The sequence below is a fragment of the Acidaminococcus sp. genome (genome assembly GCA_022482815.1).
Lineage (GTDB): Bacteria > Bacillota > Negativicutes > Acidaminococcales > Acidaminococcaceae > Acidaminococcus.
On record JAKVOM010000001.1, the window covers coordinates 1,614,802 to 1,730,144 of the forward strand.

Sequence of the window (115,343 nt, forward strand, 5' to 3'; positions counted from 1 at the left end):
TCCGTGACGATATTGATGCCCTCAATGACATCATTTATGCCGACGTCAATCTTGCAGTAAATCTGGCAGCTCTTGTTACAAGCCAGAAGGATTATGAATTCTATTACAATAAAGTCTTTGACCGTCTGGACTGGTTGGAAAAACGGCTCAGTACGCGGCGCTATCTGTTTGGAGATACCATTACCGATTCTGATATCCGTCTTTATGTTACACTTGCCCGTTTCGATCTTGTGTTCTATCAAAAATATTATGTGAACAAAAAACGGCTCGTGGATTACCCCAATCTTTGGAACTATGCAAAGGATCTTTATTCCATTCCGGCCTTTGGAAAGACTACGGATTTTGATTCCATGCGCAAGCGCTTTTATTATGTAGACCACACGCCTTTTGAAGATTTTCCGCGCATTGTTCCTAAGGGACCGGATATGTCAATTTGGGAAGAACCCAATGACCGGGCGGCCAAATTCGCCAAGTAAAAGCTGCAGGAGAGGAAACCATGGATGAAATTACGGAAACTATTGTCCGACTCATCAAGGAAACGGACCTGACCCATCGGGAAGATCTTTTGCTGGAAGCAAAAAGAGCTTTTTTGGACTACCTTGCTTCCCTTTATCGGGCGGCGGGGCGGCAAAAAGTAAAAGCTGCGGCGCACTGGGCCCAAGGGTTCCCCGGAAAAGGTCTTATGGTGGGGCAGAAGGGAACCAGTCACCCCATCTTTGCAGCATTCTATAACGGATTTGCTTCCCATTACCTTGATCTTGATGATGCCCAGTCAAACATTGCCGGCCATTTCAGTACCGTTCTTTTTTCCGTACTCCTTTCCGTCATAGCGCCGCAGCAGCCCGTCAAAGCGTTCTTAACCGCTTATGTTGTGGGTGCTGAATTGGAAGGTCTTTTGGGGAGTCTTGTCAATCCCGAACATAAATGGCAGGGCTGGCATTCCACAGGGACCTTGGGCCCTCTGGGCGGGGCCTGTGCCCTTGCCAAATGGGCTGATCTTGACCTTCATGAAACAGCGCAGCTCTTATCCCTCTGCGCCAGCCAGTCCGGAGGTCTGGGTCTTCAGGCAGGCAGTGACGGCAAACCGCTTCATTCAGGCTTTGCCGCAAGAAATGCGGTCTTTGCTTATGACCTTGTGACAACTGTCGGACTTTCTGCCAGGGAAACACCTTTCAATCCCCAAACGGGGTGGCTGAAGACATTTTCGGCACCGACGGCAAGTGCTGAATTTTTTGAGTCGGCCTGGCTCAAAAAAGGGCAGCTCCTCGATCCCGGATTATGGATGAAGACACATCCTTACTGCAGTGCCGCCATTTGCGGAGAAGCCGCCTGTAAGAAGCTATGGCAGCAAGGCATCCGGCTGGATGACTTGCAGGAAATCGTCTTTCACTTTCCGCCTGGCGCGGATAAAGCGCTTCGCTATGAAGCACCTGAGACGGGGACGGAAGGAAAGTTTTCCATGGAATACGTGGCTTATCAAGTTTTAACCCAAGGGTGCGTAGAAGACGGATTCTTTGATTTAGAAAAGGTACCGGAAGCCTTCACAAAAACCTTACCCCGAATGATACGGAGCCGTGACCTGCCGCGTGTCCCAAAGAGTGTGCGCAGGATTGTTGTAACGGCCCGGACAAAATCGGGAGAGGTTATCACTGCGGAAGAATCAGCGCCGCCAGGATCGCCCAACCGGCCCTTTACTGAGGAAGAATTATTTGAAAAATTGGCCCTATCAAAGGATGAAAAGTGGGCTAACGCCATTATGAACCAAACGAGGAATTGGCCTAATGGGACCATGGAGCCCCTCTGGCCGCTCCTGAGTGTGGAATAAGGAGAGGAAGTATCATGAATACAAATCGAGTAAAAAAGTGGATTGCTGCCTTGACCATCATCGCTGCTGCAGGCGCATTGGCTGGCTGCGGAAGTGATAAAAAGGAAGGGAGTGTCCCTCAAAAGGAGGCCCAAAAGATTGTGGTAGCTACCCGTGGAACGGCAAAGCCGTTCACCTATACGGATGATAAGGGAAACCTCACCGGTTATGATGTGGAAATCCTTAAGGAAGTGGAACGCCGCGATCCAAGCCTGCAATTTGAATTTAAGGCCATGGCTGTCGACGCCGCCATTGTTGCCATGAACTCCAAACAAGTCGATGTCATCGCTAATCAGATGCGGCGCAATCCGGCTCGGGAAGGAAAGTACCTTTATACGAATGTCCCCAATAACTATACGGCTCGGAAACTCGTTGTCAAGGAAGGCCGCACGGACATCAAGACCCTCGATGACCTTAAAGGAAAGAAAGTGGCCATCACGGCAAATTCTGAGTTCCGTGATCTCATTAACGACCTTAACAAGAAAAATGGCAATGCCATTGAAGCCATTTACAGCGATAAGGGATCAGCCGAAAACCTGAATCTCGTAGCGACGGGAAGGGCAGATGCTGCCGGAGAATATGAATATGTCGTGGATGCGGCCCGAAAGGACAAGAATCTCCCGGTTGTCTCTGTTGGCCCTGTCATCCAGTCCGTTCCGACCTACTTCATGTTTCGCAAGGATCCGAAGCTTGAAACGGCCATCCAAAAGATTGATAAGGTGCTAAAGGAAATGCAGGCAGATGGCACCTTGAAAAAGCTCTCGGAGCAGTACCTTGGCAAGGACTATACCGTTCAACCAAAATAAAGAAATAAGGAAAGGAGTGAAACAAAAATGGGAAGTTATTTCAGTTCAGCCTATATGCTTGCCTCGCTGCCCAAATTGGCAGGATACCTTTCCGTAACGCTCTTTGTGACGCTCCTATCCGTTGTTCCAGGACTCATTTTGGCAGCACTTCTGGCAGTATTGAAGGATCAGGGATCGCGAATCGTGAGCGGCTGCTATCGGGTCTTTATTTCCTTTATTCGCAGTACGCCCTTTATCGTCCAGCTTTTTGTAGTCTATTTTGGCGTTCCTCAGCTCCTTGCCGGTGTGGGAGTGGATGTGTCCAATCTGCCGCCCCTGCTTTTTGTTTTGGTAATTTTTGCCCTCCATGTTGCCGGCTATGGAGCGGAAATCCTGCGTGGGAGCCTGGCGGCCATCCAACCGGGGGAAAAAGAAGCGGCTGCCAGTTTGGGTATGACCAATGCCCAGATTTATCGGCGCATTGTTCTTCCCCAGGCTTTTGTGCTTTCCATTCCGCCCCTTGTGAATGAAGTTATCAGTACTCTTAAGGGTACTGCCTTGATTTTTAATGTAGGCATTGTAGATGTCATGCGTCAAGCTGAACTCATGGGCGGTAATTCCCAGCGGTATCTGGAACTTTACGTGGATGTAGCCATTCTCTATGGTGCGATGATCTTTGCCATTACCTTGATGGGACGGGCCCTTGAACGTCATTTTCGGATTTCGGAAGACGCCTTGGCAGTGATAGGAGACTAACTATCATATGTCAAGTGCAAAATCCTGTGAATCGGAGCCAGTATTTATCTGCCTTTGAAGCATTAATTGAGCAGGTGTTTTGTATGGGATTCCTCTCGTTTGAAGTGCATAGATTAGACGTACTAACTTTTTAACTACGTGAGAGATTGCTATATAGAAATGTTTTCCTTCGCTTAATTTCTTTGCCAAATATTCTTTGTAAGCTGGTTCATTTTGGCAGACGAATCTTGCCGCATTGAAGAGAGCATGACGTAGATATCGTGATCCTCTTTTCTCCATATGGGCACTCGGTCCTATTCCACTCCGCCGGCCTGACTGGTTCTTAGAGGGCGCAAATCCGGCATAGGCCAGTATCTTGTCGGGGGAGGAAAATCTGGAGAAATCCCCAATTTCTCCTAAAATTGCGGACCCTGTAGCAATACTAATCCCAGGGATTGTAAGTAACGGTTCTTTACGTTCCTCTAACAGTTTTTTAATTCTGGACTCAACTTTTTGAATTTGTTCGTTTTTTACCTCAATATCGTGTATTGTTTCCACTACATTAATTTCAGTAGATATATCGCTTTTGCCCAGACCTACGGAATGCCTTGCAGCGTTACGAATCTGCTCAGCCAGATCCATACTTAACCTGCCTTTGGATGTTTTGTAGATAATTTCTTTCATGTGTTTCAAATTTGCGTTCGCCATTTTCTCGGGAGTGGGATACTCCTTAAGGAGAGCGTGAGCGGTAGCAGAATCCAGGTTTATGTACTGTGGAAGTTCAGAAAAGCTAGTATCAATTATACGGGTAAGGGTTTGCTTTTTTAGAGACCGTTCATGAACCCATCCAAAGCGAGTCCTGGTTAGTGACTTCAAGACTTTATTGTGGTATTCTTGGGGTACGTAGGGCTTGAGGTCTAAATCGGACATAAGTATGCAAGCAATGAAGTGTGCGTCAATGCGATCGGTTTTAGTTTTGCGAAGGCTATGACTCTTTCTGTATTGATCCGTCAGCAGAGGATTGAGAACGCAGGTTGCTAGGCCATTGTTCAACAGGAATCTGGTGATGTTCACACTATACTCTCCGGTGGCCTCCAGCCCTGCTTTTATATTTTTTACCGATTGATTGTAGGAAAAAATTCGCTTTAGCAGGTGGTCATAACCATTCCGGGTATTGGGGATCGTGAATTCCTCGTAGTCGTCCTTATGCTCAGAATCAAGGATGCAGCAGTCGTGTTTGCTCTTAGATACATCAATTCCAACGTAGATCATAAAAAGACCTCCTCAAAGATAAAGATATGATGCTGAGTCCACAAACTCTTTGCCATGTATCCTTGTTCTATATAAACCGTCTGGCGGTATCTAACTTATTAACATCGCTGCAAAGAGCTGTGGTCGGAATCTCCATAAAACCGTTTATCGGTAGGAGGACATTAACCAATCCACAGCATCTTTTACAGTGTAGCACTTTATCCCCAAAAGGAGGTAAAGTCCTTATTCATATGATACAAGGAGAACATGAATAGTACAGCCTTTTTTGATCCATCCTATATTGTCTCAGGCCTTATCTATATTTTTCCTTATCTCAAAGTGACCTTGGGCCTGACCGTCAGCAGTGTTTGCCTAGGGGCCCTATTAGCCCTGTTGTGTGCTTTTTTTGAAATCCGCCGGGTCCCTTTCCTTAAGGAACTATCCGCTCTTTATGTCCTGATCTGCCGCAGCTTGCCGAATATGGTCCTGCTCTATCTTGTCTATTATGGACTGCCCATTTTTGTCATGGCCATGGACCAGGAAGGGGTATTCCATTTTCCTGTGGAAAAAGTGACGGCTCTCCAAGTAGCTGTTTTGGGGCTCACACTCCATACCGGAGCGTATCTGACGGAAATTTTCCGGGCAGCCTATGAGTCGGTCCCGGAAGGACAGAAAGAGGCAGCTAAATCCATTGGGATGACAGGGTTTCAGGCCTTTTTCCGGGTCATCTTTCCTCAAGCTGTGACGGTGGCACTGCCCATGTTTGCCAACCAGTTTCTTTCGACAATGAAAAGTACAAGTATCGTCTTTGTCATCACCGTGGTTGAGCTCTTTGGAGCGGCCAAACTGTTCAGCGAAGACAGTATGCGCTATTTTGAAGCCTATGTAGCAGTGGCCATCCTTTATTGGATTATGGGCATCGGATTTGAATGTCTTTTTGGGAAGATGGAAGTCAGAAGCAATCGGTTTAGAAAGGGGAATCCAGCATGATCCGCGTTGAACACGTTGAAAAAAGCTACGGAAACCGGCCGGGCCTAAAAGATGTCAGCCTTGAGGTTCCAACAGGCAGTGTGACAGTCATCATAGGTCCTTCGGGGAGCGGGAAAACGACCTTCTTGAGAACTATCAACTTTTTGGGTCCAGCCGATAAAGGAACCCTTCAGCTCGATGAGGAACCTATCATTGATATGAAGCGGGCCAGCAAAAAAGAAATCCTTCATGTCCGCCGCAATACGGCCATGGTCTTTCAGCTCTACAATCTTTTTTCCAACATGACTGTTCTCCAAAACGTCATGGAAGGGCTTGTGACAGTCCAGAAAATAGCTAAAAAAGAAGCTCGCGAAAAAGCTATCGCCTGCTTAAAACAAGTTGACATGGAAGAATACCTGAACGCCTATCCCATCCAGCTTTCCGGCGGCCAGCAGCAGCGCGTCGGCATTGCCCGCGCCCTTGCCATGAATCCCAAGGTCATCTTGTTTGATGAACCGACGAGCGCCCTGGATCCTGAAATCGTGGGAGAAGTACTTTCCGTGATTCGAAAGATTGCCTCAAAACTTAAGATTACCATGATCATTGTGACACACGAGATTGCCTTTGCGCGGGAAGTGGCCGATCAAGTCGTCTTTATGGAAAATGGCTATATCGTGGAACGGGGAAGTGCCCAGGAAGTTCTTGCCCATCCAAAGGAAAAAAGAACCCGTCAGTTTCTTAGCCGGTTCCTGGCGCCTCAGTGCCTTTCCTGTGGGGAAATGGAAGCCAAAAAGGAGGCATCCCTATGGACGAATACCGCCTCTTAAATAAAGAAGATGGGGACGCTTATTTTGATGTACTCCATCGAAGCTATGAAACCGACAGACCTTATCAGCTTTCCTTTGACGCTATGGATGAAACGCGGGAAGAGGCGGCACAATGGCTTCAGGAAGAGCCGACCTTCGGCCTTTTTGTGGACCATAAGCTTGTGAGTGCCATTTCCCTGCGTATGCCTTGGGGGCATCATCCAGGCCCCTTTGGTGTGCCCCATATTGGACACTTCATTACAGACCCTGAAAAGGCGCATCAAGGAAACGCCACAAAACTCCTTCATTATGTAGAAACGGAAATTTTAAAAAAACTGCTTCGTGTGCCTGCTGTGACCCTTGGCACGGCCAAGAGCCATCCTTGGCTCGCAGCGATGTACCGCCATCTCGGTTTTACGGAAATAGGCGAAAAACAGCTCCCTGGGAAAAAGCATGTGACCGTCTATTTCAAAAAAGAACTGTAAGGACCCAGTCCTTGCAGTCTTTTTTTATGCCCTCATTCAAATTGTCATTTGCCATTCTCTTAAAGAAGGTAGCTGCTTGCACGATTGTACTGTCCACTTCCTATTGAGTTTGGTATAATAAAATAATGTGCGAAATTTATATCCTCATGTAGAAAGGAATTTTAATATGCTTCATATCGGATGTCATTTATCTTCTTCCAAAGGCTTTGCGGCAATGGGCAAGACCGCACAGTCCATCGGTGCAGATACTTTTGCCTTTTTTACCCGCAATCCCCGCGGCAGTAAGGCTAAACCCATTGATCCCAAAGACGTGGAGGCGTTTAAGACGCTTTGGACAAGTCCTGTGCCCCTCGTGGCCCATGCGCCTTATACGCTGAATGCTTGCTCTACTAAGGAAGAGGTGCGCACTTTTGCCAGAGAGACCATCGCGGATGATTTGCATAAAATGGAAGCGGTACCCGGAAATTATTACAACATGCATCCGGGCAATCATCTGCAGCAGGGAGCGGAGACGGGTATCGCGTTCATCGCAGACTGTCTGAATCAGGTGATGTGGGAAGAACAGTCCACGATTCTGCTGCTTGAAACGATGGCCGGCAAGGGAACGGAAGTAGGGCGTACTTTTGAAGAAATCGCTGAACTGCTGTCCCGCCTTAAGGTACAGGAGAAGGTCGGCGTCTGCCTTGATACGTGCCATATCTGGGACGGCGGTTACGATATTGTGCATGACCTTGACGGAGTGCTTACCAAGTTTGACCAGGTAATTGGCCTGAAGCGCCTCAAAGCGGTGCATTTGAATGACAGTAAAAATGTGCTGGGTGCCCATAAGGACAGACACGAAAAAATCGGGGAAGGGCAGATTGGATTCGCGGCACTGAGCCGTGTCACAAATCACCCGGCCCTGAGAAATCTGCCGTTTATCCTGGAAACACCGAATGAACTGTCCGGGTATGCCGCAGAAATCAAACGGCTGCGGGATGCTTTTGAGGAGTAATTATAATGGAAAAAATTTTTGCGGGACTGGCGGCACTGTCAGCCCATCCGACGGCACTCATTTCTATTCTGGCAGTTCTCTTTTTGCTTCTCGCCCTCCTGAAAATGAGAAAAATCCGCCTCACGCCTTATCAAATGGCTTGTGCCGGTATCATGCTGGCTCTCTCGGTGCTTTTGACGGCTTTCCCTTTTTACCAGATGCCGAACGGAGGCAGCGTGACCCTTGGCGGGATGCTGCCGCTGATGCTCATCGGTTTCGCCTACGGGCCGGAGGTGGGGATGTTTACAGGTTTTACCTACAGCATGATCAACCTCATGATGCATCCCTTTATTCTGCATCCGATTCAGGTGCTGCTCGATTACCCGCTGCCCTTCATGGCACTTGGACTAACAGGATATTTCAGGCAGCGTAAACTGACTGGTATGGTTTTTGCCGTGGCCGTGCGTCTTTTGTGTCACTTTCTTTCGGGTGTCATTTTCTTTGGCTCGTACGCACCGGCCGGAACGAGTGTCTATGTCTATTCTCTCGTGACCAATCTGACCTATCTGGCACCGAACCTTGTCATCTGTCTGGTGCTCTATAAACTGCTTCCCATGGACCGGTTTGTCGGCATTATGAGAAGGCAGTAAAGAAGGGGAATGAAGAAAGATAAAAAGGCGCTTTTTTCATTTGGCATTTCGCATTTAGCCGTGCCTTTGGCAGAACGGTTAGTGGGATAGTGTGCAGTGGTTAGTACAATGGGCGACCCGCGGACGGCGGGAAGAAGTCGATTTTTCTTGAGAACTTCTTCCATTTATGCTATAATACTATCCGTTCAGTAATACGCCTGTAGCCCAGTGGATAGGGCAACGGCCTCCGGAGCCGTGTGCGGCGGTTCGATTCCGCCCAGGCGTACCATATTGGAATTGACCCCATGAATCGCTGCTGCGTTTTATGGGGATTATTATTGTACAGATAAAGATAAAAGTTGCTTTTGCAGTCTTTTTCATGAATGACTTTTTTCTTTTTAGAAACGTGCTATAATGAGAAGGCTGCAAACTATACGTAAGGAGTATTTCAGATGGTCACATTGACGGAGCGGGTACGCTTCTATGAAACGGATCTGATGGGTGTGGTTTATCATGCCAATTATTTCCATTGGTTCGAAATGGGCAGAATCGCTTATCTGCGTCATGGAGGAATCGATCTTAATAAAATGATGGAAGATGGGTTCGTCTTTCCGGTAGTGGACGTATCCTGTCATTATCGCCAGTCGGCCCGCTTTGATGATGAAATCATCATTGAAACCACGCTTCTGTCGTGCAGCAAAGTGAAGGTCGTTTTTTCGTATGTGCTGCGCCGCAAGGCAGACAACGCGGTACTCGCCGAAGGCAGGAGTACCAACGCCTTTACTACGCCGGAAGGCAAGGTAGAGCGGCTCAGTGAAAAGTATTATCAGAAGTTACAAAATTTGATGGAAGAGGAGAGGAACAAAGAGGCATGCTGAATTTTATTTACCTGATTCTGGGGCTGTGTGTGCTGGGAGCTATCGTTACAATCGTATATGCTTTCCTGGTGCCGACCGACAATACGCACGTTTGTGTGGAGGAAAAGACACCGCTGCAGCTGGAATCGATGGACAGTGAAAAAGCAATATTTTCTTTCACGGTTCCTGTACGCAATACGAGCAATCAGATTGCTGCCGTGACCGATGCGTTCGTGAGACCCTACCTGCCGCAGGAACAATTTCCTAACGCATATTGCACGGGCAATCTGGAAAGATCCAATGCCCGTCGTGATGACCACTATTTCGAAGCTTACATTATGAATCCGAATACGGTGGCGACCCTTGTCGTTACGCTGACGTTTATGGCACGCAACGGCAAGAGAATCCAGGACGTACTCCGCCATATGGTGGATATGGACGCCTGCATTTATATTACCGGTGTCGGCCGCAAGGCTCATTATGTAAGAAAAGCTTTTGTCACGATTTATGGCGATGAGGTCGCAAAACTTGTAGGAGGTGCTTACAATGGCTGAGAAGTATGAAATTCTTCCGATTCCTACAAGAATTCTGACCGTGCATGATAATATTGTCGATGCTATCAAGGAATTTGGCGGCGACAAGATTGGCCCGCGCGATGTGGTATGCGTCGCAGAAAGTGTGGTAGCTATCACGCAGAATCGTGCTATCCGTCCTGAAACGCTGAAAATCGGCTTTGTCGCCAAGGTACTTTCTCAGCTCTTCCCTGGCTGGGGCAGTATTTCCAACTGGAGCGCGATGCAGTCCCTGATCAACGAAGAAGGTACTCCCCGCATTCTCTTTGCTTTCGTCGTGGGTGCCGTTATGAAAATCTTCCACAAGCCGGGCTGGTTCTACCGTCTGGGCGGCGAACAGGCACGTCTGGTAGATGATATTACGGGTACGATGCCTCCGTATGATAAACATATCGTGCTGGGACCGAAAAATCCAAACCGTGTGGCTCAGGCCATCAAAGAAGGTACCGGCTGCTTCGGAGCTACCGTTGCCGACGTCAATGACCTGAAACGGTCCTGCGTCATCGGCTGCACGAAAGGCGTTGACCCTCGCCTCGTAGAAAAGATCCTGATTGACAATCCGTTCGGGAATGCCAGCCAGAAGACGCCGATCTGCGTTATCAAAGATTATATCCGCTAAGTGAAGAGCTAAGAGCTGCTGCAATTTTTGCGGCAGCTTTTTTTGTTTATGCCGTCGTCTACTTGACAGGAGCAAACCGAGGACGATTTGGAGTAAGCAGAAAACTGGCTGTTGTTTGTATCCTATCTCAAGAATCCGCCAATGCAGATGCCCGCACGACGGTACTAACCACTTTTTCACTACCCACTGTCCACTTTTCTTTCTATACAGCAGAGCTAAATGCTAAAGGCCGAATGCTAAAAGCGCATTTTTATCCTGTCCTGCCATCAGCCTTCAACGATTTATGACTGGATTTATTCCCTATAAATGGGGTACAATATAGATTATGAAAGTTGGTGAATAGAAACATGCAGGAAGTGGAAGTCGTTATTGCTACCCACAATCAGGGAAAAATGGAAGAATTCAAGACCCTGATGCAATCCCTGGGTTTGTCATTTACATGTTTGAACGATTATCCTCATATCGAGGAACCGGAAGAAACAGGCCGTACGTTTGCGGCCAATGCCCGTCTGAAGGCTGTCTATTATGCCAAGGCACTGAACAAGATTTGCCTCGCTGATGATTCCGGTCTGGAAGTCCTGAGCCTTAAAGGCGCCCCCGGGGTTCGCTCCGCCCGTTATGCCGGCGAAGAAGCAACCGCGGAAGAAAATAATGAAAAACTGCTCAATGCTATGAAAATGCAGGTAAGAAGAAACTGCCGTTTCTTCTGTGCCCTTGCCGTGGCCACGCCGGAAGGAAAGATTATGGCGGAATCGGCCGGTATTTGTGAAGGTATTCTGCTTCACGAGCCTCACGGCACGAACGGCTTTGGTTATGATCCGCTGTTTTGGTCAACGGAACTGCACAAACCGCTCGGCGAAGCGACCATGGAAGAAAAGAATGGAATCAGCCACCGCGCGAAAGCTATCCGGAAGCTGGTCAATCAGTGGAGAAAGAAAAGATGAGAATCGGTGTCATCAGTGATACGCATGGCAGTATGAAAGCCATTGACCGGGTGGTAGAGGCGGCCGGTAAAGTAGACCTTTGGTTTCATGCCGGGGACTACAGCCAGGATGCCCCATATCTCGAGGAAAAGGCCGGGGTGCCTGTGTATACGGTCTGCGGAAACTGCGATATCTATGAAGGCCGCGGTCCGGTAGAACTAGTCACGAAATTGGAAGACTTTACAATTGCCATGGTTCATGGCAACCGCTACGCCTATGGGTCTCATTTTGACCGGCTGATTTACTGGGCCGAGGAGAAAAAGGCCGATGTGGTCATTTTTGGCCATATTCACGTGCCAGTTAATATGGAAACGGACGGCATCCTGGTAGTTAATCCGGGCAGCGCTGCCCGTCCCCGCAATAAGATCCCGACTTATGGGATCCTGACGCTGCTTAAAGGCAGGAAACCTGCTTTTGAGGTTTGTACAATCGAAAAATAAAAGTCTTTGACTGCGGATGGAGGAGGAAATACAATGGCAGATACTCAAAAATTAAATGAAGAGGCCTTAAAGATGCATGCCGCCAATCACGGCAAGCTGGAAACTCACTGCAAAGTACCTCTGGAAGATGGTCATGATCTGGCTATCGCTTATACGCCCGGCGTCGCCGCACCGTGCCTGAAAATTAAAGATGATCCGAAACTGTCCTTCGAATACACCTGGCGGGGCAATGTAGTCGCCGTCATCACCGACGGTACCCGTGTCCTCGGTATGGGAGATATCGGACCGGAAGCGGCAATGCCTGTCATGGAAGGCAAGTCCGTCCTGTATAAGAAATTTGGTGACATTGACTCTATTCCTATCTGCATTGATACCAAAGATCCCGACGAATTCGTAAATATCGTTGAAAAACTGCAGCCTTCCTTCGGCGGCGTCAACCTGGAAGATATTTCTTCCCCGAAATGCTATCAGATTGAAGCTGAACTGATTAAGCGCTGCCATATTCCTATTTTCCACGATGACCAGCATGGTACGGCTATTATTGCCTGCGCCGCCGTGATGGGAGCCCTGCGCTATGTCAAGAAGGACATTACTTCTGTGAAGTGTGTCGTAAACGGCTGCGGTGCTGCCGGCTCTGCCATTGGCAAACTGTTGTATCATCTCGGTGTCAAAGATTTGATTATGATCGACAGTAAAGGCGCAATCTACGAAGGACGTCCTGGCAGTATGGATATGGCCAAGACCTATCTTGCCGGCGTGACCAATAAGGGAATGTACAAAGGCGACCTGGCCGGTGCTGTAAAGGGTGCTGACGTACTCATCGGCGTTTCCAAGCCCGGTGCCATTACGCAGGATATGATCCGTTCCATGGCAGATAAAGCCATTGTCTTTGCCATTGCTAACCCGGTCCCTGAAATTTCCTATGAGGATGCCAAAGCTGCCGGTGCTGCTGTCGTAGGTACGGGCCGCAGTGATGCACCGAACCAGGTCAATAACGTCTGCGTCTTCCCGGGTATGTTCCGCGGCGCACTAGACGTTCGTTCTTCCGCAATCACGGAAGAAATGAAAGTGGCTGCTGTTCATGCCATTGCCGGTTTGATTGAGGACAAAGACCTGCGTGAGGATTATGTGGTTCCTGATGCCTTTGACCGCCGTATTGTACCGGAAGTAGCTGCTGCGGTAGCTAAAGTTGCTATGGATCAGGGCATTGCCCGTGTAAAACGCGATCCGGAAGATATTAAGAGGGAAGCGGCTGCGAGGATTGATAGGAACTGGAATGCATGAGTTTTGAAGAATTGAATATGTAACTTTTACGCCGTCGAAACTTGAACCTATGAGAGGTGGTTTCGACGGCGTTTTTTTCGTACGACAGACTGCTTCACGGTTAGTTTGGGTTGACGCCTCAGCCCCTATGTTCGTCGGCTGGCCTCCTCAGCGCCGGGGCTGAGCTCACATTAAGGAACTCGATTCCGTGTCTTGCAGAATCCAAGCCCAATCACTGTGTCAGAAAGGTTTGCAAGCTGGTCGACGTACCCAAAACCGTACGCCTCCCAGCTGCAGGCCTTTCTTCCTTGTGCTTGGACTCGTCTTGCAGCAATCCACAAAATCGAGAATGAAAGCTGTTCTTAAAACGTAGAAACTACTACTCATAAGAAGATAGATTCAGAAAATGTAGCTATTACGCTTAAGCATAAAGGCTGGCATACCACCATGCATTCTCCCTGCGTCACGAATACTTTGGGGTGACGCCTCAGCCCCTATGTTCGTCGGCTGGCCTCCTCATCGCCGGGGCTGAGCTCACATTAAGGAACTCGATTCCGTGTCTTGCAGAATCCAAGCCCAATCACTGTGTCAGAAAGGTCTGCAAGCTGGTCGACGTACCCAAAACCGTACGCCTCCCAGCTGCAGGCCTTTCTTCCTTGTGCTTGGACTCGTCTTGCAGCAATCCACAAAATCGAGAATGAAAACTGCTTTTGAAATATAGAAAGTACTGCTCACGAGAACGAGAGCATAATTTCAGAAATTAGTTATTACGTTTCGGCAGAGCTAAGTAATATACAGAGGCACGAAGTTTGGTCGGGGTATCAAGTGTGGTTTCCTCTGTAGTGTCAATGCGTCACGATTACCTCAGGTTGACGCCTCAGCCCCTATGTTCGTCGGCTGGCCTCACGAACGCCGGGGCTGAGCTCACATTAAGGAACTCGATTCCGTGTCTTGCAGAATCCAAGCCCAATCACTGTGTCAGAAAGGTCTGTGAGCTGGTCGACGTACCCAAAACCTTAAAAACCGCTGGTCGCCGGTCGCTTGTCGCAAGTCGCTCGTGGAAGTCAAATTGACATGACAATTTGGCCTGAATAAAAAACATCTGCAGTCCAGATTGGTGAACTGCAGATTTTTGTATGTGCACTTCTGGCTGTACTATGCAGACGCGGATCGCTGGTCAAACGATAGGAGGCAAACCATAAATATTTTGCATTGAATGAAAATCTAACTATTATCTGTAATCTATATTCAAGAATCCGCCAAGGCTGATGCTCGCAAGATTGTACTAGCCACTGCCCACTAATCACCAGCCACTTCTAGTTTTCAACCATACTCCCCTCCAGGTAATCTTTCAAAATTTGCAGTCCTTTCTTTAGTCGGTGCACATTTCCGGCAGAGCAGAGGGCGACACGGAGATATTTTTCACCGTTTTCGCGTGTCACGGCAAAGCGTTCGGAATGATAGATCCTGACACCTCGGTCAAGCAGCTCCTTTTCTGTTTTGAGGAAGGGACGGTTCGTACCGATGGGAAGCCAGCGATAGTAGCAGGGCGCTGTTTCGAACCCCGGGAAAAACTCGGTGAAAAGGCGGCTGGCTTCGACGGCCCACGCGGCCTTTTTGCGGGCAATTTCATAGGCACTGCCGTTTAAGATGAGCTCGCTGATGATTTCCGCATCAAGGGAGGAGGTTTTGATGTTGATATTGGAGATACCGTGGCTGATGGCTCCTTTGAGTGCCGGCGGAAAGGACATGAAGGCAATCCGCAGCCCCGGACACAAACTTTTTGTCATACCGCAGATATAGACAGAATCGCCTTTTAGAAGGTCATGAAATGAGGGCAGAACGGGCAGGCCGGACGCCGCAAAGAGCCAGGTGGAAATATCGTCCTCGATGAGTATCAGCTTCTGCCGTTTGATGACGGCGGCCAGCTCTTTTCGCCGCGCTTCAGAGATGGTTATCGTCGTCGGATTTGCACAGGTCGGGATGAGATAGATCCCCTTGAGCGCGTGCAGGCGGCAGCTTCTTTCCAGGGCATCGGGCCGCATCCCTTCCTTGTCGCCGGGAATGGGGACGAGGACGAGATGGAACATGTGGGCGAGCTCGATAAAATTAGAATACGTATAGGGATCGACGGCGATTTCATCACCCGGTGAAAAAAGCGAAAGCAAAGCGACGGTGAGCGCATTCTGGGCGCCTGCACAGATGGCCATGTGCGTTGGGTCGCTGTATACTTTGAGCTGCTCTATCCAGCGGGCACCGGCAGCAAGCTGGTGAGGATGCCCGAGCGGGTAGGAATACTCGTAGAGGCTTCTCAGATAGCCGCGTTCGATGACGGTACGTGTCGCTTCTTCCACAGGAAGACTGTACTCGCTGAAGCCGTTGACGGAACCCATTTCAATGGTGTCCTGCCGGCTTTCGGGAACGGCTATTGTCACATCTTCTGCCGGATGCGCGGCGACGAACGTTCCCTTGCCGGTCACGCCGTAGATGAGGCCCTTCTTGCGGCAAAGATCGTAAACCCGTGTTATTGTCGTATAGTTGAGATCCAGATAGTCGGCGATTTCGCGCTGGGGCGGCAGTTTTGTTCCGGCTTTGAGCTCGCCGCTGTGGATTTTCTCCTCGAGGTCAAGGGAAAGCGATTTATAATAAGGAACCGTGAGTTTTGTCTTGTCCGGTTTCCAACTGAGAGGGTAGTGGTCAAAAGAATTGACAGGCATGGAAAAGTCCTTTCTATACTCATGAGTGACCCGATATACACTCGTCATGAAATTGTTGTACATACAATTTTAATATTGTATGTATTATGGCATACGGGTACAATAGAGTCAAGTGAAGGACAGGAGGTTTTACCCATGAAAAAAATCATCAAACAATATAACGTCGATGCTTTTTCGGATACCGTGTTTGCCGGCAATCAGGCTGCCGTCTGCATTCTTGATGAATGGCTCCCGGAAGATATCATGAAGAAAATGACTGCTGAAAATAATTTCTCCGAAACTGCTTTCGCCGTATGTGAGGGCGGAGACCGCTACCATCTGCGCTGGTTTACGCCGGCTGCGGAGATTGAGCTTTGCGGCCATGCCACACTGGCCACGGCTTTCGTGATTATGACAATCCTGAAACCGGAATGCAGTAAAGTCGAATTTGACACTTTGAGCGGTCTTTTGACGGTAACCAAAGACGGAGACCTCTTTACGCTGGACTTCCCGTCCAATACGCTGAAGCCCGTGGAAATCACGGAAGATTTCGTAAAGGCTATCGGCGTAAAGCCGAAGGAAGTGTACCTTGGTGATGATATGCTCTGCGTTCTCGATAATGAAGACGAGGTGCGCAGCGTAGTACCGAACCAGGAAGTGATTGCCAAACTGGACGGCGTCTGTTTCCATATCACCGCTCCAGGTAAGGACTATGACTGCGTGACGAGAACCTTTGCTCCAAAGTGCGGCGTTTACGAAGATCCGGTCTGCGGCCGGGCGCACTGTCACGTCATTCCTTACTGGGCAAAGAAGATGGGCAAAAATGATATTAAAGCCTTCCAGGCTTCCAAGCGCGGCGGTGAACTGTACTGCCGTTATGCCGGTGACCGTACCTACATCAGCGGCAAAGCGACCCTCTTTGCAGAAGTGACCGTTCATTTGGAAACGGTATTATAAAATCACTGAGCCATTTATGAGCATACTTTGAAATAGAGCTGATAAGCTGTCGAAACTTTAACCTTTAACAGGCTGGTTTCGGCAGCTTTTTTTCCTACCCGGAGGTTCGCTATCTGCTGCTAACGGCTATCTGCTGCCTGCAAACTGCCTCAGGTTTTACCTGATAATCTGGCCGCACGATTGTACTAACTACTTCTCACTAACCACTTTTGCTTCTATTTTTATTTTCTTGTAAAATTTACCATCTCTTAAGTGAATAATAGCCTTTGGTATGGTACAATAATTACATATTTGAGAAATCATAAAGGAAGAGCATCATGCGTGAATATACAAGAGCAACTATCACGAAAAAAGGCGAAAAAATGGCCCGCGGCGGTCATCCATGGGTATTTGCCGACGAAGTGGAACAGCTCGACGGTCCCTATGCAAACGGGGATCTGGTCGATGTGGTCAGTGAAAAGGGCAAATACATCGGCACCGGTTTTATCAACGATCATTCCAAGATTCGCATCCGCATTATTTCGATGAACGCTAACGATAAGTTTGACGCGGCGTTTTTTGAAAGACGGCTGCGCTACGCCGTCGATTACCGGAAAACGGTAATGCCCGGACCGGATTTTCGCTGCTGCCGCCTGATCTTTGGCGAAGCGGACGGATTCCCGGGTCTTACGGTGGACCGCTTTGAAGATGTGCTGGTGGCCCAGGTCCTGAGCCTTGGTATCGAGCAGCGCAAAGAAGAGATTTTTACGCTGCTTCTCAAGATTCTGCGCGAAATGGGCGAGAACATCAAAGGCATCTACGAACGCAACGATGTTAAAATCCGTGAGCTCGAGGGCATGACGGAAAATAAGGGTATTGCCGCGGTGGAAGGCAGCTCGCTGACGGAAAAAGACCTTCACCCGACGATTGTGGAAAATGGCCTGAAGTATCACGTCAATGTCGTGGATGGACAGAAAACGGGGTATTTCCTCGACCAGAAATATAATCGCCTGGCTGTGGCACGCATTGCAGCGGGCAAAAAGGTGCTCGACTGCTTCACCCATACGGGTGCCTTTGCCCTCAACGCGGCAAAGGGTGGGGCAGCTTCCGTGACGGCTGTCGATATTTCCGAGGAGGCCCTGCGCCAGGCAAAGGAAAATATTGCTCTGAACGGTTTTGAAAAGGTGATTACAACGGTCAAGGCAAATGTGTTTGATTACCTGACTGATCTCGAAAGCAAAAAGCAGCATCCTTTTGATTTTATCATTCTGGATCCGCCTGCTTTTACCAAATCCGGTCAGACCGTGAAAAACGCATTCCGCGGTTATAAGGACATCAACTTCCGGGCCATGAAACTGCTGCCGCGCGGCGGCTATCTGGCTACTTGTTCCTGCTCGCACTTTATGCGCGAAGACCTTTTTGTCAAGATGCTCAAAGAAGCAGCACACGATGCTTCCGTATCGCTGCGTCAAATTGAAGGAAGGCAGCAGGCACCGGATCATCCGATCCTTTATTCCGTGCCCGAAACGGATTACTTGAAATTTTATCTGTTCCAGATTGTTTAATAAAAGTGAGGGAATAAAAAATGACAATGAAAAAATTGTTTACTATGCTGGCAGCAGCCCTTGTGGCAGGCCAGACTCTGAGCTTTACCCTGGGATCTCATCCGGCTGACGCTATGTCGACGGAACAGCGGTATCATGAATCCCGCATCGTCATGTCTACGGTTCACGATAACACGCCTTTTTATGCTGAACCGAACAAAGGTGCACTGACGCTGGGATTCTATCCGAAAGGAACCCTGTTTGTGCCTATCAACCAGTCCCGCAATTTGGAGGAAGCCAAGACCTACAACCTCGTCATTCGTTTTGACGGTGCTGTCGGCTGGGTCTCCTCGGATGATGTCGTGCTCAGCAAGCGCTGATTGTCCCGGAAAATATAGCTGTTATCGTCGTTCCGTCCGGAGGAGCGGCCGGGACGAGGTGAGTATCACTTATTTTCCCTATACGAAAGATTTCCGTCCGGGAAAATAAAATATCAAGGGAAGCGCAGTAAAGAAAGCTGCCGGAGGCAGGTGTGTTTCCTGGAAGAAAGGGGAGGGCTTCGCATGGAAGAAGAAAAAGAAATCAAGGCCCAGGATGAAGAAAAGCAGGAACAGCTCGAAGAACAAGTCGAAAATGAACTGACATCTGCTCTGGGACGGCGTGACGAGAAAGCTGTTTCAGAACTCTTGGAGGAAGCCCACCCGATAGATATTGCTATTGCCCTGGAAGAAGTGACAGACAGCGATATCCTCTTCCTCAACCAGCTTATTTCTGCCGAGCAGATGGCTGACATCATCGAACAGGCCGATGAAGACCTTCAGGTCCGCATCATGAATCTCCTCGATATCGACCGTATCCTCGGTGTGTTCCAGCACATGTCCAAGGACGATATCGTCGATATCCTCGGCAATATGCCGGCTAACCGCCGCAAAGACCTGGTCCGTCTGATGAAGACGAGTGACCAGACAGTCATCCGGAACCTCTTAGGCTATCCGGAGACGAGCGCCGGCGGTATCATGACCACCGAATATATTTCGATGCGCAGCACCCTGACGGTCAGCCAGGCTCTGGAAAAAGTAAAGGAAATTGCACCGCGCACGGAAGAAATCAACATCCTTTATATTACGAACGAAAAGAAGCAGCTCATCGGAACGGTGTCCCTGCGGGAACTGCTTGTTGCCAAGAACTATGACAAGCTCCAGGATATCATGGAAGATAACGTCATTTCCGTGGAACCGGAGACGGACCAGGAAGACGTTGCCCGTATCGTATCTAAATACGACCTGCACGCCATTCCTGTTGTCAACAAGAGAAAAGGTATCATTGGTATTATTACGGTCGACGATATCATCGATGTCATCGAAGAAGAAAATACCGAAGATATCTTAAAATTAGGCGGTGTCAATAAGGAAGAAGACGTCGACAGCACCATTGTCGAGTCCGTTAAGATGCGTCTTCCGTGGCTCCTGATCAATCTGGTCACTGCTTTCCTTGCTTCCGCTACGGTTTCCATGTTTGAAGATACGATTTCCCAGGTTGTAGCCTTGGCAGCAGCCATGCCGATTGTAGCCGGCATGGGCGGCAACGCGGCGACCCAGACGTTATCCGTCGTCATCCGCGGTATTGCCATGGGGGATATTACTCTGAAGGATAATAAAAAGCGGATTATCAAAAACGTTTGTGTCGGCTGTATCAACGGCATCATCAACGGCTGTATCGCCGGGGCCGTGGTGACAGTCATGTATCACAATGTGTATCTTGGTATCATCATCTTTATCGCAATGATCTGCAACTTGATGATCGCTGCCTTCGTCGGTTACGTAGTGCCGGTAGTCCTCAAGGCCCTCCATGCGGATCCGGCCGTGGCTTCCAGCATTTTCATCACGACCTTTACGGATGTCTGTGGTTTCTTCATCTTCCTGGGGCTTGCTAAACTCTGCCTGCCTCTCCTGCTTACGCAAGGATAATTTTTATGAAAGAGATTTCCAAAGAGCCCTCCACGACCGAATTTGATCTGGCAGCGGGCTCTTTTTGTTCGAAAATTGGTATTAAAACGTAACTCTTTTGGCAAATTCACTTCGTAAATTCTACAAAAATGTTACAAAATAAGATTAACTTTCTTTGAAGTGTGAAATAATCCATGTTATAATATTCCCATATGTGAAGAAGGGAGAGACTTATTGTTGAAAAAAGAGATTTTGGGACTGACCACAAAAGAAGCGGAAGCTTCCGGTAAGCGGTTTGGCTATAATGAACTTTCTAAGCCGGCGCAGGAGACGCTGTGGGATAAGTTCAAGGACAATTTGAAAGATCCTATGATCCGCATCTTGATTGTAGCGCTGCTCATCAATGTGGTGTTTGCTGCTACGGGCAATGCGGATTGGCTTGAAACCATCGGCATTTTTCTTGCTATTATGGTCGCAACATTGGTCAGTACGTACTCGGAGTATTCCAATGAGTCTGCTTTCCAGAAATTACAGGAAGAGGCATCGCGCATCGTCTGCAAGGTCATCCGTGACGGTAAGCCACAGGAAATCGGAATCCAGGAAATCGTGCGCGGCGATGCCGTGATTCTGCAGGCTGGGGACCGTATTCCTGCCGATGGTTTTCTGCTCGATGGCTATATTAAAGTGGACCAGTCCGTGCTGAACGGTGAAAGTGAAGAAGCCACTAAACGGCCGCCGGAAGAAGGCCAGATCCTTGATATGGCCAAGGTGGATTTCCTCAATCCTCATTTTGTGTACCGCGGTTCCGTGGTGCTCGAAGGGGAAGGTGTCATGCACGTAGAAGCGGTCGGCGACCATTCTGTGTATGGCAAGCTGACGCAGGAACTCAAGAGCAACGAGCGGCCGAGCCCGCTGAAGCATAAACTTTCTGTTCTTGCTGCGATCATCAGCCGTCTTGGTTATACCGGCGGTGTTCTGATTGCCCTGGCGCTCATGCTGCACAAGATCCTTATGGCACCGAGCTTTGAGTTTTACATGTCAAACGGTACGCTGGTGCTGCACGACTTGATGGAAAGTATCATTCTCGGCGTCATCATTATTGTCATGGCAGTGCCGGAAGGACTTCCGCTCATGGTGGCACTTGTTTCTTCTCTCAATATGAAGAAAATGCTGCACGATAACGTCCTCGTCCGGAAGCTTGTCGGTATCGAAACAGCCGGCAGTTTGAACATCCTCTTTACGGATAAGACAGGAACCATTACCAAGGGCAAGCTGGAAGTCACGACGTTCGTGACCGGTGACGGCAAGGTGTATACGAATTTTACCGATTTGCCGGAACCGATTCGGAACGTGACCTACGCCAACTGCCTGATGAATACGTCTGCCACGGTGAGTGACGGTCGGATTATCGGCGGCAATATGACGGAAACTGCTCTCAGCCGTTATCTGGGTGATTTTACGATGGACCTGCCGCTGACGCGGGAGTATTTCGTGCCGTTTAATAGTACCAACAAGTACTCCTGGGCTCATGTGGTCGGGGATGACGTAGATTTATGTCTTATCAAGGGGGCTCCGGAAAAACTGCTTCCGGCAACAGAAACTTATTATGACAATGCAGGTAAAAAGCAGCCTTTTACGGCAGATATGAAGCGTTCCCTTGATGCTACGATGCTGGGCTTTGCCGAAAAGTCCATCCGCATGCTCGGGTTATTTTCCCGTGCCGGCATGATTGCCGGGGATAAGGTTCCGGGCAACGGTCTCACGCTGATCGGTATCCTGGGCATCCGCGACGATGTCCGTCCGGAGTCGGTGAAAGCGATTGCAGAGGTGCACCGCGCCGGTATCCAGGTTGTTATGATTACGGGCGACCGGAGAGAAACGGCCATGGCAATTGCCAAGGACGCAGGAATCCTGAGGGAACCCGATGATATCGTATGGACGAGCGATGAACTTTCCCAGATGAGTGACGGTGACATCAAAAAGCAGATCAGTCACCTTCGTGTGGTTGCCAGAGCCCTTCCGACGGATAAATCGCGCCTCGTGCGCATTGCCCAGGAGATGGGCCTTGTCGTCGGCATGACCGGCGACGGTGTCAATGATTCGCCGGCCCTCAAGAAAGCCGATGTCGGCTTTGCTATGGGCAGCGGTACGGAAGTCGCGAAAGAAGCCGGGGACATTGTCATCCTGGATGATAACTTCCTCAGCATCAAACAGGCCATTCTGTACGGCCGTACGATTTACAATTCCATCTGCAAGTTCATCGTCTTCCAGCTGAGCATCAACTTCTCGGCGGTTGCGGTTAACCTCATTGCACCTTTCATTGGTATTGAGCATCCGCTGACAGTGATCCAGATCCTGTGGATCAACCTCATCATGGATACGCTGGCAGCCCTGGCGTTCGGCGGCGAACCGGCCCTTCCCGAATACTTGAACGAAGCGCCGAAGAGCCGCAGTGCTCCGATTGTCAGCCGTCCTATGTTCATCAAGATTCTGATAGGCGGCGGTTATATGACGTTCCTCAGCCTGCTATTCTTCCTGTGGGAACCGTTGTGGCACTTGTTTCGTCCGGGACCCCATCATATTTACCTCTACACAGGTTATTTCTGCACTTACGTATTTATGGCTGTCTTCAATGCCTTTAACGTTCGTGTGGATTCCATCAATATCTTTGAACATCTAGGTGCCAACAAAGGCTTCCTGCAGATCAATATCATGATCATCGTCATTCAGGTTATCATGACACTGATTGGCGGCAGAATCCTGCGGGTACGTCCGCTGCTTCCCAGGGAGTGGATGGCAGTACTGCTCATTTCCCTGTCCATCATCGTGGTGGGGACTATTTTCAAGGCAATTCTGCGCGGAGAAAGAAAATAATTGGAAAAATGGCTGCTGCACCACGCAGCGGCCTTTTTCACGATTATACGGTTTCGCACTGCACAGGAGCCTGCGGCGGGCTTCTATTTTTGCAGCAATCTGAAGGGAAACCGTTTTTTTAAGGAGTAATGAAAGTATATGAATGATTTTCACATATCGTCGGGCCTTTTGACCGTGATTCTCGTTGTCTTTGTCTCGTTGTCTGCCTTTTTCTCCGCTTCGGAGACGGCACTTACGGGCAGCAACAAGCTGCGCCTCAAGAATCTTGCCAAGAACGGCGAGAAGCGGGCTAATACCGTGCTGCGGCTTCTGAGTCGTTTTGATAAGGCGCTGACGACGATTCTTGTGGGCAACAACATTGTCAATATCGCTACGGCATCGCTTGCCACAGCCGTGTGTACCGTGTATATGGGCACGTCCGGGCTTGCGGTGGCGACGGCCGTAACGACGGTCATTATCCTGATTTTCGGCGAAATCCTGCCGAAGAGCCTGGCTAAGGATCAGCCGGAAAAATTTGCTATGGCTTGTTCCTCTTTCCTGTCTGCTCTTGTTTTCCTGCTGACGCCGCTTACCGTCTTCTTCCAACTCATTCGCAAGGTCATGGACCATTTGGGCAAAAAGAAGCTGGCTCGTACGGCCAATGAGGAAGAGCTGCTGCTCATGGTGGACGAAGTCGAAAAAGGCGGCGATATCAAAAAGCGCGACAGCCAGCGCATCAAATCGGCTATTGAATTCAGCGATATCCGCGTCCGCGAAATCATGACGCCCCGCGTGGCTATTCGCGGCATTGACATTGCCGAAGGCAATAAGGCTGCGCTTGCTGTTTTTTCGACGCAGGGATTTTCGCGTCTGCCTGTCTTTAAGGATGATTACAACGAGGTCATCGGAGCGCTGCATGCAAAGGATTTTTATGCGGCCTATCTGAAAGATCCGGATTTTGATTTGCAGACGGTGCTTAAAAAAGTCGTGTTCGTGCATACTTCCACAAAGATTGCCAAAGTGCTGGAATCTCTGCAGGAATCCAAGGTGGAAATGGCTATCGTGGTGGACAGCTACGGTACCATTGACGGTCTTGTCACGACGGAAGATATCGTGGAAGAGCTGGTCGGTGAAATCTGGGATGAACACGATAAATTTACGTCGTCTTTCCAGAAAATTGCTCAGAATACGTATGTCGTCAACTGCAGTTCCAATTCGCAGAATGCCAATCTGTTTGATCTGTTTAAATTCCTCGACCTCGATATTACCGACTATCACCTGGAAAATGATTCCATCAGCGGCTGGGTGCTCGATTCCCTGGGAGACATTCCGCAGAAGGGGGCCACCTTTGACTGCGGCAACCTCCACGTGACGGTTACGAAGGCCAATGCGCACAGAGTCGAAGAAATTGTCATTGAAGTCAAACCTCGCGGTGATGAAAATAAGGCCGAAGATAAAGAGCAGATTAACGAATAGGGACAGTCATCGCTCGCTTGTGTCGTTCTCACTTTTTTCACATTCTCACAATCAATATGATATAATAATACCGTTATGTTAAAAATTGACCAGCTGATCCGGACAAGGCGCCGGACACTTTCACTAGAAATCAATAAAGATGCCGAACTGATTGTCAGAGCTCCGCTCTACATGCCGCAAATCCAGATTGACCATTTTGTAGCGGAAAAAGCGCAGTGGATCCTGACTCATCAGGAACGGGTGCGCCGGGAGAAAAAACGCTTATCTCCCATTACTTTGACAGAAGGGTTCACGTTCCCGCTCCTGGGGCGTCCCTGCTCGCTGCATTTTGCCAATGTCGGTTCGATTCAGCTTGTAGGGGACAGTCTCTGTATTCCCCGAGGGGCGACATTGAACTCCCTTGCTCAGTGGCTGGGGAGGTATCTTCTTGTGCTGCTTGAGGACCGGGTCAAATTTTACGCGGCCCGTCTGCAGCTGCCGGTACCGCCGATTAAACTGGCTAACGGCAAGTCGCGCTGGGGGTACTGCAACTATAAAAACGAGCTCGGTTTTAACTGGCGTCTTGTTTTTTGCAGCGTGGAGGCCGTGGATTACGTAGTGGTCCATGAGCTGTGCCATATTCAAAATAAATCCCATAATCGCCTTTTCTGGAAGGCTGTGGAATCCATATTGCCGGACCGCAAAGAGCGGGAACGGTGGCTTAGAATCAATCGGAGGGTTATGGATATTTTATGAGCATCAACAAACGAATTCTCCTGTTCCTGACAATTCTGCTTCTGGTAGGGGGCGTCTCTTTCCACTTGCTTCATACAAGTCCGAAGTACATTGCCCAGCAGAAACAAATAGAGGAATCAAAGATTGTGCACGATAAGGACACGAAGCTGCCTTATGCCTTCTTGAATAACGTGATTGCCCAGTCAGGGGCTTCCTGTTCTGTGTACTACAAGTCCCTGGATACAGGTGAGGTCTTCTATAACTTTTCCGGTAAGATGCCGGCCGGGGGTCTCATCCGTCCGTACGTTGCCGCTGCCGTATTGCAGCAGGTCAAGGATGGAGAGCTGAAACTGACGGATACGGAGACGGTAAAGGAAAGTGAAAAACTGCCCGCCAGCCCTGTCATGTCAAAAATGGCCGAAGGCAGCAAGGTGACCATCCAGCGTCTTCTGGAAGCCATGATGCTGCAGAATGACCAGACGGCCATGAGCAAACTGGTGGCCCTTGCCGGGCGCGACGTGATCAACAAGTACCTTTTGGATAAGGGATTTGCTGATACGTACCTTAGCAGCAAGGATTTTGAAAATACGGATGAAGTACTGCCCAGAGGGATTCCCGAAAATCCTGAAGGTGACAAAGAGAAAAAGCCGGAAGCTAAAAAGGATAAAGAGCCGGAAAAGGAACCTGAAATCAGTTATACTTCCGTCAACGATACAGTAGCTCTTTTAAGTAAACTTTATGCAGGTCAGCTGATAGATCAGAAGCAGGATCTTTATCTGCTTTCTCTTTTTGAACAGCAGGATGACCGTCATCTCATGGGGGCGCTGCTGCCAAGGAACCTGAAGCTGGCCCAGCTTTCTGTCGATCACGGCCGTGTTCTTAATGCGGCGGGGATTGTGTATGGCAATGAAAAATATATCCTTGTGATGATGACGGATAAGGCACTGCGTCCGGAAGAGACGCGCAAGACCATGAATCAGATTTCCTCGATTATTTTCAATACGGTGAACGACAAAGAGGTGTTCAAGAAGTGAGCAAAAATGTAGATGTAGCAATTATCGGCGGAGGTCCGGCCGCAATTTACGCGGCTTACGAATTCGCTTTGAAATATCCCGATGTAAAAGTCATGATCATTGAAGAAGGACATTCCATTGAGTTCCGGAACTGCCCGATTATTGCCGGTAAAGTCAAACAATGTGTGAGCTGTGTACCCTGCAGCATTATGCGCGGGTTTGGCGGTGCCGGTGCCTTCTCTGACGGTAAATACAACTTTACGACAGAGTTTGGCGGCTGGCTGAGCGACTATCTGCCGCGGCAGACGGTCATGGATTTGATCGATTATGTGGACCAGATCAACTGCCGTCACGGGGCGCCGGGGGAAGTATTTTCTACAAAGAACTGCCGCATCGGAAAAATTGCCCTGGGGCATGACCTGCACCTCTTGAACGCCAAGGTTCGTCATCTGGGGACGGACAACAACCGGAAACTGATGGCAAGCATTTACCACTTCCTCCTGGAACACGGCATTGAAATTGCCTGCGATACCCAGGTGGAATCGATTGAGAAAAACGGCGATGAATATGACCTCACTATCAAGGGACAGGATGAAAAAATCCATTGTACTTATTTGATTGCCGCTCCGGGCCGTGCCGGTGCCGAATGGTTCTCGGATCAATGCAAGCAGCTGGGGCTGTCTCTTAAGAACAACCAGGTCGATATCGGTGTCCGCGTCGAAGTACCGGCCCAGGTCTTCGAACACATTACCGACGAAGTGTATGAAGCAAAGCTGGTCTATACGACAAAACAGTATGGGGATCGCGTCCGCACCTTCTGCATGAACCCGAATGGCTATGTCGTCGCCGAAAATACGGACGGCATCATTACGGTAAACGGCCACAGCTTCAGTGACCCGGCTAAGAACAGCGGCAATACGAACTTTGCTCTGCTTGTCAGCAACCGCTTTACCGAACCGTTCAAGGAACCGCATAAATACGGCAAACACATTGCGTCCTTGTCCAATATGCTGGGCGGCGGCGTACTCGTACAGCGCTTCGGGGACCTTATCAAGGGCCGCCGCACGAATGCGCATCGTCTGAGCAAGAGTTTCCTGCGTCCTACGCTGAACGCTGTACCGGGTGACTTGAGCCTGGTGCTGCCGAAACGTCATCTTGACAACATCATTGAAATGATTTACGCCCTGGATAAGGTGGCTCCGGGAACGGCAAACGACGACACGCTGCTTTACGGTGTGGAAGTCAAATTTTACAGTTCCCGTCTGGAACTGGACGGCAATCTCGAAACGCAGCTGCCGAACTTCTTTGCCATCGGCGACGGCGCCGGCATTACGCGCGGTTTGTCCCAGGCCAGTGCGTCCGGGGTCTATGCGGCCCGCGTAATCGGCGAGAGAATCAAGAACGCGCAGAACTGACGGGGACAAAACAATGGATTTTGTAAATTCTAATTTATTTATTTACTACTTACTTGCAGTCAACGTCGTGGCTTTCTTTTTGTACGGTATCGATAAGTACAAGGCTGCCCATCATCTGTGGCGGATTCCGGAAAGCATGCTGCTTCTCACTGTAGTCATCGGCGGCGGTCTTGGCGCCATGACAGGAATGAAATATTTTCGTCATAAGACGCAGCATCTGAAATTCCGGGTAGGCGTCCCGCTGATTGTGCTGTGTCAGGTAGGATTAATTCTATACTTAAGGTAAAAAAACAGGCTGTGAAATAATGCGTGTGCATTATTTCACAGCCTGTTTTTGGCAGATAGCAGTTGGCAGGCAGCCGATAGCTGCAGTTGGCCAAAGTAATAAAAGTGGACAGTGGTTAGTGGCTGGTGGTTAGTACAATCGTGCGGGCAGCCACCTTGTACGGATTCTTGAGATAGATCATAGAAAACAGTGAGTCAGCTTGCTGCAGATCTATAAAAAATGGCCAAATAGACGTCCGAGACAAGTCGAGGGCTCTATTTGGCCAGGTGCTTTTTTTATTTTTCCACTACCGAAGTATGCATTAATTCTCCCGTCTTCGTATATCCATTGATCGTTAATTTATCCGGTGTTGCTTCGAGGACCAGGTAATTGCGGTCTTCCGGCTGCGGGGCTTCGTATTCGTCCAGAGCATGAGTTTTCCAAAGGCCTTTGTACTGCACGTCGCCGGCAATGCCGGTCAGAATGTAGTAGGGACCTTCGCTGCTGCGGGCAAAATTCCTTAAGTGGCCGCGGTCGCGATAGGTATGGAGATGGGCGGAAAGTACAAGGTCAACGTGATACTCGTCAAAAAGCGGCATCCACGTGCGGCCTTCATCGGAAAATCCTTCGGGACGAGGCTGCGGACGTTTGGCAAAGGAGTACTGCAGCGGATCTTTGTGCATGAGCACAACTTTCCATTTCTTTTGAGAGGCTTCCATATCCTTGCGGAACCAGGCAATCTGATCTTCTGTGAGATTCGGCTCCCAATCATTCAGCTCGTTTTGCTGTGTATTCAATACGACAAAATGTACGTCGCCGACATCAAAGGAATAGAACTCATTCTTGTAGTGTTCCGCGTCGCCGGAAGGCAGTTCAAAAAGATGCAGGAACGCTTCCGGACGACGGACTTTCCAATCCATGTTGTACGTTTCGTGATTGCCCATAATGGGAGCGACCGGAATTTCTTCAATCATGGGAGAAACTGCATTAAACCAGGCATCCCATTGGGAATGCTGCTCGCCGTTATCGACGAGATCTCCCATATTTACAAAGAAGGAAGCTTCCGGATGATCCTTGTAGGCCTTTTTGGCCAGATGATCCCAGCCGGTATAGTCGGCAGACTGGCTGTCCGGGAAAATGAGGGCCGTAAAGGTGCTGCTGTTCAACGTCCGGAGCGGATACCAGTTACTGCGCTTGTCACCATAACCGACACGGTATTCATAGTCCGTACCCGGTTCCAGACCGGTGAGCTGTGCCACATGCAGATAACGGGTTACTTTATCATCCGTAAAAGTTGTATTTTCTGCATCTACGGAGCTTCCCTCAGAGGCACCTTTTTTACGAAACTCCACGAGGGAACCGTTTTCCTCATATTCGGACTGCCACATAATGGTGCGGGACGTGGATGGGTCCTTGGTCATAATCTGGCGGACGTAGGCCACATCTGCTTCATTTGTAAGGTTATAGTGAGCGCCCAGAGATTTTGCCTTGTGGACGATTTCGTTTCTCTGTGAGGACAGGCCCGGCACAAAGGCGAAGGCGAGAGCACAGACTGCCACAAGCAGGGCAGCAATTCCCAATAATTTTTTACGCATCTTTTTCTCCTTGTTTTTCTCTGTTTTGTTAGTGCTATCATAATACAGATGGCCTGTAATGTGAAATAGTTAGTTTGGATACCGTATTATGCATTTCAGGCATTGTTCAAAAAGTAATAAAAAGGGACTTTGAAAAGGATTTCATTTTTCAAAGTCCCTTTTTTGCAGGTCAGTGGACGGCGGTTTTTATTACTTTTTACTCTTCAGCCATTCGTTGTACTCATGGACGAGCGGCGCGCCGGCGATATAGCCGAGTTCCGGAATATCCGGGCGCTTTTCCTGCAGCACTTTATAAGCGTCTTTGGAAACGATGCCGCCTCCGCAGTGGATCAGAACCGGACGGTTTTTCGGTATTTCTTCATAGCGCTGTGCCATTTCCGTGTGAGGAATCCACAGCGCTCCCGTAAAGCCTTCCTTCAGTTTCCATTCCGACGTATTGACTTCGACAATGACGAGGTTTGGCGTCTTTTTCATATAGGCCAGGGCATCTTCGGGGGAAATACCGCCCAGGAGATGGGTCTTTGTGCTGCTGGAACCAGGTTTTGCCGTCTCCTCCTTGACTTCCTGTTTAGGGGAGGCAGCAGGTGTACTTTTTTGAGAAGATAATCCGGCGCAGGCCGTAAAAGGCAGTGTCATCAGACAAAGCACTGCAATGAGCACTCTCTTTTTCATGATGGTTTTACATGCTTTCATAAGGAAAGCACCCTGGACAGGCTCCTTTCTTGTTAAGCTTTTTCCTGCATTTATTATAGAAAAAGAAGCTGTTTTTCATAACGCCGAAACGTAAGAAAATGAGTGGTAAATCTTAAGATGCTGCTTTGGCGGCATGACGTCACTGAATCTGTCCGTTTCCTGAAATCTGTCGTCAGGAATCTGCAGCCCGATGAACTGTCCGTGATTCCTATCGATGTTCCGTTCCGGAAAGTACTGGGCGTCGATACCGATACGCTGCAGCGGATCCGGATTGAACCCGAGTCCGTGCTTAAGAAGGCATGATGAAATACATGATGCTGTGAAGAAATGAGTGGTCTTTTTTTCACAGCTTTTTTCTTTTCGGACATAAAAGAGGGGAAATTTAGACTCCTGGTTAGTTTGATGAAAAGAAAATTTGATAACTTGTTTACATATTCTTTACATGTTATTGAGAGATAATATCCATTAAATGAAGCTTAGCGAAATCTTTGGCGGGTATTTATCCCTTTTGGTAAAATTTATATGAAATATTTTTGTCAGGAGGGAATGTAATGATGAAAAAATGGAGTCGCGTACTTGTTGCTGCTGTGTTGTCAGTAGGACTGTCCATTGGTTATGGCCAACAGGTCAATGCCATGGTCGGCGGAAAGCCAGTCATTGGGATTTCCTGGAAGGGACCCAATCAGGCAAAGACTTATGAAGCCTTCAGAAAGATTATCACCATGGCAGGCGGCGTCCCGGTTGAACTGGACCAGATTCGCAGCGAGGACGTAAAGTATGATGCTTCAGGCGTTGTCGATAAGGCTGATTTGGAGCCTTCCGGTATGCTCAAACAGTCCTATGCCGACAAAATCAAGAAAGCTGATTTTGCCCGCACCAATGTCGAAACGGTCATGCAGGGCGTCGACGGTGTCTTTGGTACCGGCGGCGCGGATATCAGTCCTTCCTTATACAAGAATCCCGAGAAAGAAAAGAATCACGGCGAAGCTATCGATGCAGCGCGTGACGTTTCCGATTATACGCTCCAGGCTTATTGCCGGGCACATAATATCCCCATTCTCAACGTCTGCCGCAGTGAGCAGATGATGGGTGTCGTCTATGGGGCAAGCCTCATCCAGGACATCCCCGATTATTACAAGGCTAATGGAGTCACTTCCTATAAGGAAATCCACCGTATGCCTGTGGGAACGCCGAATCGGGACTATGCTCATCACGATGTTCATATCTTCAAGATGCCTTCTCATTTGCGCGAGATTGTCGGCGCTGATACGATCAAGAACGTTTCTTCGTGGCATCATCAGAACATCCTGTCTGTGAAGGGAACGGATTTGGGCCAGACGGCAGAATGTGAAGATCAAGGTCTCAGCCTCATTGAAGGCGTTGAGGATCCGAGCCGTACCTTTGCCGTAGGACTTCAGTTCCATCCGGAAAACGACATCAAGAACGTTGTTCTGCTGAAGAAGGATCCGAAGGGATTTGCTGATCCCGATACGTGCCTGAAATTCTTCAAGGCGCTCGTAGCAGCTGCTAAGAAATCCTGATAAAGAAAAATAACAGGGGCCGTGAAACAGCAAGAAATTGTTGCTTCACGGATCCTGTTTTTTAGTTCAGCGCAAAATTGCTTTGACAATTTAAATTCCATGGGTGAAATACGAAAAAAAGACTGTGAAACAATGCACAATCATTGTCTCACAGTCTCTTTGTTATTACTTATTAAGCAGATACGTATTCAGCGCATAGCAGAGCTCCATACCTAACGTGTGCGGGGAAAGGGGAGTCCAGGCAATGTCGGTGACACTGTGCTCAGAGAGCAGCGTGTGGCCCTTACCTCCGTATTCGGCGCGGTACAGATCGGCGAAGGTCTTCAGGCGTACATCGTAGCGGGAATAGAGATAAATGTCATTACCGCCGCGGCGGTGCCACTTGTTCCAGACGGTGATGATACCGGTCTTCTGGTCATATTCCAGAGAGCGGGAATCAAAGGAAACTTCGTAACGGGAGTTGGAGGCCGCCAGTTCCCAGGTAGCTTCCGCATCGGTCGGCACGGTGGGAAGCGATTCGTTCTGCAGGGAAGTATCTACTTTTTTAGCAGTCGGTTCTGCCTCGGTACCCTTTGCGTTGGCGCGGGCGCGGAATTTTTCGAGAGCAGAAGACTGTTTCGGTTCTTCCGTCGTTTCTGTCGGCGTTTCCACCTTCTCCGCAGGAGCCGGGGTTACATCCGTCTCAGTCTGTGCTTCTTCAGCAGCTCTTTGACGGGCGCGGGCACGGAATTTTTCGAGGGCGGAAGACTGCTTCGGTTCTTCCGTTTCAACCGGTGCCGCGATTTCCTGGGCAGCAGGCGCCGTCACTGTTTCCGGCGGAATATGATCTTTCCGGATGGGAGGCGGAATTATATCCGTTTCTTCCTGAGGTTCCGTCTGAGTTTCTTCAGCAGTTCTTGCGTTGGCGCGGGCGCGGAACTTTTCAAGGGCTGACGGTTCAGCCTTAGTTTCCTCGGCTGCCTGTGTTTCTTTGACCAGTTCTTCTTTTACAGCAGGCTTCGTTTCAGCCTCGGGTGCAGCAGACGTGGTACTATCCACTTTTTCCTGCGTTTCTGTATCTTGCTGAGCCTTGCGATTTTTGGTGATGTAGCGTCTCCACATGGGCTGAGCGGCTGCTTCGGCTTCTGCTTTTTTGCGTGCTTCTTCGGCTGCCTTCAGGGCTTCCTGACGCTCAAGTTCTTTTTGCGCCTGTTCCTGATGGTATCTGGTTGTATGTGTTCTCCAGGACGGGGTTTCAGCAGCTTCCCCGGTAAAAGGAGCGGGGAAAGCAATCATGGAACCGACGACCAGGGATAACAGCAGACGTTTTTTCATGCTGGAATCATCCTTTCTTGTGGGGAAATCATGATATGCCTCGAAGGAGGCCGCAGTTTCCTCACTCTGGTTCTCTTATTGTATCATAACTGAATAAAATTGGGCAGATTTTTCGACAGAAAGGAGGAAAGAAGAGCGACTTATGCTATAATATAGATATAGAATTTTCAGAAATTTGCCAGATGTTTGGATGCCCGAAGATTTAGCAGTTGTCCTATAATTTGCACAGTAAAAATCATCCAAACCGCAAGGAGGGCGAGACGCATGAAAATAAGATTCCTGGGTGCCGATAAGATTGTGACTGGTTCTTGCCACATGTTGGAAGTCAACGGCAAGAAAATTCTTCTGGACTGTGGTATGTTCCAGGGGTCCAAGCTGATTCGCGACCTGAACCGCCGGGAATTTGATTTTAATCCCGGTGAAATCGATGCCGTAGTGCTGAGCCACGCTCACGTCGATCACAGCGGCCTTTTGCCGAAGCTTGTAAAAGAAGGCTACAAGGGACCGATTTACTGCACCCATGTGACCAAGGAATTGTGCGAAATCCTGCTTCCTGACTGTGGCCATATTCAGGAACAAGATGCCGAAATCGCTACCCGTAAAGGACTGCGTGCCGGCCGTACCGAAGTAAAACCACTGTACACGGTGGATGATGCCTACCTGGCACTCAAACAGTTTGTGACTTACGATTATGATGAGAATGTGGAAATCCTGCCGGGTGTGACCATCCGGTTCCGCGTGGCCGGTCATATTCTGGGCAGCGCCCTCGTCAATGTGATGATCAATGAAAACGGAAAGGAAACCAAGATCATCTTTACCGGCGATATCGGACAGCCGAATGTCCCGATTCTTGATGATCCTTATCAGATTTCCGGCGCTGACTTCATCATTACGGAATCGACTTATGGCAACAGGCTCCACGAAATCGGTGACCGCGAAAAAGAGCTTCTCGATATCATGAAGGAAGCGCTGGCCCGCGGCGGCAACGTCATTATTCCTGCTTTCGCCGTCGGCCGTACCCAGGTCATGCTCTACTATTTCCAGAAACTGATGTCGTCCGGACAGCTTCCGACCGTTCCCATCATGGTCGATAGCCCGATGGCTATCAAAGCAACGCAGGTCATGCTGGTGAACCCGGACGAATATGATGAAGAAGCAAAGACCATTTTCCAGCGTCAGGGCGGCAAGCTCATCAATATGAAGAATGTGCACTATACCGAGACAGCTCAGGAATCCCGTGCCATCAACGAGATGCCCAGCCCGATGATTATCATCTCCGCATCCGGTATGGCCGATGCCGGCCGTGTCCTGCACCATCTGAAACATAACCTGTGGCGAAAGGACAGCTCGGTCATCTTCGCCGGCTATCAGGCGGAAGGCAGCTTGGGACGCCGGCTGATTGACGGCGCCCGCAAAGTAAAGATTATGGGTGAAGACATCGTCGTCGGTGCCAAGATTTATAACATGACCGGTTTCTCTGCGCACGCCGACAGAGATCAGATGCTGAAGCTCTACAAAGGCATGAAGAAAAAACCGAAAGCGTTCTTCGTTGTCCACGGTGAATATGACGCAACCCGTTCGTTTGCCGATACGCTGCGGACCGAGCTGGGAACAGCAGCTTATGTGCCGAATTACGGAGATACCGCTATTATCGAAGGCACGGAATGGCATGTCGAACCGGCAAAAGTGGTCCTCAAGGAACCGGCGCTGCAGGAACTCAACGAAGCACTCCGTGGTCTGGAAAAATTCTACTTCAACTACAAAGCACGCGTCCTTCGCCGCGTAATGCGCGACGTTACCAAAGTGCCTGAAATGAAGGCAAAGATTGAAAAGATCAAGAAGTACGTCGAAGATCTCATGAAGAATGTGTGATAATCGCAGGTCGCTGGCCGCGTGTCGCCGGTCGCGCTGTAAGCAGCCAAGATGCCGTAGGCACTTGGCGGAAATGAATTCCGCGGGCCGCTGGCCGCCATGGGAAGAGGTAAACCGCGCGGTGGTTTGCGGTAAAAAACAAATGGAACATCGGACTCCTGTGGGGGTCCGATGTTTTCGTATACAGTGCAAAACTGGAAAACCCAGAATTTTAGACAACCAATATACTAAATTAACTTTTTCTGGATTTTCAATGCTTAATTTGGTAGTCTTGTCATGAAAGGGGAGCATGGCAATGAAACGCAAGTACTTTACGGAAGAAGAAATAGAACTGCTGAAGAAAAATCCGTATACCTTCCATGTTAACAGAGGACAGATTTTTTTCACAGTCGAATTCAAAAAAGCTTTCTTGAAATTGTACGACTCCGGGGTACCAGCCGCCGTGGCCGTCCGTAAGCTCGGGTATGATCCTGATATCCTTGGAAAGGGCCGCATCAACAGCATTAAAAGAAATGTAAACGACCAGTTGACTCATGCCGGAGAGCTTCACGAAGGACCTCATAAAAAGATTTCCCTTCAGCAGTTGTCCGCTCAATCCTCATCGGCCGAAATTGCCCGCCTGAAGCAGGAAGTAGCTTATCTCCGGGAAGAAGTAGAGTTTATGAAAAAAAGCCTTGCCCTTGCCAGAAAAGGTGCCAAAAAAAGAAAGCGATAAGATCTCTTGAAAAATTTCCCTTGCTTCAATATAAACCCATTGAAGTTGTGCTGTGGAGGATAACCAACAAGTCAGCAAACAGATTGGTGGTTTGAAGGGTATAATCAAAAATCTGGTTATTAGCTCCAATCTATATTAAGAATCCGCCAAGGCAACTGCCTGCACGGGTGTGCTAACCACTCTTTCCACTAACCACTACCCACTTTTTGCTACAAGCCCTGTTGCCTGCCTTGTGCCCCAACCATCTGTCCGTACTAACGATTAATTATTGTTCCTATTTGACAGTATACTACGAATAGAATATAATAATGTGGTCGAAATTTCAGGTTACTTTGAGGATGCTTTTGACAAGCATCCTCTTGATTTATCTCAAGAGGGGATAGGCTTTTATGATTAGAAACGATTTGCGTAACATTGCTATCATTGCCCACGTTGACCATGGTAAGACTACACTGGTTGACGCTATGCTGAAGCAGAGCCATGTCTTCCGTGCCAATGAAAAGGTACAGGAAAGAGTCATGGACTCCAATGATCAGGAAAGAGAACGCGGTATTACCATCCTGGCAAAAAACACGTCCGTCATGCATAATGGCACCAAAATCAACATCCTGGATACTCCGGGCCATGCTGACTTTGGCGGCGAAGTAGAACGTGTGCTGAACATGGTTGATGGTGTTCTGCTCCTGGTTGATGCTTACGAAGGGCCTATGCCTCAGACCAAATATGTACTGCGTAAAGCTTTGGAACATCATCTGAAGCCGATTGTAGTTATCAATAAAATTGACCGTCCTGATCAGAGAGTCGAAGAAGTCGTGGATGAAGTCCTTGACCTCTTTATCGAGCTGAACGCCAGTGATGATCAGCTGGACTTCCCGGTTGTTTACTGCTCTGCAAAGACCGGTGTAGCTAAGCTTTCCATGGATGACGATAGTGATAACCTGGAACCGCTGTTCCAGACCATTCTGGATACGATTCCGGCACCTGATGTCGACGTCGATGCTCCGCTGCAGCTCCTTGTCAATACGCTGGACTATGACGATTATGTCGGCCGCATTGTTATCGGCCGTATCGTCCGCGGTACCATTCATAACGGCGAACAGATCTGCCTGATGCATGATGACAAGCGCACCAACGAAAAGATTGGGCGCCTGTACACCTATGAAGGCCTCAAGAGAGTCGAGACTCAGGAAGCTCAGGCCGGTGAAATCATCGCCTTGATCGGTCTGCAGGATGCAGAAATCGGTGATACCATTGCCGATGTGGAAAATCCTGAACAGCTCGCCGGCATCAAAGTCGATGAACCGACCCTGTCCATGACGTTCTCTGTCAACGACGGTCCTTTTGCCGGTCAGGAAGGCCACTTCATTACGAGCCGCCACATTCGTGAACGTCTGTACAAGGAAGTAGAAACCAACGTATCCATGAAAGTAGAAGATACGGATTCTCCTGATACCTTCAAGGTTTCCGGCCGTGGTGAACTGCACCTGTCCGTACTGATCGAAGCGATGAGAAGAGAAGGTTTCGAACTGCAGGTTGGTAAACCGACCGTTATTATGCGCCGTGACAAGGACGGCAAGCTGCTCGAACCGATGGAAGCGCTGACCATCGATGTGCCGCAGGATTTCATGGGCCCTGTGATGGAAGCCCTGGGTATCCGCAAGGCTGAACTGCAAAACATGACCGAAATGGCCGGTTATCTGAGAATGGAATTCATCATTCCGGCTCGTGGTCTGATCGGTTTCAGAAACCAGTTCCTGACCGATACTAAAGGCAACGGCATCATGAACCACGTATTTGCCGGCTGGGGCGCTTATAAGGGCGATATCCCCGGTCGTACGAGAGGTTCCCTGGTTGCGTTCGAAGCCGGCGAAACGACGGCTTATGGTATTGATAAATGTCAGGCCAGAGGTACGATGTATGTCAGCCCGGGCGAACAAGTTTATGAAGGCCAGATTGTCGGCGAAAACAGCCGTGAAGATGATATGGACGTCAACCCCTGCAAGAAGAAGCATGTATCCAATATGCGTGCAGCTGGTTCCGATGAAGCCGTTCGTCTGATTCCGCCGCAGACCTTCTCTCTGGAAGGCGCTCTGGAACATATCAACGAAGATGAAACGGTTGAAGTCACTCCGAAGAGCATCCGTATGAGAAAGAAAGTCCTGTCCCGTCTGGATCGTGCCCGCGACAGAGCACGCAATGCCCGCGCTGTCAAAGCAGACGATTGATGAGAATTTGGTTTCCCTGTAAGCAAAGGAGGGATGTCCCGTGCAAGATGGAGCAAGTTATGGCTATGATGAGGAACGCCGGTATGGTTCCGGTTCTCTGCATGTGCTTTCCCGGCCAACCCTTCGGATGGCGCTGAGAGTTCCGGATTCAATTGACAGAATCATGAAGTACGGGGAACTCATTGTGGAAGGAAACGCCTTGCTTGTAGATTATTCCGAGCTCAGTGATGACCTTGCCGTCCGCGCTATGGACTATCTTTCCGGTGTGGCTTACGCAGTCGATGCGACGGAAACCGAAATTACCATTAACGTCATTCTTTATATGCCCCGAGGGGCAGAAACAATTAAAGGCTAAGAAGTTAGCAGCACCTGTTTTTCCCAGTGAAGAACAGGTGCTCTTTGTAGTATAATATAAAGACGCTGGTCGCGGGTCGCCACTGGTGGAAGCAAACCGATAATCGGTTTGCAAAAACGCAGTTCGCGGTTTGCAGGTCGGACTGGAGGAGGCAAACTGCATGGCAGTTTGCAGTGAATAAAGGAAACCAGTCACACCCTGTGAAATAAAGTGTTTCGATCTGCAAAAATCAATAAGCGCACTCACTGCCGATTATCGGCGGGTTATGTATAGAAAAACTACTAAATCTAAACAACATTTACAGTAATTAGTTGCAGAAAGAGTGATAATATCATGGGCATCAAAAATCATCGCGATTTTGAAGTCTGGAATCGAGCTATGGATTTAGGCGAAGAAATTTATCGTTTGACCAAACTCCTTCCTGATGAAGAAAAATACGCAATGTCCAGCCAATTAAGGAGAGCATCAATTTCAGTGCCTTCCAATATTGCTGAAGGCAAAGAGAGACATTCAGATAGAGAATTTCTCCATTTCTTAAATTTTGCCGGCGGCTCAGTTGCCGAACTGGATACACAGTTAAGACTGGGCGTTCGTGTCGGCTTGTTTACAGAGTGTGATGTTGAAAAAGCATTAGACTTGTGTACACATGTTAAGATGATGCTAAATGCGTTGATTCGCAGAATATCTTCAGATTTGTGACTAGCAAAATAGCAAGATAAAAGTGCTATTCAGAAGTACTAAAAAATATTAAAAAAGCCAGGAGCTGAATGCGACTGGCAACCTACAGAGCGACGCGCGACCAGCGACGTGCGACCCGCGAAATAGAAGCTAACAAATCGCTTTGCGATTTGGCTTGATTAAGTAAGGAGTTATTCATGTCCGATCAGTTTGTTCATTTACATACGCATACGCAGTACAGCCTGCTTGATGGGGCGTGCCGTATTCCTGAACTTGTGCAGTTTGCCAAGGAGCAGGGGATGCCGGCACTTGCCATCACCGACCATGGTGTGATGTACGGCGTTATCGAATTCTATCGGGAATGCGTAAAAAATGATATCAAGCCGATTATCGGCTGCGAAGTCTATATTACGTCCGGTTCCCGTCACAAAAAGAACCTGGAATCCCGCGGCAAACTGTATCATTTGATTCTTCTCGCTGAAAACAGGACGGGATACCAGAATTTGATGAAACTGGTCTCTATCGGTCAGGTGGAAGGGTTCTATTATAAACCCCGTATCGATAAGGAAGTTCTCCGCAAGTACCATGAGGGACTTATCTGCCTGAGCGCCTGTGTGGCCGGTGAAGTGCCTCGCCACATCGTGCGCGGGGAACTGGAGACTGCCGAAAAAGTCATGCTGGAATACCTGGACATTTTCGGGCCGGACCATTATTATCTCGAAATCCAGAATCACGGTCTGCCGGAAGAAAAAACGGTTTCCGCCGAACTGCATCGCCTTGCGGCTAAGCACCACGTGAAACTCGTGGCGACGAACGACCTTCACTATGTGAAAAAGGAAGATGCCGCCGGTCAGGATATGCTGCTCTGCATCCAGACGGGCGCGCATTACCTTGAACCGGACCGCATGCGGTTCAACAACGACTCTTACTATTTGAAGAGCCGGGAAGAAATGGAAGCTATCTTCCCCGATGATCAGGAAGCTCTCGATAATACGCTGGAAATTGCGCAGCGCTGTGATCTGACGCTTGAATTCGGACATCTCCTGCTGCCGGAATTTCCGCTCCCCGAAGGGGAAACTTCTATGGATTCCTACTTGCGCAAGCTGTGCGAAAAAGGTTTTGGCGAGCTTTATCCCAATGATGACGGCACGGCTAAAAAGCGCATGGAATACGAGCTCGGCATCATCAAGCAGATGGGGTATTCTGGATATTTCCTGATTGTCTGGGATTTCATCAATTACTGCCGTACACACGACATTCCTGTCGGACCCGGCAGAGGCAGTGCCGCCGGCAGTATTGTGGCGTATCTTACGGGAATCACGGATATCGATCCCCTGAAATATAATCTTATTTTTGAACGTTTCCTTAATCCGGAACGCGTGAGCATGCCGGATATTGATACGGATATTGACTACGTGAAGCGTCACCTCGTCGTGGAATATCTGGCAAAAAAATACGGCGAAAGCCATGTCGCTCAGATTGTGACGTTCGGTACGCTGGCAGCCAAAGCGGCTGTCAAGGATGTCGGAAGGGCTTTGGAAATCCCGCTTAATGTGGTGAACCAGGTCAATAAACTCATTCCTAACACGCCGGGTACGACACTGCAAGGCGCTATTGAGGGCAGTAAGGAACTGGCCCAGATGCGGGACGAGAACCCCAGCATTGCCCAGCTCCTCAATTTTGCCGAGCGCGTCGAAGGTATGCCGCGTCATACGTCGACCCACGCGGCAGGCGTTGTCATCACGCCGGGTAAACTGACGGACTATGTGCCGCTCCAGATTACGTCGAGCAGTGACGACGACCATGAATATATCTGCACGCAGTATGATAAAGATTGTTCCGAATCCCTGGGCCTTCTGAAGATGGATCTTCTGGGTCTTCGGACCCTGACCGTCATTGATGACTGCATCAAGATGGTGAAGAAGAACCAGGGCATCGATATTGATATCAGGCACATTGACCTGGCCGATCCGAAGACCTGTAAAATGCTTTGTGACGGTGATACGGCCGCCGTGTTCCAGATGGAATCGAACGGCATGACGCGCCTCATGAAACAGCTGGCTCCGGAAAATATGGCAGACCTCATTCCGCTGGTTGCCCTCTACCGCCCGGGCCCTCTGGGCAGCGGCATGGCAGAGGACTTCATTGCCGGCCGTCACGGCAAACGGACAGCAAAGGTGCTGCATCCTCTGATGGAGCCCATTGTCGCCGATACGTACGGCGTCATCCTGTACCAGGAACAGGTTATGCAGATTGTGTCCGCACTGGCTGGTTTTACCCTCGGCGAAGCTGATATTCTTCGCCGTGCCATGGGAAAAAAGAAAGCCGCACTCCTGGACAGCATGAAGGAAAAATTCATCGACGGCGCTGCCAAGTGCCACCAGATTGAGCGTCCTCTTGCCGAGCAGATTTTCGCTTTGCTGCAGCACTTTGCCGGTTACGGCTTCAACAAATCCCACTCGGCGGCATATGCCCTCGTGGCCTATCAGACCGCGTATCTGAAGGCGAACTTCCCTGTCGAATATATGGCAGCGTTCCTCAACAGCGTGATTACCGTGGCAGAAAAAGTCAGCTGGTATATCAACGTCTGCAAGGACATGGGCATCAAGGTGCTGCCGCCCGATATCAACACGAGTGAAGCCGGTTTTTCTGTCGACGGAAAGACCATTCGCTTCGGTCTCGGCGCTATCAAGAGCGTCGGCGACGCCGCCGTTGATGTCATTTTGGAAGAACGGGAAAAGAACGGCCCGTTCAAAGATTTCTTCGATTTTGCCAACCGCGTCGATATGACTAAAGTCAACAAACGCGTCGTGGAAAATCTCATTAAGAGCGGTTCCATGGATACTTTCCATCTGAAACGCTCGCAGCTCCTTGCCATTATGGACCAGGTCCTTGATGCGGCCGCACTGAATCAGAAAGACCGTATGATGGGAGCGATTGGTCTCTTCGGGGATGAAGAACAGCAGCAGGCGACGATGATACCGATTCCGGATCTGCCGGAGATCCCGAAGGAGGAAATCCTGCGCCTTGAAAAAGAGTTGATTGGTTTTTATGTGACGGGACACCCTCTCGAGGAATACCGGGCGGCGCTCTCCGCGATGACGCCGATTGCCCGCTGCACCGACGAAAACTTCCGTGACGGCGACCGCATCGACGTTGGGGGCATTATTTCCGATCTGCGGGTGCGTACGACGAAAGCCGGGGAACAGATGGCCGTGTTTACCCTGGAAGATCTCAGCGGATCCATCCAGGTCATTGCCTTCCCGCGTACTTACGTGGCGAGCCGTGCCAATATTGACACCGATAAGATTGTGTCGGTCTTTGGCATGCTCAAATTCGATGAGGAATCACCCCGTATCTTTGCAAACAAGGTGGAACCGCTGCGGCAAGCCGGAAGCGGCGTTCATCTCTATATCCACAAAGGACGGAATACGGCCGGCGTACAGCATCAGCTGTCAGCCATTTTTGCCGCCTATCACGGACATAATCCGGTGTACCTCCATGTGGAAGATACCCGCCGGATTATCCGGACAAATCCCCAGTTCTGGGTGGACAGCGATGCTCCCGGATTTTCCGACGCCATTACGAAAGTGCTTGGCGAAGGCGCGATAAAGGGGTAAAGGCCGCGGGTCGCGTGTCGCAGGTCGCACCGTATGTAGCAAACCGGCAGGCGGTTTGCAGGAATTAAAAAGGTAACTACGGCCTGCGAACTTCCTCAAGAATCCGCCAAGGTGGCTGTTTGCACGGGTGTACTAACCCCTAGTCACTTAACCGCTAACCACTTTAAGATGAGGCTAAAAGCCAAATGCCAAATGCCAAATGCGCCTTTGCTCTTTAAGCAAGCCGATTAAAAATATTATTGCGGTTGTACTAACCACTTGCCACAAACCACTATCCACTTTTAACTAGGCTAAAAGCCATATGCTAAACGCTAAAAGCGATTTTATTCTTAAATTTCCATTTTCACTGAATCATTAAGGAGAACTCATGCGTAAAGAAGACGTTGAATTACTTTCCCCGGCGGGAACCGGGGAAGCTATGGAAGCGGCCGTCAATGCCGGTGCCGATGCCGTATACCTTGGCGGGACCGCCTTTGGTGCCCGTCAGTATGCAGAAAATTTCGGCCCCGAAGAAATGCAGCGTGCCGTTCATTTTGTCCACCTTCATAACGTACGAATCTACGTGACCGTCAATACGCTGGTGCGGGATGATGAACTGCCTGCGCTGGGCGAGTACGTCACGTTCCTCAGCAATATCGGCGTTGACGGCATTATTGTGCAGGACGTGGGCATCATCCGTATCTGCCGCAATGCCGTGCCGGAACTGGAACTTCACGCCAGCACCCAGATGACCGTGACGAACTCGGCAGGAGCCGTTTTTGCCTACCATCAGGGCATGCCGCGTTCCGTTATTGCCCGCGAAACGTCGCTGAAGGATATGAAGAAAGTTTGTGAGACCACACCGGGTGAAATCGAAGCTTTCATGCACGGTGCACTCTGCGTCTGCTATTCCGGCCAGTGCCTCATGAGCAGCCTCATCGGCGGCCGCAGCGGGAACCGGGGCCGTTGTGCCCAGCCCTGCCGCCTGCCTTATACGCTGGTAAACGGGGAAGGCAAGGATATGCTGGCCCATGTGGATGCCGGTCATTATCTCTTAAGCCCGAAAGACATGAATACGCTTGATGTCCTGCCGGAACTTCTGGAAACGGGCGTCCGTTCCTTCAAGATTGAAGGGCGCATGAAACGGCCGGAATATGTGGCCGTCGTGACGGATATTTACCGCCGCGCTATCGACAGCTATTTTGCCGGACACTATCACGTGCCTGAGGAAGACCGCGCCAATATCGAGCAGATCTTTAACCGTGACTTTACGACGGCTTACATGAAAGGGCGTCCGGGCCGTACCATGATGAGCGACCGCCGTCCGAATAACCGCGGCGTCCTGCTGGGGCGAGTGACGGGATTTTCAAAAGATCATCACCAGGGCACTGTTAAACTTGACAAGGACCTCCATTTGGGCGATGGCCTGGAATTCTGGGTCAGTGTCGGCGGCCGCGTCGGGACGACCGTAGAAAAGATGACCGTAAATGGTCAGGAAACAGCCGTGGCCCGTGCCGGTGAGCAGGTGACCATCGACGTGCCGAAGGGCATTCGCATGAATGACCGCGTCTTCCGCACGTATGACAATAAATTGATGCAGTATGCAGCCCAGTTCTTCGGGGAGCACCATAAGCACAGAATTCCCCTTGATTTTTATGTGACGGCGCATCTTGGCCAGCCCATGTCCATTGTGGTGACCGACTCCGATGGTCACAGCGGGGAAGGCAAGACGGACTTTATCGTCGAAAAGGCGCGCAAGCATGCCCTTGATGAAGCGGCCGTCAGAAAACAGGTCGACCGCCTGGGTACGACGGAATTCAGCGTAGGCCAGCTCATCCTCGACGTGGATGAGGGCGTCATGGTGCCGATGAGTGAAATCAACGAAGCTCGCCGCGTGGCCGTAGAAGCCTTGGAAAAACAGCGGACCAGTGAATTCCGTCCGCCGCGTAAGCAAGTGACCTGGAACAATCGCTATCTGGAGCAGCCTGTCAACCATTCGCTGCGCCAGCACAGTGAGATTTCTGTCCATGTGGATACACTTGAAAAGGCCAGGGTGGCGCTCGAAGCCGGGGCCGATGTGCTCATTGTCGGCGGGGACAGCTACTCGCTGCCGCTCCTTACGGCTAAAGATTATGAGACGATTGCAGGCTGGGTGAAAGACCAGGGGAAGAAATGGGTCGCTGCGACGTCCCGCATTGTGAGCGAAGGACAGCTCGGCTATTTCAGGAATGCCATCAACCAGTGGAGCGCGCTCAATCCGGACGGCATCCTTGCCGCCAATAACGGCCTCATTGAAATGATTACGGCCGCCGGAGCGCCTCTTTATATCGATTACGACCTTAATGCTTTTAACAGCCAGAGCATCCTCTTCTGGCAGGAATGCGGTGCCAAAGGAATTACGCTCTCTCCTGAGTTGACGCTGGCTCAGGTCGGAGATCTAGTCAAAAAGTCGGCCCTTCCAATCGAATGCCTGGTGGAAGGCTCCCTCGAAATGATGGTTTCCGAATACTGCGTCACGGGGAGCTTCCTCGGCCATCTGGATCAGGGCAAGTGCACCTTTAACTGCCGGGAACAGGCGTACCTGGAAGACCGGAAGAAAGAGCGCTTCCCGCTGAAACAGGATCAGTTCGGCCGCACGCATATCCTGAACGGCCATCCGCTTTCCATGCTGGCCCATGCCAGGAACATGGAAAAGATGGGTATTGCCCGCCTGCGCATCGACGGCCGCAGCTTAACGGCTGAAGAAGTCGGTACCCTGACGGCTCTTTATAAAGGCGTGCTGCAGGGCGATACGATTGTCGAAGAAAATCGTCCCCATACGACACGGGGGCATTATTTCAGAGGTGTCTTGTAATGCCAAAATTTGCTGTCAATACGCTGGAATTCGATAAAGTAAAGAGCAGGCTGGCCCAGGAAGCCGGTACGACGCTGGGCCAGAAGCTTGCGATGGAGCTTCAGAGTTCCTCCGATTTTGAAATTGTAAAAAGAATGCAGGAAGAAACGGCGGAAGCCACCCGCATCTTTGATGAGGGAAAACGCATTCCTTTGGGCGGTATCACCGATATTTCGGGCCTTGTCAAACGGGCCCGCGTCGGCAGCGTGCTCGATCCGGAAGAATTCAAGGCGGTCAACGATGCCATTGCGGGCATGAAAGACCTGAAGGATTTTCTCCTCGAAGAACGGGAAACAGCGCCGGCTCTTGCCACATATGCCGAAGATCTGGCTGATTTTTCCCGCCTTGCCAAGCAGCTTGCAAGCGTACTTGATGAAAAGGGGGAAATCAAGGATTCGGCGTCCGTGAAACTTGCGGGACTGCGGACGGGTATCCTCGTCGCGAAGAACCGCGTAAAGGATAAACTGACGGATATCCTTCATGATCCCAATAACCAGAAATATTTCCAGGATGCGCTCGTGACGATGCGTGAGGACCGGTACGTTATCCCGATTAAACAGGAATACCGGCTGAATTTCCCCGGTATCGTTCATGACCAGTCTTCCAGCGGGGCCACGCTCTTCATCGAACCGATGGCGGTTGTGAACCTCAATAACGACATTAAAAAGTACGTCTTGGAAGAACGGACGGAAGTGGAGCGCATCCTGCGTTCCCTGACGAGCCACGTAGGGGCTGAGTCTGACAATATCCTCGAGTCCCTCGATGTGACGGCGGAAATCGACATCATTGCTGCCAAAGCAATGTATGGTCATAAGCTCCATGCCCGCCGGCCCATGATGGTGACGGGGCGAACCCTCCGCATTGCCAAGGGCCGTCATCCGCTGCTCAACCAGGAAACGCTTGTGCCGCTCGATATTACGCTGGGCGAGAAATTCTCGACGCTTCTTATTACCGGTCCGAATACGGGCGGTAAAACGGTGGCCTTAAAGACGGTCGGCCTTTTTGCCCTGATGGCGCAGGCCGGACTCTTTATTCCGGCAGAAGAAGCCGTGCTGCCGGTCTTCGGCGGTGTTTATGCCGATATCGGCGATGAACAGAGCATCGAGCAGAGCCTCTCCACGTTTTCCGGTCACATGAAGAATATGATTTCCATTCTGACGAGTGTGAACGACAAGGACTTGGTGCTCGTCGATGAAATCTGCGTCGGGACCGACCCGACGGAAGGCGCGGCCCTCGCCATGTCCATGATTGAATATCTTTATGATCGTCACGTCCTCACCATTGTGACGACGCACTACAGTGAACTGAAAACCTTTGCCTATGAGCATGAAGGCATGGAAAATGCCAGCGTGGAATTTAATCCGGAAACGCTGCGTCCGACCTACCGCCTCCTCATGGGTGTTCCGGGCAGCAGTAATGCCTTCTATATTTCCCAGCGTCTGGGATTGCCGCAGGAAATCCTGGACGGTGCCAAGACGTATATCAGTGAACGCCACAGCAATATGGAAACGGTGCTGCAGAACCTTGAAGGGGAGCGGCGCGAGTATGAAAACCGCAAGGATGAAATCGAATCCCTGCGCATCGAAACCGAATCGCTGCGCAACCAGCTGCGGGCCGAGAAGAATCGTCTGGAATCAAGCCGCAATGCCATCTTGCGCAAGGCACGTGAAGAAGCTGACGAACTCTACCGTAATGCCCGCCGCGAAAGTACGGCTATCCTGAAGGAACTGCGGGCGAACCAGGACCTTGTCGAAAGTGCCCGCGTCGAAAAGCTCGCCGAAATGTCACGGAAAGCGCTGAATAAAAACTTCTCTCTTTCCGGAAAACCCGTACCGGAAGGGCAGGGGCTTACAAGCGGCAACGTGGCTGTCGGCAAACGCGTCTATGTCAAAACGCTTGGACAATACGGCAAGGTTACTGCCATTAACGGACGTGATATTACAGTTGCAATCGGTGCCATGAAGATGAATGTGGCCATGAAGGACTGCATCCTGACTAAGGATCAGCCGACACCGCCGCAAAAGACGCACCGCACGCTGCGCAAGGGCGGCAGCCAGAAGCACGACCTCTTTGTCAGCAAGGCACAGAGCACATCTGTACAGATTGATGTGCGCGGCAAGACCGTGGATGAAGCCATTCCTTACGTCGATAAAGCCATTGATGACGCCCTGCTCGCCGGGATGGACCGATTCCGTCTCGTGCATGGCAAGGGTACGGGCATGCTGAGAAAAGGCCTTTTGGAATATCTGAGCCAGCATCCGAACGTCAGCAAGACCGAAATGGCGCCGCTTAACGAAGGCGGTTTCGGGGCCACGATTGTTTATGTCAAGTAAATAGGAGAGGCGGGAATAGAATGGAAAAGGTAGTTATCGAAAGTTTCACGCTTGACCATACGAAAGTCAAAGCGCCGTATGTGCGCCTCATTTCCCAGGAAACGGGCGAACACGGTGACATCGTGTCGAATTATGATATCCGGCTCTGCCAGCCGAATAAGGAAGCGATTCCGACGGGCGGAATGCATACGCTGGAGCACCTGCTGGCCCTCTATCTGCGCCCGCGGATCAAAGGGTATCTGGACTGCTCTCCCTTCGGCTGCCGCACGGGATTCCATCTGCTGTGCTGGGGCGTCCATGACCCGAAGGACGTGGCTGTAGCCCTCAAGGAAGCACTGGAACTTGTGACGAAGACGAAGTGGGAAGACGTACCGGGCACGCAGGAAAAGGAATGCGGCAACTACCGCGACCATTCCCTGTTTTGCGCTCAGGAATGGGCCAAAGCTATTCTGAAAAAGGGCATCAGCTCGGATCCGTACGAGAGAAAATTGGTGTAATCAAACGCTGGCCGCGCTGTAGGAAGCAAACCAACGAGCGGTTTGCAGGGAATAAAAACTAATTGTTATGTGCAATCTATCTCAAGAATCTGCCTAGGCGGCTGCCCGCACGATTGTACTAGCCACTTTTGTAACTGCAATCGAGGCTAAAAGCTAAACGCCAAAAGCTAAAGGCGCTTTTATTTTCTATCTGCAATCGGCTATCTGCTTTTTCTAAATCCCGGAGGATAATGATGACAGAGTTATATTTTATCGGATACAAGGATTTTAAAAACGGGAAACTGTGCCGCGTGGAAACGCTGCGGCTAAGAATTCCTATTAATATTGAAGCTAAAGAAGGCTCTGATTTTTCCCTCAGGGAAAATGATCGCTGTGAAGTGGAAATCTCCGGGCGGGATTCGGAACTGAGAATTTACCCGAGCAAGGCAGCCTTTATGGATGGAGAAGCTGGAGTGACTCCGTATGCCACGATGCCTATCGGAACGATGGGTGAGACACCGGATGGCCGGCAGGTCGAAGAAACTCCGTTTCTTGTTTTCTCCGGGGAAATCATGGATGTCCGTCACAATGAGCATCCCGGTGAAAATGACCCCGATTATTATGTGACCATCAAAGCAAGCGATTTTGTCTTTGATTTGCCCGTGTTCTATAAGGACACCATTGAAAAGGGGTATTGGATTATGGGGATTACGTGGCTTACGGGTGTAGTGAAAAAGCCGCAGGCCGCGCTGTAAGAAGCAAACCGACAAGCGGTTTGCGACGAATAAAAAATAAAAATCGGGTCTCTTGCGAGGCTCGATTTTTTTGTATAATAGTTCAGTGCGATAGAAAAGGTTGAAAACAGCCTCGCGCCTTGATGAAGCCAAATCAAAGATTTGGCTCAATTCAATTAGGACGATGCTTGATCGTACCCATTCATGCGGTCTGAATGAATACCCACCGCAGACGGAATGGCCTGACGATATCAGGCCATTCCTGCGGTCCTCCTTAATCAACTATCCTCCACCACTCCGTGGTCCGCCCTCCTTCCGAAGGAGGTTGTAGAGGAATTCCAAACCTAACGGTTTGGCTTAACTAAGGCGAACAGAGGGCAAAAGAGGTGCGAAAATTTCACTTGTGTCTTCTCTATTTCAAAAAGCAGCTCTTTAGGGTTAAAACATTCTATCCTCCATCGCAAGCGATTCTCCTTAACTTACTTTCCTCCGCCACTTCGTGGTCCGCCCTCCTTCCAGCGGAAGGAGGTTGTAGAGGAATTCCAAACCTGACGGTTTGGCTTAACTAGGGCGACGTGAAAGAAGGTCCGGACGTAGCAATGCTTCGCATTGCCTGAATAAATAAAATGAGCTGCGTTTTTTCACCGTAGAAGTGTTATATTTTTGTCTCTGCTATCGGATACAGATAGTTAAAAGAAATTTAAGGGTCATCATCCCCCGCAAAGCGGGCCCCCTTCTTCAATGTCGCACAGCGACGTCGAAGAAGGTCTCTAAAAATTTACCGCCGCAATTTTTTAATTTTATTTTTACTAAACTGACACAGGAGGTGAGGTTTAGTTTCCATGGGCGACCTGCGACGCGCGTCCCTGCAGTTGTCTTGCATCAGAGTCCATCAGAAACGAATTAAGGCCGATTTCAGCGGCTGGGGGTGAAGGCTTTGGTCTCCTTTGTCGGCCGGTCGGAAAGTCGCTGCAGGCGGGCTAAATGCCATACGCTGAATGCACTTTTCAGCCATCTGCAGCTATCGGCTAACTGCTAACGGCTATCTGCCTTGGGCTTTGCCTAACAACCTGCCCGCACGGGTGTGCTAACCACTACTCACTAACCACTGCCGCTACTTTCCCTTGCAGTCCTTTTTTGTTCATGTTATAATATTTTCATTAAATTTCATACTTCAAGCGATGATCAAGAGAGTACGTTCTTACTATGGCACAGAGAGCGCGGATGAGGTGGGAGCCGCGTACAGAACCGGAACGGAAGTTCACTTGGGAGCATCCGGACTGAACGGAGTAGGTTCGGCGCAGTGCAGCGTTACGGCAATGAGCAACAAATTAGGGTGGTACCGCGAACCTTCGCCCCTTGGGGGTGAAGGTCATTTTTTTTAGGAGGCGTTGGTATGAGCGATAAGCTGCAGGAATTGCGCGATAAGGTACGCAAGGATTTTAGCGAAGTCAAAAATGTAGAAGACTTAAAAAATATCCGGATTCAATATCTGGGCAAGAAAGGGGCGCTCACGCAGATTCTCCGCGGACTGGGTTCCGTGGCTGCGGAAGAACGGCCGAAAATCGGTAAGATGGTCAACGAAGTTCGTTCCAAGATTGAAGCTCGACTTGACGAACAGATGAAGCTCCTCGAAGCTCGTCAGCTCGAAGAGAAGATGGCATCCGAACGCATCGACTTTACGCTGCCCGGCCGTCACTGCGACTGCGGTCATCTGCATCCGGTTCAGCTCACGCAGCGTGAAATCAAGAAGATTTTCATGCGCATGGGTTTTGAAGTCGAAGGCGGCCCTGAAATTGAAAACGATTATTTTAACTTTGAAGCACTGAACCTGCCGAAGGACCATCCGGCCCGCGACATGCAGGATACGTTCTATCTGACCGATTCTAACGAATATCTTCTGAGAACGCAGACTTCCGGTGTGCAGGCCCGTACTATGCAGTCCCGCGAACCGAACACGCCGATTCGTATGATCTGCCCCGGCACGGTGTACCGCAACGACTATGATGCTACGCATTCCCCGATGTTCCATCAGGTAGAAGGCCTTGTCGTAGATAAGAATATCAGCCTGGCTGACCTCAAGGGTACGCTGGAACTTTTCTGCAAGGAAATGTTCGGCTCCTCCGTCAAGATCCGCCTCCGTCCGAGTTTCTTCCCCTTCACGGAACCGTCTGCCGAAGTGGATATCAGCTGCGTAATCTGCGGCGGCAAAGGCTGCCGCGTCTGCAAGAACTCCGGCTGGCTCGAAATCCTCGGCGCCGGCATGGTGCATCCGAACGTGCTGCGCATGAGCGGCTATGATCCGGAGAAAATGACGGGCTTTGCTTTCGGCATGGGTATTGAACGTATTGCCATGCTTCGTTATGGCATCGATGACCTGCGTCTGTTCTTTGAAAATGATCTGCGGTTCATCCGCCAGTTTAAATAAGGAGGCACTGCCAGTATGTTAGCTTCTATCAATTGGTTAAAGAAATATGTAGATATCGACGTCACTCCGGAAGAGCTGGCGGATAAATTAACGCATGTCGGTCTGGAAGTAGAACGCGTCATTCATCTGGGCGAAGGCCTGGAAGGCGTTATCACCGGTAAAGTCCAGACCATTGAGCGTCATCCGAATTCCGACCATCTGTGGATCTGCCAGATGGATTTGGGCAACGGCGAACTGACCCAGATTCTGACGGGTGCCCAGAATGTTCATCAATACGATATGGTTCCGGTCGCCGTAGTCGGTTCCCATCTGCCAAACGGCATGAAACTGAAGACGGCTAAGCTGCGCGGCCTCGATTCTTTCGGTATGCTCTGCAGCGCCGGTGAACTTGGCATTGACTCCAAGCTCCTTCTGCCGGAACAGCGTGACGGCATTTTCATTCTGCCTCCGGACACCCCGATTGGTGTGGACGTCCGCTCCTTCCTGGGCCTTGATGATGTGGTTCTGGATATCGACCTCACGACGAACCGCGGCGACTGCTTCAATATGCTGGGCCTTGCCCGCGAAGTCGGTGTCGTCCTGAATAAGCCTGTTACGCTGCCGGAAATGGCTCCAGAAGAAGGCGAGGGTACGCCGGTCGAGAACCTTGCCAAGGTTTCCATCGAAGCCGATGACCTTTGCTCCCGTTTCTCCCTGCGTATGGTGAAGAACCTCAAGATCCAGCCGTCTCCGGAATGGATGCAGAAACTGCTCCGTGCCGTCAATATTCGTCCAATCAACAACGTCGTCGATGTGACAAACTATGTCATGATGGAACTCGGCCAGCCGATGCACGCTTACGATTATGACAAGGTGACCAACCATCACTGGGTGGTTCGCCGCGCCAATGAAGGCGAAGTCCTGAAGACGCTGGACAGCCAGGACCGTAATCTGACCGAAGAAATGATTGTCATTGGCGACGATGAAAAAGGCATCGGCCTCGGCGGTATCATGGGCGGCTTCGAAACGGAAGTGACGGATGCCACGAAGACGGTTATGCTGGAATCCGCTACGTTTGACGGCCCGACCATTCGCCGTACATCCAAGGCACTGGGCCTTCGCAGTGAAGCTTCCCAGCGCTTTGAACGCGGTGTTGATACGATTCGCCAAAAAGATGCCCTGGACCGCGCGGTTTACCTCATTGTCCAAATGGGTGCCGGCGAAGCTGTACCCGGCGTAACGGAAGCTTATCCGCATCCGCAGAAGCCGGTTGTTATCGACGCTGTTCCTGAAAAACTGGATCAGCGCATCGGCTGCGATATTCCGGTACCGGAAATGAAAAAGATTTTGGAAGACCTGTACTTCACTGTGGAAGAAAAGGCCGATGGTTCCTGGAGCGTAACCGTTCCGACCTGGCGTAAGGACTGCGACTGCAGCGCCGACCTCAGCGAAGAAATCGCCCGTATCTACGGCTATGACAAGATTCCTTCCAAGACACCGCAGCTTGACATGGCACGCGGTGGTCAGTCCGGCATCGAAGACCTCAAGGATACCGTCCGCGATACGCTCGTCGGAGAGGGCCTTGATGAAGTCATGACCTATACGTTCGTCAATCAGCAAGTCTTCGATAATATGGCCCTGCCGGCTGCCGACCCGCGCCGCAAGGCAATCCAGATCATCAACCCGATCAGTGAAGACTTCCGGACCATGCGTACAACGATTGTACCGAGCCTGCTCAATACGGTGGCCTACAACCTGGCCCGCCAGCAGGAACGGGTAGCCATCTTTGAAGTCGGCCGTGTCTTCATTGCCAAGGATCTGCCGCTTACTGAATTCCCGGAAGAACGGGAAGTGCTCGGCATTGCTTTAAGCGGCAAGCGTCACTGCATGAGCTGGAACGAGAGCAAGGATACCGTAGATTTCTATGATGTGAAGGGTTATTTTGAATCTGTCATGGATAAACTGCAGGTAACCGACATCGATTACAAACCGTGTACGGAACCGTTCATGCATCCTGGCAAGAGCTGCGTCATCCTCTATAAGGGTGAAAAAGTCGGCTTCATGGGTGCCATCCATCCGACCAGCCAGGAACGCTTCGGCCTGAGCCAGGAAACCTATGTCCTTGAACTGAGCCTCAAACCGTTTGTGGAAGCGGCAGAAAAAGTTCCGCAATTTGTACATATTCCTCAGTTCCCGAGTGTATCCCGCGATATTGCCGTGGTCGTTAATAAAGACGTACCGGCAGCAGCACTCGAAGAAGATATCCGTACGCAGTGCGGTACGCTGCTCAAAGAAGTCCGTCTGTTCGACGTCTATACCGGTCTCCAGGTGAAACCGGGCTGCAAGTCCGTCGCCTTTAACCTGACCTTCCAGGATCTCAAGAGAACCCTGCAGGATAAGGAAGTCGACGACATCATCAAACAAGTCGTTGAACACGTGCAGGAACGCTTCGGAGGAAGCCTGAGAGACTAAGCCGCAGGAAACCTGCGGCGGCAGATAGCCGTTAGCAGTTGGCCGATAGCGGAGGATTATGCTGAAATTAAAAAATCGGATCCCTTATGGGGTCCGATTTTTTTGTGGAAAAAGATAAGGCTGTGGCCGACTGCGTCGACCGGCTTTTCGCCGCTATGGCGGCGAGGCTGGGGTTGCCATCGGCAACCGGCGGTGAGGCTTCGGCCAACTTCGTTGGCCGGCTTAAAAGCTGAGAGGAAAAACACTATCAGCTGCTAACTGCCTTGGGTTTCAGATTCGCGACCGGCGGATTTTCCTAAAAAGACTTGCAAAGAACGTAAATTTATGGTAATATACATACCTGTCAGGCAATCGGCCCAGTAGTTCAGTTGGTTTAGAATGCCGCCCTGTCACGGCGGAGATCGTCGGTTCAAGTCCGTCCTGGGTCGCCAATGCGGAAGTAGCTCAGTGGTAGAGCATCACCTTGCCAAGGTGGGGGTCGCGAGTTCGAATCTCGTTTTCCGCTCCATAGGAGTATAGTTCAATGGTAGAGCAACGGTCTCCAAAACCGTGGATCTGGGTTCGAATCCTAGTACTCCTGCCAGTGAATTTTAAAGCGTGGAAATTCTTACAAGAGTTTCCACGTTTTTTATTTATTATAGAAGAAATCCCATATTGTTTCCGCTTTAACGGGACAATATGGGATTTCTTTAATTATTTTCTTGTTCTGCTGAGGTTTTCAAGTGACAATAATGGGTTTTAGGCAGTTCTCAATGCAGCTAATTGCGAATGAGCATTAAGAACATAAAAACAACTTTTTATGTTCTTATATGTTGCTAAGAGCAAAAAAACCACATTTTTTGTTCTTAACTGTTACTAAGAGCAAAAAAACGCAATTTTTTGTTCTTAAAGTAATTCAACAAGCTTTGAAAATACATATCTTGTCTTTCTTTGACTGCCACTACGCATATTTTGCCGAATATTGTGGCGATTTTATAACTACATCGACTTGTCACTTGGCATTTAAATAATTTATAATAAGAATAATAAAATTATTTAAAATACTTTTATCGCAAGGAAGTGATTGGACGTTGAGTAAAATTAAGTTTGGTCTCAACATGCCGAAAAAGGCAAACATCCAGACAATGGATGAGCTGCGGGAATTTTTTGATGTGCAGGCCGTAATGAAATGTTTCTTAGACGGCAAGCTCAAGACTTGGCTGGAAGACCGGAATTATGAAGAAGCTGAAGCCGTCCGGCAGCTTGAACGCGATTTGTCTGCACAGCTTTGTGCCATTTTTGGCGTAAAAGTGCAGCAGGCTCCGGAATCTTCTGAGATGACTTTTGGTATCAAGGAAGAACGGGAAGGATTCCACCGCAAGGCGCAGACTTATAAGGTGTCTTCCGGGTTTGATACGATGCTGGATGATAAAAAGCGGGAAGTTTCGAAAGAAACTTTTAATCGCATCCAAGCGGCGTTCAGAAATTGGCAGTATGATCCATTAAAAGACAGTCGGGCCATTATCGATGTAATCAATGGTTCCGGGCTGCAAGGATACGGCAAACATTTTACGGATGATACCCGAATTGCAGATGTCATCAGCAGCAGTGATTTGCGAGGCTATGTAAAAAATTATTTAAACCGACTGGCATAAAGGAGAAAAAAATGGAACAATTAAGCGAATTAAAAAAGCAGAAATTTAGCAATATGGTGAATGAGATAAATCAATATTTTTATAGAAATGAAGTAAGCGGCATTCTTCTTCAGGATCGTCCTGACAGACTTCCGATTGCTAAGGAAAAAGAGTGGGAATATCGAAAAAATCCTTTGGTAGGCATTGTTTATAGTATTATTTATGCCCATAATGAGAATGATAATCCTTTCATGGGAATGTTCGCTGCCCCCACTAGTCTCCTACCAGGGATGAGTTTATCTCAAGGTGCGTCTTTGTTTTGGTCTCTCTTCCTCTGTGCCGTCAGTGATGAATTTTACGATAATGAGCTGAATCTCGTTGCAGATCAGGCCACAGCATTTGACTTTACCCCTGAAGACGTAGAGGATTGGATTACTGCTGTGAAATACGTGCTCGACAACAATAAATTAAGCGAGAACTGCAATTTGGCTGTCAAGGGTGAGAAAGCAAAGAAATTTTTCGGTGTACAAGGGATTTAACCCAAAGAAAATGCACGAAGGAAAGTAAGATAACTGAACCAAAGTTAGTGTATTATTTTGATATAGTCTTACTAATGTATTGACCTTAATTACGGGGGGCTGTCCTTACAATTTGCTAGCGACTGCGTCTCGCTAGACCAAGCAGTGGAGGAGGAAAGACACATGGGTATTCTTGATATACTGGAAGAAAAACATGATCGTCATAATCGGGCCAAAGAATACCGGAAATCCGCAGAGCATTATATAGAACACGGCAAGGAAATCATCAACCGGGCTTATGAAAGAGCCTCCCGGGACGCGTATAAGACGGAAAAAGCGGTCGATGATTTCAACGATTTCAGAACTCAGGTGGCAAGAGAACTCAATACGTCCATCCGTCCTGTGTTAAGAAATTTTGAGGATTTTCATATTGATAGCAAAATTGATGTTCCTGATGTGGGGGTAGATGATATCCGCCTGTCTTCTTTTCATTTTTCTGCTGCTTCCAGTATCCCGAATTTAGATATTCTTCCGATTTTTGCTATCCTAAGTTTCTTTGATGACAGCGATTATGACGCTGCCTGGACGGCCAAAATGAAAGCAGAAGGTTTCTATGATGACATGAAGTACTACAGGATAATGCTGAATAATAAAAGGAAAAAGATGAGCGAAATCCGTTCTTTTCTGGCAGAGGAGCAGTCAGTCATCACATCTTTGATGGAAAAATTGTCGGCTGCCAAAGACAAACTGAATGAAGGAATGAGAAGCAGCTCTTTCTCCCAAGAGCAGGCAGATACGCTGAAGGGCATCGCCAAATGCTCCAAACTCGTCGCCAAAACACTTGAGACACAGTTCCTTACGGATTCGGATGATATCGATGACAGAGCCAAAAAACTTCTCAAAGAAATTCAAACCATCAATGAAGAATTGCCTTCGGCTCCTGATATCCGGCGTTCTCCTAAGGTTATCTGGTTTGGCTCGATTATGTATTGACGGGTATTATAAAAATGGATACTAAAATAAGTGATCTGGTTGCGGAGCTGATAAGGGCTTTTTACGACTATCTTTATGAGAAGGAATATCAGAAAGAGTATCATTTGACAGAACTTGAGAAAAATATAGCCGTAATCAGAATCCGGACGAAGCAGATAGCGGCCCAAACGGAAAACATGAAGGCCTATTTTGATTCTCATCAACAGGAAAGGCTGCGGCTCTACCAATCTGCCGAAAAAGTGCTGGACAAGGCGCTGGCAGACGGCGATAGTGAGTACGCGGAACTGGCCTGCAAGATGATTACGATTATCCGGCAGAAAAATCCTTTCGCGTTTTAGAAAAGGATATTCCCGGTGAGGAGAAGGAAGGGATTTTTATGAGCAGAGACAGTGATAAAAATGAGGTGATTACTGTTACGGCGGAACCCGTGCCAAGTAAGGCTTCCGCGCCGACTTCGGTGGCGGGAGCTATTTCCATCAAAAACATTCCTATTGAAATTAGTATTGGGTTAATCAAGGAAATCGCGGATGTGTATAAAATCGGCATCGAGTGCTTTACGGACTACCTTACCAGTCGGCAGCAAGAAGAGACGGAAAGATTGAGAATCAGGGAATGCGCAAGGGCCATTGAAAAGAAACTGGAATATGACCAGGAACTCAGACTGAAGATATTAGAAGATAACAGCAAGGAAAAAAATCGTCTCTATGATTCAATGGAAAAAAGTCTGGACGTTGCCCTTAAGAATAACGATACAGCCTTTGCCCAAGTTGTAATAAAAACGATGATGGATCTATATAAGTACGATAAAAACATGCCCCTTTTGCAGAGTCTTGGCAGTTCTCAAGATTCGATAACTCTGAAATAGATGGTGGAATGATGGAAAGGAAAAGTGAACAATGGGGAAGGCACTGTGCGGCGGAGAATCAGTGCGATAACAAGTCATAGTAGATTTGAAGGAAGGAAAACAGCGTCGCGCCCGAATGAGGCCAAATCAAAGATTTGGCTCAATTGAATTAGGACGGTGCTTGATTATACTCATTCCTGCGTTCTGAATGAATACCCACCGCAGACGGAAGCCCCGATGGAATCGGGCCTTCCTGCGGTCCGCCCCTCTTATTTTCCAATGGAAAACAAGAGGGCAAAAGAGGTGCGGAATTTTCACTTTTGCCTTCTATATTTCAAAAAGCAGCTTTTTTGGGGCTAAAACATTCTATCCTCCATCGCAAGCGATTCTCCTCCTTTCGACGCCGCAGTGCGGCGTGAAAGAAGGTCCAGCCGTAGCCAATACTTCGCATTGCCGGAATGAAATTAAAAGAGCTACGGAAATTTACCGCAGCGATGTCATATTTTTGTTTTAACAAAGCAGTATAGAAGGTTAAAAAAATAATAAGGGTCATCATCCACCGCAAAGCGGTCCCCCTTCCTCAATGTCGCGCAGCGACGTCGAGGAAGGTCCCTACGGCGGGGGGATAGCTTCTTTTACTTTTCTTTGCCAAAGTAGAGCGTTTCCTCATACAAAAAGTATGGAAATTTTTAGTGAGAGTTTTAATTTTATTTTGCTTAGAAGCAATATGATACACAATAATTAATTAAACTTGCCTTTTTGTAAAATTTCCTGTATAATAAAAGAGCAGATGGGATTGGTTCCCATGCTGTACACCCACGAAACCGAATTTGCGTTTAAGCGATATGTAATATCGTCGGCCGTGGGGCCACCGCAAGGTGGCTTTTTTTTTGCTATGAGGTACTCATGAATATATACGTTTACTCAGATGAATCCGGTGTTTTTGATAGCAGGCATAATGATATTTTTGTCTTCGGTGGACTTATTTTATTAGGGACAAGTGAGAAAGAAAAATGGTCTCGTAAGTACAGCGCGGCAGAAAAAGTAATTCGCGGAAGAGAACATTTTGTCAGAAATTATGAAATTAAGGCAACAAGTATCTCTAATAATGATAAGGGTAAATTGTTTCGTTCATTAAATCAATGTTTCAAATTTGGAGTTATCATAAACCAAAAGAAAGTGTTGCCACAAATTTTTGATAGTAAAAAAGATAAACAGAGGTACTTAGACTTTGCTTATAAAATTGCTGTAAAAAGAGCTTTTGAAAGACTTGCAAATCAATGGTTTTCCGTGGATGCAGTCCAGCATCTTTATTTTTACGTCGATGAGCACACTACTGCGACTAACGGCAGATATGAATTAAGAGAGGGGCTAGAACAAGAATTCAAATTTGGTACTTATAATTGGTCATACAATAAATTTTTTCCACCAATTTTTCCTTCAATGGAGTCTGTCAATATGGAATACTGTAATTCTAAGACTAAACTCTTAATTAGGGCTGCAGATATAGTTGCTAATAAAATCTATCATTGTGCGTTAAAGAAAGACTACGAAAAACTTCATACTATTCCTAATCTAAGTTATATTGTTTTGCCCTATTGATGGAATTTGAATGTAGGTTGATATAGAAATTAAAATGGGCTCTTCTGACTTTTGTATCAGGAGAGCCCGTTTTATGGCTTTCGTCAATTTTTCTTTCTCGGCACGATATCTCCGATGCCGTCCAGAATGTAATGCGGACGGTAGGAGAAGCGTTTCATGTTTTCGCGTGTCGTAACGCCGCTCAGGACGAGCACTGTTTCAAGGCCGGTTTCTACGCCGGCCACAATATCCGTATCCATGCGGTCGCCGATCATAACGGCATCTTCGGAATGGACGCCGAGGAGCTTCAGACCGGTGCGCATCATGAGGGGGTTCGGCTTGCCGATGAAGTATGCTTGTTTGTCCGTAGCAAGTTCAATCGGAGCGACGAGAGCGCGGCAGGCGGGAATGATACCTCTGTCGCTCGGCCCCGTGAGGTCGGAGTTGGTGGCAATCAGCTTGGCTCCTTTGTTTAAGAGTTCGGTAGCCTTAATAATCATCTCATAGTTGTAGCTTATCGTTTCGCCGACGACAACGTACTCCGGATTCACATCATTGAAGGTAATGCCGACGTCGTAGAGGGCATTGAGCAGACCGGGCGCACCGATCACATAGGCGCTGCAGCCAGGTGCCTGATTTTTTAAAAATTGTGCCGTAGCGAGGGCACTCGTATAAAAATGGGATGGATCAATATCAATTCCCATACGCAGCAGCTTGGCATGCAGTTCCTGCGGCGTTCTGTTGCTCGCGTTGGTCAGAAAGAGAAATTGTTTCTTTTCCTTCTGCAGCCAGGATACAAATTCTTTTACTCCGGGAAGCAGTGTCGATCCGTGATAGATGACACCGTCCATATCGCTGATAAAACCATGTTTTTTGCGGATAATCTCTAAATCTCGCATTTTCTTTTTTCCTCCTTTATCTGTACACTTTCATTATCTGTGAGACAGAAGAAAAAAACAAGATACTTTACTATCTTTTTACTTGATAAAAGCCGCTGGTCGCTGGCCGCGGGTCGCCGGTCGCTATGTAGGAAGCCAAAATGCCAGAGGCACTTGGCGGAAAAAATTGAAAGTCGCTGGTCACAGACCGAACTAACCACCAGCCACTTTTTCTCCCATTCGTGTTATAATTTCATATTGTAATAAATCAAGACATAAACGTGGAGGATATAGATATGAAAGAACTTACTTCCGAGCTGCTGGCGCAGTTCCGTGATGAATATCAGAAAGATGCTTCGGCCAAGGTGCTGCAGAGTGCGCTGGCTAAGACCGATATGGCGGACCTGGCTTATCTGCCCGTAGAGGGGGCAAAGCTCAAGGGAGCTTTTTCCGTCGAAATCAAGACGCGCGGCATTACGGCGCAGGAACAGTCGGGCCGCTGCTGGCTTTTTGCGGCGCTCAATATTCTGCGTGAACGCGTCGCTGAAAAATGCAATCTGGAAGAATTCGAACTTTCCCAAAACTATTTATCTTTTTATGATAAGCTCGAGAAGGCCAATAACGTGCTGGAAATGGTCATTACCCACGCTAACGAGCCCATCAAGGGGCAGCAGATGCAGTACGTGCTGCAGGGCGTGTCCGACGGCGGTTATTGGTGCGAAGTGGTCGATTTGATCGAAAAGTATGGCGTCGTGCCCAAACAGGTGCAGCCGGAATCCTATCAGTCCAGTCATACGATGCGTTTCCTCGCGTCCATCAACCGCCTTGTCCGCAAGGATGCCATGGAGCTCCGGGAACTCGTGCTTGCCGGCAAGGATCCGTATACTCGCAAGGAAGAAATGATGCGGGAAATCTATAAAGCCGAATGCATCGCTTTCGGGGAACCGGTAACGAAATTTGATTTTGCTTACCGTGACAAGGATAAGAAGTATTTCGAAGAGCGCAATCTGACGCCTCAGGAGTTCTATAAGAAGTACTGTGGCAGTTCCCTGCGCGACTATGTGGGCGTCATTAATGAACCGACGCCGGATAAGCCGCTCCATCGTCCTATCCAGTTCCACGGTGTGGAGAACATGGTTGGCAGCGATATGAAGGCCCTTAACCTGCCGCAGGAAGAACTGGAAGCGCTCTGCATCAGCCAGCTCAAGGCGGGCGAACCGATTTGGATCGCCATTGATGCCGGTGCGTTTGCTTCCCGCAAGGAAGGCGTCTGGGATCCGGACAGCGTGCAGTATGAAGCCCTGCTGGGCGGTTTTTCTACGACGATGCCCAAAGGCAAGCGGCTCGAATATAACAGCAGTTCCGCCAACCATGCCGTGCTTCTGACGGGCGTTCATTTTGACGAAGCAGGAATTCCTGACCGCTGGAAAATCGAAAACTCCTGGGGCAAGGACGTCGGGAGCGACGGGTACTTTGTCTGCTCGGAAAAGTATTTCAAAGAATTCGTCTATGAAGCTGTCATCGATAAGAAACACTTCACGCCGGAACAGGAAGCCATGCTGAAGCTGGAACCGGTCATGATCAACGCCTGGGACGAGGATTACTAAGAAAAAACGCGGGTCGAGGGGCGCCGGTCGCTGGACGCGACTGGAGGTAGCAAAATTGCTGAGGCAATTTTGCTCTGAAATAATAGAAATAGCTGTAGTCACTACTGATGTGGCTGCAGCTTTTTTGTTCTTTTATTTTGCCAATGCTTTGCATTGCCTGAAGGAAATAAAAGAGGTACAAGTATTTACTGTTACGTTGCTATATTTTTGTTTCTACTGATTGGTACAGAAGGTTGGGAAAAATTTAAGGGTCATCATCCCCCGCAAAGCGGGCCCCCTTCTTCAATGTCGCAAAGCGACGTCGAAGAAGGTCTCTGCGATGGAAGATGGCTTCTTTTTCGTTCGTTGGAAGGCGGAAAGTCACTAATTTTATTTCGCAAAGCTGTAGTCACTACTGATGTGGCTGCAGCTTTTTTATTTTGTCAAAGCGCAGCTTTGCGGTGGAAAATCAGTGAGGTAACAGGGAATGGTAGATTCAAAGGAAGAGAAAACAGCATCGCGCCTTAATGAGGCCAAATCGGAGATTTGGCTCAATTTAATTAGGACGATGCTTGATTGTACCCATTCCTGTGTTCTGAATGAATACCCACCGCAGACGGAAGGGCCTGACGGCGTCAGGCCCTTCCTGCGGTCCGCCTTAATCAACTATCCTCCACCACTCCGTGGTCCGCCCTCCTTCCGAAGGAGGTTGTAGAGGAATTCCAAACCTAACGGTTTGGCTTAACTAAAGCGAACAAGAGGGCAAAAGAGGTGTGAAATTTTAATCAGGCTTTCTATATTTCTAAAAGCGAAGGTTTGGGGTTAAAAGATTCTATCCATCCATCGCAAGCGATTCTCCTCCTTTCGACGCCGCAAAGCGGCGTGAAAGAAGGTGCTGACGCAGCAATGCTTCGCATTGCCGGAATGGAATAAAAGAGGTGCGGAAATAAACTGAAGTAATTCCATATTTCTTTCTGTGCAAAATGCCAAGTAGGAGCTAAAGAATAAGGTCTTCATCCACCGTCTGCCAAAGGCCAACTGACTACTCACTGCAATCTACATCAAGAATCAGCCAATGAATCTGTCTGCACGATTGTACTAACCCCTAGTCACTAACCACTTCTTTCCTTGCTGCCGCAGGCCAGCCGACGAAGTCGGCCACAGCTTTATAGCTTTCTTTTATAAAAATTTTACATTTCCGTGTAAACTTTGCTGCAAATCCGCCATGGCAGCGGTCTGTACGATTCTCGTGATTAATTAACGATAACTTATGATTAATTTTTCCTATAGTTCCTTTTTATGCGCATTTTAGTGTAATAAGATGGGTATTTTTTAGTATTATATCGTTAATTTTAAATCATTACTTACTAGTTATCACTTCAAACTGTTAAAAAATTTACAATTTTAAACTGAATTATGATAGAATACCAACGTCGACTTAAAATAAGTCTTATTTATGATTAAACGATTTACCAAATTTGTTAACTCAAGTCTGTACTAAGGGTCACTGTATTTGTCACCGTGATCATTCGTTCAGTCAAAATTTGGAGTAGTGTTAAGGGTTAAGGGGAAAATTAAATGAAGGAAAAGAAGCACTGTTGGAAGGTGTGCCGTTCTACGCTGACGGCACTTGTATTGTTGTCGCTTGTTGGCGGTGGAACCGCATCAGCAAGTACGTATTCCATAATTAATGGATGGAATGCGACTGAAAGTGCCCGTGACAGCGGAGATATTATTATTGAATACGGCATTGGTGATTGGAATAAGGAAGCTCCGAGGCATGAATTGATCGTTGGGAATAATCAGACAACGAGTGTGACGGTCAAAGCAAACGGCATTGGAAACCGGTGCGCGGAGACAATCGACGTCTACGGCAATAGTATTACGGTTACCGGTGGCATTTACTCTGAAGCAGGCACCATTTCAGTAGGTGATACGGATTATACAGACTCTCTTGCGATAACTGGCAGCGCCTACGTTCAAAACGATGAGACAGCTGTAAATTTAAATACGGCAGGAACTCTTTCTATCGCAACTTCAGACTCCAGCTCATCTGGTTTGTACTCCTCGGGATTCAGCGTGACCGGTGGTGCTGCCGTGACAGGACGGGCAGGAACCGGCATTAAACTGACGGGGAACGAGAGCGTCAGAAACCAAAGCGGCGCTTCTAACGGAGGGAAGATCGATTTATATACGGACAGCGGAACGCTTACCATTGAAAACCAGACTATCTCCGGAACGACATCATGGGGCAGTACGGAAGGCGGTACTATTATCATCGATGGTAAAGCCGATGCAGCTATCAATAACGTAAGTCTCTATTCTCAGGGGTCTTCTGTAACCATTGCTGCGGAAGCTACAGGAGGCACCATTTATTTAGATGAAGCGGGTGCTGCCGGTACCAGTGACCTTACTGTCGGCAGCAAAGATGTCTCCAAGATGACGGTTGATAGACTGTATACCGCCAATGATGGTTCCCACATTACGCTAAAGGCTAATGACATCACTATCGGTTCATCAACCGATACGGGGAGTCAGTCCAATATAGGCGGGCTCGGTCAGGTGGATATTGATGCCGGCAATGATGTGACAATCTATAGCAGCTTAAATTCGATATCGGATAATTCTCACGTTACCGTAATACCGTAAGTGCCGATGGTGATATTACTGTTTCCACTCCGGAGCAAGGCTCTCAGTGGAGGTCACCTACGTCCATCCTCGTCAATGACGGGGGAACTGTCACGCTGACTGCGGGAGGAAACATCTCCGAAAATTACAATATATTCTCACAGAATAACAGCACTGTGTCTCTTGATGCCGGCGGCGATATTGCGGTTTCAGCCACGGAAGAAGGTAGGACATCAATCAGTGCCTATAATAGTGGGACAGTTACAATGAAGACACAGGGAAATCTTTATGGGAATTATAGTTTGAATGCCCTTGAGAACGGTAATGTGTCTGTCAATGCCGGAGGCGACATTGCAATTACTACGCCAGGTACTCAGAGCGGTTATGGTGCTCCCACTTCTATTCTTGCCAGCGGCGGAGGAAAGGTTACGCTGAATGCTACTGATGGAGATATTTCCACAAATTCTGGTGTTAATGTGCAGGGCGGCGGGCAGGTATCTCTAACGGGCGATAATGTAACCGTGCAAGGTGATGTACTTGTAGACGGAGGTGGAAATAATTCCAGTGATAACTCCAAGCTTTCTATTGCTGCAGATGGAACAATCCAAACCAAGACAGTCTACCTGAATGATAGTGGTGAAGCAGATTTTAAAGGCGACTCCGTTATTATGAATAAGGGCGCCGGTCTTACGGATGGCTTCTTAACCGTGGGTGCCGACGATGTATCTATTACTCGTTATTTTTCTACGGGAGATTCCATGGCAGAGGTGAATGCGGACGATTCCCTTAACATTAAGTGGGACAGTGAAAATACAAGCACGTATGGCGTAGCCCTTTACGCTTCGGACGGACAGCATATCTTCGGCAGTGATAAAGCCGAGGTTACGATTGATGGCCAAGTTAGTGTATTTGGAAATCGCCAGGCTGATGACATTAGCCTGATTGATGAGAGTGATGATTTTGTAAAGCTGCTCGGTAAAAATATTACGATTAATTCTATTGACACTACTTCCAGTAGTCCGGATAAGGATTATGACTGGAATCCCTACGGATCCTACAGCAGGGCAAAAGCAATTAATATTACTACGAGTGGTAATGTGGTTGTCGGTGATGACCAGACTGAAGACGTCAATATCAATGGGAACATTACGATGAGCACAGGTACGCTTACCGTAAACGGAACCGGAAATCTGGTGATCGGCCGCTTCAGCGGTGATGATTATGATAGTAACAATTCCATAGTTCCGGCCTTATACATGGTGGGAGATCAATCGGAAGGAACAGACAAAATAAGTGCCTACGTTGGCATCGGTAAGGCCGGCGAGGGCAACGTGACTATAAACGGCGAGGTGCGGTCGGATCCTTACAGCAGCTTGTATCTTTCCGGCCAGACCTTGACTGTGAACAATCCAGGCTGCATAGCACTCTGGGGCAATAGTTCCAATGATTTTGTTATCGGCCGGGATGCAGACGGCGGGCAGACGGATACCACGACCATTAACGGCGGCGTGCTGATTATGGGGGCAGAAAATGCCGGCATCCACGGTAAAAATATTGTCATGACGAACGGGACGGCTGCGGACTATTTAAAGCAGAATGGTGGCTGGTCCACCTCTGGGTACAATCTTACTACGAACTATAACGGCAAGATTGATGGTGAGGCAGATTATACGCCCCATGACGCCTTCCTCGCGAATGAAACCGTATCCATCGGGGACAGCGACTCCGCTGTGACCATCGACGGCAGAGTGCTTACGATGTACGGCGGGTACAATATCGACGGCGATTCCATCCATATTTATGAAGGCACGAACAAGAACCAGAATGTGGTGATTGCCAATTACGATTACGATACGCAGATCGGTTCGGAAGACAATACCTCTTCCGTGCAGATTGACGGTGGTGTCATTGGTTATGACGGGAAAGGAAAAACCTTATCTATTCAAGGTAAGAATATCCTGATTGATCCGGAAGCCGGCAAGGTAGCCGTGGAATCTGACAGCAAACCCATTGCCATCGGCACGGCAAATTCGGAGAACGTGGCTGTAAACGGCACGGTCTGGGCGAACAATCATGCCAATACCCCTGCAAGCACGGCGGGTTCCGTTACCATCGAAGGCAGCACGATTACCCTTGCGGATAACAGCGGGGATTATGCTCTCCTTGCCGATGACAGCGATGCGGGTGCCCACATTGTCGTCGGCAGTGAAGGAAGCAGCGACATTACGGTTTCGGGCACAGTCCATGCCGGGAAAAATGCGAAAATCACGCTTGGCAGCGCTGCAGCTAGCAGCGTAACGTCCTCCGGCAAAATCTATGCCGGTGAAAATGGTTCCGTGACGGCTGACGGTAGTACGATAAGCCTGTCGGATAATGACGCGGATTACGTACTTTATGCGGATGACAGTGACAGCAGCGACTCGGGAGCTGCGATTGCAGTCGGTAGTTCCCGGGGCGATACCCTTACGGTTTCCGGTGCGGTTTATGCCGGAAAAAATGCAGAGATTGCGCTTGGCTCGAAGGCAAGCCGCATCGTGGAAACCGGAAATATCCATGCCGATAAAAATAGTTCCGTAACGATTGGCCAGGAAGGCACGGCGATGCGCTATCAGGGAGATATGGATTTCGATAGTGCCGGTACGGGTAAAATTGATATGTATGCTTCGGGAAGCAGTTCCCTGATTACAGGGAAGACGACGGACCCGAATGTGACGACAAGTTCGGCAAGCTCGGATGAGAAGACGACAGTCGCGGCAGCAACGGCGACGACCACAGCGACGACCACAGCGACGACCACAGCGACGACCACAGCGACGACCACAGCGACGACTACAACAACTACGACGTCTTCGTCTGCTTCCCGCCGCGTTCACAGTTTGCTTCTGCTCAGTACGGCAGCCACAACGGCCGCTGCGACGGAAGATACTGCGGAAACAACGACGGAAACGGCTGCGGCAACTACAGCGGAAACTACGACAACAAGCACCGCGGCAGCAGCGGGCGGTATCACGATTCATGCTGACGATGGGGCAGTCTGGGCTCCGACGACCGGCTCTACCGCTTCGTCCTTTACGGGAAGCGGCGGCGTCCTCACGTTAAGCAACAGCACCCTGGGCGATTCCGTGACCGTAGGAAATTACGACAACGATGGTTCACAGCTCAATCTTGACATTGATGTCAACAAAAATACGGGCAATGACCGCCTTTACATCACTGGGATGCACAGCGGCAATACCAGCATCAACATGGTCAAAATCGATCCGGATTCCCACTGGACCACGGCCATGACCGGGACGGTCCTCGTTTCGGTCGGTACGGAAAATGGCTCTTATGAGTTGGGGCAAACGTATGACGAGACCGATCTCTATTACTACGAAGCCGAGCTGGGCACGAAGGACAGCACCACTTCGGGATATATGACGGATGTTTATCTGAAAGACGTTACACAAAATGCGACCAGGGATGGGCACTACACGCCGGCTGTCCGCACGATGATGGCGGTCAATGGCTCCAACTATCTCCTGTGGCGCAGCGATATGGATACGATGTTCCGCCGCATCGGAGAAGTCGGGAAGGGAGCCGCGCAGGCACAGGATGGTATCTGGGCCCGCACAAAAGGCAAACGCTTTGACCGCATCGGCGAATTCGAGACGAACGCGCAGTACCATTCGTACGAAGTCGGTTATGACTTTTTGGCTAACAAGACAGATAACCACGAGCATGTGGCTGGCGTCGGCTTTGCTTACCTCGACGGCAATACTGATTTTTACAGCGGCCGCGGCGACGTCAAGGGCTATACGCTCGGCCTCTATGACACTCATGTCTGGAAGGACGGGCAGTATCTTGATCTGACGTTAAAGGCGCAGCATTTGTCCGATGACTTTACCTTCAGTTCCAGAGGACGTGAACACACGGGCAAACTGAAGAGCAACGGAATTTCCTTCGGTGCCGAATACGGCTATAAGTCCACGAGTCCTGAAGGCTGGTTCGTGGAGCCGCAGACCCAGCTCATCCTGGGTATCTTCAAGAACGGTGACTTCACTGATTCGTACGGGCTCCATTCGAATGGGGATACGGTACGCACGGCTCTCGGCCGCGTCGGCCTCCGTCTCGGATACGAAGATAAGAAGGGCTCTGTATTTATCAAGGCCGGATGGAACCATGATTTCAACGGCGGCATGAATGTCCGCTTCGCTTCCAGTGATGAAGTGCTCGATACCTATGAAGATTATGGTGATTCCTGGTTTGAATATGGGCTCGGCGCTTCCTATCAGATCAACGATCATATGCAGGCTTATGCCGACTTTATGCGCGGTGATGGGTCTGGTTATGATGAGAGGTGGAGCTGGGATGTAGGGGTTAAATGGAAGTTTTGAGTGATTAAAGGCACCTGCCTCACGCTGGCGTTCGACAAGTCTCGCGCGCATCGTGAGGCAGAGTTTTTCTAGGGAAACTTTTTCTGTCCGGCGCAGAAATATAGGCGCATCTGCTTTGTCAGACCGGATTGTGACCACTCGACGTACGTTCTTTGTACGACTTCGTGGCCCCAATCCGGTCTTCCTCGCATCTGCACCTATCTTCTGTGCCGTCCATAAAAAGAAAATGAAAAAACAGGTGTGGGATGGTATGAAGTGTTCTGAGGATTAATTCTTGCGTGTTCACGGCTGTCTTGCAGCAGAGTTCATCAGAAACAAAATATAAAAGTCTGCGTGATATTGGGGCATACGCTTCTTAATGGGGCGTATGCTTTATTTTTTATTATTGTCAAAGCAAGGCTTTTGACTATAGAGCAAAAGAGGTGCGAGCTTTCACTAGGATCTTCTATATTTCCTTTTTGTGCAAAATTCCAGATAAGAATTAAAGGATAATAAGGGTCATCATCCCCCGCAAAGCGGGCCCCCTTCTTCAATGTCGCACAGCGACGTCGAAGAAGGTCCCTGCGGTGGAGGGATAGCTTCTTTTATTATTGTCAAAGCAGGGCATTTGACTATAGGGCAAAAGAGGTGAGAGCTTTCACTAAGATCTTCTATATTTCCTTTTTGTGCAAAATTCCAGGTAAGAATTAAAGGATAATAAGGGTCATCATCCCCTGCAAAGCGGGCCCCCTTCTTCAATGTCGCACAGCGACGTCGAAGAAGGTCCCTGTAATGGAGAATAGCTTCTTTTATTATTTGTTTAAGCATAGTTTTTGACTACAGAGCAAAAGAGCTGCCAAAATTCTAATTACGCTTGCAATATTTTAAAAAACGAAGGCTTGGGGTTAAAACATTCTATCCTCCATCGCAAACGATTCTCCTTCTTTCCCGCAGCCAATGCTTTGCATTGCCGGAAGAAAATTAAAAGAGGTGTGGAAATAAATGGAAGCAATTCTATATTTCTTTCTGTGCAAAATGCCAGGTAGGAGTTGAAGGATAATAAGGGTCTTCATCCACCGTCTGCCAAAGGCCAACTGACTACTCACTGCAATCTACATCAAGAATCCGCCAATGAAGCTGCCTGCACGATTGTACTAACCCCTGGCCACCAACCCCTAACCACTTCTTCTTCTTCCTCGCCGCCGCAGGCCAGCCGACGAAGTCGGCCAAAGCGTTACAGCGGTTTTTTGCGCGAAGCGCCACAGCCTCCCCATGAATAATCCACCAAGGTAAATGCCCGCACAATTGTACTAATCTCTATCCGTTTTTTACTTTTCTTTCCAATATATGGTAAAATAAAGTATTCTGTGATTGTATATTAACTGGAGGTTCGTATTTAATGATAAAGAAACCGCTTCTCAGTGCGATGAAGGCGTACCGGCTGGCTCATGTTTATCCGCTGCACACGCCGGGACACAAGGGCGGCCGCGGTGCCGACCCGGATCTTGCCGAACTTATGGGGGAGAAGGCTCTCCGGGCAGATGTGTCACTGATGGCGGAACTTGACGATATTCACCACCCGGAAGGGTGCATTCGTGACGCCGAATCGCTGGCTGCAAGGCTCTACGGCTCTGACCGGTGCTTTCTGGGCGTCAATGGTACAAGCGGTGTGATCCATGGAATGCTCCTTGGGGCGCTGCAGCCGGGCGACAAGATTCTTGTGCCGCGCAACAGTCATAAATCGGTGCTGGGCGGCCTGGTGCTCTGCGGGCTGAATCCGGTCTATGTCAACGTGGCGTGGGACGATACGTGGCGCCTTTCCCTGCAGCTGACGCCGCAGCAGGTGGAAGCCGCGTTTAAGGTTCATCCGGATCTGAAGGCTGTCTTTTTGACGACACCGAATTATTTCGGGCTCTGCGCCGATACGGCAGCGATTGCTCGCATCGCTCATCAGCACGGGGCTTTGCTGCTCGTTGACGAGGCCCATGGCCCGCACCTCGGCTTTACGGATAGCCTTCCCAAAAGCGCGATGCAGTGCGGGGCAGACGCTGCGGCGCAAAGTACGCACAAGATTACAGGTGCGATGACGCAGTGCTCGCTCCTTCAGGTTTCGTACCGGCAGATTCGCCCGGAACGGATGGAAGCGGCTATGAGCACCGTGACGACGACGAGCCCGAATTATCTGCTCATGGGTTCCCTCGACGGGGCCCGGGCGCAGCTGGAGGCACACGGTGCCGAAATGGGAGAGGCATCGCTGCGGGCAGCGGGACGCCTGCGCCGGGAACTGAAAAAGGTGGCAGGCCTGCCTGTCCTCGAACGCGAACTCATCGGCAAAGGCGGAATCGTGGATTGTGACGGCGGCAAAGTGACCATTATGACAAGCCCCCTGGGCCTCACCGGTATGGAAGCGGCAGACATCCTCCGTGAGGCCGGCATTGCCGTGGAACTTGCCGACGAGGACCATGTGCTCTTTCTTGTGACCTACGCCGATGATACGGATGAATTTGCCCATATCGCTGAAACTATTCGGGACGTTTTGGATAAGCACCGGAAACCGGAGCGCAGCCTCGTGCCGGCGCAGCCCTATCTGACGCTGCCGAAGCAGAGATTATTGCCGCGGGAAGCTTTTTTCAAGCCTCGTACGTCCTGCCGTTTTGAAGAGGCAGTGGGCAAAATCAGCGGCGAGAGCATCAGCTTTTATCCGCCGGGTATTCCGCTCATTATGCCGGGAGAGGAAATCGACGCGGAGCTCATCCGTTACTGTCGCCTCATGCAGGCACGGAAGCTTAACGTCAGCGGTCCCCGGGATGCATCACTCGAAACAATTGAGGTGATTGAACCGTGAAAAAAGGAATTTTTATTACGCTGGAAGGCCCGGATGGCAGCGGCAAAACGACGCAGGCCATGCACCTGGCCGAATATTTTAAAAAGCACGGCAGGGAAGTCGTCGTGACCCGCGAACCGGGAGGCACGCCGATTGCCGAAAAACTGCGCGATATGGCGCTTGACCCTAACGTGCCGGTCTGCAAAACGACGGAAAGCCTGCTGCACCTTGCGGCCCGGGCCGACCATGTGGATAAGGTCATTCAGCCGGCGCTCGACGCGGGGAAGGTCGTTATCTGCGACCGCTTCAGTGATTCGACGCTGGTCTACCAGGGCGTTATCGGCGGCATGCCGCTTTCGGAGCTGCGTCACCTGAACGACTTTGCCACGCAGGGACTGCGGCCCGATCTGACCCTTCTGCTTGACGGTACGCCGGAAGAATTCCTGCCCCGCCGCGATGCCCGCGGAGTGAGCGACAAATTCGAACAGGAAGGTCTTGCTTTCCAGCGGAAAATCCGCGAAGGCTATCTGCTTCTGGCACGCGAGGAGCCGGAACGGATCGTATTGATTCACGCGGCGGCACCGGAAGAGGAAGTCGCCCGCGAAATGGTAAAAAAAGTGGAAAAATTTATATAAATGGTTTATTCTATTTAGTATTGAATAACTGCAGCAAAGGAAGTCACTATGTGGGATACGGTACTGGGTCATGAGGAAAATAAAGCCTTTTTGCGCACGCTTCTTACAGAGCCGCGCAAGACGCCTTCTCTTCTTTTTTACGGACCGGAAGGCATCGGCAAAAGGACGCTCGCCCTCCGGTTTGCCAAAAGTTTCCTTTGCCTGGAGGACCCTTTGGCGGAGCACTGTCACTGTGCGAGCTGCGAGCGCTTTGATATGGCGCTCGAGAGCCTTAAGGAGCGGCAGGAATCCGGCGAAAAGGAGACACAGGAAGATCAGAGCCTGTGCAAGACGGGTCATTTCGATTTTTACTATGTCCAGCCTATAAGTCCCAGTAATCTCGTTTTGATTGGTCAGATAAAGAATGTGGCGGCCCAGGCGACGTACGCTCCGACTTTGTCCCGCTACAAAGTTTGTCTCATCGATGGAGCGGATCGGATGAATCCGGAGGCGGCGAATGCCTTTTTGAAGCTGCTCGAAGAGCCGCCGGAATACTGGCTCTTTATCCTGATTGCTTCCAATAAGAACAGGCTCCTTCCGACGATTCAGTCGCGGGTCATGGCACTGCGTTTCCAGCCGCTCACGGAAGAAGAGACGGCGGAAGTGATGGAAATGCGTCATGTGCCAAACGGCGAAATCTTCGCGTCTTTGACCGATGGCTCTCCCGGCAGGGCCCTTTCTCTCAGTCAGGCCGATGCCCTTATGTGGCGCGAGCGGGTACTGACCGTTTTGGAGCAGCTGGACGAGGGATATCTCATGCTGCGGCTTGCCGACCTGGACTGGCTCGGCAAAATCCAGCGCGATGATGCGGCAACGTGCGTTGAAATGATGCTGCTGCTCTTCCGGGACGGACTGATGCGGTGCGATCCGGATCTGCCGCTATATAATAAGGATATAGGCGGGCGCGTCATGGAATGTTTCCGGAACTGGCCGGATGCAAGGCTGCGCAGAGCTTATGATATTACGGAAGAATACTGGCAGGGACTGCAGTCCTACTTAGGTGGGGAAATGATGCTGACGTCCCTGTTTCTCGAAATAAAAAGAACGAATAAGGAGTTTTAACGTGGTTACGATTGTAGGAATCCGGTTCAAGAGAGCCGGAAAAATCTATTATTTTGCACCGGGTGAATTTGATCTCCAGAAGGGCGACCATGCCATTGTGGAAACGGCCCGGGGCATCGAATACGGTGAAGTGGTGATCGGCCCGCAGGAAGTCGAAGAATCCCAGATTGTACCGCCGCTTAAGAGCGTGATCCGCAAGGCGGGGGAAGCTGACGCCAAGCAGGTCGAAGAAAATCACCGTAAGGAAAAAGAGGCCTTTGGCATCTGCGAAAAGAAGATTGCCGCAAGAGGCCTTGAAATGAATCTTGTCAATGTGGAATATACTTTTGATGCCGGCCGTATCATCTTTTACTTTACGGCAGACGGGAGAATCGACTTCCGCGGTCTTGTCAAAGACCTGGCGGCGATATTCCGCACCCGTATCGAGCTGCGCCAGATCGGCGTCCGCGACGAAGCCAAGATGCTCGGAGGCATCGGCTGCTGCGGCCGTCCGCTTTGCTGCGCTACGTTCCTGGGCGATTTTGAACCGGTGTCAATCCGCATGGCGAAGGAACAGAATCTGTCGCTCAACCCGACGAAAATCTCGGGCATCTGCGGGCGTCTTCTGTGCTGCCTCAAATATGAATGCGACATGTACAGCGGCTGCAAGAAAAAGTGCAAGAAGAAGGAACATACGACGATTCCCAAACCCGGCATGAAGGTGGTTACGCCGTCGGGCGAAGGCATGATCATGCAGATCAGCCGGCGCGACCAGACGGTTATGGTGGAACTCTCCCCGGGTAACCGCATCAGCGTCAGTTGGGATGAAATTGTAGAAGCTTCAAAGACCGAAGATGGACAGCAGTGATACGAAGCGCCTTGACTGCCTGCCGGGCGGCAAGCTGAAAATCTGGCAGGACAGCAGGGAACTGTGCTTTACGACGGATACGGTGTTTCTTGCCGCTTTTCCCCATATGGCCACAAAGGCCCATGTGGTAGAGCTGGGCTGCGGCACCGGGGCGGCGAGCCTCATCATGGCCGATAAAGGGGCCGAAAGCGTCCTTGCCGTCGACATCAATCCCAACGTGATTGCACTTTTGCGTGAAAGTGTCCGGGAAAATAGCATGGAGGACCGTGTGACCCCGCTCTGCGCGGATATCCGGCAGTATAGGGAATTTCTCCAAAGTGACAGTACGGACCTAGTCCTTGCCAATCCACCTTACCGCATCGGTGGGCGGCGGCGCAAATTGGCCACAGCTGCGTGCCATGAGGACGGAACGACGCTGGAGGACTTTTTCCGGGCGGCTTCGTTTACGCTTAAGACAAAAGGACGTTTTGCCCTCGTTCAGATCACGGAACGGTTTACCGACGCCGTGAAGCTCGGCCTGCAATACCAGCTGGAAATCAAGAAGCTGCAGTGGGTTCATTCCTATGTGGACCGACCCGCCTGGATTTTCCTTGCGGAATTTACGAAGGGCGGTCATCCGGGCCTGGAAGTCCTGCCGCCGCTTATTATGTACAATCAGGATGGGTCCTACAGCAAAGAGACCCTGGCGTATTATTATGGAAAGGAGACGGAGCATGAGTGAAACGACAGGTACGCTGTACCTTTGTGCAACTCCGATCGGAAACCTTGAAGATATGACGCCGCGGGCCCTTCGTATGCTGCGCGAGGCGGACTATATCGCCGCCGAAGATACGCGGCACACGCGCCAGCTTTTGACTCATTTTGAAATCCATGGCACGCTCATTAGCTACCATGAACACAATAAGGAAAAACAGGGATCGCTGCTTTTGGAATATCTGCGCAGCGGTAAGAATATTGCTCTTGTGTCGGACGCCGGCTTTCCCGGGATTTCCGACCCGGGCGAACTGATCGCCAAACAGTGCATCGACGAAGGGATTCCCGTTGTGCCGGTGCCCGGTGCCAACGCGGCCCTCACGGCGCTCGTGGCTTCGGGCCTTACGAGCACGCCGTTTTTCTTTGGCGGCTTCCTGCCGAAGAGCAAAAAGAACCGCCGCGAAAAACTGGAAGAATGGGCCCATATTCCGGCGACTATGGTGCTCTATGAAGCGCCGCACCGCATCGAAGAAGTATTGGGCGACATCGAAACGGCCTGGGGCGACCGCCGCATGACCATGGCGCGGGAACTTACAAAGGTGCATGAGGAATTTTTCCGCGGCACCGTTTCGACATGCCGCGCTCATCTGGCGGAAAACCCGCCGCGGGGCGAATTTGTCCTCGTCATCGAAGCGGGAGAACTCCAAAAATCGGAGCCGCAGGGCGACCCGCTCGATGCTGTCAAAGCCCTGATGGAGCAGGGCACTCCCAAAAAGGAAGCCCTTGCCCAGATTGCCAAAGCTTATAAAGTTCCCAAAAGGGAGCTGTATAATAGATTACTTTTAGAAAAAGGGGAATGAGAAATGACGAAACCAGCATTTTATATTACGACCCCGATTTATTATCCGAGCGCCAATCTGCATATCGGCCATGCTTACTGCACGACCATTGCCGATACGATCGCCCGGTATAAACGGGCTAACGGCTTTGATGTCGAATTCATTACGGGCAGTGACGAACACGGCCTCAAAATCCAGAGAAAAGCCGCAGAAAACGGTCTGAAGCCGATTGAATACGTAGACGGCATCGTAGCTAACTTCAAGAAACTCTGGGAGATGCTCGGCGTCAGCTATACGAAGTTTGTCCGTTCTTCCAGCCTGGAACACCAGCACACGGTACAGACTATGCTGCAGAAGGTTTATGATAAGGGCGACATCTACAAGAAAAAGTATGTCGGCAAATACTGCGTACCCTGCGAATCTTTCTGGACGGACCGCCAGATTGAAGAAGCCGGCGGCGTCTGCCCGGACTGCGGCCGTCCTGTCGAAACGATGGAAGAAGAAGATTACTTCTTCAAGATGTCCAAGTACGCCGACCGCATCCTGAAACACATTGAAGACCATCCGGATTTCATTCAGCCTGTTTCCCGCCGCAATGAAATGATTGCGTTCCTGAAGCAGGGCCTGGAAGACCTGTGCATTTCCCGCAGCTCTTTTGACTGGGGCATTCCGGTTCCTTTTGATAAAAAGCAGATTACCTATGTATGGTTCGACGCCCTGCTGTGCTATTTCACCGGCATCGGTTTCGGTCAGAATCCCGAAAAATTCAACCGCTTCTGGCCGGTTGACGTCCATCTGGTCGGTAAGGAAATCGTCCGCTTCCATACGATCATCTGGCCGGCTATGCTGATGGCAATGGATCAACCTCTGCCGAAACATGTCTACGGCCATGGCTGGCTCGTTGTTAACGGCGAAAAGATGAGTAAGTCCAAGGGCAACGTCGTTGACCCGATGGCTCCGATTCAGGAATTCGGTCCGGATGCCGTCCGTTATTACCTGCTCAGCGAAATCGCACTCGGCAGCGACGGCAACTATTCCCGCGAAGGCCTGATCCGCCGCTGGAACTCCGACCTTGCCAACGACCTTGGTAACCTCCAGTATCGTACGGTTTCCATGATTGAAAAGTATCATCAGGGCATTGTTCATAAGACCGTTGTTGACAATGATGTCGATGCCGAATTCCGTACCCTGGCCGATAAGACCCTGGCGGAATACCGCAAGCATATGGATGCTTTTGAACTGAACGAAGCCATTAAGACGATCTGGACCTACATCGGTGCTTCCAATAAATATATCGATGTCACGACGCCGTGGATCCTCGCTAAAGATCCGGCTCAGGCAAAACGCCTCGAGGCTGTCATGTACAACCTGGCCGATGCCGTTCGCAACATCGCTATCTTGATTTCTTCCATGATGCCGTTCTCCGCACCGAAGATCTTCGAACAACTGGGCCTTGCCGTGCCAGATCAGTTCGATCTGAACGAAGTAACGTGGGGCAAGCTGCCTGACGGCACGAAAGTGGCCAAGGGCCAGCCGATTTTCCCGCGCATCGAAGAAGAAAAGGAAGACAAGGCAGAAGCCAAAGCCGCTCCCAAGAAGGCTGCCGGCAAGAAAGCCGCTAAGAATGACGGCGTAGTGACGCTCGGCGAAATCACGATTGATGACTTTGCAAAGCTCGACCTGCGTGTTGCCACAATCAAAGCGGCTGAACGCGTTCCGAATACCGATAAGCTGATGAAGATTACCGTCGATATTGGCGGGGAAGAACGCACCATCGTGTCCGGTATTGCCAAGTACTATACCGATGCTGACCTCGTCGGCAAAAACGTCATCGTCATTGCCAACCTGAAGCCGGCCAAACTGAAGGGTATCGAGTCCAAGGGCATGCTGCTCGCCGCTTCCGACGATGAAGGCAACCTTGTTCTCTGCGAAGCTCCCGGCATCAAGTCCGGCAGCAAGGTGAAATAATGAGCCGCCTGCCTTTATTTGATACGCACGCGCATCTGGATACGGAAGAGTTTGACGCCGACCGCGATGAGCTGATTGCACAGATTGGAAAGTCCATGCTGGGGTTTATCGACCCCGGCTGTGACATTCCGAGCTGCGAAGCGGCTGTGGCCCTGGCTCACAAGTATCCTTTCGTGTTTGCTGCTGTCGGGCTGCACCCGGAAGATATCGGGCACTGTCAGTTCAGCGATTTGAAGCGGGTCGAGGAAATGACCAAAGATCCGCGTGTCGTCGCTATCGGAGAAATCGGGCTCGATTATTACAACGACGAAGCATCTCCCCATGACCTGCAGAAGAAGTATCTCTGTGCCCAGTTTGACCTGGCCCGGCGCACGGGGCTTCCCGTGATTATCCACGACCGGGATGCGCACGAAGATATGCTGGATTTCGTCAAAAGCGAAGGAAAAGGGGTTTCCGGCGTGATGCATTGTTACTCCGGGGACTGGGATATGGCGAAGGAACTGCTTGATTTAGGATGGTATTTTGGTTTTGGAGGGACGAGTACCTTCAAACATGACCATGGTGTCCGTGACATATTGACGAAAATGCCAATGGACCGCATCCTTTTCGAGACGGATTCCCCTTATATGGCACCCGTTCCCTATCGGGGCAAGAGAAACTGTCCACTGTACGTGGAAAAGGTAGCAGAATTGGCTGCGTCACTTAAGAACGTTTCTTCCTTAGAAATGATGCAAAATGCCACAAAAAATTCAAAAAATCTCTTTTTCAAGCTGAAAATTGACTAAAATGTACTGTTTACTTTGCATTTTCGTCACAAAAATGACTTTTGTAAATGTACAGTTTTGTGACCAGGTACTAATTTTTCTTTGACTCAATTTTGCCTCCATGATATGATATATCCGTTTCAAGGAGGCGAGAATTTGCATAATCCAAGTCGATGGAAGCGTCCTGAAAAGTGGATTGTCGTATGCTTGCTGCTCATAACCAGCTTGAACTTCCTCGGTTTTTCTACTGCACCGAAAAAAGTGAAGGTCAATGTGGATGGGCAGACGATATCCCTGTCGACTCGGGCTGTTACAGTCAAAGGAGCCCTGGAAGACGCCGGTGTAGTTCTGAACGATGCTGACGGATATGACGTTGTCGGGGACGGAAAATATGAGGATGGTTCAACAATTGAAGTCATCCGTGCAATTCCGGTCAAGGTCTGGCAGAACGGCAGAACAACCGAGTATACCATTGGACGTAAGACGGTAAAAGAAGTATTGGATGCCGTAGGTGTAAATTACGAAGGGTATCATACATATCCTTCCCTGGATGCCCCGGTAGCAGCGGGCATGACGATCAATGTTGTTTCTCCTACGACAGAAATCACGAAGGAATCCGAAGCGGTTCCTTACACCACAGAACTCAGAAACAACGACAATCTGCCCCGCGGCAGACGTAACGTAGTTTCTCCCGGTAAAGACGGCGAAGCTGTGGTGACGTATCGAGTCATCAATATTGGCAGTCAGAAAGTCAGAAAAGAAATTGCCCGTGAGGTTGTTTCGAACCCCGTTCCTGAAGTCGTTGAAGTAGGGACCGGAGCCAACCAAATGGTACAAACCTCCCGCGGCTATGTCCGTTATCGTTCTGCCATGACGGCAGAAGCTTCTGCATATACCCTGGCAGAAGGCAGCGGTACGGGACTGACTTCCACAGGGGTTGTTCCCTATCATGGAATCGTAGCAGTCGATCCTGATGTAATTCCGTATGGCACGAGAATGTATATTCCCGGATACGGTTTTGCAGTAGCCGGTGACTGCGGCGGGGACATAAACGGTAATCGTATCGACCTTTATATGGATTCTTATTCGGATGCCATTCAGTGGGGCCGACGAGATGTGACCGTTTACTTCTTAGAGTAATATTGGTAGAATGATTAGGCAGGAACCGATTTGGTTCCTGCCTAGTTTGTTTATAACGCAGGTCGCGGGTCGCCGCTGAAGGCAGCAAAATTGCTGAGTGGATGATTGACCACTCTGCCGAAGGCTTTGGTATCTCTCTGTATTAAGAATCCGCCAAAGCAGATGCCCGCACGAGTGTACTAACCCCTACGCACTAGCCACTACCCACTTTTTCCCAAAAGCGTTTTATAACAGAATATTTTAACCGCTGATCTTATTGCGGTGAGGAAAGGAAAAACAATTGATCAAGGAAGTTATCGTTGTTGAAGGTAAGATGGATACGGTCGCTGTCAAAAAGGCAGTGGATGCCGATACCATTGAAACGGGCGGCTTTACGCTGGCCCCCTATACATTGAAGCAAATCGCCGCAGCTTATGAAAAGCGCGGCATTATCATCATGACCGATCCCGATGGGGCAGGGGAGCGTATCCGCCGCTACCTGACGGAACGTTTTCCCGAGGCGGGACAGGCTTTTGTGCCTAAGGCAGAAGCCCTGGCCCATCATGACGTGGGTATTGAGCAGGCTCAGCCGGAAGCTATCCGCAAGGCCCTTTCCAAGGTGCGCCATCGCGAGATGGTTCCGCAGCAGGAATTTACGGCACGGGATCTTTTTGATAACAACTGCTCCGGTTCACCGGAAGCTTCATTGCGGCGGGACAAACTGGGCGCTCTTCTGGGCATTGGCTACGGCAACGTGAAGAAAATGGTGGAGCGGCTGAATCATTATGGCGTGACGCGTGAAGAATTTAATAAGGCCGTCGCCGCACTGGACGAAGAGGGGAAGGAACAAGACTGATGGATGAACGTGTACTGCATCCCGTGATTGCCAGCCGGGAAGTCACCCGATATATTTTGCAGACTTTCGGTCTGCATACCAAAAAGAAGTTCGGCCAGAACTTTCTCATTAATGAAAAGGTGGTGCGCGGAATTGCCGAAGCGGCTAAGATCGGCCCCGGAGACCTTGTCCTCGAAGTCGGACCCGGCATCGGCACGCTGACTCAGGCTCTTGCCGAGACGGGAGCGGATGTGAGGAGCGTGGAGATTGACAAGACGCTGCTGCCCGTCCTTGCAAAGACGCTCGAGGGCTATGAGAATGTCAAAATCATTCCGGGCGATATCCTGAAAGTAGACCTCAAGGAAATTACGGAAGGGCGTCCTTTTACGGTCGCCGCCAATCTTCCCTACTATATTACTACGCCGATTATTTTTGCCCTGCTGGAACAGGAACTGCCTCTGAATCGTTTTGTCGTGATGGTCCAGAAAGAAGTGGCAGAACGCATGGTGGCAAAGCCGGGCGGCAAGGACTACGGCCCGCTGTCGCTGGCTCTGCAGTATTATTCCGAGCCCAAGCTCGCCATCCCCGTACCGGCCCGCGATTTTATGCCGGCGCCGAAAGTGGATTCCATGGTCGTGGTCTGTGAAAAGCGCGAGAAACCTGCTGTCGACGTCAGCAGCAAAGTCTTCTTCAAAGTCGTGCGGGCTGCCTTCTCCCAGCGTCGTAAAATGCTTTCCAACTGCCTGAAATCCATTGTGCCGGAAGGCCATACGGCGGAAGAACTGCTTCTCAAGGCCGGCATCGACAAAAAGCGGAGAGGCGAATCCCTCTCCATGGAAGAATTCGGCCATCTTGCCAGGACCTACGAGGTGATGCTCCATGGGTAAAAAGTATGATTACTTCAGCCATAAGGAATGCGAGTTCTTCCCGTGCCATAAAGGCGCCGATCCAGAGAATTTCAACTGCCTCTTTTGCTACTGCCCGCTGTATCTTGTAAAGGACTGCGGCGGGGCGTATACGTTTACAAAAGAAGGGATTAAGGATTGCTCCAGGTGCCTGTTCCCACATAAACGGGAGAATTATGGGACAGTTATACAGAAGTTAATGAAGGAAGTTAGGGAAAGGCACCCTTGACGCTTTGGCGCTGTCGCGCTGTAGAAGCTGTGGCCGCCTGCGGCGGCTGGCCTGCGGCAGCGAGGAGCGCCTTCGGCACAAAATTATGATAGTACATGAGCTGTGAAGAAATGGTATTTCGTTTCTTCACAGCTTTTTTGGTAATTAAAACATTCTATCCTCCATCGCAAAAATATATAAAACCGCGGCCTTCGGCCGAATAGGAAGCTCACGCAGCTCCTTCTCGTCGCTACTTCTGAGAAACTTCGCGTCGACAACTCCCGCTGCGCTATGCTTGCGGATCGTTGGCGCTCAGTTCCGCTTCTCCTCCTTTCGACGCCGCGCAGCGGCGTGAAAGGAGGTCCAGACGTAGCCAATGCTTTGCATTGCCTGGAAAAAATTAAAAGAAGTGTGGAAATTTACCGCGGCTCTTTTATATTTTCTTATTAGCAAACCTCCTTCGTCGGTTTGCCAAAATAAAATTAAAAATAGTTGCGGTAAATTTTTGTAGAGACCCTCTTTAAAACAAATGTGCAGTTTCGAAGGAAAAAACGAATTTTAGCCGGATAACAGGAATTGGTTCAATAGAAATGCTGTAAAATTCAAACCAGAATGCAATATAGTACACCTGGACCTCCTTTCAAGCCGCTATACGGCTTGGAAGAAGGTTCAGACGTAGCCAATGCTTCGCATTGCCTGAATATAAAAAAGAATAATAAGGGTCATCATCCACCGCAAAGCGGTCCCCCTTCCTCAATGTCGCGCAGCGACGTCGAGGAAGGTCTCTGCGGAGGAGGAGAGTTTTCTTCTTTCGCGCGACAGCGCCACAGCTTTATAGCTTTCTTTTTGCGCGAAGCGCCACAGCGCTGCGCCGAAGGCGGCAGCGCCCTTTCTAAAGACAAAATCTTTGACTTTTTTCCTAAAAGGGGTTGCATTTTTTTAGAAAGATGCTATTATTAGTAATGTAGTTAGCACTCCTGTTAAATGAGTGCTAATAAATCAAAAAGTTAATTTTGACATAATGAAACGAAAGGGGATTATCGAGAATGTTAAGACCTTTAGATGATCATGTTGTAGTTGAACCGATTGTGCAGGAAGAAAAGACCGAAAGCGGCATCTATCTGCCGGACACGGCTCATAAAGACAAACCTCAGACCGGTAAGGTCATTGCTGTAGGTACCGGCCGTATGCTGGAAAACGGCACGAAGGTTCCTTCCGAAGTCAAGGTTGGCGAAACGGTTGTTTTTGCTAAGTACTCCGGCAGCGAAGTGGAACTGGACGGCAAGAACTACATCATCCTGAGAGACAGCGACATTCTGGCTGTGATTGAAGATAAGTGAATCGCCCCGTTTTACGTGGATTATCATTCACCATTTAAAATCTGGAATTAAGGAGTCGATATAAGATGGCTAAACTGATTAAATTTGACGAAGATGCTCGCCGCGGTCTGGAACGCGGTGTCAATAAACTGGCTGATGCTGTAAAGGTTACGCTTGGTCCTAAGGGCCGTAACGTTGTCCTGGAGAAGAAGTTCGGTTCTCCGACCATCACCAACGATGGTGTTACCATTGCTAAGGACATTGAACTGGAAGATCCGTTCGAAAACATGGGCGCTGCTCTGGTTCGCGAAGTGGCAACGAAGACCAACGATGTGGCCGGTGATGGTACTACGACCGCAACCCTGCTGGCTCAGTCCATTGTACACGAAGGCATGAAGAACGTTGTTGCCGGTGCTAACCCGATGGTTCTGAAGAAGGGCATCAAGAAAGCTACCGACTGCATCGTTAAGAAGCTGCAGGAAAGCGCTAAAGAAGTTAACACCAAGGCAGAAAAAGCACAGGTTGCTTCCATTTCTGCCGGTGATGAAGAAATCGGCGGCCTGATTGCCGATGCTATGGAAAAGGTTGGCAATGATGGTGTTATCACCGTTGAAGAATCCAAGACCATGGAAACTTCCCTGGAAACCGTAGAAGGTATGCAGTTTGACCGCGGCTACATTTCCCCGTACATGGTAACGGATCCTGACAAGATGGAAGCTGTTCTGTCCAATCCGTATGTATTCATTACTGATAGAAAGATTACCCTGATCCAAGACATTATGCCTGTTCTGGAAAAGGTTGTACAACAAGGCCGTGAACTCCTGATCATTGCTGAAGATATCGAAGGCGAAGCTCTGGCAACGCTGGTTGTCAACAGACTCCGTGGTACCTTCAAGGCCGTAGCTGTCAAGGCTCCTGGCTTTGGTGATCGCCGTAAGGCTATGCTGCAGGATATCGCTACGCTGACCGGTGCTACCGTAATCAGTGAAGAAGTTGGCCGTAAGCTCGACAGCGCTACTGTTGCTGACCTCGGCTCCTGCGGTCAGGTTCGTGTAACCAAGGATATGACCACGATTGTTGATGGTGCCGGCGACAAGCAGGCCATTGCTGACCGTGTCGCTTCTATCCGCGCTCAGATTCCTGAAACTACTTCTCAGTTCGATAAAGAAAAACTGCAGGAACGCCTGGCTAAACTGGCTGGCGGCGTAGCTGTCATCAAAGTCGGTGCTGCTACCGAAACCGAATTGAAAGATAAGAAACTCCGCATCGAAGATGCCCTGAACGCTACCCGCGCTGCTGTTGCCGAAGGTATCGTAGCCGGTGGTGGTACGGCTCTGCTGCAAGTTCAGCCTGCTCTGGATGAACTTGAAAAGACTGCTGAAGGCGATGAAAAGACCGGTATTGATATTGTAAGACGCGCTATTGAAGCTCCTGTTCGTCAAATCGCTGACAACGCTGGCCTGGAAGGCGCAGTCGTTGTAGAAGGCGTTAAGAAGGCTGCCAAGGGTGTTGGCTTCAACGCTCAGACCGAAGAATACGTCAACATGATTGACGCCGGCATTGTGGATCCTTGCAAGGTAACCCGCAGTGCACTGCAAAACGCTTCTTCCATCGCTGCTATGATTCTGACGACGGAATGCGTTGTTGCTGATAAACCGGTTGAAAAGACCGCTCCGGCTGCTCCGGCCGGTGGAATGCCTGGCATGATGTAATTCCTGCCTCCCCATAAGATGTATATGTAAGCTGCGGTTTTGCCGAAGCTGACATAAGGAAAAGTATGAAAGACCTCCCACGTGAATGTGTGGGAGGTCTTTTAGTTAAATCATAGCCAACCGACGCAGGATGTTGGCTTGCAGCGTGTGATGGACTACTCTGCCGAAGGCTGTTTCAACTGTTATTACGGCTTTTTATTATTTTAGCCATTTAAAGAGTCAAAAATTATAAAATAAATATAAATAAAAATATTTTCTTAATTAATTAAAATAGTTATTTACAATTTTATAACCGTATGCTATCATATGAGTGACGAAGAGATATCGTCAAATATGATGATTAACCTTATCCGTGAGGAGGAATAAATTAATGCAAAAACGTGTTGGTGCCGTTACTTTTGGCGGCAGTCCTGTAACTCTTGCAGGGCCTGAAATCAAAGTGGGGCAGAAGGCTCCCGATTTTAAGGTCCTTGATAATAATCTTGCTGAAAAGAGCCTGAAGGATTACGAAGGGAAGATCAAAGTGATCTCGGTGGTTCCTTCCCTTGACACGGGCGTCTGCGATGCCCAGACTCGTTGGTTCAACAAAGATGTAACGGGTATTTCTTCCGACGTCGTCGTTCTTACAATCTCCATGGATCTTCCCTTCGCCCAGGCTCGTTGGTGCGGGGCAGCCGGTGTCAAAAATGTGGTGACGCTCTCCGATCATAAAGATGCTTCCTTCGGAACCAATTATGGATTCCTCATGGAGGAACATCGCCTGGAAGCCCGCGGCGTCGTTGTCGTCGATAAGAATGACACCGTACGCTATGTGGAATATGTACCGGAAGTCACTCACACCATCAACTTCGATGGCGTACTGGCTGCTGTGAAAGCTTTGCTCTGATTGTTCTCCACTTTTTCCCCAGTTTGATAATCCCTATTGGTCCTGTGGATCCCCATCCACAGGACACTTTTTTTGTGCCAAACCGTAAGGTTTGGCATCCTCTGGGACCTCCTTTCAAGCCGTTTTGTGGCTTCGAAAGGAGGGGAACCGCAGTCAGCACTGACGGTAGGAAGCGCTGACGATAGCGGTGGAGGATAGCTTCTTTTTCGTCCCCTCTGAAGGAGGAGGTGCCACGAAGTGGCGGAGGATAGCTCTTAAAAACGCTGGCCGCACGTCGCTGGTCGCTCGTGGAAGCCAAATTGCCGAGGAGACCTTCTTCAATGTCGCACAGCGACGTCGAAGAAGGTCTCTGCGATGAAGGATAGTTTCTTTCTCGCCGCCTTCGGCGGCCAAAGCGTCACAGCGGTTTTTCGCGCGATAGCGCCACAGCACGCTAACTTATTTTCCGCTATCCACTACTCACTATCCACTTTTTTACTGCAACAACCGTCCATCCAATATAGAACTAATTCCATATTGGGTGGAGCCACTACAATCATAATTTTTACTTTCTTTACTGAGATAAAAAATAGGGACAGTAATTCTGCAAATCTGACAAATAAAATTAAAAATGTGTAACGGGTATGAAACGAAACATGGCATTATATGGTTACAATTTTAAAATAAATAGTAAATTCGTAAATTTTTGTAATTTCTGAAAATATGTAGATTTCTTTTGAACTTTTCTGTATAATGGGATGGAGACAGGGGAGAAGGCGGTAAATAACGGTCAGCAAAGAACGGGATCCCCGCCTGACCGTTTTCCTGCATGCCGCCTTCTATCCCAAAATAGAACGGATAAAGTCCTTTATACTAAGGAGGTCTATCAAAAAAATGCAGAAAGCTGCTCAAAAGAAGTCATGGATGAACAAGTTCATCGATACCATTGAGTATTGGGGAAATAAATTGCCCCATCCTTTTCTTCTCTTTGGCATCCTCGTCATTATCACAATGATTGGTTCCTGGATCCTTTCCCAGGCTGGCTGCAGCATTACGTATATGGCTGCTTCCCGTACCCCGGGAGAGCCCGAAAAGGCCGTGACGATTGCGGTTACAAACCTTTTGTCCGGCGATAATATCCGCTATCTCATTACGAAATATCCGGACATTTTCATTGGCTATCCTCCGATGAAACTCGTCCTTGTCATGATGGCAGCGACGGCCTTTATCGAAAAGACCGGTTTCTTCAGCACCCTCATGAAAAAGTACCTGCTCCGCGCACCCCGCAGCCTTGTTACTTTTGCCGTGGTGTTCGTCGGTGTCAACTCCAACCTGATGAGTGACGCCGGTACGCTCTTTGCTCTCACCATGGGCGGCATCATCTTTGCAGCCCTGGGGCGCAACCCTCTCATTGGTGTTATTCTCGGGTGGGCGAGCTCTTCCGGCGGGTTTACAGCTAACTTGTTCCTTGCCGGAACGGACGCGCTGCTTGCCGGCATTACGGAAGGCGTCGTCAAGGAAATGGGCGTCCAGGTCGATATCAATCCGGCGATGAACTATTTCTTCATGGCTTCCGCGACCTTTTTCCTGTCCGTGACACTGACCCTTTTCACGGAAAAAGTCGTCTGCAGGATGGTCGGCGACGGCAGCGGCAAAGTAGACCTTGCCATGCTGGAAGAACATAAGTTGACCACCGATCAGGAAAAAGGCCTGCGCTGGGCTTTTTATGGATTCCTTTTCTTCCTTGCTGTTATCGCTGCCCTGACGGTTCCGTCCTGGGCTATTTTGCGGAATCCTCAGGGACGCTTCCTGCCTAAATCTCCATTCTTCGCCGGCATCATTACCATTATCGCTTTCTTCTTCGTAGCAACGGGCCTGCCTTACGGCGTGGCAACGGGAGAAATCAAGAAATGGAAGGACATTCCGAGACTTGTTTCCGCCGGCCTTCGCGAGGCCATTCCGCTTCTTACCACGACGATGATGGCGGCGGTCTTTATCGATATGATGAACAAGTCGAACATGTTCAAAATCGTGGCTGTCGCGGGGGCTGAAGTCCTGCGGGGCGCCCATATCGGACTCCTGCCGCTTTGCCTCATGATTATCGTGGTTACGACCATCATCAACCCGTTCATGACGAGCGGTTCTTCCAAGTGGCTCATCATCGCTCCGATGATTGTGCCGATGTTCACCATGCTGAATGTCCATCCGGCCTATGCCCAGCTGGCGTACCGCATCGGTGACTCGGCGACCAACATCTGCTCACCGCTGCAGGAACTGCTGCCTGTCATTATCGGCATGCTGACGCAGTATCAGGCAGAGGGGAAGATTCCTCTGAGGCCCGGTGAAACGGAGCATCGCAAAATCGGTATCGGAACTATCTTCTCCCTTACGATTCCGTATGCGATGGTCATTCTGCTCACCATGACGGCCATGCTGATTGTCTGGCTGACCTTTGATCTTCCTATCGGACCGGGCGTCCCCATGCACATCCATTAAGAGGAATGTGGTCAAAAGCTTCAGCTTTCCTTTCACAACTTTCCGCTCGCAGGTTGCAGTCATTTGAAGCAGTCAGTAACTACAGATTGATTATGACCACTTTTTCCTAAAACAGGGCACATGCTTTATCAAAGTGTGTGCCCTTGATTTATATCTTTTACATACAGCTCACGACTCACAACTTATAACATATAGCATGCCTCATCTGGCAGTGCTATACTAAAAATAACTTATCACTTGAGGAGGCTCATGTTCTATGCTCATTCAGCATGCTCACATAGTAAGTCCCCATGTCGAAGAAGGGGACTATGATATTCGAATCCGGGACGGTAAAATTGCCGAAGTCGGGGAGTCCCTTTCCGCAGAGGGGGAAACTCTTTTTGATGCCGCCGGAGCTTACGTCACACCGGGGCTCATCGATGCTCACACCCATCTGGGGCTCAAGGCCGACTCCCTTGGCGACTTTTATGCCGATCACAACGAAAAGAAGATGATTCTTGCTCCGGAAATGCGTGCTATTGACGCCATCAATCCCCTGGACCGTACTTTTGAAGAGGCACGGAAGGCGGGGATTACGACCTGCGCCAGCGGCCCGGGCTCCCTCAACGTCATTGGGGGTCAGTTTGCCTGTATCAAGACGCGAGGCAAAATCATCGATGAAATGGTTCTTGATCCTTATTTTGCCATGAAGTGCGCCCTGGGAGAGAACCCCAAGAAGGGTTACGAAACCACGAGAATGGGCATTGCTTCGACGCTTCGGGAATTTCTGCTGGCAGCCAAAGTTTATGCCGAAAGCAAGGTGCGGGATTATGACCGTAAATTTGAACCCATGGTTCCCGTCATGCGCCGGGAAAAAGCCCTCAAGATTCATTGTCATGAAGCCCAGGATATCGTCACGGCCATTCGTATCTGTGATGAATTTCACCTCAAATTTACCTTGGATCATGTGACTTGTGGTACGGATATCATTGAATACCTGCAAAAAAGACCGGAAATTCCTCTGCTTATCGGTCCGAGCCTTGGCGCCCGCGGGAAGGTCGAGCTTCATGGCAAGGGCTTTGAAGGAGCAGCACGGCTGTCGGAAGGACGGGACATCTGCCTCATTACGGACGCACCGGTCATTCCGCTGCAGTATCTGCCCGTTTGTGCTGGCATTGCCATTAGTAAGGGTATGGATGAAAGAAAAGCCCTTGAAGCCATTACCATCAATCCTGCCCGTGTCATGGGCGTCGATAATCGCGTCGGGAGCGTGGAAGTTGGTAAAGATGCGGATTTGGTGTTCTATAAGGAGAAGCCGTTTAGGGTGATTCAGGATCCGCTCAGAGTGATGATGGATGGGGAGTTTGTAGAGGACTGACGGGGCAGGTTAAAGGCACCTGCCTTACCCGGGTGCTCGGCTGGCCTCGCACGCCTTGTAAGGCAGAGTTTTTTCTAAGGAAGTTTTTGATGTCCTTTGCAGAATCCATCTCCATCTGCTTTGTCAGGCGGGCACGTGACCCATCGAGGTACTATTTGTGTACATCTTCTGGGTCCCGTGCCCGTCTTTCGCGCATCTGGAGCCGTCTTGCAGCAGAGTCCATCAGAAACAATATAAAAAGAGGTTCTTCACGGAAATTTGTGGACTAAAAGACATTTGACTATTGAAAAAGGACATTAACTCCTCCAAAATATAATCGTCGAAACCATACCTTGGGAGGAGAAAATGTCCTTTACTAATTACACTATTCAAAATAATGCAGAATGTCAAGATGTCTTTTACAATGTCTTCATGCCGGAAGACCCTTTTGATGACAGCCAGGAGATTGTTATTTGCAGTGAAAAGAAATATACCGACTTCCGTTGTCCTAAATGTGGTCAGAAAATGTATTCTTACGAGCCATTTTCCACCTACTTGAAAAGTTTTCCTGCGTATCCTGAGCATACCAGGATGATCCGCTTTGAAGGGCATCGCTTCCGTTGCTCCTGCTGCCATGCAACCATCACTGAGCCTATTCCCTTTAAATATCCAGGAACTCGCATTACCATGAGAGCTTCTCTCTGGATTGAGACGCTGCTTCGTAATGGAATCCCTGCCAATGCAATTGCCAAGATGTCAGGAATTCACTGGAGCACGGTTCGCTATGTCCACAAACAGCTCATGGACGAATCTCTCGATAAATATGAAATGGAATTGGAGCTGACCTCTTACAAGCCCCGTTTCCTGGCCATCGATGAGTTTGCTATCCATAAGGGACACACCTATGCCACTTGCGTCATGGATTTAGCGACAGGTTATATTCTCTGGGTTGGCAGAGGTCGGGCGATAGCTGACTTCGAGCATTTCTTCAAGGAATATGATCAGACAAAGCTGACAGAGGTCAAGGCAGTCGCCATGGATATGAACGCTTCCTACAACAAGCTGGTACAAGAACATCTGCCGCAAGCTAAGGTCGTGTATGATCGTTACCACATGCAGGCTCAATTCGGGAAGGAAGTATTAGGTGTAGTAAGACTTGATGAGGCCAGAATGCATAGGGATAAAGCCAACGATATGCAAGAAGCATTAAAAGACGCAAGTGCTGAAGACAAGCCGGCTTTGAAAGAGCGGATATCCGAGGAAAAGAAGAACTACCGCACATTGAAGAAAGTCCGCTGGCCGTTACTCACCAATGAAGATAGGCTGAATCCTAAGAGCAAAGAAGCGTTGCAGGCCATCTTTGCAGAGCACGAGGATCTGGCAATATGTTATTCCATGAAGGAAGAGATGGTAGCCCTCTATGAATTAAGGGACTATGACAAGGCTCTTGCAGGATGGAAGCGCTGGTTTAAAGCTGCACTAGGCAGCGGGATTCCGGCCCTGGTTAGGTTTGCTAAGATTAAGCTGCCAAGGATAGACGGTCTGGTGAACCATGCCCTGTACCCGATAAACACAGGGAAGCTTGAAGGCTTCAACAACAAGATTAAAGTGGCCAAAAGAAGAGCGTACGGATACAGAGATGATGAGTACTTTTTCACGTTAATTCGCTACCTCTCAATTCCGACCGTAAGGGGTATACTCCCGAAAAAACCGTGAAGAACCTAAAAAGAGGTGTGTTATTAGGGCATGCGTTTCTAGTTGGGGCGTATGCCTCGTTTTTTATTGATTAAAAGATTCTATCATCCACCGCACTCGTCAGCCCTTCCTGTCGTCAGCGCTGACTGCGGTTCCCCTTCTTTCGAAGCCGCAGAGCGGCTTGAAAGAAGGTCTTTTTGAAGCAAACCTCCGGCGTCAATTTGCCAAAAAATGTAAAAGAAAAATATAGGGTCATCATCCACCGCAAAAAATATATAAAACCGCGGCCTTCGGCCGAATAGGAAGCTCACGCAGCTCCTTCTCGTCGCTGCTTCTGAGAAACTTCGCGGCGTGGATCGTTGGCGCTCAGTTCCGCTTCTCCTCCTTCCGAAGCCGCGCAGCGGCTTGAAAGAAGACTAACTATCATATGTCAAGTACAATGTCCTGTGAATCGGAGCTAGTATTTATCTGCTTTTGAAGCATTAATTGAGCAGATGTTTTGTATGTATTTCCTGTTGTCTGAAGTGCATAAATTAACCGTACCAACTTTTTGGCTGCATGAGAGATTGCTATGTAGTAATGCTTGCCTTCGTTTAGTTTCTTAGCTAAATATTCCCTGTAGGCTGGTTCGTACCGGCAGACGAATATCGCTGCGTTAAAGAGCGCAAATCGTAGATAACGTGACCCTCTTTTCTCCATGTGGGCGCTTCGACCTATCCCACTTCGGCGTCCTGATTGGTTCCTGGACGGTGCAAGCCCGGCATAAGCTAGAACTTTGTCAGGAGAAGAGAACTTGGAAAAATCCCCGACTTCCGCTAAAATTGCGGCTCCTGTGACGGCACCAATCCCAGGAATTGTAAGTAAAGGTTCCGGATGCTCGCTCAGCAGCTCCTTTTCCTCAGCCTCGATTTTGCGAATTTCTTCATCATAGTCCTCAAGAATCCGGATGTTCGCCCGCAATTCATGTTCATTGCCCAGATTGTTGTGTTTACCGATAGATTTTTTTGCCTCGTCACGAATTTGTTCAGCCAAATCCTCATTTAAGCTGCCTCTGGATGCCTTGTGAATAATGTTTTTCAAGTGTTTCAAGTTGGCGTTTGCCAGCTCCTCGGGAGTAGGATATTCCATGAATATAGCGTGAGCAGTAGCAGAATTCAGGTTCATATATTTTCCTAGTTCAGGGAAGTTGAGAACCACAAGCCGATCCACGTCTTGTTTAATCTTTGTTCTTGCCTGAACCATTCTGAACCGAGATCTGGTAAGTGACATGAGACGTTCATTGTGGTATTCTTTAGGAACGTAGGGTTTGAGATCCAAATCGGACATGAACATACAGGCTATGAAATGAGCATCAATGCGATCGGTTTTAGTTTTGCGAAGGCTATGACTCTTTTTGTATTGATCTGTCATCATGGGATTGAAGACATAAGTTGGTAGCCCGTTATTCAGCAGGAATCTGGTGATATTCTCGCTGTAAGGTCCGGTGGCTTCAAGCCCTACTTTTATGTTTTCTGCCGGTTGTTTGTAAGAGCATATCTGCTTCAGCAGAAAGTCAAAGCCTTCCCAATCATTGGTAATAGTAAATTGCTTGTACCTGGACTTATGCTCTGGGTCAAGAATGCAGCAGTCATGTTTGTCTTTGGACACATCAATTCCAACGTAGATCATAATATAAAACCTCCTAAAAAATATGATGCTGAAACCACAGACTCTCTGCTATGTATCCTTGTTCTATATAAACCGTCTGGCGGTATCTAACTAATTAACATCGCTGCAAAGAGCTGTGGTTGGAGTCTTCTTCAAACCGTTAATCGGTAGGTCCTAAAACCAATCCACAGCATCTTTTACAGTGTAGCACTTTCCCCCAAAAAGAGGGTTAAAGTCCCAATACATATGATACAAGGTCTTTTTGAAGCAAACCTCCGGCGTCGGTTTGCCAAAAAATATAAAAGAAAAATAGTGGGCCATCATCCACCGCAAAGCGGTCCCCCTTCCTCAATGTCGCGCAGCGACGTCGAGGAAGGTCTCTTTGACTATCTTCTACAACCTCCTTCCACGCAGTCGGAAGGAGGAGGGGCCACGAAGTGGCGGAGGATAGTTTCCTTTTTTCGCGCGAAGCGCCACAGCTTTCCTTCCTCCCTTTACCTTATTTTTATACAAATTTTCTTATTCTATGCTATAATGAATTTATAAATATAAAAAATTATTATAGATATAGTATAACTTTTAAAAACATACAATTCTGATAATAATCGGCCCCCAGCCGTTATTTTCAGGGGATAAAGAATATTTTGAGGGGAATATCCGGGGGAAAGAGGGGAATACTATGCAAGATTTTACATCGCTGAATCAAAAGAGACTCGCGCGTCTTGTTCTTTTGGCACTTTGCACTTCGTCTTTAACGTTTTCGTGGATGAACGCGGCTCATGCCGATGCCTATGAGGAAGATTTCGCTTTTTCCGATGCACAAGCGGCTACGGGAGGGCCTGTTCTGTATTACAACAGACAGAACACGGCAGGCACTCTTTCCATTGACGCGGATTCGGTGGATATTTCCGTGATGGCGCCGGTCAACAGTGCGACAGGCAGTGCTGCGTCCAATGTGTACGGATATGAAATGTTTAACGCATCCGGCAGCGGGGCTGCTGTTTCCATTTCCGGGCGCGATGGCGTCGTGCTTTCTTCCATTTCCAATCCGGTTTTGACAACTTCCAGCAGCGCGAATTATTGGCAGACGGATACAAAGGAGAAAAAGTCCGTGATCCTGGATGCCCGGAACCGCAGCCAGATTTCGGTGGATGCATCGGACGGTGATATCTCGCTGAATCTCGCCGACGAAATTCCGTCTGACACGCGGGATGGCTCTTTCAACTTGGTGAAAGATTTTTCCGACTCCTACAATCGCTCTAAATTGATTGCAGTCCGGGCATACGGCGGTGCTTCGGTTTCTTTGAGCGGAAAGAATGTCTCTATTTCCATTGCCGGAAAGGAAATGCCGGATGGGTCCCAGTATTATGATCCTCTGGTCAGATTTCAAAATGTGCAGGGCATTGTCGCAACTTCACGGAATTCCGAGGTCAATGTGACGGCGACGGACGGTAATAACTCCATTACCCTCGAAAATACGGGCTACTATTCTAATAGGGTTGAAGCATTAACGAACTGTGTATACGCTAATGATGGTTCCTCTGTCAATTTGAAGGCCCTCAAAGGCGATAACGTCCTTACCATACAACCGGGACAGGATACCGATGGCGGAAGGGACGACATCACCATAATGGAAAGCTGGGGCGGGGATATGAACCTTGAAGGCATCAACAATATCCTCACTCTTGTCGGTACGAAGAATATAAGCGGCGGCAAAGGCATCCACGTGAATCGCAGCGGCGACGTCCACATGAAGGCAACGCAGGATAACCGAATCAGTTTTTACACGCCTAACGGCGGTGCGAACTGGGGCATCACGACAGGCGCCACGAATGGCGTGGTCGATGTCTATGCGGAAAAGGGAAACAATATTATCTCCTTGACGTCGGATTCCCTGACTGCCAGTTTCATGGGAATCTATAACGACGGAGAGAGCGCGGTGGTGTCCCTGACTGCGCCGCAGGGCGATAACCGCATTCTGGCCGTCGCCGATGAAGCGGCGCAGAATCGTCTGATGGAAGCAGAAGGCGTCCAGCGCCCCAATGGAATTTATTATAGAGGACTTCAGATTCTTGCCTCCAATGGAACCATCAATATGGATGGGCAGAATAATGATATAGAGGTTCTCCCGGTACGGAATAGGGGAGACTTCCAAGTATACGGCATCCATTTCGGTTTTTCTTTTAAAGATCATATGGCCGCCAATCTGACGGCTGTCCATGATAACACGATTTACAGCAGTGGAACAGGCATCAACATGGAGGCTGCTAAATCCCACGTTAATATGGAAGCGCAGCAAGGGGACAATAAGATCTATGGCGGAGAGTACGGCATATACATCCCTAATTATGACGATGTCCTCATGCATGCCGAGAAAGGTTCCAACTCGGTGACGAGCAATGGCACGGGCATTTATTCCGTCTATAACAGTGCTGTCACGATGCAGGCGGACGAAAAGGATAATACGGTCACCGGCGAGGAAAACGGAATCCTGACTGACAGAAACGGCAGCGTAACGCTTGACAGCCCGAAGGGCACCAACACGGTCACAGGCGGAGAAAGCGCCATCCTGGCTCAAAAGGGCGGGAATGTAACGGTAAATTCTGCTGAAGGTACCAATACGATTGCTGCCGAAACGACAGCTGTCAATATGAAAGATGGCGGGACAGGAATTGTTACCGTGGACGGCCAGTCACAGATCAGCGCAGAGACAGCTCTGCTGATTGACGGTACTTCGGGTGATTCCTACGAAAGTTACAGGGGCGGCTCCATTAACGTCAACTATAGCGGCGACAGCTCGATTACGGGCGATATTTCGGCCCTGAACGAGGGCAACATTTCCGTCACTCCGAATGATCAGGGCAAAATGACCCTTACGGGAAATATCTATGCAGCCGACGAGTCTATTTCTCTTGAAAATTACGAGAACCTGTCCGCTTTTGATGCAGGTTGGTACTCTCTTACGGTAGGAGACGCATGGCAAAATCTGGCGACCGCAGGTGGAACAGTGGATGTACATCTTACCAGCGGAAGCGTTCTGACCGGCACCGCCGATACGGGCAAACGCTACGCCAAAACGCTGGCGGCCAAAAGAATTTCCACGTATGATGAGATGTTCGAAAAATCCTTCCAGAAATACAGGGATGCTCAGTATGAATATTTTATGGCATCGTATGGAGGACAGCCGACGGAAGAGGCCTTGGAACAGTTCAATCAGTACATGGAAAATGCGAAAAATTCGCTGCTTCACACCTTTGATGAAGACACCTACACTTCTCAATTTACGGCTGACGGTGAAAAATACGGTACCGTCAACATTACCCTTGATGACGGCGCCCTGTGGGATATGACGGGTTCTTCTTCTGTCACGACCCTCGGCGGCAGCGGCGGTACGGTGTACTATGAAAACGGCGGCGACGCCCTCGAAATCGGGACGCTGTCCGGCAGCCATACCTTTGCCATGGACCTTGATGCGGACGACGGTTCGAACAGCGACATGCTCTACATAAACAACGGTACATCAGATGAACAGACCCTCGTTGTCAAGAACCTGCAGACGCTGGACAGCCAGATGGACGATGGGGAAGCGGTTCGCTTTGCCACGGTCAGCAACTCTCAGGATGAATTCCGCAACGGCAAGACCGTCGGCTACTCGACGTATGGTATCTACCGGGATGCCTTTACAGTTGAGTATCGGGACGTGGCCACAGATCCGCTCAATACAGATGCCTACAACAAAGAATATAACGGCGATACGACGGACGGAATTCGCAAACCGACGACAGACTATGTGAATACCTATTACATCGACGGTTACGATGACCCGCAGAACGTCTACCTCGTGAAATCGACTGAAGCTTTGAACGATGGTGCAGTCACACCGGAACGCAATCGCGACCTTATCTGGCGCTACGTGACGGATATGGATACGTTTACGAAACGCGATGGGCAGTCCCAGTACTTTACGGACGACGGCAAGCGCGGCGGCTGGGTACGCCTGGGCTATCGCAACCTGGGCGTCGACGGCGTCGGCGAACTCGACGGCAATACGTATGAACTGGGGTGGACGACGATTTCCCGCCAGAATGACGAGCGGAAACATCGTTTCAGTGCGTCCGTGGCCTATGGCAAGCCGAAAGGCCAGTTTGAAGGCTACGGCGGGAATCTCACCGTACGCGATTTTTCCGTGAACCTCTACGATACGCACGAATACTATCCGTCCGCCGAGGAGCTTGCCAACAAACCGGAATGGAAGAAAGAGTCCCATGCTTACTGGGATAACTATCTGAAGTACCATCATGTGAAGACCGAATACGATGCCTATGATCACGTCGTGGGCACGAAGTATTCCGGCGATTACGACCAGAACGTATGGAACCTCTCCACGGAATACGGGCATAAGCTGATGATGAACGAAGACTGGTTCTGGGTACCGCAGGCACAGCTGCAGCTGTCTTATCTCGGCGGTTACGACTATGTAGACTCCCAGGGCCTCCACGTCGATGGCGACCACGACTGGAGCCTTATTGGAAGACTGGGCTTTGATCTCGTCCGTGATATCCATGACAGCCGCGACAGCAAGCTGTATTTTAAGGCCTCTCTCATGCACGAATTCCTCGACGGCAACGATGTTACCGTCCGTTACGACGGCGACCGCTATGTGAATGAAGGCGACCAGAGCGGCACGTGGGGCGTCGTAGGGTTAGGTTATAGTAGTAAGATCGGCAAGGAGCAGTACTTCTATATTGACGCGGAAAGGTACTTTGGCAACGACTTTGAGAGGACGTACGATATTCGGGCTGGGATCAACTGGAAGTTTTAGTTAAAGGCACCTGGCCCAATAGAGTCCTCGACTTGTCTCGGGCGTCTATTGGGCCAGAGTTTTTTCTAAGGAAGTTTCAGCTGTCCTCTGCAGAATCCAACTCCATCTGCTTTGTCAGGCGGGCGCGTGACCCATCGAGGTACTATTTGTGTACATCTTCTGGGCCCCGCGCCCGTCTTTCGCGCATCTGGAGCTGTCTTGCAGCAGAGTCCATCAGAAACAATATAAAAAGAGGTGTGTTATCGGGGCATGTGTTCCTTAATGGGGCGTGTGCCTTGTTTTTTTCCTTTTTTCGCCGCCTTCGGCGGCCACAGCGTCACGGCGATTTTTCGCGCGAAGCGCCATGGCTTTTACTATAGCACAAAGGTGCAAATAACAAATATTAATTATTCATTTTTAAATTACTTTAATTTAAAAAATTAATTTGTAAATGCGAAAGATATAAAAGTGTAAAAATTATCTTTACTAATAAAGAATATAGAGAATATCTTGCGTTTCAGAAATTTGTTGTTGAAATTTATGAGATGATTATGTATAATTAAATTATGATAATAGTTATTTGTTTGAAACGGGAGACCGGCGAAAGCTGGAAGAACAGTTGGGGAGATGATTTTAATGTACACTGCATCGGAGCTTGCAAAAATTTTGAGGGATAAGGGCTGCAAGGTAACCCCGCAGCGTCTTGTCGTTTATGATGTGCTGGCTCATTCTAAAGAACATCCGACGGCTGAAATGATTTATGATAAGGTTCGTGAAGATTATCCGACCATGAGTTTTGCTACGGTGTATAAGTCCGTGGAAATCTTCAGCAAACTGGGGATTATCCAAGTGCTGAACACGGGTGAAGACAGTTTCCGTTACGATGCGGATATCACGGTACATCCGCATATCAGATGCATCAAATGCGGTAAGGTCTGCAACGTATCCCACCTGGAAGCAAAAGCGGTAGAGAACATGGTATCCACGGAAACCGGTTTTGAAGTGCAGGGCCATCAATTCTATTTCTATGGTGTATGCCCTGAGTGCCAAGGTAAGAGCAAGAAGTAAAGAGTTGAGATAAAAGAGGCTGTGACGAAATTCGCCACAGCCTCTTTTTTGCGTAGGAATAAAAGAAGGTCTCTTCGATAGAGGATAGAATCTTTCTGCCGCCAACGGCGGCTACAGCTTTCTTGACAACAACAGTTCATACGCGGTATGCTGATTTTGATTTGCAAGAAGAAATACACACTACGACAAGAGAGGGATTCAGGCATGGGAAAGACGTGGACGATGGAAGCGGTTGTAGATCTCATTGATGCGGCCATTATGGGGGCGCTGCGCGAGGTGTATGAAAAGCGGGAGGATTGTGTCTATGATGTCCTCTGGGACAAGGAAACGCACAATCTCTGGACCGAAAAAAGAAAGGCTGATGAGATTGATGATAAGGGTGGGACCGTCATGAGTGTCTATACGGTCATGGAATACCCGGAAAATCTGGAACCGATTGAATACGACCTGAAGAAAAGCGGTGCAGCCGATGGGCTTTCCAAAGAAGATCTGGAAAACGAAGTGCTGGCACGGGCTTTCGGCCGCTATATCAGCCATGGGTATCGGAATGAATTCGCCAGGAAGATTGTGGAGAATATAAACTAAAAAATTAGAAAATGCCTTCCGCCGCTTGTGGAGGAGTAAAAACACTGATTGTAACGGTAAGCGGTGAGGAATGGACTTTATATTTTTTTGATTATTTGTAGCATTGTAGCCAAGGCTTCGCCTTGCCAGAATATATAAAAAAAGCTGCGGGCGTTTACCGCAGCGATTCGCTATTTTGTTTTAGCAAGAAAATATAGGAAGTAAAAAAATAATAAAGGACATCATCCCCCGCAAAAAATATATAAAACCGCGGCCTTCGGCCGAATAGGAAGCTCACGCAGCTCCTCCTCGTCGCTGCTTCTGAGAAACTTCGCGACGACAACTCCCGCGGCGCTGCGCTTGCGGATCGTTGGCGCTCAGTTCCGTTCCCCCTTCTTCAATGTCGCACAGCGACGTCGAAGAAGGTCTCTTCGGCGGAAGATAGCTTTAAATCAGCCAAACCTTACGGTTTGGCTATCCTATGTCATCTCCTTCCACGTAGTCGGAAGGAGGAGGGGCCACGAAGTGGCGGAAGATAGAATCTATTTATCTAACATAAAGAAAAAAGAAGCTATCCCTCCATCGCAAGCGATTCTCCTCCTTTCGACGCCGCATAGCGGCGTGAAAGAAGGTTTTTCGTAGCCAAGGCTTCGCCTTGCCTGAATATATAAAAAAAGCTGCGGGCATTTACCGCAGCGATTCGCTATTTTGTTTTAGCAAGAAAATATAGGAAGTAAAAAAATAATAAGGGACATCATCCCCCGCAAGCGGGCCCCCTTCTTCAATGTCGCACAGCGACGTCGAAGAAGGTCTCTGCGGCGGAAGATAGCTTTTTTCAGCGTACTAACTCACTACTCACTTTTCTCACAGAAGAGGCTAAAAGCCAGATGCCAAAAGCTAAAGGCGCCTTTTATACTTTTTCCGCTACCTGCAGCTAACTGCTGCCTGCCATCTGCTATCTGCTCAAAAGGCAGCGAGCCGACACATCTTTCGATGCATCGGCTCGCTGCCTTTTGACACACAATATAGGGAAAAAAGCAAATAGGGGTAAGTAAAGTTAGATCCTTGCCAGGATTTCTTCGGTCATACGGTTCGTATCGGCCTTCTTGAATCCTTCTTTGTAGAGGTCCGGTGTACGCCAGCCGTCAGCCAGGGCTTCATCAACAGCTCTTTCGATGGCGTCGGCTGCTTTGTCCTCGTTCAGGGAGTAGCGCAGCAGCATGGCGGCGGACAGGATGGTGGCACAGGGGTTGGCAATGCCTTTGCCGGCAATGTCCGGAGCGGAACCGTGAATCGGTTCATACAGGCTCGTCATGGCCCCGATGGAAGCGGACGGCATCATGCCGATGGATCCGCCCAGTACGGCAGCTTCATCACTCAGGATATCGCCGAAGAGGTTGCTCGTGACGATGACGTCAAACTGTTTCGGGTTCAGGGCAAGCTGCATCGCGCAGTTATCGACGTAGAAGTGATTCAGCGTGATGTCCGGATAGTTTTCGGCCACTTTGTTGACCGTGCGGCGCCACAGACGGGACGTAGCAAGGACGTTGGCCTTATCGACGGAAGTGACTTTCTTATGACGCTTCCGGGCGGCTTCCATGGCAAATTTGCTGATGCGTTCGACTTCGGGGACGCTGTAGTTTTCAAGGTCCCAGGCGCGTTCCACGCCGTTATGGATTTCCGATTCGCAGCGGTCGCCGAAATAGATGCCGCCGACGAGTTCACGGACAATCATAATATCCGTTCCCGTCACGATATCCGGCTTCAGAGGAGAGTATTCGGCGAGCACGGGAGAAACCTTGACCGGACGCAGATTGACGTACAGGCCCAGATTTTTGCGCAGACCGAGAACGGCCTGTTCCGGACGCAGCTTCGGGTCTACGTTGTCCCACTTGTTTCCGCCTACGGCACCAAACAGGATGGCATCGGAAGCCTTTGCCGTGTCAATCGTATCCTGGGGCAGGGGAGAACCGCACAGATCATAGGCGGTGCCGCCGGCCGGTTTGTATTCATAGGTGAGATCCAGTTTATATTTTTCGTCGACTTTCTTTAAGACTTCGACGGCGCATTCCGTAATTTCTTTCCCGATACCGTCGCCGGGAATGACTGCAATTTTTCTGCTCATGCTTTCTGCTCCTTTACATAGTTGATTAATCCGCCGGCTGCCGCAATGTCCTGAATGAAGCCGGGCAGCGGAGCAGCCTGGAAGGTATCGCCGGTCGTTTCGTCCACGATTTTGCCGGTCGAAATATCTACAGAAAGGCGGTCGCCTGCGTGAATCTTCTTGACGTCGTCGCCGATTTCGAGGACCGGCAGGCCGACGTTGATGGCGTTGCGGTAGAAGATGCGGGCAAAGCTTGCCGCGATGACGACGGGAATGCCCGAAGCCTTGATGGCAATCGGAGCGTGTTCACGGGAAGAGCCGCAGCCGAAGTTCCAGCCGCCGACCATGATGTCGCCCTTCTTGACGTTCTTGGCAAAGCTTTCGTCGATATCCACCATGCAGTGGGTAGCAAGTTCTGCCGGATCAAAGCTGTTCAGATAACGCGCCGGAATAATAACGTCTGTATCGATATTGTCCCCGTAGTACCAGGTTTTTCCTTCAAATTTCATAATCAGCGAACCTCCTTCGGAGCTGCAATCTTACCGAGAATAGCGCTGGCTGCCGCTACCTGCGGGCCGGCCAGATAGACTTCACTGTCGACGTGACCCATGCGGCCGCGGAAGTTGCGGTTCGTCGTGGATACACACTTTTCACCGGCAGCGAGGATGCCCATGTAACCGCCGAGGCAAGGACCGCAGGTCGGGCAGGAGACAGCACAGCCTGCTTCGATAAAGGTATCAAGGTAGCCGGCATGCATGGCTTCCTGATAGACTCTCGGGCTGCCCGGGATAACGATGCAGCGGACATCGGGATGAACCTTGTGGCCCTTCATGATGTCTGCGGCAATCTTCAGGTCTTCCAGACGGCCGTTCGTGCAGGAGCCGATGACGACCTGGTCAATCTTGATATCGCCGAAGGTACCGACTTCTTTCGTGTTGCCCGGCAGATGCGGGAAGGCAACGACCGGTTTCAGTTCGGACAGGTTGATTTCCACAGTCCGGCAGTATTCTGCGTCGGGGTCGGCCTTGACGATTTCATAATCTTCCGTGACGCGGCCTTTTTCGTATTCGATGGTCTTTTCATCGACCGGGAAAATACCGTTCTTGGCACCTGCTTCAATGGCCATATTGGCAATGGTGAAGCGGTCCGTCATATCGAGTTCGGCCACGCCGGGGCCGGTAAATTCCAGGGATTTATACAGAGCGCCGTCAACGCCGATGCGGCCGATCAGGGTCAGCATGACGTCTTTGCCCGTAATATCCGCCGGTTTCTTGCCGGTCAGATGGACGTTGATGGCTTCCGGCACCTTGAACCAGGCTTTGCCCGTAGCGATAGCAACGCCCAGGTCGGTCGAGCCGACACCGGTAGCAAAGCCGCCGACGGCACCGTACGTGCACGTATGGGAGTCAGCACCGACAGTCAGGATACCCGGCATCACAAGGCCCTGTTCCGGCAGGATGACGTGTTCGATACCGGCACGGCCTTCTTCAAAGAAGTGGGTGATATGATGCTTCTTGGAAAATTCGCGGACGATTTTCGCGAGGCCTGCCGACTTGATATCCTTGTTCGGCATGAAGTGGTCCAGCACGAAAATGACCTTTTCCGGATCAAAGACCGGTCTGCCGATCTTGTTGAATTCGGCAATCGCAGGAGGCGCCGTAATATCATTGGCCATGACGCGGTCACAGCTGCAGGTGATGAGGTCGCCCGGTTTTACAAAATCTTTTCCGGCATGTTTAGCCAGAATCTTTTGAGTCATTGTCATTCCCATATTGTGGTCTTCCTTTCCTAATTAATGTGCACTGGCATTCGCCTTGAATTCAGCAAGTTCGTCCGGATCGGCAATCAGGTGGGCTCCATAGACCCGGTCCTTGATATCCTTCATCCGGTTGACGGCGCAGATAAAGGCTTTGATGGAGGCCGTCATGGTATCCGTATCGACGCCGGCACCCCAGGTGGTGACGCCCTTGTCATCGGTCAGACCGAAGTAGGCGATACCGCGGGATTCGGCGACGCGGTCGAGGTCGTGTTCACTGTAGGACAGGTCGGTAATCTTGATGCCGTACGCAGAGCAGATAGCGTCTTTCACGGCGTCCAGCTGCCCGTTGCCGGTGCCTTCCAGAATCACATTGCGGCCGGCGGCAATGACGAGTACCTTGCCCGTCCATGCGCCCTTGCGTTTCTTTAAGGTAAAGTCAATCAGCTCGATAGGGAGGTAGCGGTTGACGTAATTGTCTTTGAAGAGGTTGAAGATTTCATCCGGTTTCAGTTCTTCGTGGCGGTGGTCGGAGACTTCCTTGACGAAGTAGCTGAAGTCTTCGCGCATTGCCTTCGGCATATCGATGCCGTAGTTCTTTTCCATGATGAAGCCTACGCCGCCCTTGCCGGACTGGCTGTTGATGCGGATGACATCGGCATCGTAGGTGCGTCCCACATCATGGGGATCGATATAAAGGTAAGGACAAGTCCAGTATTTTTCGTCGTGTTCTTCGCGGTAGCGCATCCCTTTGGCGATAGCATCCTGATGGGAGCCGGAGAAGGCGGCAAAAACGAGTTTGCCGGCGTAGGGCTGACGGTCATGGACGTGCATGCGGGTGACTTCTTCGTAGGTCTTGACGAGTTTCGGCATATCGGAGAAGTCGAGGCCCGGATCGATACCGAGAGCGTACATATTCATGCCGATGGTCACAATGTCGGCATTGCCCGTGCGTTCGCCGTTGCCAAAGAGCGTTCCTTCGACGCGGTCGGCACCGGCCAGCATGGCCATTTCGGCATCGGCTACGCCCGTCCCGCGGTCATTGTGGGGATGGACGGAAAGGACGACGTTGTCGCGGTACTTTAGGCGCTGGGAAAGGTAAGCAACCTGGGAAGCAAAGACGTGCGGCATGGACATCTGTACGGTCGAAGGCAGGTTGATGATGGCCTTGCGGTCTGCCGTCGGCTGCCAAACGTCGAGCACGGCGTTGCAGACTTCCAGGGCGTATTCCGGTTCCGTACCCGTGAAGCTTTCGGGGGAATACTCGAAGCGATAGTTGGCACCGGCTTCTTCGGTGAGACGTTTCAGCATCTTGGCGCCTTCCACAGCGATTTCCTTGATTTCTTCCTTGGATTTCTTGAAAACCTGCTGGCGCTGTGCATAGGACGTGGAATTGTACACGTGAACGATGGCGTTCTTAACGCCCTTCAGCGCTTCAAAAGTCTTCTTGATGATGTGTTCGCGGGCCTGGGTGAGGACCTGGACCGTGACATCATCAGGAATCATATCGTGGTCGACGAGGTAACGGAGAAATTCATATTCCGTTTCGGAAGCGGCAGGGAAGCCGACTTCAATTTCCTTGAACCCGATAGCGACGAGCACCTTGTAAAAACGAATCTTTTCTTCCAGGCTCATCGGGATGATGAGGGCCTGGTTGCCGTCGCGCAGATCGACGCTGCACCAGATTGGTGCCTTATCGGGGGCGTCCTTTTGCGTCCAGGACATGTCGACGACGGGGGGCATGAAATACCCTTTTTTGTAATGTTCTACGTTTTTCACTTACATTCCTCCTAACTTCATTCCCATTGTGTGTGTCAAAACAAGCAATAAAAAAACCTTTCGACTCTAGTTAAGAGACGAAAGGTTAAACTCGCGCGGTACCACTCTTTTTCATATCCGTAAGGATATACACCTCAGCGGGCACGGACTGTGACATCGATGCCCTCCTGTCTGCTAACGGCCAGGCCCCGGCTCCACCTACTACCATGTTCAGCGAGCTGCTCGGAGATCAGTTCGGTTCCTTTCCACTGCAGCCTCACACCGTCCGGCTGCTCTCTGAAAATATCCGGGAACGTACTAGTTCTCTTCAATGCATTTGTCTTATTTGATTTACAAGGAGTATGTTAGCATAGCGTATCAAAAAAAGCAAGGAAAAAATTCAAAGTGTATAGGAAATAAAGAAAATGGCAGATTTATAGGACAAGTGTATGTTTCAAATGTTACAAATAAAAAACATAGGCTATGCGTGATAGTAAAATTGATGCACCAGCCCTCTTGTTTTTGATAAAAAAATAAGAGGGGGGACCGCTTGCGGTGGGTATTCAGTGGGATAACAGGAATTGGTCCGATAGAAACGCTGTAAAATCCACACCATCACCCCAATTGAGGTGAGACCCTCTTCGACGTCGCTCCGCGACATTGAAGAGGGAGGACCGCAGGAAGGCCGGATGGCATCAGGCCTTCCGATTAGCGGTGGGTGATGTCCCTTATTATTCCTAAACTCTCTGTAACTATTCGATGAGACGAAAATGTATAAAAGTGTGGTAAGTTTTTGTAGTTCTTTCATGAGTATTGGCAATGTGTAGCATTGCATACTCATGAAACTTACTTTGACGTCGCCTAAGTTAAGCCAAACCGTAAGGTTTGGAATTCCTCTGGGACCTCCTTTCGACGCTGCGGAGCGGCTTGAAAGAAGATCCCAAAGAAGCAAACCTCCTATGTCGGTTTGCCAAAAATAAAATAAAAAAGAAAATATAGGGTCATCATCCCCCGCAAAGCGGGCCCCCTTCTTCAATGTCGCTTTGCGACGTCGAAGAAGGTCCCTGCGATGGAAGATAGCATTTTCACTCTTTCACTCCGCTGCAGACGAACAAAGCCTCACAGCCTTAAAAGCCGGACGCCAAAGGCGGCGCAAGCCGTCGACGCAGTCGACCATAGCGAACCATAAAAAAATGACTGCCACAAACGTGACAGTCATTTTTATGGTTCTATTACTTCCCGAGCATATACTTTGCCATAGATTCAGCGGCTTTCTTGCCGGCACCCATAGCGAGGATAACGGTAGCAGCGCCCGTAGCTGCATCGCCGCCGGCAAATACGCCGGGGATAGAGGTAGCCAGGGTGTCATCGTCAGCCTGTACGCAGCCTTTCTTCGTCTTCACGATATCGGTGCCTTCCGTGCTCATCGGGTTCGGACGGGTACCGAGCGCCATGATGACGAGGTCGCACGGGATGTCGAATTCACTGCCTTCGATAGGAATAGGACGACGGCGGCCGGAAGCATCCGGTTCACCGAGCTGCATCTTCACGCAGGTTATTGCGCAGACGCGGCCGTTTTCGTCGCCTTTAATGGCAACAGGGTTCGTCAACAGATCGAAGATAATGCCTTCTTCTTTAGCGTGGAGTACTTCTTCACGACGAGCCGGCAGTTCTTTTTCACTGCGGCGATATACGATATGGGATTCGGAACCCATTCTGCGTGCGCAGCGGGCCGCATCCATGGCAACGTTGCCGCCGCCGACGATGACAGCCTTCTTGGCTCTCAGAATCGGGGTTTCACTGTCGGGCTGGTAAGCCTTCATCAGGTTGATACGGGTCAGGTATTCGTTAGCGGAGTAAACGCCGACATGGCCCAGACCAGGAATATCCATGAACATCGGCAGGCCGGCACCGGAAGCGATGAATACGGATTCATAACCCTGTTTCATCAGTTCAGGAATGGTAGCTACCTTACCGATAACCATATCTGTACGGAATTCAACGCCCAGATCCTTCAGACCGTCAACTTCCTTGGCTACGATGGCTTTCGGCAGACGGAATTCAGGAATGCCGTAGGTCAGCACGCCGCCTTCTTTGTGGAAAGCTTCGAATACGGTGACATCAAAGCCTTTGCGGGCCAGTTCGCCGGCGCAGGTGAGGCCGGCAGGGCCGGAACCGATGATGGCAGCCTTATGGCCATTTTTCGGAGCAGCCTTCAGGGTTTCAATACCGTGTTCGGCAGCCCAGTCAGCGACGAAACGTTCCAGACGGCCAATGCCGACCGGTTCGTTCTTGATACCGCGGACGCATTTGCCTTCGCACTGGTTTTCCTGCGGGCAGACACGGCCGGAAATACGCGGCAGTGCGTTTGCGTTGGAAACAATTTCAAAAGCGCCTTTGAAGTCGCCTTGAGCGACCTTGGCGATAAACTCAGGAATAGGAATGCCGACAGGGCAGCCCGTGACGCATCTCGGGTTCTTGCAGTTCAGGCAGCGTTTTGCTTCGTTGATAGCCTGTTCTTCCGTATAGCCCAGTGCAACTTCCTTGAAGTTCGTTCTACGCACGTCCGGTTCCTGGGACGGCATCGGCGTTTTTTCAGCCTGCATATTTACATTACTCATTTGCGTACCTCCCCGGTCAGACGGCAGATATGTTCTTCCCGTTTTTTGTCTTCAAATGCTTTGTACGTACGATTACGTGCAATGGCTTCATCGAAATCGACCTTGTAGCCATCAAAGTCCGGACCATCGACGCAGGCGAATTTGATTTCGCCGTCAACAGTAACACGGCAGCAGCCGCACATACCGGTGCCGTCGATCATCAGCGGGCACATACTGATCATGCAGGGAATGTTGTATTTCTTTGCAGTCAGCGTAGCAAACTTCATCATCGGCATCGGCCCGATGGCAAATACCTGATTGAATTTAACACCGCTCTTGATGAGGTCTTCGAGCTTGTTGGTGACAAAACCATGGAAGCCGTAGGAACCATCATCGGTACAGGTGTGCAGATCCGTGCAGGCAGCCTTCATTTCTTCCTGCAGGATAATGCGGTCTTTGTTGCGGAAACCGGCGATCAGGTCAACTTGGTTGCCTGCTTGATGGAGGCCTCTCGCGACAGGCAGTGCAATAGCGCAGCCCAGACCACCACCGAGGACAGCGACGCGGCCGTACCCTTCCACAGGGGTCGGTTTACCCAGAGGGCCCGCCATATCAGCGAGGCAGTCGCCTTCGTTCAGCTGATCCAGATCCATCGTGCCGGCGCCGGCTTTCTGGAAAATGACCGTAATCAGGCCATTGTCATGGCTGGAAATAGTCAGCGGAATACGTTCTGCGTTTTCATTGGAACGCAGAATGATGAATTGGCCCGGTTTTGCCTTTTCGGCAATCCACGGTGCGTAGACCGAGATCTGGCTCATTTCCGAATTCAAAACTCTCTTGTGAACAATCTCAAATCTCTTCGGCATTGCTTCTCCTTTTGACGACCCCTTCAACAGTTATGTAAACCAGGTTCCGAGGAACAGGCCAAGCTGTCAATTGTCATCATGAATAAAAAGATTAAACGTGAAACACGTTCCTATCTATTCTACCCTTTTTGTTAGAATTTCGCAACAATTTAGGTGATTCGTGAAAGTCGCATTGCGTCGGGGAGTAAACGAATTGTATTAGTTTTCAGAAAACTTATCTTCTGCGGCATTTGGGACAGGAAAGGCGGCTTGTCGCCGCTGTGAAGCTGTGGCGCTTCGCGCGGAAAGATGCTATCCTCCGCCACTTCGTGGCGCCTCCTCCTTCCGACTACGTGGAAGGAGGTGACAGAGGATAGTCAAACCCGACGGTTTGACTGAATTAAAGCTGTGGCCGCCGAAGGCGGCGTGGAGGATGACCCTTATTTTTCTTTTTTATTTATTTTTGCGATGGAGGGATAGCTTCTTTTGTTTTTTCTGACGGTCAACGTTTTTAGCCTTCGGCAGAAAGGGACATCACCCACCGCAAGCGGTCCTCCCTCTTCAATGTCGCACAGCGACGTCGAAGAGGGTCTCACCTCGATTGGGGAATTGGTTTGGATTTACCCGCGACCGGCGTGTTTTTCCCCATTCTGTCTCATTTTCAACAACCTGGGGTGCGTTGTTTGATGCGCTAAAGTTTTATATTGATTATCTCACTCAATCATATATAATGAAGACGATGTGAAGATCTTTCCTATTTTTAAGCGATTTCCGTCGCTCCGGGATGACAATTTTATCTTGTTTCAGGGGTTTATGTGTACGTTGTTGTGACATGCCCGTTGACGACTTTCGGGCATGTCTTTTTATATTACAGCCGCTGCACAGGGTGATTCACACCGTAGTATCAATTTTTAAGGAGGAGTTTTATATGAAGTTCGGGATTTTGAAAGACATCAAAGATGGGGAATACCGTGTCATTGCTACGCCTGCCGAGGTCGCAACGCTGGTCCAGGACGGCAACGAGGTCTATGTGCAGCGCGGAGCCGGCGAAAAAGCAGGCTTTGATGATGAAGAATATGCCGCTGCAGGCGCCAAGTTCTACGATACCAAAGAAGAAATCTATGCCAACTGCGAATTTGTTGCCAAGGTCAAGGAATTTGAACCGTGCGAATATGACCTGATCCGTGAAAATCAGATTGTCTTCACCTGTATCCATCCTGCCGCTCATCCGGAAGAAGTCCAGGCTCTCTTAAAGAGCAAATGCATCGCCATTACGGCCGAAGACTCCCACCGCTACGGCTCTCCGAACTGCGAAGCCGCCGGCAAGCAGGGCGCTCTGTTCGGTCTGGAATCCCTGCTCTCCATTAACGGCGGCAAAGGCAAATGCGTCAGCGGGCTCGGCGGCGCTCCCGGCATCACCGCACTTGTTATCGGCGGCGGTACCGTAGGCCGTGCCTGCACGAGCGTACTCCACGCCCTCGGCGCCAGAGTCACCGTCATGGACATCAACATCGGCTGCCTGCGTGAAATCGGCAGACAGTTCAACGAAGAAGTCGATACGATGATTTCCAATAAATATAACCTGACCAAAATCCTGCCGCACACCGATGTTGTGTACAACTGTGTAAAATGGCCGAAAGATTCCAAGGAATTCATGATTACCCGCGAAATGGTGCGCTCCATGGAAAAGGGCTCCGTCATCGTCGATATCAGTAACGACTACGGCTGCATCGAAACCTTCCATGAAACGACCCACGCTAACCCGCGCTACATCGAAGAAGGCGTCGTACACTACTGCGTCAGCAACATTCCGGGCGCCATTGCCCAGTCCACGTCCATTGCCTACGCCGCATCCGTACTGCCGCATTTCCGCAGCATTGCCAAAAACGGCCTCGCCGAAGCCTGCGTCCGCGATGGTTTCCTGAGAAGAAGCCTCACGACCTATAAAGGCTATCTGACCCATGAAGAAACGAGTGCCCTGCAGAATATTCCCTGGATCCGTCCGGAAGACATTCTCGGCATTGCCGACCGCAAACTGGATCCGGCACCGCACGCCACGACGACCGTTTCCACCAATTTCCTTACGCTTAAGTAATAGGGGAGCGGCCCGGAATCACGGGGAAGTTATTTCGGGCCGCCTTTTATGAGGGGTGATTCATTATGACAGTAACAGACTTTTTGATGGACTTTGCCATTGCTTCCGTGTTCATCCTGATAGGCCAGCTCATCCGGGCTAAGCTCAAGGTGATGCAGCGGTTCTTCATTCCGGCCAGTATGATTGCTGGTTTCCTGGCACTGGCCCTCGGCAAACAGGGCGCCAACATCCTGCCTTTTTCCAAGTCCATCGGTTCTTATGCCGGCATCCTCATCATCATCGTCTTTGCGGCCGTCGGCATGAATGGTTTTTCCGTCAACAAGAGCAACTTCAAGGCCGAACTGGACCGCGTCGGTTCGTATTTTTCCTACAAAGTCCTGGCGCAGGCCATTCAGTTCTGCCTCGGGCCGCTTTTCTCGATTCTCGTCATTTCCAAGCTCTTTCCGCAGATCAGCTACGGTTTCGGGCTGTGCCTGGCAGCCGGTTTTTCCGGTGGTCACGGTACGGCAGCCGCTGTCGGTTCCGCCTTTAAGAAACTCGGTTTTGCCGATGGCATGGATATTGCCATGACGTGCGCTACCGTCGGTATCCTGACCGGTATTTTCGGCGGGCTGTTCTTTATCAACCTCGCGACGAAAAAAGGCTGGACCAAGTACATCAAGAGCTTTTCCTACATTTCCGGCGACCTCAAGACGGGTCTTATTAAGGAAGAAAACCGCAAGCCCATCGGCAAGGAAACCATTTCTTCCATGGTGCTCGACCCGATTGCCTTCCATCTGGCCATCCTGCTTGCGGCTTCCGGCGTGGGCATCGTGCTCAATAAGTACATTGATAAGACTTTCCATCTCGATCTGCCGTCTTATCTGCTTTCCTTTATCTTTGCGTTTATCCTGTACATCATTTTCCGCAAGACCGGTGTTGAAAAATACGTCGATACGAACATCATCAACCGTCTGAGCGGTACCGCGACGGACTACCTCGTCTTCTTCGGCATCGCGTCGATCAAGATTCCTATCATCATCAAATATGCGGTTCCGCTGCTGCTCCTCATCCTGGCGGGCTTTGTCATCGTCTTCCTGACACTGATGTATTTCGGCCCTGCCATGAATAAAGGCAGCTGGTTCGAACGGTCCATCTTCGTCTTCGGGTATTCGACAGGCGTCTTTGCCATCGGGTTCATCCTGCTTCGCATCGTCGATCCCGAAAACAAGTCCAAGACGTTGAACGATACGGCTCTCGCCGGACCGCTGACGACACCGTTTGAAATGTTCGCCTGGTCCTTCGGCCCCATGATGCTGCTGAACGGCCAGCACTGGAAATTCATCGGCATTTACCTGCTGCTTACGGTTGCTTGCGTTATTTTGAACAAGATTTGCAAGTGGTGGTTGGGGCTGCCTTTGGACAGACCAGCGTTAGGTGAGGAAGAAAAGTAATCATTAAAGGCACCTGGCCCAATAGAGCCCTCGACATGTCTCGGACGTCTATTGGGCCAGAGTTTTTTCTAAGGAAACTTTTTCTGCCCGGCGCAGAAATATGAGCCCATCTGCTGTGTCAGACCGAATTGTGACCACTCGACGTACGTTCTTTTGTACGACTTCGTGGCCCCAATCCGGTCTTCCTTGCATCTGGACTCATCTTCTGTGCCGTTCATAAAAAGAAAATAAAAAAGAGGTTTGTTGTCGGGGCATACGTTTCTGAATGGGACGTATGCCTTGATTTTTATTTTATTAAAAGAAGCTATCACTCCATCGCAAGCGATTCTCCTCCTTCCGAAGCCGCGGGGCGGCTTGGAAGAAGGTTTCTCTGAAGCCAAACCTCCTGCGTCGGTTTGCCAAAAGAAAATAAAAAAATCGCTGCGGTATATTCTTTAGGGACCTTCCTCGACGTCGCTGCGCGACATTGAGGAAGGGGGACCGCTTGCGGTGGATGATGACCCTTATTGTTTTTTTTTACTTCCTATATTGTCTTGCTAAAACAAAATAGCTAATGGCTGCGGTGAATGCTCACACCTTTTTTATTTCATTCAGGCAAAGCAAAGCATTGGCCACGTTGAATTTGTTGTTGTGTAAAAATGTTAAATTATAACACCTGTTAAGGCAGATACTCAGTAACGGAGCGCATAAAAAGGAAAATTAATCCGCTAACAGATGATCAATACTTAACGCATTTGTAATGATTCAGCACACAAAACCTACTTCAACACTTCCTGGTCTTCCTCATTAAGTTTAGAAACCGCTTCCCGCAATAAAACGATGAAGTCGCTGGCGTAGGGCGGCATGTCATAGTCGCGGTGGTAGGCAAGGACGAGGCGGTGCTGCAGCAGTTTGCCATTAGAAAGCAGCGGGAAAATATGTGCTTCCGGCATAACTTTGTAGAGCTCCGGCAGGCGGGTCTGCGTCAGAAAGAGGGCTCCAAAGTGGTAAGGGAAAAGGGAGATAAGGAGTTCCGACGTCGTCGATTCCAGAAAGATCTTGGGTGAGATTCCGCTCTCTTTGATGCAGTTGTCAATGGTCATGCGGAGACGGGACGTACCTTTCTGCAGAAGGAAAGGCATATTTGCGAACGGTTTCAGCGTGGTTCCGTCTTTCTCGAGAGTCTTAATTTCTTTCGGAGTGAGTGTCGTATAGCGCTTCAGCAGTTCGTCCGTTGCCACCAGGTAGATGAGGTCGTTCATCAGTGTCGTCATATGCAGGGCCGGATCATTGTTGTATTTGATTCCGATAAATAAATCAAGCTGGTTTTCGAAAAGCATCTTTTCTGTTTTGTCCGAGCTTTCATCGACGAATTCAATCGTTACATTTGGCCACTTGGTATAAAAGCGAGGCAGTACGTAGGGCAGCAGGATGTTGCCGCGGTACGTCGGAATGGAAATGCGCAAACGGCCGAGGCCCTTTTCGGAAAAGGCCGTGAATTTATTGACGATAAGGTCTTCTTCATTCAGCATCTTAACGGCCGAGCGGTAAAGCTGCTCGCCGGCAAGCGTCAGGGCCATTTTCGGCTTCCGTTCAAAAAGTTTGACGCCGTAGTGGTCCTCCAGCTTCTGCACATGCTGACTCAAGTTTTGCTGCGTAATATAGAGTTTCTGTGCCGCCCGCGTCATGTGGAGCTCCTTGGCAAGCACCGTAAAGTAGTAGAGGGATAACAGGTTTAAATTGCTGTTCATGAGTTCACCTTCCATCCTCAAATATCCGAATTCATTTACAAATAAATCATACAACACTTATCATTTCTCCACAATGATTTGTTGTAGAAATTGCCTAAATAGCTTGTTGGAATTTTCTAACAACTTCCTTTATGCTATAAGTGTCAAAAGAAAATTACCACTGAACAACATATGAGCGAAAGCTTTGGAACTGAATTTCAAGGAGGTTATTACAAATGGGATGGAAAATTTTACTGCCGCAGGAAATTATGGAAGAAGGCCGTGAACTCCTGGAAAGCCACGGTCACACCCTGATCAAGGGCCGCGGTTTTGAGACGGCCGATGTGTTGGCAGATTTCAAGGAATATCAGCCGGACGCCATGATTGTCCGCATTACCCCGATTACCCGGGAAGTCATTGAATCCAATCCGAACCTCAAGGTTATCGTTCGCCACGGTGCCGGGTTTGATGCGCTCGACGTCAAGGCCTGCCATGATAACGGCGTACAGGCACTGTATGCACCGGTTGCCAACAGCACGTCCGTTGCGGAAACGGCTATGCTCCTGATGCTGGAATGCAGCCGCAACGTTACGGTACTGCACAAGACCTGGGTGCAGGACTTCTATAAGGCAAAACTGAAAGTGCGCAAGAATACCCTCTCCGGCAAGACCCTCGGCATCGTCGGCTGCGGCAACATCGGCAGCCGTGTCGCGACTAGAGCCCTTGCCATGGAAATGAACGTCATGGCCTATGACCCGTATAAACCGGCCAAGGATTTCCCTGAGGGAGTAGAGGTTGTCCGTGATCTGGATCGGATCTTCAAGGAAAGTGACTACGTTTCCCTCCATGCACCGAATACACCGGTCACTCGTGACATGGTCGATAAGAAGCGTCTTGCCATGATGAAACCGACGGCATTTCTCATCAATACGGCCCGCGGCGCCCTTGTCGTGGAACAAGACCTGTACGAAGCCTGTCGTGACGGCGTCATCGCCGGTGCAGGGCTGGATGCCATCCGCAAGGAACCGGTCGATCCGAAGAACCCGCTCCTGACACTCGATAACGTCATCATTTATCCGCATATCGGCGGCAATACGACGGAAGCAGCTCACAGAGCATCGTACTTCTCCGCCATGGGTATTGAAGAAGTCTACGAAGGCAAGCAGCCGACCTGGCCAATCCATGATATTGACTACAAGACGGCCAAGACCTATACGGATACCAGACCGTCCGGCAGAAAACCTATGGGCATGTTTGATTATTGATGGCAAGACAGGTGTACCTGTTTCCATACCTATTATCACCCCTTCAAAAGAAAAATCGGGACACGATTATGCTGTGTCCCGGTTTTCTTTTTTTTGTATACAAGGCCTATTTTCAACAACGATTTGTTGTGGAAAAAACGGAAAAAGCTTGTTGGAATTTTCAAACAATTTCAGTTATTCTATAACCGTCAAAAGAAAGTGCGGTAAAAACCTACCGCGTTAAACGGAAAAGATAATCATTCAGGAGGTTGAGAGTCATGTCAGTAGGAAAGAGAATTTATTTAAAGAGACATATGCCGGATAAAGCGATTATGGAACAGTTCAAAGAAATCCCGGCTTCAAATGTAGCAGATGTCATGGGCCGCAGCTGCGCCATGAATCCCAGAATTCACCTGATGAGCAGCCCGAAAGCCCAGATGGCCGTCGGTGCCGCCCTTACGGTCAAGGCCCGCGGCGGCGACAACCTGGCCCTGCATGCAGCCCTTAACATGGCGCAGGAAGGCGACTTCATCGTTGTGTCGAACGAACACGATACGACCCGTGCCCTGAT

The 115,343-nt window shown here is 49.8% G+C and carries 88 protein-coding genes, 4 tRNA genes and 2 other annotated features (2 of these 94 only partly in view); of the genes, 77 read left to right on the forward strand and 15 right to left on the reverse strand.

Features of this window, described 5'->3' with window-relative positions:
* The 4 genes in view from LKE33_07115 to LKE33_07130 are tightly spaced (at most 27 nt apart) and all read left to right on the forward strand, a layout consistent with a single transcriptional unit that may run on beyond the window.
* On the forward strand, positions 1-476 hold the end of the coding sequence (locus LKE33_07115; GenBank protein ID MCH3950686.1) for a glutathione S-transferase C-terminal domain-containing protein. It extends 622 nt beyond the left edge of the window; the window shows 476 of its 1,098 coding nt (coding positions 623-1,098); the start codon falls outside the window, past its left edge; its stop codon occupies positions 474-476.
* A 20-nt stretch (positions 477-496) separates the two neighbouring features.
* Positions 497-1,825 (forward strand): MmgE/PrpD family protein, encoded by a 1,329-nt coding sequence (locus LKE33_07120; GenBank protein MCH3950687.1) that lies wholly within the window; start codon positions 497-499, stop codon positions 1,823-1,825.
* A gap of 14 nt (positions 1,826-1,839) precedes the next feature.
* Positions 1,840-2,670, forward strand: a complete 831-nt coding sequence (locus LKE33_07125) for a transporter substrate-binding domain-containing protein (protein MCH3950688.1) — start codon at positions 1,840-1,842, stop codon at positions 2,668-2,670.
* Positions 2,671-2,697: 27 nt separating this feature from the next.
* A complete protein-coding gene (locus tag LKE33_07130) occupies positions 2,698-3,405 on the forward strand; it encodes an amino acid ABC transporter permease (GenBank protein MCH3950689.1) in 708 nt (235 codons plus the stop codon).
* A gap of 3 nt (positions 3,406-3,408) precedes the next feature.
* Here the strand turns inward: LKE33_07130 and LKE33_07135 are convergent, their stop codons facing one another.
* Entirely contained in the window at positions 3,409-4,656 is a 1,248-nt protein-coding gene (locus LKE33_07135; GenBank protein MCH3950690.1) for an IS110 family transposase, read from the reverse strand.
* Positions 4,657-4,902: 246 nt separating this feature from the next.
* On the opposite strand from LKE33_07135, the gene LKE33_07140 reads away from it, so the two are divergent.
* From LKE33_07140 to LKE33_07195, 12 genes are all read left to right on the forward strand, one after another.
* On the forward strand, positions 4,903-5,625 hold the full coding sequence (locus tag LKE33_07140; protein MCH3950691.1) for an amino acid ABC transporter permease: 723 nt from the start codon (positions 4,903-4,905) through the stop codon (positions 5,623-5,625).
* Complete coding sequence (locus LKE33_07145; protein MCH3950692.1) at positions 5,622-6,431, forward strand: amino acid ABC transporter ATP-binding protein; 810 nt, start codon at positions 5,622-5,624, stop codon at positions 6,429-6,431. Before LKE33_07140 ends, LKE33_07145 begins: the two co-directional genes overlap by 4 nt.
* Positions 6,410-6,895, forward strand: coding sequence for a GNAT family N-acetyltransferase (locus LKE33_07150; protein MCH3950693.1), 486 nt, complete (start codon positions 6,410-6,412; stop codon positions 6,893-6,895). The genes LKE33_07145 and LKE33_07150 overlap by 22 nt, the downstream gene beginning before the upstream one ends.
* 166 nt (positions 6,896-7,061) lie before the next feature.
* Positions 7,062-7,889, forward strand: coding sequence for a deoxyribonuclease IV (locus tag LKE33_07155; protein ID MCH3950694.1), 828 nt, complete (start codon positions 7,062-7,064; stop codon positions 7,887-7,889).
* A 5-nt stretch (positions 7,890-7,894) separates the two neighbouring features.
* Entirely contained in the window at positions 7,895-8,518 is a 624-nt protein-coding gene (gene thiT, locus LKE33_07160; GenBank protein ID MCH3950695.1) for an energy-coupled thiamine transporter ThiT, read from the forward strand.
* Positions 8,519-8,711: 193 nt separating this feature from the next.
* A tRNA-Arg gene (locus LKE33_07165) sits at positions 8,712-8,786 on the forward strand.
* Positions 8,787-8,949: 163 nt separating this feature from the next.
* Entirely contained in the window at positions 8,950-9,375 is a 426-nt protein-coding gene (locus LKE33_07170) for an acyl-CoA thioesterase (protein MCH3950696.1), read from the forward strand.
* Positions 9,369-9,908: a hypothetical protein gene (locus LKE33_07175; protein ID MCH3950697.1), complete on the forward strand. Its 540-nt coding sequence runs from the start codon at positions 9,369-9,371 to the stop codon at positions 9,906-9,908. Before LKE33_07170 ends, LKE33_07175 begins: the two co-directional genes overlap by 7 nt.
* Positions 9,901-10,545 (forward strand): coenzyme F420-0:L-glutamate ligase, encoded by a 645-nt coding sequence (locus LKE33_07180; protein ID MCH3950698.1) that lies wholly within the window; start codon positions 9,901-9,903, stop codon positions 10,543-10,545. Before LKE33_07175 ends, LKE33_07180 begins: the two co-directional genes overlap by 8 nt.
* A gap of 347 nt (positions 10,546-10,892) precedes the next feature.
* On the forward strand, positions 10,893-11,489 hold the full coding sequence (rdgB, locus tag LKE33_07185) for an RdgB/HAM1 family non-canonical purine NTP pyrophosphatase (protein MCH3950699.1): 597 nt from the start codon (positions 10,893-10,895) through the stop codon (positions 11,487-11,489).
* On the forward strand, positions 11,486-11,968 hold the full coding sequence (locus LKE33_07190; GenBank protein ID MCH3950700.1) for a metallophosphoesterase: 483 nt from the start codon (positions 11,486-11,488) through the stop codon (positions 11,966-11,968). Before rdgB ends, LKE33_07190 begins: the two co-directional genes overlap by 4 nt.
* A 33-nt stretch (positions 11,969-12,001) precedes the next feature.
* Complete coding sequence (locus LKE33_07195) at positions 12,002-13,252, forward strand: NADP-dependent malic enzyme (protein MCH3950701.1); 1,251 nt, start codon at positions 12,002-12,004, stop codon at positions 13,250-13,252.
* Positions 13,253-14,547: 1,295 nt separating this feature from the next.
* On the opposite strand, the gene LKE33_07200 is transcribed toward LKE33_07195, so the two are convergent.
* Positions 14,548-15,948 (reverse strand): PLP-dependent aminotransferase family protein, encoded by a 1,401-nt coding sequence (locus LKE33_07200; protein ID MCH3950702.1) that lies wholly within the window; start codon positions 15,946-15,948, stop codon positions 14,548-14,550.
* A gap of 135 nt (positions 15,949-16,083) precedes the next feature.
* On the opposite strand from LKE33_07200, the gene LKE33_07205 reads away from it, so the two are divergent.
* The 10 genes from LKE33_07205 to LKE33_07250 all read left to right on the forward strand — a co-directional run bounded on the left by LKE33_07205 (position 16,084) and on the right by LKE33_07250 (position 28,110).
* Positions 16,084-16,884 carry a PhzF family phenazine biosynthesis protein gene (locus tag LKE33_07205; protein ID MCH3950703.1) on the forward strand — a complete coding sequence of 267 codons (801 nt, stop codon included), beginning with the start codon at positions 16,084-16,086 and terminating at the stop codon, positions 16,882-16,884.
* Positions 16,885-17,201: 317 nt separating this feature from the next.
* Entirely contained in the window at positions 17,202-18,428 is a 1,227-nt protein-coding gene (locus LKE33_07210; protein ID MCH3950704.1) for a class I SAM-dependent rRNA methyltransferase, read from the forward strand.
* 20 nt (positions 18,429-18,448) lie between these two features.
* On the forward strand, positions 18,449-18,787 hold the full coding sequence (locus LKE33_07215) for a hypothetical protein (GenBank protein MCH3950705.1): 339 nt from the start codon (positions 18,449-18,451) through the stop codon (positions 18,785-18,787).
* A 183-nt stretch (positions 18,788-18,970) separates the two neighbouring features.
* Complete coding sequence (mgtE, locus tag LKE33_07220) at positions 18,971-20,374, forward strand: magnesium transporter (protein MCH3950706.1); 1,404 nt, start codon at positions 18,971-18,973, stop codon at positions 20,372-20,374.
* Between the two features lie 216 nt (positions 20,375-20,590).
* Complete coding sequence (locus LKE33_07225; GenBank protein ID MCH3950707.1) at positions 20,591-23,227, forward strand: calcium-translocating P-type ATPase, PMCA-type; 2,637 nt, start codon at positions 20,591-20,593, stop codon at positions 23,225-23,227.
* Between the two features lie 138 nt (positions 23,228-23,365).
* Complete coding sequence (locus LKE33_07230; protein ID MCH3950708.1) at positions 23,366-24,682, forward strand: hemolysin family protein; 1,317 nt, start codon at positions 23,366-23,368, stop codon at positions 24,680-24,682.
* 75 nt (positions 24,683-24,757) lie between these two features.
* Complete coding sequence (locus LKE33_07235; protein MCH3950709.1) at positions 24,758-25,417, forward strand: M48 family metallopeptidase; 660 nt, start codon at positions 24,758-24,760, stop codon at positions 25,415-25,417.
* On the forward strand, positions 25,414-26,430 hold the full coding sequence (locus tag LKE33_07240; GenBank protein MCH3950710.1) for a class A beta-lactamase-related serine hydrolase: 1,017 nt from the start codon (positions 25,414-25,416) through the stop codon (positions 26,428-26,430). The genes LKE33_07235 and LKE33_07240 overlap by 4 nt, the downstream gene beginning before the upstream one ends.
* On the forward strand, positions 26,427-27,824 hold the full coding sequence (locus LKE33_07245; protein ID MCH3950711.1) for an NAD(P)/FAD-dependent oxidoreductase: 1,398 nt from the start codon (positions 26,427-26,429) through the stop codon (positions 27,822-27,824). Before LKE33_07240 ends, LKE33_07245 begins: the two co-directional genes overlap by 4 nt.
* A 13-nt stretch (positions 27,825-27,837) precedes the next feature.
* Positions 27,838-28,110, forward strand: coding sequence for a DUF1294 domain-containing protein (locus LKE33_07250; GenBank protein MCH3950712.1), 273 nt, complete (start codon positions 27,838-27,840; stop codon positions 28,108-28,110).
* 275 nt (positions 28,111-28,385) lie between these two features.
* Here the strand turns inward: LKE33_07250 and LKE33_07255 are convergent, their stop codons facing one another.
* The gene (locus LKE33_07255) at positions 28,386-29,684 is read right to left on the reverse strand and encodes a metallophosphoesterase family protein (protein MCH3950713.1); all 1,299 of its coding nucleotides are present in this window, start codon (positions 29,682-29,684) and stop codon (positions 28,386-28,388) included.
* 189 nt (positions 29,685-29,873) lie between these two features.
* Positions 29,874-30,377, reverse strand: a complete 504-nt coding sequence (locus tag LKE33_07260) for a hypothetical protein (protein ID MCH3950714.1) — start codon at positions 30,375-30,377, stop codon at positions 29,874-29,876.
* A gap of 117 nt (positions 30,378-30,494) precedes the next feature.
* Here LKE33_07260 and LKE33_07265 point away from each other — a divergent pair, with 117 nt between their 5' ends.
* Together LKE33_07265 and LKE33_07270 are read left to right on the forward strand one after the other, a co-directional pair.
* Complete coding sequence (locus LKE33_07265) at positions 30,495-30,680, forward strand: hypothetical protein (GenBank protein MCH3950715.1); 186 nt, start codon at positions 30,495-30,497, stop codon at positions 30,678-30,680.
* Positions 30,681-30,928: 248 nt separating this feature from the next.
* Positions 30,929-31,918, forward strand: a complete 990-nt coding sequence (locus LKE33_07270) for a gamma-glutamyl-gamma-aminobutyrate hydrolase family protein (GenBank protein ID MCH3950716.1) — start codon at positions 30,929-30,931, stop codon at positions 31,916-31,918.
* Between the two features lie 165 nt (positions 31,919-32,083).
* Here LKE33_07270 and LKE33_07275 read toward each other — a convergent pair whose 3' ends face one another.
* On the reverse strand, positions 32,084-33,232 hold the full coding sequence (locus LKE33_07275) for a hypothetical protein (protein ID MCH3950717.1): 1,149 nt from the start codon (positions 33,230-33,232) through the stop codon (positions 32,084-32,086).
* Between the two features lie 264 nt (positions 33,233-33,496).
* On the opposite strand from LKE33_07275, the gene LKE33_07280 reads away from it, so the two are divergent.
* The 20 genes from LKE33_07280 to LKE33_07375 all read left to right on the forward strand — a co-directional run bounded on the left by LKE33_07280 (position 33,497) and on the right by LKE33_07375 (position 57,980).
* Positions 33,497-35,104 carry an MBL fold metallo-hydrolase gene (locus tag LKE33_07280; protein MCH3950718.1) on the forward strand — a complete coding sequence of 536 codons (1,608 nt, stop codon included), beginning with the start codon at positions 33,497-33,499 and terminating at the stop codon, positions 35,102-35,104.
* Between the two features lie 295 nt (positions 35,105-35,399).
* Entirely contained in the window at positions 35,400-35,819 is a 420-nt protein-coding gene (locus LKE33_07285; protein MCH3950719.1) for a transposase, read from the forward strand.
* 389 nt (positions 35,820-36,208) lie between these two features.
* On the forward strand, positions 36,209-38,044 hold the full coding sequence (gene typA, locus LKE33_07290) for a translational GTPase TypA (GenBank protein ID MCH3950720.1): 1,836 nt from the start codon (positions 36,209-36,211) through the stop codon (positions 38,042-38,044).
* Positions 38,045-38,084: 40 nt separating this feature from the next.
* The gene (locus LKE33_07295) at positions 38,085-38,399 is read left to right on the forward strand and encodes a cell division protein SepF (GenBank protein MCH3950721.1); all 315 of its coding nucleotides are present in this window, start codon (positions 38,085-38,087) and stop codon (positions 38,397-38,399) included.
* Positions 38,400-38,732: 333 nt separating this feature from the next.
* On the forward strand, positions 38,733-39,098 hold the full coding sequence (locus LKE33_07300; protein ID MCH3950722.1) for a four helix bundle protein: 366 nt from the start codon (positions 38,733-38,735) through the stop codon (positions 39,096-39,098).
* A gap of 176 nt (positions 39,099-39,274) precedes the next feature.
* Positions 39,275-42,697, forward strand: a complete 3,423-nt coding sequence (locus LKE33_07305; protein ID MCH3950723.1) for a DNA polymerase III subunit alpha — start codon at positions 39,275-39,277, stop codon at positions 42,695-42,697.
* A 367-nt stretch (positions 42,698-43,064) separates the two neighbouring features.
* Positions 43,065-45,530 carry a U32 family peptidase gene (locus tag LKE33_07310; protein ID MCH3950724.1) on the forward strand — a complete coding sequence of 822 codons (2,466 nt, stop codon included), beginning with the start codon at positions 43,065-43,067 and terminating at the stop codon, positions 45,528-45,530.
* Positions 45,530-47,902 (forward strand): endonuclease MutS2, encoded by a 2,373-nt coding sequence (locus LKE33_07315; protein MCH3950725.1) that lies wholly within the window; start codon positions 45,530-45,532, stop codon positions 47,900-47,902. The genes LKE33_07310 and LKE33_07315 overlap by 1 nt, the downstream gene beginning before the upstream one ends.
* Before the next feature lie 20 nt (positions 47,903-47,922).
* Complete coding sequence (locus LKE33_07320; protein MCH3950726.1) at positions 47,923-48,399, forward strand: S-ribosylhomocysteine lyase; 477 nt, start codon at positions 47,923-47,925, stop codon at positions 48,397-48,399.
* A 230-nt stretch (positions 48,400-48,629) separates the two neighbouring features.
* Entirely contained in the window at positions 48,630-49,133 is a 504-nt protein-coding gene (locus tag LKE33_07325) for a hypothetical protein (protein MCH3950727.1), read from the forward strand.
* A gap of 1,151 nt (positions 49,134-50,284) precedes the next feature.
* Positions 50,285-50,475, forward strand: a binding site (T-box leader).
* A gap of 33 nt (positions 50,476-50,508) precedes the next feature.
* On the forward strand, positions 50,509-51,540 hold the full coding sequence (pheS, locus tag LKE33_07330; GenBank protein ID MCH3950728.1) for a phenylalanine--tRNA ligase subunit alpha: 1,032 nt from the start codon (positions 50,509-50,511) through the stop codon (positions 51,538-51,540).
* Positions 51,541-51,555: 15 nt separating this feature from the next.
* Positions 51,556-53,991, forward strand: coding sequence for a phenylalanine--tRNA ligase subunit beta (gene pheT, locus LKE33_07335; protein ID MCH3950729.1), 2,436 nt, complete (start codon positions 51,556-51,558; stop codon positions 53,989-53,991).
* Positions 53,992-54,344: 353 nt separating this feature from the next.
* Positions 54,345-54,422, forward strand: a tRNA-Asp gene (locus LKE33_07340).
* A 2-nt stretch (positions 54,423-54,424) separates the two neighbouring features.
* Positions 54,425-54,499: transfer RNA gene (locus tag LKE33_07345), tRNA-Gly, on the forward strand.
* A gap of 1 nt (position 54,500) precedes the next feature.
* A tRNA-Trp gene (locus LKE33_07350) sits at positions 54,501-54,574 on the forward strand.
* Positions 54,575-55,061: 487 nt separating this feature from the next.
* On the forward strand, positions 55,062-55,625 hold the full coding sequence (locus tag LKE33_07355; protein ID MCH3950730.1) for a hypothetical protein: 564 nt from the start codon (positions 55,062-55,064) through the stop codon (positions 55,623-55,625).
* Between the two features lie 11 nt (positions 55,626-55,636).
* The gene (locus LKE33_07360; protein MCH3950731.1) at positions 55,637-56,143 is read left to right on the forward strand and encodes a hypothetical protein; all 507 of its coding nucleotides are present in this window, start codon (positions 55,637-55,639) and stop codon (positions 56,141-56,143) included.
* 162 nt (positions 56,144-56,305) lie between these two features.
* Complete coding sequence (locus LKE33_07365; protein ID MCH3950732.1) at positions 56,306-57,115, forward strand: hypothetical protein; 810 nt, start codon at positions 56,306-56,308, stop codon at positions 57,113-57,115.
* 14 nt (positions 57,116-57,129) lie between these two features.
* Positions 57,130-57,453 carry a hypothetical protein gene (locus LKE33_07370; GenBank protein ID MCH3950733.1) on the forward strand — a complete coding sequence of 108 codons (324 nt, stop codon included), beginning with the start codon at positions 57,130-57,132 and terminating at the stop codon, positions 57,451-57,453.
* A gap of 38 nt (positions 57,454-57,491) precedes the next feature.
* Positions 57,492-57,980, forward strand: a complete 489-nt coding sequence (locus tag LKE33_07375; GenBank protein MCH3950734.1) for a hypothetical protein — start codon at positions 57,492-57,494, stop codon at positions 57,978-57,980.
* Between the two features lie 313 nt (positions 57,981-58,293).
* On the opposite strand, the gene LKE33_07380 is transcribed toward LKE33_07375, so the two are convergent.
* On the reverse strand, positions 58,294-58,524 hold the full coding sequence (locus LKE33_07380) for a hypothetical protein (protein MCH3950735.1): 231 nt from the start codon (positions 58,522-58,524) through the stop codon (positions 58,294-58,296).
* A 341-nt stretch (positions 58,525-58,865) separates the two neighbouring features.
* Between LKE33_07380 and LKE33_07385 the strand changes: the two genes are divergently transcribed.
* The gene (locus LKE33_07385) at positions 58,866-59,561 is read left to right on the forward strand and encodes a DUF3800 domain-containing protein (protein MCH3950736.1); all 696 of its coding nucleotides are present in this window, start codon (positions 58,866-58,868) and stop codon (positions 59,559-59,561) included.
* 83 nt (positions 59,562-59,644) lie between these two features.
* Here LKE33_07385 and LKE33_07390 read toward each other — a convergent pair whose 3' ends face one another.
* On the reverse strand, positions 59,645-60,439 hold the full coding sequence (locus LKE33_07390) for an HAD-IIA family hydrolase (GenBank protein ID MCH3950737.1): 795 nt from the start codon (positions 60,437-60,439) through the stop codon (positions 59,645-59,647).
* A 275-nt stretch (positions 60,440-60,714) separates the two neighbouring features.
* Here LKE33_07390 and LKE33_07395 point away from each other — a divergent pair, with 275 nt between their 5' ends.
* The 21 genes from LKE33_07395 to LKE33_07495 all read left to right on the forward strand — a co-directional run bounded on the left by LKE33_07395 (position 60,715) and on the right by LKE33_07495 (position 91,169).
* A complete protein-coding gene (locus tag LKE33_07395; protein MCH3950738.1) occupies positions 60,715-62,025 on the forward strand; it encodes a C1 family peptidase in 1,311 nt (436 codons plus the stop codon).
* A 1,557-nt stretch (positions 62,026-63,582) separates the two neighbouring features.
* On the forward strand, positions 63,583-64,653 hold the full coding sequence (locus LKE33_07400; GenBank protein MCH3950739.1) for a hypothetical protein: 1,071 nt from the start codon (positions 63,583-63,585) through the stop codon (positions 64,651-64,653).
* Positions 64,654-64,808: 155 nt separating this feature from the next.
* Positions 64,809-69,008: an autotransporter outer membrane beta-barrel domain-containing protein gene (locus tag LKE33_07405; GenBank protein MCH3950740.1), complete on the forward strand. Its 4,200-nt coding sequence runs from the start codon at positions 64,809-64,811 to the stop codon at positions 69,006-69,008.
* Between the two features lie 1,378 nt (positions 69,009-70,386).
* Positions 70,387-71,832 carry an aminotransferase class I/II-fold pyridoxal phosphate-dependent enzyme gene (locus tag LKE33_07410; GenBank protein ID MCH3950741.1) on the forward strand — a complete coding sequence of 482 codons (1,446 nt, stop codon included), beginning with the start codon at positions 70,387-70,389 and terminating at the stop codon, positions 71,830-71,832.
* Positions 71,829-72,446, forward strand: coding sequence for a dTMP kinase (tmk, locus tag LKE33_07415; protein MCH3950742.1), 618 nt, complete (start codon positions 71,829-71,831; stop codon positions 72,444-72,446). The genes LKE33_07410 and tmk overlap by 4 nt, the downstream gene beginning before the upstream one ends.
* A gap of 48 nt (positions 72,447-72,494) precedes the next feature.
* The gene (locus LKE33_07420; GenBank protein MCH3950743.1) at positions 72,495-73,547 is read left to right on the forward strand and encodes a DNA polymerase III subunit delta'; all 1,053 of its coding nucleotides are present in this window, start codon (positions 72,495-72,497) and stop codon (positions 73,545-73,547) included.
* A 1-nt stretch (position 73,548) separates the two neighbouring features.
* Positions 73,549-74,394, forward strand: coding sequence for a stage 0 sporulation family protein (locus tag LKE33_07425; protein MCH3950744.1), 846 nt, complete (start codon positions 73,549-73,551; stop codon positions 74,392-74,394).
* Positions 74,381-75,115: a methyltransferase gene (locus LKE33_07430; GenBank protein ID MCH3950745.1), complete on the forward strand. Its 735-nt coding sequence runs from the start codon at positions 74,381-74,383 to the stop codon at positions 75,113-75,115. The genes LKE33_07425 and LKE33_07430 overlap by 14 nt, the downstream gene beginning before the upstream one ends.
* The gene (gene rsmI, locus LKE33_07435) at positions 75,108-75,947 is read left to right on the forward strand and encodes a 16S rRNA (cytidine(1402)-2'-O)-methyltransferase (GenBank protein MCH3950746.1); all 840 of its coding nucleotides are present in this window, start codon (positions 75,108-75,110) and stop codon (positions 75,945-75,947) included. Before LKE33_07430 ends, rsmI begins: the two co-directional genes overlap by 8 nt.
* A 3-nt stretch (positions 75,948-75,950) precedes the next feature.
* Positions 75,951-77,894 (forward strand): methionine--tRNA ligase, encoded by a 1,944-nt coding sequence (metG, locus tag LKE33_07440; protein ID MCH3950747.1) that lies wholly within the window; start codon positions 75,951-75,953, stop codon positions 77,892-77,894.
* Positions 77,894-78,679 (forward strand): TatD family hydrolase, encoded by a 786-nt coding sequence (locus LKE33_07445; GenBank protein MCH3950748.1) that lies wholly within the window; start codon positions 77,894-77,896, stop codon positions 78,677-78,679. The genes metG and LKE33_07445 overlap by 1 nt, the downstream gene beginning before the upstream one ends.
* A gap of 135 nt (positions 78,680-78,814) precedes the next feature.
* A complete protein-coding gene (locus LKE33_07450; GenBank protein MCH3950749.1) occupies positions 78,815-79,798 on the forward strand; it encodes a 3D domain-containing protein in 984 nt (327 codons plus the stop codon).
* Positions 79,799-80,078: 280 nt separating this feature from the next.
* Positions 80,079-80,633: a ribonuclease M5 gene (rnmV, locus tag LKE33_07455; GenBank protein MCH3950750.1), complete on the forward strand. Its 555-nt coding sequence runs from the start codon at positions 80,079-80,081 to the stop codon at positions 80,631-80,633.
* Entirely contained in the window at positions 80,633-81,499 is an 867-nt protein-coding gene (rsmA, locus tag LKE33_07460; protein ID MCH3950751.1) for a 16S rRNA (adenine(1518)-N(6)/adenine(1519)-N(6))-dimethyltransferase RsmA, read from the forward strand. Before rnmV ends, rsmA begins: the two co-directional genes overlap by 1 nt.
* Positions 81,492-81,746, forward strand: coding sequence for a cysteine-rich small domain-containing protein (locus LKE33_07465; GenBank protein MCH3950752.1), 255 nt, complete (start codon positions 81,492-81,494; stop codon positions 81,744-81,746). Before rsmA ends, LKE33_07465 begins: the two co-directional genes overlap by 8 nt.
* A gap of 1,025 nt (positions 81,747-82,771) precedes the next feature.
* On the forward strand, positions 82,772-83,065 hold the full coding sequence (groES, locus tag LKE33_07470) for a co-chaperone GroES (GenBank protein MCH3950753.1): 294 nt from the start codon (positions 82,772-82,774) through the stop codon (positions 83,063-83,065).
* 65 nt (positions 83,066-83,130) lie between these two features.
* A complete protein-coding gene (groL, locus tag LKE33_07475; protein ID MCH3950754.1) occupies positions 83,131-84,756 on the forward strand; it encodes a chaperonin GroEL in 1,626 nt (541 codons plus the stop codon).
* A 370-nt stretch (positions 84,757-85,126) separates the two neighbouring features.
* Positions 85,127-85,642: a thiol peroxidase gene (gene tpx, locus LKE33_07480; protein ID MCH3950755.1), complete on the forward strand. Its 516-nt coding sequence runs from the start codon at positions 85,127-85,129 to the stop codon at positions 85,640-85,642.
* A gap of 873 nt (positions 85,643-86,515) precedes the next feature.
* Positions 86,516-88,117, forward strand: coding sequence for an AbgT family transporter (locus LKE33_07485; protein ID MCH3950756.1), 1,602 nt, complete (start codon positions 86,516-86,518; stop codon positions 88,115-88,117).
* A gap of 256 nt (positions 88,118-88,373) precedes the next feature.
* Positions 88,374-89,474: an amidohydrolase family protein gene (locus LKE33_07490; GenBank protein ID MCH3950757.1), complete on the forward strand. Its 1,101-nt coding sequence runs from the start codon at positions 88,374-88,376 to the stop codon at positions 89,472-89,474.
* Between the two features lie 345 nt (positions 89,475-89,819).
* Positions 89,820-91,169 (forward strand): ISL3 family transposase, encoded by a 1,350-nt coding sequence (locus LKE33_07495; protein MCH3950758.1) that lies wholly within the window; start codon positions 89,820-89,822, stop codon positions 91,167-91,169.
* Positions 91,170-91,571: 402 nt separating this feature from the next.
* Here LKE33_07495 and LKE33_07500 read toward each other — a convergent pair whose 3' ends face one another.
* A complete protein-coding gene (locus LKE33_07500; GenBank protein ID MCH3950759.1) occupies positions 91,572-92,816 on the reverse strand; it encodes an IS110 family transposase in 1,245 nt (414 codons plus the stop codon).
* Positions 92,817-93,474: 658 nt separating this feature from the next.
* On the opposite strand from LKE33_07500, the gene LKE33_07505 reads away from it, so the two are divergent.
* From LKE33_07505 to LKE33_07515, 3 genes are all read left to right on the forward strand, one after another.
* A complete protein-coding gene (locus LKE33_07505) occupies positions 93,475-97,617 on the forward strand; it encodes an autotransporter outer membrane beta-barrel domain-containing protein (protein MCH3950760.1) in 4,143 nt (1,380 codons plus the stop codon).
* A 615-nt stretch (positions 97,618-98,232) separates the two neighbouring features.
* The gene (locus tag LKE33_07510) at positions 98,233-98,664 is read left to right on the forward strand and encodes a transcriptional repressor (protein MCH3950761.1); all 432 of its coding nucleotides are present in this window, start codon (positions 98,233-98,235) and stop codon (positions 98,662-98,664) included.
* A gap of 204 nt (positions 98,665-98,868) precedes the next feature.
* Positions 98,869-99,249 (forward strand): hypothetical protein, encoded by a 381-nt coding sequence (locus LKE33_07515; protein MCH3950762.1) that lies wholly within the window; start codon positions 98,869-98,871, stop codon positions 99,247-99,249.
* Positions 99,250-100,285: 1,036 nt separating this feature from the next.
* Here the strand turns inward: LKE33_07515 and leuB are convergent.
* The 6 genes from leuB to LKE33_07545 all read right to left on the reverse strand — a co-directional run bounded on the left by leuB (position 100,286) and on the right by LKE33_07545 (position 108,312).
* Complete coding sequence (gene leuB / locus LKE33_07520; protein ID MCH3950763.1) at positions 100,286-101,353, reverse strand: 3-isopropylmalate dehydrogenase; 1,068 nt, start codon at positions 101,351-101,353, stop codon at positions 100,286-100,288.
* Entirely contained in the window at positions 101,350-101,841 is a 492-nt protein-coding gene (locus LKE33_07525) for a 3-isopropylmalate dehydratase small subunit (GenBank protein MCH3950764.1), read from the reverse strand. The genes leuB and LKE33_07525 overlap by 4 nt, the downstream gene beginning before the upstream one ends.
* 2 nt (positions 101,842-101,843) lie before the next feature.
* The gene (gene leuC / locus LKE33_07530) at positions 101,844-103,103 is read right to left on the reverse strand and encodes a 3-isopropylmalate dehydratase large subunit (protein ID MCH3950765.1); all 1,260 of its coding nucleotides are present in this window, start codon (positions 103,101-103,103) and stop codon (positions 101,844-101,846) included.
* Between the two features lie 21 nt (positions 103,104-103,124).
* Positions 103,125-104,867, reverse strand: coding sequence for a 2-isopropylmalate synthase (locus LKE33_07535; GenBank protein MCH3950766.1), 1,743 nt, complete (start codon positions 104,865-104,867; stop codon positions 103,125-103,127).
* Between the two features lie 70 nt (positions 104,868-104,937).
* Positions 104,938-105,187 (reverse strand) — a binding site (T-box leader).
* Between the two features lie 891 nt (positions 105,188-106,078).
* Positions 106,079-107,467 carry an NADPH-dependent glutamate synthase gene (gene gltA / locus LKE33_07540; GenBank protein MCH3950767.1) on the reverse strand — a complete coding sequence of 463 codons (1,389 nt, stop codon included), beginning with the start codon at positions 107,465-107,467 and terminating at the stop codon, positions 106,079-106,081.
* Positions 107,464-108,312 (reverse strand): sulfide/dihydroorotate dehydrogenase-like FAD/NAD-binding protein, encoded by an 849-nt coding sequence (locus tag LKE33_07545; GenBank protein ID MCH3950768.1) that lies wholly within the window; start codon positions 108,310-108,312, stop codon positions 107,464-107,466. Before LKE33_07545 ends, gltA begins: the two co-directional genes overlap by 4 nt.
* 907 nt (positions 108,313-109,219) lie before the next feature.
* Here LKE33_07545 and LKE33_07550 point away from each other — a divergent pair.
* A complete protein-coding gene (locus LKE33_07550; GenBank protein ID MCH3950769.1) occupies positions 109,220-110,386 on the forward strand; it encodes an alanine dehydrogenase in 1,167 nt (388 codons plus the stop codon).
* A gap of 65 nt (positions 110,387-110,451) precedes the next feature.
* Positions 110,452-111,819, forward strand: a complete 1,368-nt coding sequence (locus LKE33_07555; GenBank protein ID MCH3950770.1) for a hypothetical protein — start codon at positions 110,452-110,454, stop codon at positions 111,817-111,819.
* A 758-nt stretch (positions 111,820-112,577) separates the two neighbouring features.
* On the opposite strand, the gene LKE33_07560 is transcribed toward LKE33_07555, so the two are convergent.
* Positions 112,578-113,549 (reverse strand): LysR family transcriptional regulator, encoded by a 972-nt coding sequence (locus LKE33_07560; protein ID MCH3950771.1) that lies wholly within the window; start codon positions 113,547-113,549, stop codon positions 112,578-112,580.
* A gap of 215 nt (positions 113,550-113,764) precedes the next feature.
* Here LKE33_07560 and LKE33_07565 point away from each other — a divergent pair, with 215 nt between their 5' ends.
* Positions 113,765-114,793 (forward strand): hydroxyacid dehydrogenase, encoded by a 1,029-nt coding sequence (locus LKE33_07565; GenBank protein MCH3950772.1) that lies wholly within the window; start codon positions 113,765-113,767, stop codon positions 114,791-114,793.
* A 257-nt stretch (positions 114,794-115,050) separates the two neighbouring features.
* Positions 115,051-115,343, forward strand: the 5' portion of a protein-coding gene (locus LKE33_07570; protein ID MCH3950773.1) for an RraA family protein. 412 nt of this gene lie beyond the right edge of the window; 293 of the gene's 705 nt are visible here — the first part of the coding sequence; it begins with the start codon at positions 115,051-115,053; its stop codon lies off the right edge, out of view.

Excerpts from the sequence above, each read along its gene's own strand:
- LKE33_07120 (MCH3950687.1), top strand. The coding sequence starts at position 497 with ATGGATGAAATTACGGAAACTATTGTCCGACTCATCAAGGAAACGGAC.
- LKE33_07125 (MCH3950688.1), top strand. The coding sequence starts at position 1,840 with ATGAATACAAATCGAGTAAAAAAGTGGATTGCTGCCTTGACCATCATC.
- LKE33_07130 (MCH3950689.1), top strand. The coding sequence starts at position 2,698 with ATGGGAAGTTATTTCAGTTCAGCCTATATGCTTGCCTCGCTGCCCAAA.
- LKE33_07135 (MCH3950690.1), bottom strand. The coding sequence starts at position 4,656 with ATGATCTACGTTGGAATTGATGTATCTAAGAGCAAACACGACTGCTGC.
- LKE33_07140 (MCH3950691.1), top strand. The coding sequence starts at position 4,903 with ATGAATAGTACAGCCTTTTTTGATCCATCCTATATTGTCTCAGGCCTT.
- LKE33_07145 (MCH3950692.1), top strand. The coding sequence starts at position 5,622 with ATGATCCGCGTTGAACACGTTGAAAAAAGCTACGGAAACCGGCCGGGC.
- LKE33_07150 (MCH3950693.1), top strand. The coding sequence starts at position 6,410 with ATGGACGAATACCGCCTCTTAAATAAAGAAGATGGGGACGCTTATTTT.
- LKE33_07155 (MCH3950694.1), top strand. The coding sequence starts at position 7,062 with ATGCTTCATATCGGATGTCATTTATCTTCTTCCAAAGGCTTTGCGGCA.
- thiT (MCH3950695.1), top strand. The coding sequence starts at position 7,895 with ATGGAAAAAATTTTTGCGGGACTGGCGGCACTGTCAGCCCATCCGACG.
- LKE33_07170 (MCH3950696.1), top strand. The coding sequence starts at position 8,950 with ATGGTCACATTGACGGAGCGGGTACGCTTCTATGAAACGGATCTGATG.
- LKE33_07175 (MCH3950697.1), top strand. The coding sequence starts at position 9,369 with ATGCTGAATTTTATTTACCTGATTCTGGGGCTGTGTGTGCTGGGAGCT.
- LKE33_07180 (MCH3950698.1), top strand. The coding sequence starts at position 9,901 with ATGGCTGAGAAGTATGAAATTCTTCCGATTCCTACAAGAATTCTGACC.
- rdgB (MCH3950699.1), top strand. The coding sequence starts at position 10,893 with ATGCAGGAAGTGGAAGTCGTTATTGCTACCCACAATCAGGGAAAAATG.
- LKE33_07190 (MCH3950700.1), top strand. The coding sequence starts at position 11,486 with ATGAGAATCGGTGTCATCAGTGATACGCATGGCAGTATGAAAGCCATT.
- LKE33_07195 (MCH3950701.1), top strand. The coding sequence starts at position 12,002 with ATGGCAGATACTCAAAAATTAAATGAAGAGGCCTTAAAGATGCATGCC.
- LKE33_07200 (MCH3950702.1), bottom strand. The coding sequence starts at position 15,948 with ATGCCTGTCAATTCTTTTGACCACTACCCTCTCAGTTGGAAACCGGAC.
- LKE33_07205 (MCH3950703.1), top strand. The coding sequence starts at position 16,084 with ATGAAAAAAATCATCAAACAATATAACGTCGATGCTTTTTCGGATACC.
- LKE33_07210 (MCH3950704.1), top strand. The coding sequence starts at position 17,202 with ATGCGTGAATATACAAGAGCAACTATCACGAAAAAAGGCGAAAAAATG.
- LKE33_07215 (MCH3950705.1), top strand. The coding sequence starts at position 18,449 with ATGACAATGAAAAAATTGTTTACTATGCTGGCAGCAGCCCTTGTGGCA.
- mgtE (MCH3950706.1), top strand. The coding sequence starts at position 18,971 with ATGGAAGAAGAAAAAGAAATCAAGGCCCAGGATGAAGAAAAGCAGGAA.
- LKE33_07230 (MCH3950708.1), top strand. The coding sequence starts at position 23,366 with ATGAATGATTTTCACATATCGTCGGGCCTTTTGACCGTGATTCTCGTT.
- LKE33_07235 (MCH3950709.1), top strand. The coding sequence starts at position 24,758 with ATGTTAAAAATTGACCAGCTGATCCGGACAAGGCGCCGGACACTTTCA.
- LKE33_07240 (MCH3950710.1), top strand. The coding sequence starts at position 25,414 with ATGAGCATCAACAAACGAATTCTCCTGTTCCTGACAATTCTGCTTCTG.
- LKE33_07250 (MCH3950712.1), top strand. The coding sequence starts at position 27,838 with ATGGATTTTGTAAATTCTAATTTATTTATTTACTACTTACTTGCAGTC.
- LKE33_07255 (MCH3950713.1), bottom strand. The coding sequence starts at position 29,684 with ATGCGTAAAAAATTATTGGGAATTGCTGCCCTGCTTGTGGCAGTCTGT.
- LKE33_07260 (MCH3950714.1), bottom strand. The coding sequence starts at position 30,377 with ATGAAAGCATGTAAAACCATCATGAAAAAGAGAGTGCTCATTGCAGTG.
- LKE33_07265 (MCH3950715.1), top strand. The coding sequence starts at position 30,495 with ATGCTGCTTTGGCGGCATGACGTCACTGAATCTGTCCGTTTCCTGAAA.
- LKE33_07270 (MCH3950716.1), top strand. The coding sequence starts at position 30,929 with ATGATGAAAAAATGGAGTCGCGTACTTGTTGCTGCTGTGTTGTCAGTA.
- LKE33_07275 (MCH3950717.1), bottom strand. The coding sequence starts at position 33,232 with ATGAAAAAACGTCTGCTGTTATCCCTGGTCGTCGGTTCCATGATTGCT.
- LKE33_07280 (MCH3950718.1), top strand. The coding sequence starts at position 33,497 with ATGAAAATAAGATTCCTGGGTGCCGATAAGATTGTGACTGGTTCTTGC.
- LKE33_07285 (MCH3950719.1), top strand. The coding sequence starts at position 35,400 with ATGAAACGCAAGTACTTTACGGAAGAAGAAATAGAACTGCTGAAGAAA.
- typA (MCH3950720.1), top strand. The coding sequence starts at position 36,209 with ATGATTAGAAACGATTTGCGTAACATTGCTATCATTGCCCACGTTGAC.
- LKE33_07300 (MCH3950722.1), top strand. The coding sequence starts at position 38,733 with ATGGGCATCAAAAATCATCGCGATTTTGAAGTCTGGAATCGAGCTATG.
- LKE33_07305 (MCH3950723.1), top strand. The coding sequence starts at position 39,275 with ATGTCCGATCAGTTTGTTCATTTACATACGCATACGCAGTACAGCCTG.
- LKE33_07310 (MCH3950724.1), top strand. The coding sequence starts at position 43,065 with ATGCGTAAAGAAGACGTTGAATTACTTTCCCCGGCGGGAACCGGGGAA.
- LKE33_07315 (MCH3950725.1), top strand. The coding sequence starts at position 45,530 with ATGCCAAAATTTGCTGTCAATACGCTGGAATTCGATAAAGTAAAGAGC.
- LKE33_07320 (MCH3950726.1), top strand. The coding sequence starts at position 47,923 with ATGGAAAAGGTAGTTATCGAAAGTTTCACGCTTGACCATACGAAAGTC.
- LKE33_07325 (MCH3950727.1), top strand. The coding sequence starts at position 48,630 with ATGATGACAGAGTTATATTTTATCGGATACAAGGATTTTAAAAACGGG.
- pheS (MCH3950728.1), top strand. The coding sequence starts at position 50,509 with ATGAGCGATAAGCTGCAGGAATTGCGCGATAAGGTACGCAAGGATTTT.
- pheT (MCH3950729.1), top strand. The coding sequence starts at position 51,556 with ATGTTAGCTTCTATCAATTGGTTAAAGAAATATGTAGATATCGACGTC.
- LKE33_07360 (MCH3950731.1), top strand. The coding sequence starts at position 55,637 with ATGGAACAATTAAGCGAATTAAAAAAGCAGAAATTTAGCAATATGGTG.
- LKE33_07365 (MCH3950732.1), top strand. The coding sequence starts at position 56,306 with ATGGGTATTCTTGATATACTGGAAGAAAAACATGATCGTCATAATCGG.
- LKE33_07370 (MCH3950733.1), top strand. The coding sequence starts at position 57,130 with ATGGATACTAAAATAAGTGATCTGGTTGCGGAGCTGATAAGGGCTTTT.
- LKE33_07375 (MCH3950734.1), top strand. The coding sequence starts at position 57,492 with ATGAGCAGAGACAGTGATAAAAATGAGGTGATTACTGTTACGGCGGAA.
- LKE33_07385 (MCH3950736.1), top strand. The coding sequence starts at position 58,866 with ATGAATATATACGTTTACTCAGATGAATCCGGTGTTTTTGATAGCAGG.
- LKE33_07390 (MCH3950737.1), bottom strand. The coding sequence starts at position 60,439 with ATGCGAGATTTAGAGATTATCCGCAAAAAACATGGTTTTATCAGCGAT.
- LKE33_07395 (MCH3950738.1), top strand. The coding sequence starts at position 60,715 with ATGAAAGAACTTACTTCCGAGCTGCTGGCGCAGTTCCGTGATGAATAT.
- LKE33_07400 (MCH3950739.1), top strand. The coding sequence starts at position 63,583 with ATGAAGGAAAAGAAGCACTGTTGGAAGGTGTGCCGTTCTACGCTGACG.
- LKE33_07410 (MCH3950741.1), top strand. The coding sequence starts at position 70,387 with ATGATAAAGAAACCGCTTCTCAGTGCGATGAAGGCGTACCGGCTGGCT.
- LKE33_07420 (MCH3950743.1), top strand. The coding sequence starts at position 72,495 with ATGTGGGATACGGTACTGGGTCATGAGGAAAATAAAGCCTTTTTGCGC.
- LKE33_07430 (MCH3950745.1), top strand. The coding sequence starts at position 74,381 with ATGGACAGCAGTGATACGAAGCGCCTTGACTGCCTGCCGGGCGGCAAG.
- rsmI (MCH3950746.1), top strand. The coding sequence starts at position 75,108 with ATGAGTGAAACGACAGGTACGCTGTACCTTTGTGCAACTCCGATCGGA.
- metG (MCH3950747.1), top strand. The coding sequence starts at position 75,951 with ATGACGAAACCAGCATTTTATATTACGACCCCGATTTATTATCCGAGC.
- LKE33_07445 (MCH3950748.1), top strand. The coding sequence starts at position 77,894 with ATGAGCCGCCTGCCTTTATTTGATACGCACGCGCATCTGGATACGGAA.
- rsmA (MCH3950751.1), top strand. The coding sequence starts at position 80,633 with ATGGATGAACGTGTACTGCATCCCGTGATTGCCAGCCGGGAAGTCACC.
- LKE33_07465 (MCH3950752.1), top strand. The coding sequence starts at position 81,492 with ATGGGTAAAAAGTATGATTACTTCAGCCATAAGGAATGCGAGTTCTTC.
- groES (MCH3950753.1), top strand. The coding sequence starts at position 82,772 with ATGTTAAGACCTTTAGATGATCATGTTGTAGTTGAACCGATTGTGCAG.
- groL (MCH3950754.1), top strand. The coding sequence starts at position 83,131 with ATGGCTAAACTGATTAAATTTGACGAAGATGCTCGCCGCGGTCTGGAA.
- tpx (MCH3950755.1), top strand. The coding sequence starts at position 85,127 with ATGCAAAAACGTGTTGGTGCCGTTACTTTTGGCGGCAGTCCTGTAACT.
- LKE33_07485 (MCH3950756.1), top strand. The coding sequence starts at position 86,516 with ATGCAGAAAGCTGCTCAAAAGAAGTCATGGATGAACAAGTTCATCGAT.
- LKE33_07490 (MCH3950757.1), top strand. The coding sequence starts at position 88,374 with ATGCTCATTCAGCATGCTCACATAGTAAGTCCCCATGTCGAAGAAGGG.
- LKE33_07495 (MCH3950758.1), top strand. The coding sequence starts at position 89,820 with ATGTCCTTTACTAATTACACTATTCAAAATAATGCAGAATGTCAAGAT.
- LKE33_07500 (MCH3950759.1), bottom strand. The coding sequence starts at position 92,816 with ATGATCTACGTTGGAATTGATGTGTCCAAAGACAAACATGACTGCTGC.
- LKE33_07505 (MCH3950760.1), top strand. The coding sequence starts at position 93,475 with ATGCAAGATTTTACATCGCTGAATCAAAAGAGACTCGCGCGTCTTGTT.
- LKE33_07510 (MCH3950761.1), top strand. The coding sequence starts at position 98,233 with ATGTACACTGCATCGGAGCTTGCAAAAATTTTGAGGGATAAGGGCTGC.
- LKE33_07515 (MCH3950762.1), top strand. The coding sequence starts at position 98,869 with ATGGGAAAGACGTGGACGATGGAAGCGGTTGTAGATCTCATTGATGCG.
- leuB (MCH3950763.1), bottom strand. The coding sequence starts at position 101,353 with ATGAGCAGAAAAATTGCAGTCATTCCCGGCGACGGTATCGGGAAAGAA.
- LKE33_07525 (MCH3950764.1), bottom strand. The coding sequence starts at position 101,841 with ATGAAATTTGAAGGAAAAACCTGGTACTACGGGGACAATATCGATACA.
- leuC (MCH3950765.1), bottom strand. The coding sequence starts at position 103,103 with ATGGGAATGACAATGACTCAAAAGATTCTGGCTAAACATGCCGGAAAA.
- gltA (MCH3950767.1), bottom strand. The coding sequence starts at position 107,467 with ATGAGTAATGTAAATATGCAGGCTGAAAAAACGCCGATGCCGTCCCAG.
- LKE33_07545 (MCH3950768.1), bottom strand. The coding sequence starts at position 108,312 with ATGCCGAAGAGATTTGAGATTGTTCACAAGAGAGTTTTGAATTCGGAA.
- LKE33_07550 (MCH3950769.1), top strand. The coding sequence starts at position 109,220 with ATGAAGTTCGGGATTTTGAAAGACATCAAAGATGGGGAATACCGTGTC.
- LKE33_07555 (MCH3950770.1), top strand. The coding sequence starts at position 110,452 with ATGACAGTAACAGACTTTTTGATGGACTTTGCCATTGCTTCCGTGTTC.
- LKE33_07560 (MCH3950771.1), bottom strand. The coding sequence starts at position 113,549 with ATGAACAGCAATTTAAACCTGTTATCCCTCTACTACTTTACGGTGCTT.
- LKE33_07565 (MCH3950772.1), top strand. The coding sequence starts at position 113,765 with ATGGGATGGAAAATTTTACTGCCGCAGGAAATTATGGAAGAAGGCCGT.